This window comes from Xanthobacter luteus (assembly GCF_040049235.1).
Lineage (GTDB): Bacteria > Pseudomonadota > Alphaproteobacteria > Rhizobiales > Xanthobacteraceae > Xanthobacter.
On the sequence record NZ_JBDZDO010000005.1, the window covers coordinates 1 to 111,379 of the forward strand.

The window sequence follows — 111,379 nt, forward strand, 5'->3', positions numbered from 1 at the left end:
GCGACAACGTGTCCATGGACGTGGCGCTCATCGTGCCGATCGCCATGGAGGAGAAGCTGCGCTTCGCCATCCGCGAGGGTGGCCGCACGGTCGGCGCCGGCGTCGTCGCCGCCATCATCGAGTGATCGCGGCCAGCGGCCCGTCCGCGACAAGCGCGAACGGGTTGCGGCGCCGGCGTCGTCGCCGCCATCATCGAGTGATCGCGCGGCTTTCGCGGATCGCCTGACGCGCGAGCGGCGCCCCTCGGGGCGCCGCTCCTTTTTGCGGCCCCGGCGCCGCCTTTGGGCTTATGGCGCCAGGGGGACAGCGCGGCGGCGCGGTGCGCGGCCCCTTTACAGGCGCCGCGCGGGCCTCTAAACACAGCCGTCCGCTGCGCTGGGATCGCTTCCCGGCGCGGCGGAGTCTACCCCGAACGCCGCCGGGCTCCGGCGCCGGATCGGGGGTCCGGGCCCCAGGCTCCAGAGTCCCGGCTCCAGGATCGAGGCCCCCGGCCCCAGGCCCAGCCCTCGGCCAGGATCGGGGCCAGTGTCTGGGCCGGCTCCGGGCGGTCTCCGGAAGGCCTTAGGAGTGTAGCTCAACTGGTTAGAGCACCGGTCTCCAAAACCGGGGGTTGGGGGTTCGAGTCCCTCCACTCCTGCCACCTTCGGGCGGCGGGCACGAGGTTGAAGGGTCAGGGCCGGATGGCCATGTAGGGTGCGCCCGCAAGGCGCACGGACGGCACACGCGGACGATGCGCCGCCGGGCCTGGGCGCGTCCGCCATCGGCAGTCCTGCGCAAGGGGCGTCCGGGGCGGAAAGAGGACATCGCGGCGCGCTCATTGCGGCGCGCGCGCAACGAGAGAGGTGGCGGCCACCGGGTCTTCCCAAGGGGCCGCCGTGACAGACATGGCGAAGCTCAGTCCGGTGGAGTTCTTCAACCAGGTGCGCGCCGAGACGGCGAAGGTCACCTGGCCGACGCGCCGCGAGACGCTCATCACCACCGCCATGGTGTTCGTGATGGTGTTCCTCGCCGCCATCTTCTTCCTCATCGCCGACCAGATCATCCGGTTCGGCGTGTCGACCCTCCTGACCCTCGGCCAGTGAGGAGAGACCCCATGGCGAAGCGCTGGTACATCGTCCACGCATATTCCAATTTCGAGAAGAAGGTGGCGGACTCGATCCGCGAGCAGGCGGACCAGCGCGGGCTGAGCGACCTGTTCGAGCAGATCCTCGTGCCGACCGAGAAGGTGGTCGAGGTGCGCCGCGGCCGCAAGGTGGACACCGAGCGCAAGTTCTTCCCGGGCTACGTGCTGGTGAAGATGGACCTCACCGACGAGGCGTTCCACCTCATCAAGAACACCCCCAAGGTCACCGGCTTCCTCGGCGCCGACAACAAGCCCATGCCGATCTCGGAGAACGAGGCGATGCGCATCCTGCAGCAGGTGCAGGAAGGCATCGAGCGCCCCAAGCCCTCGATCACCTTCGAGGTGGGCGAGACCGTGAAGGTGGCGGACGGCCCGTTCGCCTCGTTCAACGGCATCGTCGAGGAGGTGGACGACAGCCGCTCGCGCCTCAAGGTGGCGGTATCGATCTTCGGCCGCGCCACCCCGGTGGAGCTGGAGTTCGCCCAGGTGGAGAAGATCTGAGGCGCACGCCTCCACCTCCAATTGGTTTTGCCGAGGGCGCGGGCTTCGGTCCGCGCCCTTGGCGTTTGCGGCACCCGGCGCGGCGCTATAGCCGGATAACACCCGCCGCCCCGCCGGCGCGCCTATCCTTCCCCCGAGGCCCCGCGTCCGGGGTGAGGGAGGAAACCATGGCGGCAAAGCGCATCCTGATGATCGTCGGCGACTTCGTGGAGGATTACGAGGTCATGGTGCCGTTCCAGGCGCTCCTGGCGGTGGGCCACACGGTGCACGCGGTGTGCCCGGGCAAGAAAGCCGGCGACGTGGTGGCGACCTCGGTTCACGATTTCGAGGGTGCCCAGACCTATTCCGAGAAGCGCGGCCACAATTTCACGCTCAATGCCACCTTCGCCGAGGTGGACCCGGCGGGCTATGACGCGCTGGTGATCCCGGGCGGGCGGGCGCCGGAATATGTGCGCCTCGATGCGCGCGCCATCGAGATGGTGCGGCACTTCTTCGCGGCGGCAAAGCCGGTGGGCGCGGTGTGCCACGGCGCCCAGTTGCTGGCCGCCGCCCGCGTGATCGAGGGCCGCACCGTGTCGGCTTATCCCGCCTGCCGGCCGGAGGTGGAACTCGCGGGGGCGACCTATGCCGACATCGCCATCGACGCCGCGGTGACCGACGGCAACCTGGTCTCGGCGCCCGCCTGGCCGGCGCACCCGGCCTTCCTGGCGCAGTTCCTCGCCGTGCTCGGCACCGCCATTTTCCACGGCGCGGAGCGCCAGGCGGCGTGAGGCCGCGCGGCGCGCCCGGCGGCACGGGGCGGCTCGCGCGAAGGCGCGACCCGGCATAGGATCGGCAAGGCGGGCGGGCCCAGGGCCCGCCTGCGGCGGCGCGCGGGCGAGGAGCGGCGGTGAGACCCGCCGCCCGCGGCAGGCGCGCAAGGGAGGCACACCATGTGCAAGCTCTTCATCGAGGCCGACCCGGAGCTGTGGCAGACGCGGCTCAAATCGCTGCGCCTCAACGGCTACGCCACCAGCGTGCGGCTCGAGAACTTCTATTGGCGCGTGCTCGCCGAGATCGCCGCCCGTGACGGCATGAGCCTGCCGCAGCTTCTGGCGCGGCTGCACGGGGAGGTGGATGCCGCCCACAAGCGGGTGGAGAATTTCGCCTCGTTCCTCAGGGTGTGCTGCGGGCGCTATCTGGCGCTGCAGGCCGCGGGCGACGTGCCGCGCGATCTTGGCACCCCCATCCGCAGCCTGGACGCGGACGCGATCCTCGCGCGCGAGGCCCGCCGCGCGTCGCGCGGCGGGCTTTCGTCGGCCGCCTGAGGCGCAAAAAAACCGGCGCGCCGCGACAGCGCGCCGGGGTGGAGGATCACGAAGGGCGGTCGGACGGCCTCAGGCCGCCTTTTCGCTCGGGCCGAGCGAGAGCACCGATTCGAAGCCCTCGAACTCGGGGCCGCCGATATAGTTCACGCGGTTCGAGGAGGCGCCGGCATCCTTGTGGGCGAGGCGGAAGGCGTCCGACTTGGTCCAGGCCTCGAAGTCGGCCTTCGACGCCCACACGGTATGCGAGATGTAGAGGGTGTGGTCCTCCTTCTGCGCGCCCCGGCACAGGTCGAAGGCGACGAAGCCGGGCACCGCGGCGATGTAGCTGTCGCGCTCGCGCCAGACCTTCTCGAACTCCGCCTCGGAGCCGTGCTTCACCTTGAAACGATTGGTCGCAATGAACATTCCCTAACTCCAATGGTGCGCCGCCGGACCGGCGAGCCTATTTCACGTACTTCGCGGGCGTCGCCGCCGCGATCTCGCCTCCGCCGAGGATCACGCGCAGACCCGCCTTGAAGGTGAGGCCGGCGCTGGGCAGATACTGCTGGTATTGAGTGTACTGCTCGTTGAGCAGGTTCTCCACCGAGAAGGCAGCGGTCATCCACGCGGTGGCCTGATAGCCCAGATAGAGGTTCACGAGATTGAAGCTCGGCGTCACCAGGGCGTCGAGCTGCGCCGGGGTGAGGTCGTCGGGCAGCTGGTCGGCGGTCTTGGCCGCCACCCACTGCCAGCGCACCGCCAGGGTGAGCTTCTTGTCGAACAGGCGCGTGCCGAGGGTGGTCGCCACGTTGTTCGGCATGATGGTGGTGAGCGGCTGGTCGTTCTCGACGTCGTCGCCGCTCGAGACCGTGGCGTTGAAGCCGGCGAACCAGGTGCCGGTGTCGTACATGCTCTCGAACTCGAAGCCCTCGAGCCGCGCCGCGGCGATGTTCTGGTACTGGTAGCAGAACGCCCAGCCGGTGGCGGCGCAGGCGGGCGAGTCGCCGGCGGTCAGAAACACCGTGTTGATGTAGTCGTCGACGTCGTTGCGGTAGATGTTGGCCTTGGCGCGCAGCTTGTCGCCCTTCACCAGCAGGTCGTCATACTTGATGTTGACGCCGAGTTCCTTGTTCTTGCCGATTTCCGCCCGCAGATCGGGGTTGGGCAGGAAGCCGAAGTCGAAGAAGATGCTGACCGGCGGATGGACGCCGCTCACCAGCGCCTCGGTCACCGCCGGGGCGCGGTAGCCTTCCGCGTAGGTGCCGTAGAAGGTCAGCCACTGGAACGGCGAGATGCCGACCGTGAACTTGGGCGAGACGCGGTCGCCGCTGGTGCCGTCCACGGTGGCGCTGGTGAGCGAGTAGCTGTCCCAGCGCAGGGCGGCGATGGTCTGCAGCCAGGGCGTCCAATCGGCCTGCCACTGGGCGAAGGCGCCGCCCACGGAGCGCTCGCCCGAGGGGTTGTAGCCGTCGCCGAAGCCGAAATTGTCCACGTTCTGCACGTCGTCGTGGAAATAGTCGCCGCCGAGCGTGAGCGCGTGCTTGGTCGAGGCGAGGCGGAAGCGCGACGTGTTGTTCACGTCGAAGCCCAGCGTGTCGATGGTGAAGCTGCGCGGGTCGCCCTCGCAGCCGGTCACGTTGCTGCAGCCGCCGGCCACCTTCACCTGGTCCTGCTGGACCTGGTTCCAATAGGCGCTGGAGCGCCAGTTGAAGAGATTGTCGTTCGGATTGTTGTAGTTGTAGCTCGCGGTCACGGTCCGGTTGGCGACGTCGGTGGCATATTGGGTGGTGGCGGCGGTGGGATATTCGTTGGCGGTGGTGTAGGAGCTCTCATAGTCGAGCGCGGTGAGCTTGACCTCGTGATAGTCGGCCGGCCGGAAGGTGGCCTTGGCGATGCCGGACCAGGATTGGAAGCCGGTTCCGGGCACCTCGTTGCCGTCGCCGTCGACATATTCGGACCGGTTGCGCGCCGTGCCGCCGACGAACAGGTCGACGTTCTGGCCCACCTTGGCGGCGGCGAACAGCGATCCGTAGCCCATGGGCCCGTTCTCGGCGAACTCGCCGTTCGCCTCCACGCCCCAGGTCTGGCCCGCCTTGATGATGTCCTCGGCGTCCTTGGTGCGGAACGAGACCACGCCGCCGATGGCGCCCGAGCCGTAGATGTTGGAGACCGGGCCGCGCACCACGTCGACGCCCGCCAGCAGGCCGGGCTCGAGGAAGAACGAGCCGGCGCCGTCATTGTGGCCGAGCTGGGTGAAGTTCTGGCGTGCGCCGTCGATCAGCACGGCGACGCGGCCGAAATCCTGCAGGCCGCGGATGTTGATCGAGGCCTGGGTGGAATTGCCGTTCTGCAGCACCGTGGTGCCGGGCATGCCCCAGAACACGTCCTGCGTGGTGCTGGGCATGAGCTGGTCGAGCTCGCCCGGCCCGACGACGCTCACCGCGGCGAGGGAATCCACGGCGCGCTCGGCGCCCGAGCGGGTGGCGACCACGGTCAGCGTGTCGAGGGCGATCTCGTCGCTGGCCGCGCCGGCGGGCTGGGCGCTTTGGGCGAAGGCGCCCGGCGCCCCGGCGAGCAGCGCCGCGGACGCCGCGCCGGTGAACAGCAGCCCCCGCAGATGAGATGAAATGCCCGACCGCCTCGGCCCGTCCGCCATGACCTTCTCCATTCCGGATGATCTGGCTGGCTACCGCCCGAGGGGGGCGTGGCGCGCCGCAAGGAGTACCGCCTTGCCCTATTTCGGCTACCGTGCCGACGCATTGCGGTCAAGTAAATAACATGCATAGTACAAAACATGGGAACTAATACAAAGACGGTGCTGAGTCATCATCTGTTTAGATCTGTTCCAAATTTGAATGAATCAATATATGGCGAGACTCATGTTGGAATCAGTCGGGTGTAGGCCAATCTGGAATCTGTCGAATGTGCCCGCTTTGCGGATTGCGGTCCTGATTTGCGCCCTCGTCCTCGCGCTCGTCCTGGGCCGCGGCGCGGCGGCGGCGAGCGAGGTCCGGCCGCAGGACGCCGCCGCCGCGGGCGCCGCCCGCGACGCGCGAATCGTCGCCATCGGCGGCGCCGTCACCGAGATTCTGTTCGCCCTCGGCGTGGGCGACCGGGTGGTGGCGGTGGACCAGACCAGCCAGTTTCCCGCCGCCGCCCGCGCGCTGCCGCAGGTGGGCTACGCGCGCGCCCTGTCGCCGGAAGGGGTGCTTTCGGCCGGCCCCACCCTCATCATCGCCATCGAGGGGGCCGGGCCGAAATCCACCCTGGACGTGCTCAAGGCCGCCTCGGTGCCGGTGGTGATCGTGCCCGAGGTCCACACCGCGGAGGGGGTGGTGGAGAAGATCCGCGCCGTCGCCGGCGCGGTGGGCGAGGCGGCGCGGGGCCGGGCGCTGGCGGACGCCGTGCGCGCCGACTTCGCCGCGGTCGAGGCCGCGGTCGCGGCGCTGCCGACCCGTCCCAAGGCGGTGTTCGTGCTCGCCGCATCCGGTGGCGCCGCCACGGTGGGCGGCGCGGGCACCAGCGCCGACGCCATGCTGAAGCTCGCCGGCGCCACCAACGCCATGGCCGCCATCCACGGCTACAAGCCGGCGGTGGACGAGGCCGCCATGGCCGCAGATCCCGAGGCGGTGGTGGTGATGAAGGGCGGCGGCCAGGAGCTTCCGCCCGAGACCATCTTCGCGCTGCCCGCCTTCATGGGCACGCCCGCCGCGCGCGAGCGGCGCCACATCGCCATGTGGGGCTCCTATCTGCTGGGCTTCGGCCCGCGCACCCCGCAGGCGGTGCTGGACCTCGCCCGCGCGCTGCATCCGGGAGCGGCGCTTCCGGATCTTCCGCCGCGCGCCTGGACGCGGGACCAGTGAGCGCCGAGCCCGCGCCGGGCGCCCTGGAGATGGCCGCCCCCGGCGCCGCCGAGCGTCCCCGTCCGGTCGCGGCGGGGCTGGTCCTGTTCGCCGCTCTGGCGCTCGCCGCATTGCTCGGCGCGATCGCCATCGGCCCCTTCTCCATCGCCCCCGGCCGGGTGCTGGCGGTGATCGCCGACGCGCTGTGGGGCGAGGGCGGCGGGCTTGCCGGCGCCGCCTTGCGCGAGCGCGTGGTGGTGATGGACGTGCGCCTGCCGCGCGCGGTGCTCGGCCTCCTGGTGGGGGCGGGAACGGCGGTGGCGGGGGCGATCATGCAGGGCGTGTTCCGCAACGCGCTCGCCGATCCGGGGCTGGTGGGCGTCGCCCCCGGCGCGGCGCTCGCGGCGGTGACCTGGGTGGTGTTCGGCGGCGCGCTGGCGCACCTGCTGCCGCTCGGCCTCCAGGGGCTCGGTCTGTCGCTTTCGGCCTTCACCGGCGGCCTCCTGACCACGCTCCTGATCGCCCGGCTCGCCACCAGCGACGGCCACACCTCGGTGGCGACGCTGCTGTTCGCCGGCCTCGCCCTCGGCGCGCTGGCGAGCGCGGGCACCGGCGTGATGGTGTTCATGGCGAGCGAGCAGCAGACCCGCGAATTCCTGTTCTGGACGCTCGGCAGCCTCGGCGGCGCCACCTGGCTGAAGGCGGCGCTCGCGGCGCCGTTCGTGATCGCGCTGGTGGCGCTCACGCCGGTGCTCGCCCGCGGGCTCGACGCCATGGCGCTGGGCGAGGCGGAGGCCTACCACGTGGGCATCGACGTCAACCGCCTGAAGCGCGTCTGCGTGGTCGCGGTGGCGGCGGGGGTGGGCGCGGCGGTGGCGGCGGCGGGCGTGGTCGGCTTCGTCGGCCTTCTGGTGCCGCATCTGGCGCGGCTCGTCATCGGCCCCGGGCACCGGGCGCTGCTGCCCGCCTCGGCGCTGCTCGGCGCGGCGGTGGTGCTCGGCGCCGACATCGCCGCGCGCATGATCGCCGCGCCCGCCGAGCTGCCGCTCGGGGTGGTGACCGCGCTCATCGGCGCACCCTTCTTCCTGTGGCTGCTCATGGGCCGCCGGGCGTTCGCGGGCTAGGAGGCGTCCACCATGAGCCCATCCCTCCTCAGCGCGCGCGGCGTCGGCGTCGCCATCCGCGGCCGTCATCTGGTGGCGGACGTCGACCTCGACGTGGTGCCGGGCACCGTCACCGTCCTGGTCGGTCCGAACGGGGCCGGCAAATCCACCTTGCTCAAGGCGCTCACCGGCGAGATGCGGCTCGCCCGCGGCCGCGTCACCCTCGACGGCGCCGACGTGCACGCCATGGCGCCGCACGCGCTCGCTTTGCGGCGCGCGGTGCTGCCGCAGGCGGCCGAGGTGGCCTTCCCCTTCACCGTGGAGGAGGTGATCGGCGTCGGCCTTTTGGGCGCGGCGCGTCCCGAGCGCGCCGCCCACGTGGCGCGCCTGCTCCAGCGCGTCGACCTGCCGGGCTTTGCCGGCCGGCGCTATGACAGCCTGTCCGGCGGCGAGCGCCAGCGGGTCCAGCTCGCCCGCGTGCTGGCGCAGATCGACTGCGGCCGGCGCGCCTTTGCCGACGGCGCCGCGCCGCCCGCCTTCCTGTTCCTGGACGAGCCCACCTCCAGCCTCGATCTCGGCCACCAGCTCACCGTGCTTGCGCTCGCCCGCGCCCATGCGCGCGCCGGCGGCGGCGTGCTGGCGGTGCTGCACGACCTCAACCTCGCCGCCATGGTGGCGGACCGCATGGTGGTGCTGGCGGGCGGGCGCGTGGTGGCGGACGGCGCGCCGGCGGCGGTGCTCACCGACGCGGTGCTGGCGCGCGCCTTCGGGGTGCAGGTGAAGGTGGGCGCGGTGCCGCCGGGGCCGTTCGTGCTGCCGCAGAGCATCGGCATGGAGGGGCTCAGGCCCTGAGCCGTGCCGGCGGGCCGCGCAGCTCGACCCGGTCGCGCCCGGCGCGCTTGGCGGCGTAGAGCGCCATGTCCGCCCGCTCCATCACGTCGCCGACGTCGCGGTCGTCCGGCACCGCGAGGGTGGCGCCGATGCTCGCCGTCACCCGGATCCGGCCGGGGCCGATGTCGATGTCGCGCAGGTTGATGGCGGCCCGCAGCCGCTCGGCGAGGCTGAGGAGGCCCTCCGCCCCCATGTCGCGGGTGAGGACCACGAACTCCTCGCCGCCGATGCGGGCCGCGCGGTCGGCGCCGCGCACCTCGCCGGCGATCACCGCCCCCACGGCGGCGAGCACCAGGTCGCCGGCCTTGTGGCCCCAGGTGTCGTTGACCCGCTTGAAGTGGTCGATGTCCAGCATCAGCACGCCCACCAGATCGCTCGCCCGCGTCCCGGCGAGCGCCAGCGCCGCCTCGGCCTGGAAGGCGCGCCGGTTGAGCAGGCCGGTGAGGGCGTCGGTCTCGGCCAGCCGGCGCAGGTCGCCGATCGCCTTGGCGTGCTGGGCCGACTGGGCGCTGGCGCGCTCCTCGGCCGCGCCGACGCGGCGCAGCAGCGCCCGCAGCGCCCCCGACAGGCGCACCACCTCGCGGCTGCCGTGCTGGCGCGGCAGCATGGCGGCGCGCTCGGCGCGCCCCACCGCGTCGGCCCGCTTGGTGAGCTCGACCAGCGGCTGGGCGATGCGGCGCGCGAGCAGCGCCGCGGCGGCGAGGGTGAGCAGCAGCACCGCGAGCCCCACGGCAAGAATGCCGCCGGCGAGCGCCCACGCCTCGCCGAAGGCGACGCGGGCCGGCTGGCGGGCGATGACGATCCAGTCGATGAACGGGGCGTGCGCGTCGCCGTCCGCCACGGCGAAGCCGGTGAGCATCCGCTGCGCGCCCTCGCCCTCCACCAAGGCACCGGACTTCGCGGCCAGGAAGCGGGCGACGTCGGCGGCGTCGTAGGGCCGGCTCTCGGGACGCGGGCCGAGCAGCATGCGCCCGTCGCGCGAGAGCAGCCAGATCTCGGACGGCACGGGGCCGCCGCTCTCGCCCACCAGATCGCGGCGCAGCGCGTCGGCATAATCGAGCGACAGTTGGGCCACCAGGGCGCCGGCGATCTCGCCGCGGCCGGACGCCACGGGCAGCGCGAGCAGGGCGGCGGGCGGCGTCTGCGCCCCCGGCCGGGCGGAGGTGGCCGGCGCGGCGGCGCCGCCGCCGGTCAAATCGCGATAGGTGGGGCCGGCGAGCGCCTCGCGGAACCAGCTCTCGGACGCCACCGACTGGTTCTCCAGCGCGCCGCGGGTCGCCGAGGCCACGGTGCCGTCGGTCCGCACGAAGCCGATCCAGGCGCGCCGGTCCATGGCGGCGGCGAGCTGGTCGAGCACCGTGCGCAGCCGCGCCGGGTCGGCGCTCCACAGATCGCCCATCTGCTCGGAGGCGGCGAGCCAGCTGAGGTCGGAGAGGCGCTCGCGCATCTCCTGCTCCAGGCGGCCGGCGAAGCCCTTGGCGGTCGCGCGCATCTCGTCCTCGATGCGGGCGACCGCCACGTCGCGCGTGGTCGCCGCGGCGACGAGGGCCACGGCGGCGAGGCTGAGCGCGAACAGCACCCCCATGGCGAGGGCGATCTGCTGGGCCAGCGTCATGCGGTCGGCGAGGGCCGCTAGGCGCCGGCGCGGGCCGTCGAGCACGAAAGTCCTCCCCATCCTTCCCCGGCCCGGCGCGGCGCCGCAGGCGCCGCGCCGGAGCGTCCGGCCATGCTCAGGATACACGGTTTGCCGGCTGGGTTCAGGCGAGCGCCTGCGCCGCCGCCAGCACCTCGTCGGCATGGCCGGGCACCTTCACCTTGGGCCAGGCGCGCGCCACCGTGCCGTCGCGGCCGATCAGCAACGTGGCGCGCTCGACGCCCATATATTTGCGGCCGTACATGCTCTTCTCGCCCCACACGCCGTAGGCCTCCAGCATGGCGTGGGTCTCGTCGGAGCCGAGCGGGAAGTCGAGGTCGTATTTGGCCTTGAACTTGTCCTGGGCGCGGACCGGGTCGGCCGAGACGCCGAGGATGGCCGTGTCGGCCTTGGCGAAGGCGTCCTTGAGGCCGTTGAAGGCGATCGATTCCTGGGTGCAGCCGGGGGTGTCGGCCTTGGGGTAGAAATAGATCACCAGCTTGCGGCCGGAAAAGTCGGCGAGCTTGACCTCGCCGCCGCCGTCGCGCTTGAGGATGAAAGCGGGTGCCATTGCGCCGACCTCGGGAAATTTGCTCATTCGCCTTCCTTTCGACGTGTTCGGCGCCATAGGGGACAGGCGCCCATGTTGCGCCGGGGGTAGCCGACGCGGCTTGATCTACCTCATCTTTACGTCGCGCGGGCAGGATAGGTTCATTGAAGGCGTCGCGCCGCCGGGGGCGGATGGCGGGTCGACGCACGACGGCCGGCTGGGCATCCCGGCCGAAGCCGCCAGTTGCGGGAGGTGATGACAGACCCATGCGGGACACCGTGAGACAGCCGCCACCGCTCCGGCGGGCGCCGCGCCGCGCCCGCCGCGGGTTCGTGGGCCTCCTCGTTCCGCAGGGACGCTTCGCGCGGATCTTCATGGTCGCGTGCCTCGCCCTCATCGCCCTCGGCGGGCTGGCGGCGGTGGCGCTCTACGTGCTGGTCGCCACCGGCGTCGTCACCGCCAACATCGCCACGCCCTATATCGAGCAGGCGCTCGCCGAGCGCATCGGCGGCGGCCACAAGGTGGTCATCGGCTCCACCACCATCGAGACCGTGGACGGCGGCGCCACCGCGGTGGTGGTGCACGACATCAAGGTCACCGGCCCGGACGGCCAGCTGCTCGCCTCGGCGCCGAGCGCGGAGGTGGAGCTCGAGGGCTCGCTGCTCTCGCTGGCGCCCAAGGCCCGGCGCATCGACCTCGTGGGCGCGGAAATGACCGTGCGCATCGCCGCCTCGGGCCATCTGGCGGTGGCCACCGGGCGCGGCGCCAAGCCGATCTCGCCGGTCGCCCGCCCCGCCGCCGAGCCGCCGCCGGGCGCGCCGTCGCAGGGCGCGCCCGGAGCCACGGCCCAAGGCCCGGGGCAGGGGGCGGCGGTCCCCGCCGCCGGCGCCGGCGATCCGCTGGTGCTCACCGTGCTCGCCCGCTGGGTGGAGGAGCTGGAGGCCGCCGGCTTCGACGGCGGCGCGCTCGCCGACGTCGGTCTCAAGAACGGCACGCTGATCGTCGAGAACGAGAGTTCCGGCCGGCGCATCGTGTTCCAGAACATCGGCGTGCGCCTCGCCCGGCCCACCAGCGGGGGGGCGCAGCTCACCTTCACCTCCCAGGGGCCGCACGGCATCGCCACCGCGGTGGCGCGCATCGGCCCGGCCAAGGACGGCGAACGCGCCATCGAGATGAAGCTCGACAATGTCTCGACCCGCGATCTGGTCCAGGCGTTCTCGCAGGACCACCGCCGCTTCTACATGGACACGCCGCTCGACGCGACGCTCAGCGCCCGGCTCGGCCTCGACGGCGCGCTGAAGGCGGCGAAGGCGGACGTGAGCCTCGGCGCCGGCGCCATCGGCAATGGCGAGGCGGAGGAGGAGCGCTTCCACATCGACGCGGCGCATCTCGAGGCGGTGCTCGATCCGGCGCGCCGCACCATCGCGCTCGGCCCCATCGTCGCCAGCAAGGGGCAGAACCGCATCGGCCTGAAGGGCGCCGTCACCGTGCCGGCCCGGGTCGGCGATCCCTGGCCGTTCGTGCTCGGCCCGGACGGCATCGTGCTCGCCGGAGAGATGCCGGAGCCCCCCGTCACCCTCGACCGGGTCGAGGTCTCCGGCCGATGGACCAGCCCGGACAAGCGCCTCGTGGTCGACAAGAGCCTCGTCGGCGGCCCCACGGGCAGCATGACCTTCACCGCCGCCTTCGATTTCGGCATGGCGGTGCCGACCCTGTTCTTCGACGCCACCACAAGCCCTTTGCCGGCGGCGACGCTGAAGCGGGTGTGGCCGGTGTCGATCGCCCCGCCGGCGCGCCAGTTCCTGGTGGAGAACCTGTCGGCCGGCACCGCCGACAGCCTCACGGTGGCGGTGCGCATGCCGTTCGACCTGATCGGCCAGAAGCAGGTGCCGCTGCCCGAGGACGCGGTGGACCTCAAGGTCGCCGCATCCGGCGTCACGGTGCGGCCGGTCCAGGGCCTGCCGCCGGTGTCCGGCGCCAAGCTCGCCGTCGCCGTCACCGGCCGCAGCGTGCGCATCACCATGCCGTCGGGCACCGTGGTGACGCCGCAGAACCGCAAGCTCGCGGTCAGCGACGGCATCATGCTGATTCCCGATTATTTTCCCCGCGAGCCGACGTCGCAGATCTCGGTGAGGTTCGAGGGACCGGCGGATGCCGGCATCGAGATCCTCGGCATGGAGCCGCTGAAGGGGCCCACCGGCACCGCCTTCGACCCTTCCACCACGCGCGGGCGGCTCTCGGCCCTGTTGCAGGTGAACATCACCTTCCGCAAGGTGATTCTGCCAGCCGACATCGACTATTCCTTCGAGGCCTCGCTCACCGACTTCGGCGTCGACAAGGTGTTCCACCGCCAGCGCCTGGAAGGGGCGACGGTGAAGGCGTTCGCCTCGCCCGCCGGCGTGGTGCTGCGCGGCGAGGGCAAGCTCGGCGGCGCGCCGGTGGCGTTCGAGTACGAGAAGAAGAAGGACGTGGCCGATTCCGACATCCGGGTCAGCGCCAGCCTCGACGACGCCGCGCGCGAGCGCCTCGGCGTGGACGTGCCCGGCATCTCGGGCGTCCTCGGCGTGCGCCTCGTCGGCACCACCAACAACAAGGACACCCGCGCCAGCATCGAGGTGGACCTCGCCGCGGCGCGCATCCAGGACCTCATCCCCGGCCTCTCCAAGCCGGCCGGAAAGCCGCTGAAGGCCCGCTTCACCCTCAACGATAAAGGCGCCACGGTGCGCCTCGAGGACCTGGTCCTCGACGGCTCGGGCATGCTGCTGAAGGGCGCCCTGGAGCTGTCCGACGACGGCCAACTGGTGGGCGCGCAATTCCCCACCTTCCAATTGTCGGATGGCGACAAGGCCGCGCTGCGGGCGGAGCGCGCCGGCGACGTGCTCAAGATCCGCATCACCGGCGAGGTGATGGACGCGCGCGGCATCATGAAGAGCCTGGTCTCGACGCCGCCGTCCGCCAAGAAGCCGCAGAAGGTGCCGGACGTGGACGTGGAGGCCAAGATCGGCGCGCTCACCGGCAATTTCGGCGAGGTGCTGCGCCAGTTCGAGCTGCAGACCAGCCGGCGCGGGCTGGAGATGCGCGGCTTCGTGCTCACCGCCAAGGCGGGGCGCGACGGCGCGGTGGCGGGCGAGATGCGCGCCTGGCAGGGGCGCCAGCGGGCGCTGCACCTGTCGACCTCCGACGCCGGGGCGATGCTGCGCTTCCTCGACATCTACGCCAAGGTGCAGGGCGGCGAGGCGTGGCTGGTGATCGATCCGCCGCGCGCCGACCAGACGCCCCAGGAGGGGGTGCTGCACATCCGCGACTTCGCCATCAAGGGCGAGCCCGGCCTCGAACGCCTCGCCAGCGCCGCGCGCGACAGTTCCGGACGGGCGGAGCCGGGCTCGGCGGTGTTCGAGAAGGCGCAGGCCCAGTTCGCCCGCACCACGGGCAAGGTGACGTTCCGCGAAGGCGCCATCTGGGGCCCCTCGGTGGGCGCCACCTTCGACGGAACGCTGGATTTCGCCGGCGACCGCATGGCCATGCGCGGCACCTTCGTGCCGGCCTATGCGCTCAACAACATCTTCTCGAAGCTGCCGGTGATCGGCCTCTTTCTCGGCGGCGGCCCGAACGAGGGCCTGGTGGGCGTGACGTTCGAGATCGTCGGCCCGATCTCCTCGGGCCCGACGCTGCGCATCAACCCCATGTCGGCGGTCGCGCCCGGCTTCCTGCGCAAGATCTTCGAATTCCGCGATTCGAGCGCCCAGCCGCCGAGCCGCTAAAGCGCGGGCGAAGGGCGGGGCGGGCGCCGCTCGCGCCCTGCGCCGGCGGCCCTGCCGGGCCGGGCGCAACGGGGAATCCTCCCCCCTTGCGGGGGAGGGCAGGGTGGGGGGTATCGCCGCCGCACAGCGATTTTCCAGCGGCGCTCCGGCGCGGCGCTCAGCGCTCCACGAACGCCTTCTCGATCACATAGTGCCCGGGCTCGGAGGCGCTGCCCTCCTTGAAGCCGCGCTGCTCCAGCAACTCCACCACGTCCTTGAGCATCTGCGGGCTGCCGCAGAGCATCATGCGGTCGTTCTGCGGGCTGATCTCCGGCAGGCCGAGGTCGGCGAACAGCTTGCCGGAGGTGATGAGGTCGGTGATGCGGCCCTGGTTGCGGAACGGCTCGCGCGTCACGGTGGGGTAATAGAGCAGCTTCTGCGACACCATCTCGCCGATGAACTCGTCGTGGGGCAGAACGGTGGTGAGATAATCGTCGTAAGCGAGCTCGGCCACGGTGCGGGTGCCGTGCACCAGGACGATCCTCTCGAACCGCTCATAGGCCTCCGGGTCCTTCACCACCGAGAGGAAGGGGGCAAGGCCGGTGCCCGTGGAGAGCAGCCACAAGGTGCGGCCCGGCAGCAGGTTCTCCTGGATCAGCGTGCCGGTGGGCTTCCGGCCCACCAGGATCGTGTCGCCCACCTTGAGGTGCTGGAGGCGCGAGGTGAGCGGGCCGTTCGCTACCTTGATGGAGAAGAATTGCAGGTCCTCCTCGTAATTGGCGGAGGCCATGGAATAGGCGCGCAGGAGCGGGCGGCCGTCCAGGATCAGGCCGATCATGGTGAACTGGCCGTTGAGGAAGCGGAAGCCGGGGTCGCGGGTGCAGGTGAAGGAGAACAGGGTGTCGGTCCAGTGGCGAACGCTCTTCACCGTCTCTTCGTTGAAATTGCTCATGGCGAAATCCAATGTCGTGCGCCGCGCGGATTGGCGGCGAAATACCGATCCACATTGTGGGAAGCTTCAAATCCACCCTACAGGATGTGATCTGGCGGAAAAAGTGCGACGGCATGTCCCGAGGCCCTTTCCGCCGCAGGCTGCGGCGCGCGCTGCGGCGGAGCAGCATCGCGCGGCGGGGGCGCAGCCTCCGGCGCCGGCTCCGGCGGCGCGGCGGGGAGGGCCGCGACGGGCGCCGGCGGATCGGGCTCGGGCTCCGCTTCCCCGGGCGCAGAAGCGGCCAGGTCCGGCACGTTGCGCTCTGCCAGCAGCAGCGGGCCGAGGAAGGCGTCGAGGTCGCCGCCCTCGAACTTGACGGCGTCCACGCCGGCGGCGCGGCCGGCGCCCACGTCGCTGTCCTTGTCGCCCACCATCAGGCTCTTCTCGCGCAGCACCGGCCAGTGTTCCATGAGGTCGATCAACATCCCCGGCGCCGGCTTGCGCCAGCCGGTGGGGCGACGATAGGCCTCGATCAGCGCGTCGGGATGGTCGGAGCAGTAGCGCACGTCGTCGAGATGGGCGCCGAAGGCGCGCAAATGGCGCTGCAGCGTGGCGTTGCACTGCTCGACGTCGGCCTCGGTGTAATAGCCGCGCCCGACGCCGGACTGGTTGGTGACCAGGAACACGTAGAAGCCGAGGTCGTTGGCGCGCTTCACCGCCGCCGCCGCGCCGGGCAGGAACACCAGGCGGCCGGGATCGTAGACATAGCCGTAATCGACATTGAGCGTGCCGTCGCGGTCGAGGAACAGCGCCGGGCGGGGCGTGCGGATCTCGGTCGGCAGCTTGGCGGGGGCGGGGGCGAGCCGTCCGCCCAGCGTGCCGGCCTCGGCGAGGCGGCGCAAGGCGGCGGCGAGGGTCACCGCATCGCCGAGCCCCGCCAGAGCGTGGTTCTCGAGCAGGGCGAGGCCGGCGAAGCCGTGGCGCGGATCGTCGCCCTGGCGCCGGCCGGGGAGCGCCTGGTCCTGCTCCAGCAGAAACGGGGCGTCGGCCGTTCCCTCGTAGAGCGCCGCGACCCCGGCCCGCGCCGGCGCCACCGCCGCCATCAGATCGAGCCAGTTGACCTCCGGCAGCGTCAGCCCGCTCGCCACCAGGATGCGCTGGCCGAGATCGGGCAGGCGGGTGCGCAAAGTGGCGAACGGCGCGCCGGTGGCGAAGCTCTCCACCTTCGGCATGGGCACGAGAACCGGCAGGGCGGAGAGCGCCTCCTCCACCACGAAGGTGCAGGCCGGCGCGTGGAGGATGAGGACGGCGGAAAAGCCGTGGCGCCCCGCCTCGGCGATCAGCCGCTGCAGCCGGGCGACGTCGCCCTCGGCGGAGGTGTCCGCCGCGCCGAGCAGGACGACCGCCGTGTCGGGCGCGTCTTCCGCGAAGGCGTGGCCGGCCCGCATGGCGTCACCGGCCGGTCCGCGGGAACAGGCGCGCCTCCACCCGCTCGCAGATGGCGTGGGCGGTGGAGAGGTGCACCTGCTGGATCAGCGGGGTGGAGGCGGAGGGGGCGGCGAGCACGAGGTCGCACAAGGGCCCCATGTCGCGCGGGTCCTCGCCGGTGAAGCCGATCGCCACGGCGCCGCACGCGCGCGCCATGCGCAGGCCCTCCACCACGTTGGGCGAGCGGCCCGAGGTGGAGATTCCCACCGCCACGTCGCCGGCCTTGGCGAGGCCCGCCACCTGGCGCGAGAACACCTGCTCGTAGCCGTAATCGTTGGCGATCGCGGTCAGCACCGAGCTGTCCACCGTCAGCGCCAGCGCCGGCAGCGGGGCGCGGTCGTAGCGGAAGCGCGAGAGCAGCTCGCCGGCGATGTGCTGGGCGTCGCCGGCGCTGCCGCCATTGCCGAACAGCAGCACCTTGCCCCCGGCGCCGAGGCATTTCACCCACGCCTCGGTCACCGCGGCGGCGGCGGCGAGGAAGGCCGGCGCGGCAAGCGCCGCCTCCAGCGCCGCGCGGGACTGGTCGAGATAGTCGGCGATCGCCTTCTGGTCGCTGGTCTTCATGGTGTCCGGTCGGCGGTGCGGCGCAAGGGCGCCGCGGCCGCATGTCGTTTCTGGCAGCGGTTTAGCAGGGAAGGGCGCGGGCGCCAAACGATCTTCCTTCCCGCGATACCGTTAACCGCCGGAGCCGCTTGTCTTTTTGGGCCAGGAGGCCGCGCGCGCACTGTTATACTAAACCCTTGCTCCATTTGAGGCCGTCATGCCCCGGCTGGTCCGGGGCCGCCCCGGGGCCGCGCGCGCCGCGCCTCGGGAACCGGCGGCCGCCCGCCCGCAGGGCGGATCCCCGGACACGCCGGGGACGGACGGCGCACACGGGCGTCGGGAGTCCAGCTGCGTCCTTTGCCGCCTAGACGCCCTCGTCCGCGAGGCGGCTCAGGTACGCGCCGTAGGTGGACTTGGCGAATGCCTTCGCCTGGGCGCGCAATTGCGCCTCGTCGATGAAGCCGGCGCGGAACGCCACCTCCTCGGGGGCGGAGACCCGCAGGCCCTGGCGCTTCTCGATGATCTGCACGAACTGCGCGGCCTCGACGAGCGAATCCGGGGTGCCGGTGTCGAGCCAGGCAAAGCCGCGCCCCATCATGGAGACGTGCAGCTGGCCGCGCTCCAGATAGGCCTTGTTCACGTCGGTGATCTCGATCTCGCCCCGCGGCGAGGGCTCCAGGCCGGCGGCGATCTCCACCACCTGGTTGTCGTAGAAATAGAGCCCGGTCACCGCGAGGTTGGACTTCGGCTTCGCCGGCTTCTCCTCGAGCGAGAGCACGCGGCCGCTCTTGTCCATCTCCACCACGCCGTAGCGCTCGGGATCGGTGACCGGATAGCCGAACACGGTGGCGCCCGCGGTGCGGCGGGCGGCCTCCTGCATCAGCTCCGGCAGGCCGTGGCCGAAGAACAGGTTGTCGCCCAGCACCAGGGCCACCTGGTCGTCGCCGACGAAGTTCCGGCCGACGATGAAGGCGTCGGCGAGCCCGCGCGGATGCTCCTGCACCGCATAGGTGAGCGCGATGCCGAACTGCGAGCCGTCCTTCAGCAGCGCCTTGAACAGCGCCGCGTCGTGGGGCGTGGTGATGATCAAGATGTCCCGGATGCCCGCCATCATCAGCGTGCAGAGCGGATAATAGATCATCGGCTTGTCGTAGACCGGCAGCAATTGCTTGGACACGACGAGGGTGATCGGGTGGAGCCTGGTGCCGGAACCTCCGGCGAGGATGATGCCCTTCACTTTGCCTCCGCGCTGCCGGTCCCGGCCGCCTGGCCGAGGAGCTGGTCCACCACTTCGTCCACCCGCTGCGGCCATGGCGCCGCCTTGACGCCGAAGGTGCGCTCGAACAAGGCGCTCGACAGCTCCGAATTCCTGGGCCGCCGGGCCGGGGTCGGGTATTCGGCGGTGGAGATGGGCGCCACCTCGGGCTTGCGCCCGGTATGCCGGGCGGCGGCGGCGACGATGGCACCGGCGAAGCCGTGCCAGGTGGTCGCGCCGGCGCCGGCGAAATGGTAGGTGCCGAACCGCGCCTCGCCCCGGGCCGCCGCCTCCGCCGCCGTCAGCAGCGCCTCGGCGAGGTCGCGCGTCGCCGTCGGGCAGCCGCGCTGGTCCGCCACCACGGTCAGGCGGTCGCGCTCGCCGGCGAGGCGCAGCATGGTCTTGAGGAAATTGTTGCCGTACGGGCCATAGACCCAGGAGGTGCGCACGATGATGTGGCGCTCGGTGGCGGCCCGCACCGCCGCCTCGCCCGCCGCCTTGGTGCGCCCGTAGACGCCGAGCGGCGCCACCGGGTCGGCCTCCACATAGGCGCCCGGCTTGGTGCCGTCGAACACATAGTCGGTGGAGACGTGGACCAGCGGCGTGCGGTAGCGCCCGCAGCGCTCGGCCATGTGGCCGGGGGCGAAGGCGTTGGCGCGGGCGGCGAGCGCCGGCTCGCTCTCGGCCTTGTCCACGCCGGTATAAGCGGCGGCGTTGATCACCGCGCCGGGGCGGTGGGCCTCGAGCGCGCGGGCCACCGCCACCGGGTCGCACACGTCGAGCGCGGCGTGGTCGAGGGCCACCAGCTCGGTCCCGCGCGCCTGGGCGCGGTCGCAGATCTCGCGGCCGAGCTGGCCGCCGGCGCCGAACAGCAGGATGCGCGTCACGATGCGAGGCCCAGGCGCTGGCCCTGGTAGCGGGCGCGCAGCGGCTCCCACCAGTCGCGGTTGGCGAGATACCAGTCCACCGTCGCCTCGAGCCCGCTCTCGAAGCTGTGGCGCGGCGTCCAGCCGAGTTCGCGCGCGAGCTTGGAGAAGTCGATGGCGTAGCGCGCATCGTGGCCGGGACGGTCGGTGACGAAGCGGATCAGGCTCTCGCGCGGGCCGATCCGCGGGTCCGGCACGCGCCGGTCGAGCACGCCGCAGATGGCGCGCACCACGTCGATGTTGCGCCGCTCAGCTGCCCCGCCGACGTTGTAGCTCTCGCCCGGCCGGCCCTTGGTGGCGATCAGCACCAGCGCCTCGGCGTGGTCCTCCACGAACAGCCAGTCCCGCACGTTCTCGCCGGTGCCGTAGACCGGCAGCGGCGTGCCTTCGAGCGCGTTGAGGATGACGAGGGGGATGAGCTTCTCGGGGAAGTGGAAGGGCCCGTAATTGTTCGAGCAGTTCGACATCACCGCCGGCAGGCCATAGGTGTGGAACCAGGCCCGCACCAGATGGTCGGAGGCCGCCTTGGAGGCCGAATAGGGGGAATTGGGCTGATAGGGCGTGTCCTCGCGGAACAGGCCCTCGGGCCCGAGGCTGCCGAACACCTCGTCGGTGGAGATGTGGTGGAAGCGGAAGCCTGCGCGCTCGCCCTCCGGCAGCGCGCGGAAGTGGCGCAGCGCCTCCTGCAGCAACGTGTAGGTGCCGACCACGTTGGTATTGATGAACTCGCCCGGCCCGTCGATGGAGCGGTCCACATGGCTCTCGGCGGCGAGGTGCATCACCAGTTCGGGCCGGAAGGAGGCGAAGGCGGACCTGACCGCGCCGGCATCGCAGATGTCGGCCTTCAGGAAGGCGTGGCGCTCGTGCTCCATGACGCTCGCCAGGGTGCCGAGATTGCCCGCATAGGTGAGCTTGTCGAAGGTGAGCACCTGGTGCCCGAGCCCCATGAGGCGCCGCACCACCGCCGAGCCGATGAAGCCCGCGCCCCCCGTCACCAATACGCGCATGCCATCCGTCCGCCGTTACCGCCGCTCCGCCCGATGGGCGAAGGGGCTGTCGAAATCCTTGAAGCGCGGCAGCACCAGGTCCTTGCCGGACAGCACCGCCGCCTCCGCCGCGACCCCCCAGTCGATGGCGAGGTCGGGGTCGTTCCAGATGATCCCGCGCTCGCTCGCCGTGTCGTAGAGCCCGTCCACCTTATAGGCGACCCGGGTTCCTGGAGCGAGTGTGACGAAGCCGTGGGCAAACCCCTGCGGGATGAACAGCTGCTCGCCGCCCTCGGCGGTCAGTCTCGCCCCGGTCCACCGGCCAAAGGTGGGCGAGCCCTTGCGCACGTCAACGGCGACGTCGAACACCGCGCCGTCCAGCACCCGCACCAGCTTCGCCTGGGCGAAGGGGGGCGCCTGCAAATGCAGGCCGCGGATGGTGCCGGGAGTTTCGGAGAGGCTCTCATTGTCCTGCACGAAATCGGCGACGATGCCGCCGGCGGCGTAGCGCGGCTTGACGTAGGTCTCGCAGAAATAGCCGCGCCGATCGCCAAAGCGGCGCGGCGTCGCGAGGATCACCTCGGGGAGGGCGAGCGGGGTGAAGGTGGTCATGGCGAAGAGGCTCTTTGTCGAGCAAGCGGATGCCGGCGGCTCCGCGCTTCTAGAGCCGGCGCCGCCCGGAGGAAAGAGACCATTGCTGGCGGAAGCGGTTGAGGCGCGGCAAAGGTGGGGGAAGAAGTCGCCTTCGGCGGACGTCCTGCGCTGGGCCCCGGCTCGGCCTCTGCTTCGCTGCGGTCGGCTGGGGCACGCGGCAGCCGAAGGCGTCCGCGAGAGGGGCGCGGACACATGCCCATTCTCCGCACAGCGCCGGCGCAGCCGGCGCTGTGTTCCCCGGCCAAGCGCCGGCGCAGCCGGAGCGCAGAGCCAGGGTCCAGCGGGAAGCTCCGGCGCAGCCGGCAATCCCGCCTGTTCCGTCGTCGCCCGATTTTCGCGGCGCCGGCCGAGCCGCGGCCCTAGGCCGCGTCGGTCTCCACCGGCTTGCCGCTTGAGGCCCATTCGGTCCAGGAGCCGTCATAGAGCGCGAGCGGGCGCTTGCCGATGCGCTCCAAGGCGAGCCACAGGATCGCCGCCGAGACGCCGGAGCCGCAGGTGGTGATCACCGGGCGCGACAAATCGAGCCCGCTCTGCGCCACCGCCGCGCGGATGGTCTCGGCGTCGGCGAGCCGGCCGTCAGCTACCACCTCCGAATGGGGCAGATTGAGGCTGCCCGGCATGTGGCCGGAGGGCAGGCCGGCGCGCGGCTCGGGCGCGGTGCCGGCGAACCGCTCCTTGGAGCGGGCGTCCAGCAGCTGGGCGCTGCCGGAGGCGAGGGCGCGCTCCACCTGCGGCAGGCCGGCCACCACCGAATGGTCGAGGCGGGCGGTGAAATGCGCGGGCGCGCGGGTGGCGGCGCCAGCTTCGATCTCGCGCGCCTCGGCCAGCCACTTGGGCAGGCCGCCGTCGAGCAGCATCACGTCCGAGGCGCCGAAGGCCTTGAAGGTCCACCACACGCGCGGCGCCGAGAGCAGACCGAGGGCGTCGTAGACGACGATGCGCAGCCCGTCGCCGATGCCGAGCGCGCTCACCTCGTGGGCGAAGGCGTGCGGGTCCGGCAGCATGTGCGGCAGGGGACTGGAATGGTCGGAAATGCCGTCGAGGTCGAAGAACACCGCGCCGGGAATGTGCCGCTCCAGGAATTCCGCCCGCCCGTCGCGCCCGGTGGGGGCAAGGTGCCAGGAGGCGTCCACCACCACGAGGTCGGGCGCGCCGAGGTTCGCGGCGAGCCATTCGGTGGAGACGAAGGGGCTGGGGGCGGCAGGCATCCTGAGGGTCCTCCTGTTCTTGTTCTGGGGGCCTCAGACGAGCACGTTCGGCACCTTGCCATTGCGCTCGAGCCACCCGGGCACGGGCAGGTTCTTGCCACGAAGGAAGTCGGGATTGAAGAGCTTCGACTGATAGCGCGTGCCGTAGTCGCAGAGAATGGTCACGATGGTGTGCCCCGGCCCCATTTCCTTGGCGAGGCGGATGGCGCCGGCCACGTTCACCCCCGAGGAGCCGCCGAGGCACAGCCCCTCGTGCTCCAGGAGGTCGAACACGATGGGCAGCGCCTCCTCGTCCGGGATCTGGAACGCGGTGTCGATGGGCGCGCCCTCGAGATTGGCGGTGATGCGCCCCTGGCCGATGCCCTCGGTGATGGACGAGCCCTCGGAATGCAGCTTGCCGGTGGTGTAATAGGAGTAGAGCGCCGCCCCCATGGGATCGGCGCAGGCGACGCGGATGTCCTTGTTGCGGTCCTTCAGCGCCATGGCGACGCCGGCCAGCGTGCCGCCGGTGCCGACCGCGCAGGTGAAGCCGTCCACCTTGCCGGCGGTGTCATCCCAGATCTCCGGGCCGGTGGTGTCGATGTGCGCCTGCCGGTTCGCCACGTTGTCGAACTGGTTCGCCCACACCGCCCCGTTGGGCTCGCTCTTCGCCAGCGCCTCGGCGAGGCGGCCGGAGACCTTCACGTAATTGTTGGGGTTGGAATAGGGCACGGCCGGCACCTCCACCAGCGTGGCGCCGGCGAGCCGCAGCATGTCCTTCTTCTCCTGGGACTGGGTCTCGGGGATGACGATCACGGTGCGGAAGCCGAGCGGCGCCGCCACCAGCGCGAGGCCGATGCCGGTGTTGCCGGCGGTGCCCTCGACGATCACGCCGCCGGGCTGGAGCGCGCCGCGGGCCATCGCGTCCTGGATGATGCCGAGCGCGGCGCGGTCCTTGACCGACTGGCCGGGATTGAGGAACTCGGCCTTGCCGAGGATCTCGCACCCGGTCGCCTCGGAGGCGCGCTTCAGGCGGATGAGGGGGGTGTGGCCGATGGCATCCAGAATTCCGTCGCGGAGGGTCATGATGAATCCTTCAAGCAAATATCCGACGTAAATTAGGCAATCTCCCACATTCCATCAACTGAATATGGCGATGAATAATAATACTTTATTTTCTAGTGGATTGAAGAGCCCGCAGCGCCCGCTCCCGTGCCGCCCCGTGCTCCACGATCGGCTTGGGATAGGTGGCGCCGAGCCGGACGCCCGCCGCGGCGAGGGTGGCGGCGTCGGCGGTCCACGGACGGTGGATGAACGGCGCGGGAAGTGCGCGAATCTCAGGGACGAAGGCGCGGACATAGGCCCCCAAGGGATCGAACTTCTCGCCCTGGAGCACCGGGTTGAAGATGCGGAAATAGGGGGCGGCGTCGAGCCCGCTGCCCGCCACCCACTGCCAGTTGGCGGGATTATTAGCCGGGTCAGCGTCCACCAGCGTGTCCCAGAACCAGGTCTCGCCGGCGCGCCAATCCATCAGCAAGTGCTTGGAAAGAAAGGAGGCGACCACCATCCGGACGCGGTTGTGCATCCATCCGGTCTGCCACAGCTGGCGCATGCCGGCATCGACGATGGGATAGCCGGTGCGCCCGCGCTTCCAGGCCTTCAGCTCGCCGGGGGCCTCGCGCCAGGGGAATTCATCGAACCCGGACTGGATGTTGCTTCGCGCGATATCTGCTTGTTCTGCCAGCAGATGATGGGAGAATTCGCGCCAATACAGCTCCGCCTCGAACTTCGCCGCATCGCGCGCCGGAACGGCGCCGTCCGCCGCCGCATGGCGGATTGCAAACATCAGCTGGCGCGGCGAAATCTCGCCGAACCGCAGATGCGGGGAGAGGCGCGAGACGTGAGCGAGGTCGGGCCGGTCGCGCCCCTCCGCATAGCCATCAAGTCCTTGCGCGATAAAGGCGTTGAGGCGCTCCTGCGCGGCCCGCTCGCCGGGCGTCCAGGCCGCCCGCAGGCCGCCGGCCCAGTCGGGCGCGGACGGCTCCAGCGCCCATTCGTCGAGCGCCTCGCTCGCCACCGAAATGGCGAGGCCGCGCAGGTGCTTGGGGGCCGGTAAAGGCGGGGAGATCGGCCGTTTCAGGGCGGCGCGGTGGAAGGCGGAGAAGGTGCGCGGCATCCGCCCGGCCGCGCTCGCCACCGTGCCCGGCGGATGGAGAAGGTGCGCCTGTTCGCGCGCCACTTCCCGCGCTTCGCTTTTCAGGCGCTCGGCCACCGCGCGGTCGACCCTGGCCTCCGCCGCCCCGGCCCGCCCGTTGAAGGCGATGAGCCCGGCCCCGATCTGGGATGCCACCTCGCCCACCACCCGCGCCGCCGGCCCGCGCCGCAGGATCAGCGGCACCCCCTGGCGCGCAAGCTCGGCCCCGAGCGCGCGCAGGGAACCGGCGAGCCACCAGCGCGCCGCCCCGCCGAGCGGGCGGATGCCGGGGCTGTCCTCGTCGAGGACGAACAGGGCGGCGAGCGGCCGCTCCCCCCGCGCCGCATACGTGAGGGCGGGGTTGTCGGCGAGCCGCAGGTCGTCGCGCAGCCAGAGCAAAGCAGGGGTGTCGGACGGCATCTCGGCATGTCCTTACGCGGCCGCGGCCCGAACGGTTCAGGGCGCGCATCGCCGCCGCCCCCTTTTGGCCCGCCGCTCCGCTGCAGTGCACAAGATTAGACATGCAGCACCAGAGACATAGCGCGTTTTGCCGCGGCTGTTAACGCGCCGGCCTACTGGGCGGCTTCGGCTTCCGTCAGGTTGTCGAGCCCCTGGATGATGTGATGGGCCAGCGCGTCGGCGATCGGCGAGGGCTCGTGCCGGCTGCGCAGCAGCCCGATCTCACACGGCGGCAAGGACGGGTAGCCGTCGCCGGTGCCGAGCACCCGCATGCCCGGCCGCAGCGCCGATTCCGGGAACACGGATACGGCCAGGCCCGCGAGGACGGCGGCGGAGACCGCGCCGCTGTTGGGGCTGGTGTAGAGCACCCGGTGGCTGCGCCCGGCGCCGGACAGGCGCGCGATCGCGAGCGCGCGCCATTCGCAGGTCGGCCGCCCCAGCGCCAGCGGCACCGGCGTCTCCCGGTGCACCGCATGGCGCGCCGAGGACACCCACATGAGCCGCTCGCGGCGGATCACCTGGGCGTTGCGGGCGCTGGTCTCGGTGTTGGTGATGATGGCGATGTCGATGGTGCCGGCGATCACCCGCGGCGCGAGATCGCTCGACGGCTCGCAGATCACGGTCAGCTCCACCGACGGGTGGGTGCGCGAGAAGCGGGCCATGATGTCGGGCAGATACCGGTCGGCATAGTCGTCCGGCACGCCCAGACAGACGCGGCCAGAGAGGGCGGTGTCGGTGAAGCTCGAGACCGCTTCGAGATTCAGCTTCACGATGCGCCGGGCATAGTCGAGCAGCCGCTCGCCGTCCTCGGTCAGGCGCGAGGCCCGCCCGTCGCGCGAGAAGATGGGCCGGCCGACCCGCTCCTCCAGGCGCTTCATCTGCATGGAGACCGCCGACTGGGTCTTGTGCACAACCTCCGCCGCCCGGGTGAAGCTGCCGGTCTCCGCGATCGCAACGAAGGTGCGCAGCTGGTCCGGATCGAGGAGGACGCTCATGATCTGCTCCCGGCCAACCCTTGGGCTGTCACATGGCTCCCCGCCCCGCCACGCTTGGCGCAGCGGGCCCGCGCCGCCCGGGTCAATTCATCACGACTAATGATAGGTGAGATGAAAAACATTCGCTAGCGTGATTCATTGGTGCGGAGCAATAACACCGTCAGCAAGAGCGTGGGCGTGAAATCGGGTGGCTTTGAAGGCCGCGACCGACCGAGAAGGAGGGTCGGCGCCGGCACGCGTCGATGGAGATGAAAATGAGTGTCCATGGTGAAACCCGCAGCTCCGCCGTCGCCCCCGTGGGCGAACTGGTGGCCGCCATCGTGCTCGCCGTCGCGCGTGCGTTCGGTGCCGGCGTGACGGCGGTGGGCGGCATCGGCCGCGCCATGGAGCGCCGCCATGCCCTCAACGAGCTCGCCGGGCTCGACGACCACATGCTGTCCGACATCGGGCTGACGCGCGCCGACCTGCGGGACGCAACGGCGGGCCCGCTCCTGTCCGACCCGACCCGCATTCTGGCCCTGCGCGCGAGCGAGCGCCGCACCGCGGCCCGGCTTTCGCGCGCCGCCCGCTGAGGCGGCGCGCCACACGAACCGGCGGGCACGCCCCTCGGCACCGCCGCGCCTCGGCCCGCGCCAACCGCAACTGGCGCGGGCCGTTTTTATGTCCACATGTCGCTCCGGACGCCGGGAATGCTCGCGGAGGGCACCGCGGTTCTACCGGACGCCGTCAGAACGACTGGTAACGGAATCCGGGTCGAGGCGGCTCGCGCGGGTGCGGGCGGCGCGCGGCAGATGCCCGTAGCCGGCCGTCGGCCGGGCCGGCTAGGGACCGGGCCGGAGCGCTATTTGTCGGAGCTGCCCGGGTCCTTGGGCTTGGCGCCGGGCGGCGGCTCGCTCGCGGCCTCGCGCTTACCGCCCGGGCCGTCGATCTGGCGCGGCTTGCCGCCAGGCGCCGGCTCGGCCGACGAAGACGGCGTCATCATCTCCAACCAGTAATCGGGGAAGGCATAGCGCGGGGGCTCCTCGTCCACGCCGGGGAAGCGCGGGGGAAAGCCCTGGGCGAACATCTGCGCGAAATAGTCCTGGAACGGCAGGGAGGTGCCAGCAGCGGCCGCGGGCCGGGCGGCGCTGGGGGCGGGCGACCCCACCTGGGCCATGGTGCTCGCCATGGCGTTCACCACCTCCTGCCAGGCATTGCCGGCGCTGCGCGCCGGGGCAGCCGAGGGGGCGTATTGCATCATGGAGCGGGCGAACGCGTCGGCCCAGGGATTGCCGGTGGAGGGCATGCGCGGCTCCGGCGCCGCGAAGGCAAGGAATGCGTCGATCCATGGATTGCCGGTGCTCGGCGGCGCGGCGCGCGGCGGCTCCGCCCCCGGCATGCGGCTCAGCATCGCGGCGAGCATCTGCTGCAGCGCGCCCGACGCGGCGAGCGAGCGCGAGAGCCCGCCCACCATGAGCGCCGCGTAGGACGGCATCATCTGCCGCACCACGGCGACGCCGAGGCCGGTGGAGGCCGCGACCTGATTCGCCACGGCGCGGCTCACCTCGCCCGATCCGAACACCGCCTCGAGCGCGGTCTGGCCGGCGCGCGAGAGCTCGGACGGCGCGGCCGGCTGCACATAGAGCGCGCCGTAAGGCCCGTTCGCCATCAGCGACATGAGAAAGCCCATCGCCTCGGGCGACTGGGTCGCATGGCGGAAGCCCTCCGCGAACGCGGGAATCATGGCCTCGGCGGCGGACTGCGCCTGCTGGAGCGACAGCCCGTAGGCCCGCGCGAGCGCCTCCATGCCCTTGCCGCCCTGGGCCGAACTCAACATCCGGAGAAACTCGTCCATGGCGGCCTCCGTCGGAGCGGGTTCTTCTCGAAAGCCGCACCGCCACGGTGCCCTCGCTCCGACCCATCTCGGCACCCCGGGCATCGGCTCCGGCGCGGGCGGACTCACCCGCCGCATCAACCTTATGCCATGCTTCCGCCGAAATCACGAATGGATCGCAGCCGCTTCCGCTCACGTCTGCGCGGCTCGCGTCCCTGGGCGCCGCGCCGGCTCAGCCCGAGAATTCGGTCTCGTGGGTGAGGATGTCCTGCGCCTCCGGGTTGATCGGGCGCGCCGGCTTCTCGGGCGCGGTGAGCGGCTCGGGCTCCACCTTGCGCTTGGTCCACATGTCGTCGGTCGCGAAGATGCCTTCCTCCAGCTGCCGCTCGAGGCGGCGGCGGTCGCGCATCCGCACGTCGGCGACCCGCGCGGCGGCGGAGTTGGTGGCGAAGCCCAGCGCCTCCAGGGTGCGCCCGCCGAAGGCGAGGGCCGATTCGAGGGTCTCGCGGATCTCGAAGTCGACGCCCTTGCGCAGCAGGTCCATCGAATGCACCCGGTCGAAGGCGCGCACGAACAGCCGCGCGTTGGGAATCGAGGAGCCGACGATGTCGACGATGCGGTTGGCGTCCTCCTTGTCGTCGACGCACACGCAGATCACCTCCACCTGCTCCGCGCCGGCTGCGCGCAGCACGTCGAGCCGGGTGCCGTCGCCATAATAGATGTGCACGCCGAAGCGGCCGGCGGACTGGATCATCTCCACGTCGTTGTCGATGATGGTGACGCTCACCCCTTCCGCCAGCAGGCACTGGGCGACGATCTGCCCGAAGCGGCCGAAGCCGATCACCAGCACCGAGCCGTCGGCCTCGGCGAAGTCGTCGGGCTCGGGCTCGGGCGCCGAGGTGCGCCGCGCAATGCCCGGCGCGAGACGGCCCACGAGGGCGAACAGCAGCGGGCCGACGATCATGGTCAGCGCGGCGAGCGCGATCAGCAGGTCGGCCTGCGGACCCTTGAGGATGCCGGTGGCGAGCGCGAGCGGGAACAGCACGAAGGCGAACTCGCCCGCCGGCGTGAGCGCCACCGCGGCCAGCAGCGATTCCGCCGGGGCGATGTCGTCCTGGCGGAACACGCCGTAGACCACCACGCTCTTGATGCCGACCACGGCGAGGGTGGCGATCAGGAGCGCGACCACGTGCTCGCCCACCACCACGAGGTTCAAGGACATGCCGACGCTCATGAAGAAGAGCGCGAGCAGGAGGCCGCGGAAGCCGTCGAGATTGGCTTCGATCTCGTGCCGGAAGGTGCTCTCCGAGAGCAGCAGGCCGGCGAGGAAGGCGCCGAGCGCCATGGACATTCCGGCGAGCTGCATCAGCCCGGCCGCGCCCAGCACCACGAGCAGCGCCGCCGCCGTCATGGCCTCGCGCGCGCCGGAGCGGGCGAGCACGCGGAAGATCGGATTGAGCAGGAACCGGCCGGAGACGACGATGACGGCGATGGCCGCCGCCGCGCCCAGCGCCTGAAGCACGGTGGCGGTGGGATCCGTCGCCTGTTCGGCGGAGCCGGGCGCGAGCAGCGGCACGAGCGCCAGCAGCGGCACCACCGCCATGTCCTGGAACAGCAGGATGGAGAAGGTGCGCTGTCCGTAGGGCGCGCCGAGGTCGCCGCGCTCGCCCAGCAGCTGGAGCGCGATGGCGGTGCCGGAGATGGAAAGGGCGACGCCGCTCACCACGGCGGCGGCGAAGCCGAAGCCGAGGCCGAAGGCAGCCAGCAGCGCGAACAGGAGCGTGGTCACCACCAGCTGCGCCGCCCCGAGGCCGAAGATATAGCGGCTCATGGACAGGATGTGGGAGGGCTTCAGCTCGATGCCGATGAGAAACAGCAGCATCACCACGCCGAGCTCGGCGACGGTGGAGACAACCGAGGGATTGGCGACGTTGAAGCCCACCGGACCGATGGCGATTCCGACCAGCAGATAGCCGACCACGGGCGAGAAGCCGAGCCGCTTGGCGACCGGCACGGAGATCACCGCCGCGCAGAGAAAGGCGAGCGCAGCGATGAACAGCTCGTGGTCTTCCCCATGCATCCCGGCCATCCCTCCACTGCGCGCCGACCCCGGACCTTTTGGTCAGTGAGCATGTCCAAACCATGCCCGTCCTGCGGCCGAGCCAAGGCTTGCTGTCCGATCCGGACGACCGTTGCCGCATCGCCCCGTGCCGCCATCGCCGGCGATGCCCCCCGGGGGACATCGGGAGCCGGAACGGCGGGCGAACCGGCGAGCGCGCCGTCCGGCGCGCCCGGCTCACTTCAGCTCGTCGAACCCGCCGGCGAAGCCGTTGAGGGAGAGCGGCACGCCGATTCCCTCCTCGGGGGTCTGGAAGATGATGAAGATCGCCTGCTTGCCGGTCCGCAGGCGATTGACGAGGGCGTCGTCCATCACCACCTCGGCGACGCAGCCGTTCGGCAGGCAGCGCACGAAGCCGGCGCGGCCCACGTCCTGGTCGTCGACCTTGAGGCCGAGGCCCGCGGGCAGCAGCACGCCGAGCGGCGCCAGCACGCGCAGCAGCCGGCTCTTCTGGTCGGCGGTGCGCAGGACGATCACGGTCAGCCCCACATTGGGGCGGTCGTCGGCGAACACCGACTGGAGCAGCACGCACTGCTCGCCCTGCGCGCCGGGGGGCGTGTCGCAGCGAATCTGCCAGTCGCCATGCACCGACTTCACCACGCCCTGCGCCGCAACCGGCCGCGGCGCCGCCGCGAGCGCCAGCAGGATCGTGCCGACGAGCAGGCGGAGCACGCCGACGCGATTTCCGCTGCGCGCCATGGCGCGATGGTCCGGGAAGACGCGGGGGCGGGCGTGGAACGTCAGGACCATCGTGTGCTCCGGCTGGGACCCGGCTGAAGCCGGTCGGGTCTGCCTTACCTGAATTTTGTGAACCAATGCCTTAATGCGCTAGCCTTCCTGTCAACAATGGGGCAGCGGCGGGTCGCCGACGTCTGCGGCACGCCCGCGGCCCAAGGTTCGACATCGCCCGCGGGCTGCGCGGTATTTTGTCTCTTCCTAGGTATTTAGGTAGGACATGAAGGTTGCGTCGGGGCACTTCTCAACTCGCGAAAACACATATACATCAATACGTTGATCGGGGAGATGGGGAAGCGCCGGGAGCGGCGCCGGAGGGCCTTGGGCATTTTGCCCAATTGGGCGCCATCCGCGCGATTGCAAGGCGCGACCAATTGTGTTTGATGAATTCTAGGGAGCGTGGCGGCCGTGATCCGGCGCGCGCCCGCAGAGGCAAAAAAGACCGGAAGATTCACCGGAAAGACTCGGCGTCGTTCCGCCGACCAAGGAGTTTCCTGGACCATGATGTCGCTCGTTCGCGCCGCTGGACTTTTCATCGGCAGCCTTCTCGCGGCGGTGGTCGCGTCCGGCGCGGCCTACGCCCAGATGGGCCAGCCGGCCGACTGGCAGATCAACCTCCAGGACGCGGCCACGCCGGTCATGAAGGACATCCACGACTTCAACACCATGCTGCTCATCATCATCACGTCGATCGTGCTGCTGGTGCTGGTGCTGCTGGTGGTGGTGATCCTGCGCTTCAACGAGCGCGCCAATCCGGTGCCCTCCAAGACCAGCCACAACACGCTGATCGAGGTTGCCTGGACGGTGCTCCCGGTGATGGTCCTGGTGGTTATCGCGGTGCCGTCGTTCCGGCTGCTGCACCTGCAGCTGAACGTTCCGCAGGCCGACCTCACGGTGAAGGTCACGGGCCATCAGTGGTACTGGTCCTACGAATATCCGGACAATGGCGGCTTCGGCTTCGATTCGTACATGGTGGCCACCAAGGACCTGAAGCCCGGCCAGCCGCGGCTGCTCACCGTCGACAACGAGGTGGTGGTCCCGGTGAACAAGAATGTGCGCGTGCAGGTGACCGCCGCCGACGTGATCCACTCCTTCGCCGTGCCGTCCTTCGGCATCAAGATCGACGCCTTGCCGGGCCGTCTCAACGAGACCTGGTTCCGCGCCGCCCGCGAGGGCGTCTATCACGGCCAGTGCTCGGAGCTGTGCGGCCGCGACCACGCCTTCATGCCGATCGCGGTGCGCGTGGTGAGCGAGAAGGACTTCGAGGCCTGGATCGCCCAGGCCAAGGCCAAGTTCGCCTCCGTCCCGGACGCGAACGGCCTGCTCACCGTCGCCTCGACGCGGTGAGCTCGGGGCCGCTCCGGGTCCTCCCGGGCGGCATTCGATGAGGAACCGCCGGGCCTCAGCGGCCCGGCTCCGGTAAGAGCATATGCAGGGCCGGACCGCCGAGCGGCCGCGCCGGGCAACCGAGGATCAAGGGCATGGCGAGCTACGGCAGCGGGACCCAGGCGGCTTCCCACGACGCACACGACGATCACATCCCCACGGGGTGGAGGCGCTGGGTCTTCTCCACCAACCACAAGGACATCGGCGTGATGTACCTGCTCTTCGCCATCGTGGCGGGGATCGTGGGCGGCGCGCTCTCCATCGGCATCCGCATGGAGCTGCAGGAGCCGGGGATGCAGATCTTCTCCGATCCGCAGACCTTCAACGTGTTCACCACCGGCCACGGCCTCATCATGATCTTCTTCATGGTGATGCCCGCGCTCATCGGCGGCTACGGCAACTACTTCGCGCCGCTGATGATCGGCGCGCCGGACACCGCCTTCCCGCGCATCAACAACATCGCCTTCTGGCTGCTGCCCCCGTCCTTCCTCCTGGCGCTCGCCTCGCTGTTCGTGGAAGGCGCGCCGGGCTCGAACGGCTTCGGCGGCGGCTGGACCATCTACCCGCCGCTCTCGTCCAAGCTCGGCCATCCCGGCCCGGCCATGGACCTTCTGATCTTCTCGCTGCACATCGCCGGCGCCTCCTCGCTGCTCGGCGCCATCAACCTCATCACCACCATCTTCAACATGCGCGCCCCGGGCATGACGCTGCACAAGATGCCGCTGTTCGCCTGGTCGCAGCTGATCACCGGCTTCCTGCTGCTGCTGTCGCTGCCGGTCCTCGCCGGCGCCATCACCATGCTGCTCACCGACCGCAACTTCGGCACCACCTTCTTCGACCCGGCCGGCGGCGGCGACCCGATCCTGTTCCAGCATCTGTTCTGGTTCTTCGGCCATCCCGAGGTGTACATCCTGATCCTGCCCGGCTTCGGGCTGATCTCCCACATCGTCTCCACCTTCTCGCGCAAGCCGGTGTTCGGCTATCTCGGCATGGCCTACGCCATGGTCGCCATCGGCGTGGTGGGCTTCGTGGTGTGGGCGCACCACATGTACACGGTCGGCCTGTCCTCCGGCACGCAGTCCTACTTCGTCGCCGCCACGATGATCATCGCCGTGCCCACGGGGGTGAAGATCTTCTCCTGGATCGCCACCATGTGGGGCGGCTCGATCCAGTTCCGCACCCCCATGCTGTGGGCGATCGGCTTCATCTTCCTGTTCACGGTGGGCGGCGTCACCGGCGTGGTGCTGTCGAATGCCGGCATCGACCGCTCGCTGCACGACACCTATTACGTGGTGGCGCACTTCCACTACGTGCTGTCGCTCGGCGCCGTGTTCGCCATCTTCGCGGGCTGGTACTATTGGTTCCCGAAGATGTTCGGCTACATGATCCCCGAATTCTGGGGCAAGCTGCACTTCTGGGTCACCTTCATCGGCGTGAACCTGGTGTTCTTCCCGCAGCATTTCCTCGGCCTCGCCGGCATGCCGCGCCGCTATGCGGACTATCCGGACGCCTATGCCCACTGGAACTTCATCTCCTCCATCGGCTCGTACATTTCGGGCGTGGCGGTGCTGATCTTCCTCACCGGCACCGCGCTTGCCTTCATCCGCAAGGAGAAGGCCGCCGCGAACCCGTGGGGCGAGGGGGCGACCACCCTCGAGTGGACGCTGCCGTCGCCGCCGCCCTACCACCAGTTCGAGGTGCTGCCGCGCATCAAGTGAGCGCGGCGGCGGCCGGCCCTCGGAGGTTCGCCTTCCGGTGCGCGGCCGGGACCGGCCCAGGGGCGGAACGCTTGCTTCGGCTCCCGGCCCAAGCCGGGGTCCAAGCCGGCCGCTGGCCGCTGAGAAAGACCCACCGCAGGGGCTGAATCTGCGGGTGATCGAGGGCCATGTCACCCCGAAGCACGGCGCCAGAGCATCGGCGCCAGGGGAAACGGGGCGGTTTCGGATCTGCTCCGGGTCGAGGGTAACGAATGATGAGTGACGTGAGCGTGAGCCTTTCCAAGACCGACGCCGCGGCCTGCCGGCCGCAGGCGGGGGAGGGGCTCGCCGGGCCGGCCGACTTCGTGGAGCTGCTGAAGCCGCGGGTGATGTCGCTCGTCATCTTCACCGCGCTGGTGGGTCTCGTGCGCGCGCCGGGGGACATGCATCCCGTGCTCGCCTTCACCGCGCTGCTGTGCATCGCCGTGGGCGCCGGCGCCTCGGGCGCGCTCAACATGTGGTGGGACCGGGACATCGACGCCGTCATGACGCGCACCGCCCGCCGGCCCATCCCCTCGGGCCGGGTGTCGGCGGAGGAGACGCTGGCCTTCGGCCTCACCCTCTCGGCCTTCTCGGTGGTGGTGCTCGGGCTGCTGGTGAACGCGCTCGCTGGGGCGCTGCTCGCCTTCACCATCTTCTTCTACGTAGTGATCTACACCGTGTGGCTGAAGCGCTCGACGCCGCAGAACATCGTCATTGGCGGCGCCGCCGGCGCCTTCCCGCCGCTGGTCGGCTGGGCCGCCGCCACCGGCTCCGTGAGCCTTGAGCCGGTGCTGCTCTTCTCCATCATCTTCTTCTGGACGCCGCCCCATTTCTGGGCGCTCGCCCTCTACCGGGCGGACGATTATGCCCGCGCGGGCGTGCCCATGCTGCCGGTGAGCGCGGGTCCCGACGAGACGCGTCGCCAGATCCTGCTCTACACGCTGGTCCTGGTGCCGCTCGCCATCAGCCCGGCCGTGCTCGGCTTCGCCGGCGCGGTCTATGGCGGCGTGGCGACGCTGCTCGGCGCGGTCCTGGTCCATCTCGCCTTGCGCGTCTATCGCCGCCGGGAGGGCGCCGCGGCGGTGGCGGCCGCGAAGGCGCTATTCGGCTTCTCGATCCTCTATCTGTTCCTGCTGTTTGCGACGCTGCTGGGCGAGGCGCTGGTGGGACGGCTGCTGCCCGGCCTCACGGGCCTCGGCGCAGCATGAACGGGGACAAGGCTCCGCTTCCCCCCAAGGACGAGAAGGGGGAGGACGAGCAGGGTGTGGTTTTGACGCCGGAGCAGGTCCGGCGGCGGCGGGCGCGCAACATCGCGATCGCCTCCGTCCTCGGGTTCCTGGCGATCCTGTTCTATGTGGTGACGATCGTGAAGCTCGGCCCCAACGTGCTCAACCGCCCGCTCTGACGGGGAGCGAGGGGACGGGGCATCGGGCGGAGATCCGAGGGGAGGCAATCGAAGAAGGTGGACCGCGGGCGGGGCACGGGCTGGAAGGAAGACGCGAAGGTGAAGCTCAAGAAGGACCAGACCACGGGCGGTGGACCGGTGCGGGGGCTCGATGGCCGCCACCGGCTGATCGCGGTCGCCTGCCTCGCCTTCATCGCCGCCATGGTCGGCGTCACCTACGCCTCGGTGCCGCTCTATGCCATGTTCTGTTCGCTGACCGGCTTCGGCGGCGCGACCCGGGTGGCCAGCGGCGAACCGGCGCCGACGCCCATCGACCGTACGGTGGAGATCCGCTTCGACGCCAATGTGGCGCCGGGCCTGTCCTGGGCCTTCCGCCCGGTCCAGCGCAGCATGAGGGTCAAGATCGGCGAGACCTCGCTCGCCCATTACGAGGCCGAGAACCACACCGGCGTCGAGACCCGCGGCAATGCCACCTACAACGTCACGCCGGCCCAGGCGGGCGCCTATTTCGTCAAGCTCCAGTGCTTCTGCTTCGAGGAGCAGCGGCTGTCGGCCGGCGAGCGGCTCGACATGCCGGTGGTGTTCTATCTGGACCCGTCGATCGTCGACGATCCGGACCTCAAGGGCCTGAAGACCATCACGCTGTCCTACACCTTCTTCCCCTCCAAGGCGCCGGCGAAGCCGGGAGCGCGCGCGGAGGGCCCAAGCACGGGCCGGGACGGCAAGCCCCTCTAGGGCACGCGCCGATCCGCTTGCCTCGCACGCGGATCGGCGCATGTGTTCGGCGGTGGGGTGAGAGGGCGACAGAGAGATCCGCCGCGCGAGCGGCAGCGTCAACTGGGACCGGGCCGGAAGGCGGGTTCCGCTGAGATCGGGGAAGGGAGGCCGCCATGGCCGAGGCACACGTCAAGCAGCATGACTACCATGTGGTGGACCCGAGCCCGTGGCCCATCATCGGCTCGGTCTCCGCCCTCGTCGCGACCGCCGGCGCCGTCGTCTGGATGCATGGCGGCACCAGCCTGATCTCGATCGCCGGCATCCTCGGCATCCTCTACACCATGTTCGGCTGGTGGCGGGACGTGATCCGCGAGAGCCGCGCCGGCTTCCATACCCCCGTGGTGGTCATCGGCCTGCGCTACGGCGTGATCTTGTTCATCGCCTCGGAGGTGATGTTCTTCGTCGCGTGGTTCTGGGCGTTCTTCGACGCCTCTTTGTTCGCCGGCGAGGCGATCAACTTCCAACGCATGGAGTTCACCGGCGGCCAGTGGCCGCCCAAGGGCATCGAGGCCTTCGACCCCTGGCACCTGCCGCTGCTCAACACCCTGATCCTGCTCACCTCCGGCACCACCGTGACCTGGGCGCACCACGCCATCGTCCATGGCGATCGGGACGGCCTGAAGTACGGCCTGTGGTGCACCGTGGGCCTCGGCTTCATCTTCTCCCTGTGCCAGGCGTTCGAGTATTCCCACGCCCATTTCGGCTTCTCGGGCAACATCTACGGCGCCACCTTCTTCATGGCGACCGGCTTCCACGGCTTCCACGTGATCGTCGGCACCATCTTCCTCGCCGTGTGCCTGCTGCGCGCTTATGTGGGCGACTTCACGCCCAAGAAGCACTTCGGCTTCGAGGCCGCCGCCTGGTACTGGCACTTCGTGGACGTGGTGTGGCTGTTCCTGTTCACCTTCGTCTATGTGTGGGCGTCGGCCGGCACGGCCACCCACTGATGGGCGCGCTGGCGACGGGAGCCCGGGCGCCTGGGCGCGGCGGGAGGCGGCCGTGAGCGCCGGGGAGCCCTATCGCGCCCCCGTCTCCGCGCTCGCCGCCGGGCTTGGTTGCCGCTGCCCGCGCTGCGGCAAGGGCAAGCTGTTCAAGGGCTTCTTGGACCTCGCGCCGAAGTGCGAGGTCTGCGGCCTCGATTACGCCTTCGCCGATGCGGGGGACGGGCCGGCGGTGTTCGTCATCCTCATCGCCGGCTTCGTGGTGGTGGCGCTGGCGTTCTGGGTGGAGGTCGCCTACGAGCCGCCGCTCTGGGTGCACGCGCTGTTGTGGCTGCCGCTCATCCTCGTCGTCAGCCTCGGCCTGCTGCGGCCCCTGAAGGCCCTCATGGTGGCGGTGCAGTATCGCCACAAGGCCGCCGAGGGCCGGCTCGATCGCGGAGCCGGCTCCTGAGGGCGCCGGTCGGCGCATCCCGCCGCCGGCCGCGGCCGGGACCCTGACCGCCATGCGGCGCTCGCCCCTCCTCGCCTCCCTTCTCGCCCTCGCCGCCTTCGCGGTGCTGGTCGGCCTCGGCACCTGGCAGCTCGACCGGCGCGCCTGGAAGCGCGACCTGCTCGCGACCATCACGCAGCGGGCCGCCGCGACCGCGGCGCCGCTGCCGGCCGCCGCCGACTGGCCGCGGCTCGACCGCGCGCGCGACGAATACCGCCACGTGGCCATGCGCGGCACCTACGACCATGCCCGGGAGGCGCTGGTCTACGGCGTTGCCGGCGAAGACCTCGGCGCGCTGAAGGGCGCCCCAGGCTATTTCGTCTTCACCCCGTTGATCCGGCCGGACGGCCCGCCGGTGCTGGTCAATCGCGGCTTCGTGCCGCTGGCGCGGCGCGACGCCGCGAGCCGCGCCGAGGGACAGGTGACGGGCCCGCAGGCGGTGACGGGCACCCTGCGCTTCCCCGAGGAGACGAGCGTCTTCGTCCCCGCCAACGATCCCGCGCGCGATGCCTTTTATCGCCGCGATCCGGTGGCGATCGCCGCGGCGCGCGGCCTGTCGGGCGCGCCCCCCTTTTATGTGGAGCTCGACCGGGGCGCGGCGCCGGGCGGGCTGCCGGCGAGCCCCGGCGCCAAGGTGGACCTGCCCAACCGCCATTTGGAATACGCGCTCACCTGGTACGGTCTCGCCGCCACGCTGGCGGCGGTGGTGGCCGCCGTGGCATGGTCGCGTCGGCGCGGCGGGCGCGCGCCGAAAGGCTGAGTGCGAAGGCCCCGTCCTTGCATCAGGATGAGGGACCGCTGCAAGAGAGGGTGTCATGGCGCGGACCGACGTGGTGGTTCTGGGCGCCGGCATGGTCGGCGTCAGCGTGGCGCTGCATCTGAGGGCCCATGGGCGCGCGGTGGCGCTGCTGGACCGCGGCCCGCCGGGGGAGGGGACCTCGTTCGGCAATGCCGGCGTCATCGAGGGCAGCGCGCTGCTGCCGGTGGGCTTCCCGCGCGACATTCCGGTGCTGCTGCGGCACGCGCTCAAGCTCTCCTCGGAGAGCAATTATCAGATTGCCCCGCTGCCGGGCCTCGCGCCCTGGCTGCTGCAGTATTTCCGGGCTTCCGGCGCCCGGGGACTGGAGGCGACGGCGCGCGACCTGCGCCCGCTGCTCGCCGTGGCGCGGGCCGAGCACCACGCGCTCGCCGGCCCGGCCGGCGCCATGGGGCTGCTGACCCCGACCGGCTGGGTGAAGCTCTACCGCACCGCCCGGCAATTCGCCAAGACCAAGGCCGAGCGCGACCTCGCCGATGCCCTCGGGGTTGCCTACAGCGTGCTCGACACCGAGGCCGCCACGACCCTCGAGCCGGCCCTGCGCCCGGTGTTCGAGGCTGCCATCCATTGGCACGATTGCGACAATTGCTCCGATCCCGGCGGCCTCGTGAAGGCCTATGCGGGGCTGCTGGAGCAGCGCGGCGGCCTGCTGCTCCAGGGCGATGCGCGCACGCTCCGGCGCCAAGGCGGCGGCTGGCGGGTGGAGACCGCGGCCGGTCCCGTGGACGCGGACGAGGCGGTGGTCTGCCTCGGCCCCTGGTCGCTCGACGTGCTGCGCCCGCTCGGCCTGCCGCTGCCGCTCGCCCCGAAGCGCGGCTACCACGTCCATCTCGCGCCGGAGGGCGGCATGACGCTCGGGCGGGCGCTGGTGGACGTCGCGTATGGCTATGCGCTGCAGAGCACGCGCTACGGCATCCGCCTGACCACCGGCGTCGAGTTCGCAGGGGTGGAATCGCGCCCAAGCCCGGTCCAGATCTCTCGCGACGTGCCCCGTGCGCGCGAGCTGCTGCCGCTCGGCGCGGTGCGCGAGACCGAGCCCTGGCTCGGCCGGCGGCCGGCCTTCCCGGATTCCAAGCCGGTGATCGGCCCGGCGCCGGGCATCGGCGGCCTGCACCTCGCCTTCGGCCACGGCCATTGGGGGCTGACCCTAGGTCCGGTCACCGGCCGCCTGCTGGCGGAAATGATGACCGGCGCCACCCCCTTCACCGATCCCGCGCCGTTCTCGCCCACCCGCTTCCGCTGACGGAGGTCCGGGGGGCCGGCACGCGGGCCCCCGCCTTTCGCGGCAATGGGCGCCGGCCGCCGAGCCGGTCAGCGCTGGTAATAGGCGTTCGGCCGCGTGCCTTCCGCGAAATAGCCGAACACCGCGGCCGCGGTGGCGGCCTGGAGCAGCAGGTTGGGGAACAGCGCGGCAAAATCCATGACGTCGACCGCGCCCTGCTGGAGCGCGGAGCGGATGGCGAACTGGGCGTAGGCGGAGACCACCACCCAGGCCACCATCAGCCAGGGCACGACGGTGAGCGCGTGGCGCGAGCGGGCCACCGTGAGCAGCACCATGGCGGCGGCCCACACGAACAGCACCGCCTGCGGGATCAAGCCGAGGCGCAGCAGCTCGGCCGAGAGGCCCGGGCCGCGGAGCCCGTCGAGCAGCAGCGAGACGGTGGCTTCGGCGCCGACATTGGCGATCACCGAGAACAGCAGCGCCAGCGGCACGGCGGTGATGCCGCAGGCGCACCAGAAGATCACGGCGAGGGCACCGCCGAGGCGCCTCTGTCGCGGCTCGGGCGCAGACTGGCGCGGGGCGGCGGGGGGCAAATGGCCCGCGGGCGGGCTCGCAGGTGGGCTCATGGGTCGGCCTCCGGTGAAGGGATTGGCGGCGATCAGGCGCGAGCGAGGGGCGAGTCGAACAGGTCGCGCCAGGCGAGCTGGGCCTCGGCAAACGGCAGGCGGTTCGCCGCATGAACGCCGCGCGCCACGGCGCGGGCGAGCACCAGGCTCGCCACCGCGCCGAGCACGGCGAGATCGGCGAGCGGCGCCTCCAGCGGCCGGCGGCCGGTGGCGAGGGTGAACACGCAGTCCCCGTCGAGCGGCGTGTGGATGGGAAACAGCGACAGAGCAAGCCCGGCCTGCGCCATCACCGCGAGGCGGTGCGCCTGGATCGGGGTGAGCACCGCGTCGGTGGCGACCACGGCGATGGTGGTGGCCATGCGGCTCGCCCGCGACTTCAGCGGCGGCGCCACCGCCTCGTCGGGAAAGCGGGCCGGCAGGCCGAGGCCGCCGAACTCGCCGTCGCGCTCCCAGGGCGCGGCGCGAAAATGCGGCCCGGCGCCGACCAGCGGGCTGCCGACCGCGTTCACCGCCACCACGGCGCCCACCATGTGCCCCGCGGGCGTGCGCGCCGAGGCCGAGCCGAGCCCGCCTTTGACGGTGGCGGTGGTGGCGCCGGTGCCGGCGCCGACGCTGCCGAGGGCGAAGTCCAATGCGGCGGCATCGAGCGCTTCAAGGCCGAGGCGCCGGTAGGGCGGCTCCTCGCCCCAGGCCTTGTCGCCGCCGTCCAGCAGGTCGAACAGCACCGCCCCGGGCACGATCGGCACCCGCACCGGACCCACCGGAAAGCCGCGCCCCTGCGCCGCGAGGCGCGCCGCCACCGCCCCCGCCGCGTCGAGGCCGAAGGCCGAGCCGCCGGAGAGCGTGATCGCGTCCACCCGGTCCACGGTGGCGGACGAATCAAGCAGATCGGTCTCGCGCGTGCCCGGCCCGCCGCCGCGCACGTCCACCGCCGCCACCGCCGGTGCCTCGCACAGCACCACGCTCACGCCCGTGCCGGCCGAGAGGTCGGTGGCGTTGCCCACGCGGATGCCGGCCACGTCTGTGATGAGATTGCGCACGTCCTGGGCCTCCGCCCTCTACATAGAGCGGGACGAGGCGGGAGGAAACGCGGGAGGGCGCGCGCGCGAGGAGCGGGGCCTGTGCCGCACGGCCCGGAAGTCCCCGGCGGGCGCGCCGAATTTGCCCGGTGAAAGGCCCGCCCACTTCAAGTAAGACAACCCGCCAGCGTACGGGGAGGCTCAAGATGGCGCGCACGAGGCCGAATGTGGTGGAGACGGTGTCGCAACTGCGCGCTGCGGTGCGCGCGTTCCGGGGGGAAGGCGCGAAGGTGGCGCTGGTGCCTACCATGGGTGCGCTCCATGCCGGTCATGTGGCGCTGGTGCGCCGGGCGCGGGAGATCGCCGGACGGACGGTGGTGTCGATCTTCGTCAATCCCACCCAGTTCGGACCCACGGAGGATTTCTCGCGCTATCCCCGCACCTTCGAGGCCGACCTCGACAAGCTCGCCGACGTGGGGGCGGACCTCGTCTATGCCCCGGCGCCGGGGGAGATGTATCCGGAGGGCTTTGCCACGCGAATCGTGGTGGGCGGCCCCTCCGAGGGACTGGAGACCGATTTCCGGCCGCATTTCTTCGCCGGGGTGGCGACCGTGGTCGGCAAGCTGTTCATCCATTGCATGCCGGACTATGCCCTGTTCGGCGAGAAGGACTACCAGCAGCTGAAGGTGGTCACCCGCCTGTCGCGCGACCTCGACCTCGGCGTGCAGGTGGTCGGCATGGCGACCGTGCGGGAGGCGGACGGGCTCGCTCTGTCCTCCCGCAACGCCTATCTGTCGGCCGCCGAGCGGGCCACCGCCCCGGTGATCCACCGCTCCCTTTCGGCGGCGGCCGCCGCCATCCGCGCCGGCGGCGATCCCGCAGCGGCGGTGGCGCAGGCGGCCGACGCCATCGCCGAAGCCGGGCTCAAGGTGGATTATGTGGCGGCGCGCAACGCCGACACCCTCGCCGCGCTCGCCGGGCCGGGGGAGCCGGTGCGGCTGCTGGCGGCCGCCTGGCTCGGCTCGACCCGGCTGATCGACAACATCCCGGTCTGACCAGGGTCGGGTGGCGCGTCAGACCGCGCCCAGATAGCTCGCGACGAACGCCGCCGTCACCAAAGCGATGCCCGTGAGGAGCACCGTGAGCATGCGCCCGGAGCCGATGCCCTGGCGCGCCTTGGCGGCGGGTTCCACCGGCTCGCCGCCGGCGCCGCGCGTCTCGGGGGCGTGGAACTCCCGCTCCTCGCGGATCTCGTCGGCTTCCCGCATGGCTTTCTCCTTCATGGTCTGAAGGGGGAACGCTCCCATGCCGCGCCGGGTTTCAGGCCGCCCGCGGGGCGCGGCGCGCGGGCGCGGCCGAAAGCGCCGCCACAAGGTCCTCGAGGCTCTTCAAATCGTGCACCGGGCGCAGCTCGTCCACATGCGGCAGCATGGCGGCGATGCCGCGCGCGCGCGGCGCGAAGCCCTCGTAGCTCAGCAGCGGGTTCAGCCAGACCAGCCGGCGGCAGGAGCGGCGCAGGCGCGCCATCTCGGCGGCGAGCGCCTCGTCCACGTCGCGCTCCAGCCCGTCGGTGAACAGCAGCACCACCGGGTTCTGCGCCATCACACGGCGCGACCAGTCCTTGTTGAAGGTGGCGAGCGAGGGCGCGATGCGGGTGCCGCCCGACCAGTCCTTGGCGGCGCCGGCAACGGCGGCGAGGGCGGCGTCGGGGTCGCGGCGGGCGAGCGCGCGCGTGACGTTGGTGAGCCGGGTGCCGAACAGGAAGGTGGCCACCTTCCGCCGCGCCCCCAGCGCGTGGAGGAAATGCAGGATCGGCCGCGAATAGTCCGCCATGGAGCCGGAGATGTCGACCAGCGCCACCACCGGCGGCGGCTTCTCGGCCGGCCCCCGGCGCTTCAGCGGCACGAGATCGCCGCCGGTGGCGAGCCCGGCGCGCAGCGAGGCGCGCAGGTCCACGCGCCGCCCGCGCGGGTCGGCCGCGAGCCGGCGGGTGCGGGCGCGGTCGTCGGGCATCTTGAGCGCGGCGATGCGGCGGCGCGCCTCGGCGAGCTCGGCGGCGGACATCTGCGCGAAGTCCCGGGTGCGCAGCACGTCCTCGCTCGAGGCGATCAGCCGCGCCGCCACCTCGATCGGCGGCGGCGCCTCCCGCCGCCGCGCGGCGCCGACGCCGGAGAACATGGCCTCCTCCACCCGCCGCATCACGCGCTCGCGCGTCTGCGGCCGCTCGGGCACGGCGACCGGCGAGAGCATGGCGATCAGGCGCTCCTGATGGCCGCGCTTCTTCCAGAACAGGCGGAACGCCTGGTCGAACACCGGGCTGTCCTCGTGGCGCGAGACGAACAGCGCGTGGAGCGTCCAGTAGAGGTCCTCGCGGGTGCCGATGCCGGCGACCTCCACCGCCTTGACGGCGTCCACCACCCGTCCGGGCCCCACATTCATCCCCGCCGCCCGCAGCGCGCGGCCGAAGAAGGCGATGTTGTCGGGAAGGCGGCCGCTCATGGGGCTGCCGCCGCCGGTGCCGGAGCGGGCGCGTCTATCCCTCCCCACAGGGGGGAGGGGTTCTCCCGGCGCCGCCGGGCGGTTCCTTTTGCGCGCGCGGGGGAAGGATTTTCCCTGGAGCGGGCCTCCCTCACAGCGCCTCGGCTCGCGTGCGCGCCTCGGCGATCAGGCGCTCGATCACCGGGGCGGAGGTCTTGGCGATGTCGTCCTGGTATTTGAGCAGCACGCCCAGCGTGTCGCCGACCGTGCCGGGATCGAGCGCCACCGCGTCCAGCTCCACCAGGGCCGAGGCCCAGTCGAGCGTCTCGGCGACCCCCGGGGCCTTGAACAGGTCCTCGCGCCGCAACGCCTCGACGAAGCCCACCACCTGCGCCGACAGCCGCGCCGGAACGCCGGGCAGGCGCGCCCGCAGGATGGCGAGCTCGCGCGCCGCCTCGGGATAGTCCACCCAGTGGTAGAGGCAGCGCCGCTTCAGCGCGTCGTGGATCTCGCGCGTGCGGTTGGAGGTGAGGATGACGATGGGCGGGGTCGCGGCCTTCACGGTGCCGAGCTCGGGGATGGTTACCTGGAAGTCGGACAGCACCTCCAGCAGGAACGCCTCGAACGCCTCGTCGGTGCGGTCGAGCTCGTCCACCAGCAGCACCGGCGGTCCCTCGGCGTGGGGCTCCAGCGCGTCGAGCAGGGGGCGGCGCAGCAGAAAACGCTGCGAGAACACGTCCGCGGCGATGGCGTCCTTGTCGCGCTCGCCCGCCGCCTCGGCGAGGCGGATGGCGATCATCTGGCCGGCATAGTTCCAGTCATAGACGGCGGCGGAGAGGTCGAGGCCCTCGTAGCATTGCAGCCGGATCAGCCGCCGGCCGAGCGCCGCGGCCAGCGCCTTCGCCACCTCGGTCTTGCCGACCCCGGCCTCGCCCTCCAGGAGCAGCGGCCGGCCCATGCGCAAAGCGAGGAACACCACGGTCGCGAGCGCCCGGTCGGCCACGTAGCCGGCCTCCAGCAGCAAAGCGGCGGCGGCGTCGATGGAGGCGGGCAAAGGCGTGCTCATGGCACCAATCTAGAGCCACGGGCCAGCGATGGGAAAGGCTTCGGCCGCCGGCTTGTTTTCCCCCTTGGCGCGGCGGCTCCGCTCCCCGTTGTGGGGGAGGGTGAGGGGGAGGGGGTGGCGCAGCGGTCGCGGCGCCGATCGCGGCGGGGCCGGGCGCGAGACGTCCCAAGGGCGGGGAGACCCCCACCCCCGCCCCTCCCCACTGGGGGAGGGGTTTTCCGCTGAAGCGGGGGGGGGCTTTTTTCTCCGCCGCGAGCCGCCTCAGGCGAGGCTGCGGGTGGCGATGTCGGCCACGTCCGGCGACAGGCCGGGCGTGTCGGCGACCCGCCGCAGCGCGGCTTCCGCGTGTCCCCGGCGTCCCGGCTCCAGCTGGCGCCAGGTCTTGAATGCCGAGAGCAGGCGCGAGGCCACCTGCGGATTCTTGGCGTCGAGGCTCAGCACCACGTCGGCGAGGAAGGCGTGGCCGGCCCCGTCCGCCCGGTTGAACTGGGTGGGATTGCCGGCCGCGAACGCGCCCACCAGCGCGCGCACCCGGTTCGGATTGCCCATGGAGAAAGCGGGGTGGAGCATCAACGCGCGCACCCGGTCGAGGGTGGCCGCCTCGGGGATCTGCGCCTGCAGCGTGAACCACTTGTCGATCACCAACGCGTCGCTCTCGAAGCGCGCGAAGAAGGCCGCCAGCGCCGCCGCCCGCTCGGGCCGGTCGTGCTGGGCGAGGACGGCGAGCGCGGCCATGCGGTCGGTCATGTTGTCGGCCGCCGCGAACTGGGCGCCGGCGCGGGCGATGCCCGGGTCGGTGCCGGCGACCGCGAGATAATCGAGGCACAGGTTGCGCAGCGCGCGCCGGCCTGCGGCGGCGGCGTCCGGCGCGAAGGGGGCCTCCGTGCCCAGCGCCCCATAGGTCTCCTCCAGCGGCCCGGCGAGCGCCGCGCCGAGCCGGAGGCGCAGCCCCTTGCGGGCGGCGAACACCGCATCGGGATCGACGTCGGTGCCAAGCTCGCGGGCGATCTCGCTTTCGCCGGGCAGCGCCAGCGCCTGCGCCTTGAAGGCGGGATCGAGCGCCGGGTCGAGCAGCAGCCGGCGCGCCGCGTCGAGGAGCGCGCCCTCGTCCTGCCCCGCGCCGCCGCGCGCCGCCTTGGTCAGCAGGCCGAGCGCGAGGCCCTGGAGCGCGTCGAAGCGGTTGAAGGGGTCGCCGTCATGGGCGGCGAGGAACACCCGGTCCTGCGGGGTCAGGTCGCTCTTCAGGTTCACCGGCGCCGAGAAGCCGCGGTTGAGCGAGGGCACCGGCTTGGCGTCGAGGCCGGTGAAGAGGAAGCTCTGCTCCCGTTCGGTGACCTCCACCACCCCGCGCTCCACCGGCACGTTGCCGAGGGTCAGGGGCATGTCCGCCCCGTCCGGCCCGACGAGGCCGAGGGCGAGCGGGATCACCATGGGCTTCTTTTCCGGCTGCCTCGGCGTCGGCGGCACGGACTGCTTCACGTCGAGGCGATAGGTGCCGGCGGCCGCGTCGAAGGCGCCCTTCACCTCCAGCGTCGGCGTGCCCGACTGGGAATACCACAGCGCGAACTGGGTGAGATCGCGCCCGGTGGCGTCGGCGAAGGCAGCGAGAAAGTCCTCGATCGTGGCGGCGTCCCCGTCATGGCGCTCGAAATAGAGGTCCATGCCCTTGCGGAAGCCCTCCGCGCCCAGGAGGGTCTTTAGCATGCGCACCACCTCGGAGCCCTTTTCGTACACGGTTGCCGTGTAGAAGTTATTGATCTCGCGATAGGTTTCCGGCCTGACCGGGTGGGCGAGGGGGCCTGAATCCTCGGTGAACTGGGCCGCCTTGAGCATCCGCACGTCGGCGATGCGCTTGACCGGCCGGGAACGCTGGTCGGACGAGAATTCCTGGTCGCGGAAGACGGTCAGCCCCTCCTTCAGGCACAATTGGAACCAGTCGCGGCAGGTGATGCGATTGCCGGTCCAGTTGTGGAAGTATTCGTGGGCAATCACCCCCTCGATGCCCGAATAATCCGCATCGGTGGCGGTCTGCGGCGAGGCGAGCACGTATTTGTCGTTGAAGACGTTGAGGCCCTTGTTCTCCATCGCCCCCATGTTGAAGTCGGACACGGCGACGATGTTGAACACGTCGAGGTCGTATTCGCGGCCGAACGCCGTCTCATCCCAGCGCATGGAGCGCTTCAGCGCGTCCATGGCGTAGCCGGCGCGCACCTCCTTGCCTTCCTCCACATAGATGCCGAGCTCCACCGGCCGCCCCGAGGCGGTGGTGAAGCTGTCGGCGACCTTGGCGAGCCTGCCGCCCACCAGCGCGAACAGATAGGAGGGCTTCGGCCAGGGGTCGTGCCAAACGGCAAAATGGCGCGAGGTGCCAAGCACCGGACCGGACGCGACAAGGTTGCCGTTGCCGAGCAGGATTGGCGCCTCGTCCTTTTCCGCCTCGATGCGCGTGGTGTAGACCGCGAGCACGTCCGGCCGGTCGGGGAAATAGGTGATGCGGCGGAAGCCCTCGGGCTCGCACTGGGTGCAGTAATTGTTCGAGGTGCGGTAGAGGCCCATCAGCTGGGTGTTGGCGGTGGGGTCCACCAGGGTCTCGATCTCCAGCGTGAACGCGTCGGCCGGCGGATGGCGCAAAGTGAGCCGCTCGGGGCTCGCCTCGAAGCTCGTGCCGGCGAGCGGGACGCCGTCGAGGGCGAGGCGCACCAGCGTCAGCCCGTCGCCCTCGAGGATCACCGGCGCGCCCGCCGAGCCCTTGGGGTTGCGGCGCAAGGCGAGCTTGGCGGTCACGCGAGTCTGGGTGGGGTGGAGGGCGAAGTCGAGGTCCACCTTGTCCACCAGCCACTCCGGGGGACGGTAGTCGGCAAGGCGGACGGCACGGGGCTCGGCATCTCGCATCGAGGAGGCTCCTGGAATGGTCTTCGGCGCGGGCAGGTCTTCGCCGTGCGCCGGCGTCGACGGCAAGAGTAGAGCGCGACCCCGGCGGAAGAAAGCCGCCTCAAGGCAGGCGGGTGGAATGGTGCCAGATCTTCAGCGCCGCCAGCACCAGCATGGCCGCGAGCAGCGGCAGGATCACCGCGGCCGGCACCACCCCCAGCATCAGGCCGCCGATGGCGCTGCCCAGCATGGAGCCTCCCGTCAGGGCGAGCAGGAAGGTCTTCTGGGCCATGAGCACGGCGAGGCTCTGGTCGCGGCCGATGCGCGCAAAGCCCACCAGGATGGTGGGCAGCGCGATGACCAGCGAAAGGCTGCCGGCGGTCTTGATGTCGATGCCGAACAGCAGCACCAGCGTCGGCACCAGGAGTTCGCCGCCGGCCACCCCCATCATGGACACCACGGTGCCGATGGCGAACCCGGCCGCCACCCCCGCCATGCCGCGCCAGGGTTGGGTGAGGAGGGCGTGGTGCGGGGCCATCTCGTCGCCGAGCAGCAGCATGCCGGCGGTGAAGATCATGAGCAGGCAGATGACGCGGAACAGCGTGCGCGAGGCGAAGCGCGTGGCGAGCCGGGTGCCCACATAGGCCCCGGCGAGGCTTCCCGTGAGCACGGTCAGGAGGATGGTCCAGTGGCTCGCGACGGTGGAGAAGGGCACCGCGGCGGCGCGGAACGGCAGGGCGCACACCACCACCACGAGGCTCGTCGCCTTGTTGAGGATGACCGCGGGCAAGGCGTCGAAGCCGAGGCCGATGAGCACCGGCAGGCGGATTTCCGCGCCGCCGAGGCCGATGAGGCCGCCGAGGCCGCCAATGGCGAGCCCCGCCAGGAAGCCGACCACAAGGCGGGTGCGCGTCGGCGCGACGGTCGGCTCGATGGTCATGGCGAATCCCCCCGGCTGCGCAAGCATCGCATTGCGCAGCCGCGCGCGGAATGCGGAAGGCGGCGAAAGGCGGCTCAGCCGTAGCGCACGCCTTCGTGCTGGAGCGCCGTCAGGATGCCGCGCAGCTCGGCGAGGCCCTTCAGCCGGCCGATGGCGGGATAGCCCGGCTGGCCGCCGCGGCTGATGTCGTCGAGGATGTCCTGCCCGTGGTCCGGCCGGAACGGGATCTGCGCATCGGCCCGCCCCTCGGCGCGGCGGCGCGCCTCCTCCTTCAGCAGCGCGGCGATGGTGGCGACCATGTCGGTGGCGCCCTTCAGGTGCTCATCCTCGTGGAAGGAACTGCGGATCCCGTCCTGGAGCGCCTCGCGCCGCACGTTGCGCAGGTGCACGAAATGGATGCGCGGGCCGAGCCGGGCCGCCATGCCGGGCAGGTCGTTGTCGGCCCTGACGCCGAGCGAGCCGGAGCACAGGGTGACGCCGTTGGCGCGGCTCGGCACGGCGTCGAGGAAGACGCGGTAGTCGGCTTCGGTCGAGACGATGCGCGGCAGGCCGAGCAAGGGGAAGGGCGGGTCGTCCGGATGGCAGCACAGGCGGATGCCGAGCTTTTCCGCCGTCGGCACCACCTCGGCGAGGAAGTCCACCAGATGGGCGCGCAGGCGATCTTCCGAGATGCCGTCATAGAGCGCGATCTGGGCCCTGAGGCCGTCCAGCGTCCAGCCATCCGCCGCGCCCGGCAGGCCGGCGGTGAGATTGCGCGCCAGCGCGGCCTTGGCCTGATCGTCCATGGCGGCGAAGCGCCGGGCGGCCTCGTCCTTCAGGGCGTCGCCGAAATCCTCCCCCGCGCCGGGGCGCTCGAGGATGAACAGGTCGAAGGCGGCAAAGTCGGCGAGGTCGAAGCGCATCGCCCGCCCGCCATGGTCGACAGGATAAGCAAGGTCGGTGCGGGTCCAGTCCAGCACCGGCATGAAATTGTAGCAGACGGTGGAAAGCCCTTCGGCCGCAAGGGCTTCGAGCGAGGCCTTGTAGCTGGCGAGGTGGCCGCGGAAATCGCCGGTCTGGCGCTTGATGTCCTCGGAGACCGGCAGGCTCTCCACCACCTCCCAGGCAAGGCCGGTGGGCTGCCCGCCTGGGTGGACGGCGACCTCGCGCTTGCGGCGGGCGATCTCGGCGCGGGACCAGGGGGCGCCAGTGGGGATGTGGTGGAGGGCGGTCACGACGCCCTCGGCGCCGGCCTGGCGGACGGAGGAGAGCGGCACCACGTCGTTCGGTCCGAACCACCGCCAGGTCTGCCGCATCCCCTTGCCCCCGCACGCATTCTTCCGCCGCACCGCGCGCCCGCGACGGCGTCGCGGCGGCTGCCGACACTGGTATGGCAGCCTAAGCGGCGTGTCAAAACCCTTCGCCTGCAGCCGTTTGGCCAGTGGCACCGCGGGGCCGAACCGGCTATTGGGCTCAGGCGTGCTCCGAGGGGGCTGGCCGGCGGGCCTTGGGATCGGCGGGTGATGGACGACATCCTTCTGGTGGGCGGGGGCCTGGCCAACTGCCTGATCGCAGCGCGGCTTTTCGAGCGGCGGCCGGAGGCGCGCTTCCTGATCCTGGAGGCCGGGGCGGCGCTCGGCGGCAACCACACCTGGTCGTTCCACGACAGCGACATCGACCGCGGCAACGTCTCGTTCCTCTCGCCCTTCCTCGCCGCCTCCTGGCGCGGGTATGACGTGCATTTCCCGAACTTCTCGCGCACCCTCGACGGCACCTATGCCTCGATCGCCTCCGAGCGCCTCGCGGCGGTATTGAAAGACCGTTTTCCCGACCGCATCCGCACCGGGGCGACGGTGTCCGCCGTGGCCGCCGACCACGTGGTCCTGGCGGACGGCACCCGCCTTCCCGCCCGCGCCGTGATCGACGGGCGGGGGGCGCAGCCGAGCCCGCATCTCGACCTCGCGTTCCAGAAATTCCTCGGCCAGGAAATCCGCCTGCCGCACCCCCACCGCCTGACGCGGCCGATCATCATGGATGCGCGGGTGGCGCAGATCGACGGCTACCGCTTCGTCTATGTGCTGCCGCTCGACGCCACCACGCTGCTGGTGGAGGATACCTATTACGCCGACGGCCCGGACCTGCCGGCGGAGGCGGTGCGCGCCCGCGTCACCGCCTTCGCCGCCGGCATGGGCTGGCGCGGCACGGTGGTGCGCGAGGAGGAGGGGGTGCTGCCCATCGCGCTCGGCGGCGATCTTTCCGCCTGCCTCGACGCGGGGCCGCAGGGCGTCGCCCGCTCCGGGCTGCGGGCCGGCCTGTTCCATCCCACCACCGGCTATTCGCTGCCCGATGCGGCGGCGCTCGCCGACCACCTCTCGGCGCTGCCCGATCTGTCGGGCCCGGCGCTCGCGGCGGCGGCGCGGGCCTTCGCGCTCGCCCGCTGGGAGCGCCGCGGCTTCTTCCGGCTGCTCAACCGCATGCTGTTCCGCGCCGCCGAGCCGGCGCAGCGCTACCGCATCCTCCAGCGCTTCTACCGGCTTTCGCCCGGCCTCATCGCCCGCTTCTATGCCGGCCGCCTCACTTTGGCGGACCAGGCACGCATCCTTTCGGGCCGCCCGCCCGTACCCATCTGGCGCGCCGTGCGCTGCCTCACCGAGACCAGAGGTTCCTTAAGTCCCCCATGATGCCCGATCCCTCCCGCTCCCCCGCGCGACGCGCCGCCGTCATCGGCTCCGGCTTCGGCGGGCTCGCGCTCGCCATCCGGCTCCAGGCCGCCGGCTTCTCGACCACTTTGTTCGAGAAGCGCGACAAGCCGGGCGGGCGCGCCTACGTCTATGAGCAGGACGGCTTCACCTTCGACGGCGGGCCCACCGTCATCACCGATCCCACCTGCCTCGAAGAGGTGTTCCAGGCGGCCGGCCGCCGGCTTAAGGACTATGTGGAGCTGATCCCGGTCGCGCCCTTCTACCGGCTGCTGTGGGAGGACGGCGCGCGGTTCGACTATGTCAACGACCAGCCGGCGCTCGACGCCCAGATCGCCGCCTTCTCAGCGCAGGACGTGGAGGGCTATCGCCGCTTCCTGGCATATTCGAAGCAGGTGTTCGAGGAGGGCTACATCAAGCTCGGCGCAGTGCCATTCCTGCATGTCTCGGACATGATCAAGGCCGGCCCGAACCTGATGAAGCTCCAGGCCTGGCGCTCGGTCTATTCCATGGTCTCGACATTCATCGAGAACGAGCATCTGCGCGAGGCCTTCTCGTTCCATTCGCTGCTGGTGGGGGGCAATCCCTTCGCCACCTCGTCCATCTACGCGCTCATCCATGCGCTGGAGCGCAAATGGGGCGTGTTCTTCCCGCGCGGCGGCACCGGCGCGCTGGTGCGCGCCATGGTGCGCCTGTTCGAGGACATCGGCGGCACGATACGGCTCTCCACCCCGGTGGACGAGATCGTCATCGAGGGGGCGCGCGCCACCGGCGTCCGCCTGAAGGATGGCGAGACGCTGCCCTTCGACCTCGTCGCCTCCAATGCCGATGTGGTCCACACCTACCGGAGCCTGATGCGCGGCAGCGCGCGCGGGCGCGCCTACGGCAAGAGCCTGGCGGCCAAGCGCCATTCCATGTCGCTGTTCGTCACCTATTTCGGCGCCAATCGCACCTGGGACCATCTCCAGCACCACACGGTGCTGTTCGGCCCGCGCTACAAGGGCCTCGTCAACGAGATCTTCAGCGGGCCGCACCTGCCGGACGACTTCTCGCTCTATCTCCACGCCCCCACCGTCACCGACCCGTCGCTGGCGCCCGAGGGATGCACCGCCTTCTACGTGCTCTCCCCGGTGCCGCATCTGGGCAAGGCGGACATCGACTGGGAGGCGGAAGGCCCGCGCTACCGGGACCGCATCCTCGCGTCCCTCGAGCGGCGCCTGCTGCCGGGCCTCTCCGACGCCTTGGTGACGAGCCGCATCCTCACCCCGTTCGGCTTCCGCGACGAGCTCAACGCCCATCTGGGCTCGGCCTTCTCGGTGGAGCCGATCCTCACCCAATCGGCCTGGTTCCGGCCGCACAACCGCGACGACAAGATCGCCAACCTCTACATCACCGGCGCCGGCACCCATCCGGGGGCGGGGGTGCCGGGCGTGGTGGGCTCGGCCAAGGCCACCGCCTCGCTGATCGTCGCCGACTTTGCGGGGGCGCCGGCGTGAGCGATCCCAGCGGGACGGTGCTTGCCGCCAGCGAACAGTCCATCGCCCAGGGCTCGAAGAGTTTCGCCGCCGCCGCGCGCCTGTTCGACGCCCGCACGCGGGCGGATGCGGTGATGCTCTACGCCTGGTGCCGGCACTGCGACGACGTGGTGGACGGGCAGGAGCTGGGCATGGGCCGCGTCGAAGCGCCGGGCACCCCGGCCGAGCGGCTCGACCGGCTCTATGAGGACACGCTGCGCGCCTATCGCGGCGCGCCCTCGTCGCATCCGGCCTTCGCCGCCTTCGCGCAGGTGGTCGCGCGCAACGACATCCCCGAGCGCTACCCCCTCCAGCTGCTGGAGGGCTTCCGCATGGACGTGGAGGCGCGCCGCTATCAGAGCCTCGATGACACGCTGACCTATTGCTACCACGTGGCCGGCGTGGTCGGCGTGATGATGGCGCTCATCATGGGCGCGCGCGACGACGTGGTGCTCGACCGGGCGAGCGACCTCGGCCTCGCCTTCCAGCTCACCAACATCTCGCGCGACGTGATCGAGGATGCCGGCATCGGCAGGGTCTACCTGCCGGCGGACTTTCTGGCCGAGGCGGGCGTGCCCGAGGGCGCCGTCGCCGCGCCCGAGAACCGCGAGAAAGTGGCGGCCGTGGTGGCGCGGCTGCTGGACGGGGCGGAGCCCTATTACGACCAGGCGCTGATCGGCATCCGCGCCCTGCCTTTGCGCTCGGCCTCAGCCATCGCCACCGCCCGCGCGGTCTACCGCGCCATCGGCACCAAGGTGCGCGCCACCGGCCCCAGGGCCTGGGACGCGCGCGCCTCCACCTCCAAGGCCGAGAAGCTGCGCCTGCTCGCCGGCGGCGTCGCCGCGGCGGTCGCCTCGCGCTTCGCCGGGCCGGCGCCCGCGCGGCCCGCCCATCTGTGGACGCGGCCCTCGTGACCCATTTCGCCGTCGTCGCCCCGCCGCTGCCGGGCCATTACAACCCGCTGCTGGTGCTGGCGCGCGCGCTGGGCCGGCGCGGCCACCGCGTCACCTTCCTGCACATGGCGGACGCGGGGCGGCTGGTGGCGGGCAAGGGGGCGGACTTCCACGCGGTGGGGCAGGGCACCTATCCCGCCGGCGCGCTCAAGGCCTATGTGGATCGCCTCGCCAAGCCCACGGGGCTCATCGGCCTTCTGGGGACGCTGCGCGCCACCGCCGCGCAGACCGACATGCTGTGCCGCGATTTGCCGGCCGCTTTGCGCGCGATCGGCGCCGAGGCGATGATCGCCGACCAGACCGAGGCCGCCGGCGGCCTCGTGGCGCGCGCGCTCGGCCTCCCCTTCCTCTCCACCGCCACCGCGCTGCCGCTGAACCGCGAGCCGAGTGTGCCGCCGCCCTTCGTGCCCTGGCCCTACGACGTGAGCGAGAAGGGCCTCGTGATGAACAAGGGCGGCTATTGGGTCACCGATCTGCTCATGAGCCCCATGCGCAAGGTGCTGATGCGCCACGGCGCGGCGTTCGGCCTCGATCCGTTCGCCGACCAGGGCTTCTCGCCGCTCCTCACGGTCTCGCAGGTGCCGCGGGCGCTGGACTTTCCCAGGGCCGAGCTGCCGGCGACGTTCCACTATGGCAGCCCGTGGCGCGACGGGGCGAGCCCGGTGCCGGCGGCGCCGCTCGACCTCGCCCCGGACGATGGCCGCCCGCTGGTGTTCTGCTCGCTCGGCACGCTCCAGGGCGCGCGGGCGGACATCTTCCTGAAGGTGGCGGAAGGCGCGCGCGATCTCGGCGCGCGGCTGCTGATCGCCCATGGCGGGCTGCTGGTGCCGCGCGAGGTGGCGCGGCTCGAGGCGCTGTGCGAGGTGCGCGCCTTCGTGCCCCAGCAGGAGGTGCTGGCGCGCTGCAAGGCGGCGGTGCTCCATTGCGGCATGAACACGGTGCTGGACGCCATGGCGGCCGGCGTGCCGCTGGTGGCGGTGCCCATCGCCTTCGAGCAGCCGGCCACTGCGGCGCGGCTCGCTTATCACGGGGTGGCGCAGGTGGTGCCGGCGGGCAGGCTCAGCCGGCGCCGCCTGAGGGCGGCGCTCGGCGCGGTGCTCGGCGAACCGGGCTTCACTGCGGCGGCGCGGCGCGTTTCGGCGGCGCTGGTGGACGGCGGCGGGGTGGAGCGGGCGGCGGACCTGATCGAGGGGGCTGTCGGCGGTCGCTGACGCCTATTCGGCCGCTTCGGAATTGCTGTCGGACGCCTTCAGGCTGCCGCCGTGCAGCGTCTTGAGCTTCTGCTTCAGCGCCGGCACCGAGGGGGCGTAGAGGAAGCCGAACGAGACGCAGCCCTCCTTGCCCTCCACCGCATGGTGCAGCCGGTGCGCCTGGACGAGGCGCTTCAGGTAGCCCTGGCGCGGCACGTAGCGGAACGGCCACCTCTGGTGCGTCAGCCCGTCATGGACGAAGAAGTACAGGAAGCCGTAGACCGTCATTCCCACGCCCATCCACAGCAGCGGGCCGCCGTCATTGCGGCCGACATAGATCAGGATGATGGCGAGCACCGCGAACAGCACCGCATAGAGGTCGTTGCGCTCGAACGCGCCCTCGCGCGGCTCGTGGTGCGACTTGTGCCAGCCCCAGCCGAAGCCGTGCATGATGTATTTATGCGCCGCCCAGGCGACGCCCTCCATGGCCGCGACGGTCGCGACGACGATGAGGACGCTGAGGAGAATGGTCATGGTCTCTCGGCCTTGGTTCGCCGGCCTGCATCGGCCGGCCTCTCGCTTCCCGTCGGAGCCCCCGGAGTCACGCTGCCCGGCATCACGCCGTCCGGCGGCGATCCCTGCACCGGGGCGCCGGGACGCAGTCTAGCCCCACACGAAAACGCCGCCCTGCTCCAGATCAACGCGCGCGCCGGGCCTCACCCGAGCCGCACCGACCGGTGCACCAGGATCACCGCCAACACCCATCCCGCGCCTGCGAATATAAGGAGCGCGGCGAGCGAAGGCAAAAGCTGGAGCAGCGTTTCGCCGCGCCAGAGCGCACCTTGGAACGCCTCGATCCCCCAGGCGGTGGGCGTGAGGCTGCCCGCCTGCTGCAGCCAGTGCGGCATGAGGAAGCGCGGCACCATGCTGCCCCCCACGGCGGACAGCAGCAGCACGGCGAAGGTGGACAAGGTCTGCGCCTGGTGGCGCGTGCGCGATGCCGCGGCGATGGGCAGCGCGATGCCGGCGGCCGACGCCGCGGCGGCGAGCGAGACCACGGCGAGCGTCGCCGCATGGGCGAGCGCCGGCACGCCGTAGGCGATCTGCGCCACCGCCAGCAGCGCCGCCGAGAGCGCGAGGCCCTGGACGATCAGGAAGGCCATCTTGCCGCTCACCAGCGCGACCAGCCCGCCGCGCGCCATCACCACCCGGTCGAACACGCCGGAGCGGCGCTCGTCCACCAGGCTCGCGGCGCCCAGCACGGCCGAGAACAGCAGGAACAGCATGGCGATGGCGCCGGCATAATAGGCCGTGGTGGGTGCGTCGGTGAGGCGCGCCACCGGCCGGCGCTCGACCAGATCGGCGGCGCCGTCCGCGACCAGCTCCTTGGCCTTGGCGATGGACTGCTCCAGGCGGTCCTTCTGGTCGGGGGTGAACGGTCCCACCAGCACCTGGATCTGCTCCGCCACCCGCCGCATGGCGATGCCGGGCAGAACGTGGCCCAGCACCTCGTGCAGCCGCGCCAGCAGCAGCGAGCCCGCCACCGCCCGGCCGGGATCGCCGAGCACCAGCAGCGGCGGCTTGTCGGTGGCGGCGGCCGGATCGCCGCGCACGACGAGGCCGACGTCCGCCGCCCCGTCGGCGACGCGGCGCGCCACGTCCGCCTCGGCAACCCGCGTCACCTCGAGGTCCGGCGCCTCGGCGAGGGCGGCGAGCAGCGCCTCGGCGGCCGGCGCGTCGGTGCTGCGCGCCGCCGCCACCGTGACCCGCGCCGTGTCGCCGCCGGCGCCGGCGAAGATCGCGGCGAACAGCAGGAACAAGAGCGGCGGCAGCACGAAGGTCATCACCAGCGCGCCGCGGTCGCGCAGGGTGGTGAGCGCCTGGGCGCGCATGATGGCGAGCATCATGGCGTCAGTCCCCGCGCATGGCGTGGGCGTAGAGCGCGTCGAGCCCGGCCGCCTTGAGGGAAAGGGTGCGGGGCGCCGCGCCCATCGCCTCCAGCGCGGCGATGAGGGCGGCGACCGCGTGCGGATCGTCGGCGATCAGGCCGGCGAACAGCGCCGGCTCCTCGCCGCGCGCGAGGCCGAGGCTGGCGAGCGCGGTGGTGCGCGCGGCGTCGGGGACCGCGTCGAACGTCACCTCGGCCATGCGCCGGCCCTTGAAGCGCGCCGCCACCAGGTCCGCCAGCGCGCCTTCGAGGACGATGCGGCCGGCCTTGAGCACCGCCACCTTGTCCGCCACCCGCTCGGCGAAGGCGAAATCGTGGGTGACGAGGAGGATGGCGAGCCCGTCGGCGGCGAGCCGCAGGACGATCGCCGCGAGATCGTCGCGCGCCTTGGCGTCGATGCCCACCGTGGGCTCGTCCAGCACCAACAGGCGCGGCGCGCCCACCAGCGCGGCGGCGACGTTGGCGCGCCGCTGCCAGCCGCCGGACAGCCGCTCGACCCGCTCGCCGGCCCGCTCGGCGACGCCGGCGCGGTCCATCACCTCCGCCACCCGGGCCGAGAGCGCGCGCCAGGGCACGCCGGCGAGCCGGGCGAAGATCTCCAGATTCTCGCGGATGGTGAGCGGGCGGTAGAGCGCGATCTCCTGCGGCGCGAGGCCGATCAGCCGCCGGGCGGCGGCGTCCTCCGCGGCGATGCCGCAGATGCGCACGCTGCCGGCGCGCGCCGCGAGGCGCCCGCAGGCGGCGCGCAGCAGCGTGGTCTTGCCGGCGCCGTTGGGGCCGAGCAGCACGGTGACGGCGCCCGGATCGAGCCGCAGGCTGACGCCGGACAGCACCATGCGCGCGCCGAAGCCCGCGCTGAGGCCCTCCATCAGGAGCGGCGGGGCGTCGGCACGGTCGGTTCGGCGGGCATCGTCCTGGGGCGTGGCGCTCACGGCGCCAGCGGCCCCATCAGTTCGCCGAATGCGGCATCCATGAAATCGCGCAAAGGCTCCTGGCCCTCTCGGTTGGGTCCGAGGTCTTTAGAGGCTTGCAGCGCGCCCGCCAAGTGCTCGGCCAGCATCTTGCGCGCCCGGGGCGCGCCGAGCGAGGCGATGACGGTGACCTTGTGGGCGTCCTTGCCCACGTCCTTGCCCAGCGCCGCGGCGGAGGCGGAGGCGTCGAGGATGTCGTCGAGGATCTGATAGGCGCGCCCCACATGGGCGGCGAAGGCGCGCAGGTGCGCAAAGCGCGTCTCGTCGGCCGCGGCGACGTGGCCGGCGATCTCCGCGGCGGCGGTGAACAGCACGCCGGTCTTGCGGCGGTTCACGTCCTCGGTGGCGGCGACGGTGCGGCCGGGGGTCGGATGGAGGTCGTCGAACTGGCCGCCGCACAAGCCGAGCGAGCCCACCGCCAGCGACAGGATCGCCACCGCGTCGAGCCGCACCCGGTCGGACACGCCCGGCGCCCCGCCCGCCACCCCGAAGGCGCGCGAGAGCAGCGCCACGGCGGCGAGCATGGCCACGTCCTCGCCGTACTGCACGTGGGTCGTGGGCTGGGAGCGACGTACCGCCGCGTCGTCCATGCAGGGCAGATCGTCCATGATCAGGGAGGAGGCGTGCACCATCTCCAGCGCGCAGCCGAAGTCGAGCACCTGGTGCTCGGAGCCGTCGAGCTGGAGCACCCCGGCGATGGCGAGCAGCGGGCGCAGCCGCTTGCCCGGCGCCAGCAGGATGTGACGCATGGCGGCATGCAGGACGGCGGGATGGGTCGCCCCGGTGGGCACCAGCAGTCCCAGGCGCCGCTCGATCACGGCGCGCAGATAGGACAGATCCCGCGAGCGCAGTACGATGCTCGCCACCTCGTCCGAGGCCGGCGTCTCCTCCACCGGGATTGCGGGCCGCACATCCCGGCTTCCATTATGGCTCATGAACGCTCGCCCCTCTTTGGCGCCCGGCCGAAGTCAGGAATCCGCTCCGACAATACGTTATCTTGAACGACTTTAGATCACCCCCTAGACATTGACGCTAGAGCGCGATCCGATCGGCCGGGCGGAGCCCATGCGGCCGCCAGGCCGGTCAATTGCACCGTAGCAAATTGAAAGGAAATGGATTTTCCGCCTCCAAACGGATCGTCAGGCGATTCAAGGGAGGGGGCGGAACCGGCTCCAGAGGCGGGCGCACGCTGGCGGGACAGCGTGGCCTTCCGGGCACATGCCGCCCCAGCTCCCCCCGGCGTTGCGCCGGGATACCTCCCAATCCCCTCGGAGTCGCGTTCATGCATCTTCGTTCCAGGCGCACGCGCGGTCCGCTCCCGCAGGCAAGCGGGCGCCCATGAGCGGCCGGGAGGATGACGGCACCGACGCGCAGAAGCGCAAGCAGGACCATATCGACATCGTGCTCGACGGCGCGCGCGCCCGCTCGCGCGTTTCGGCCGGGTTCGACGCGGTGCGCCTCGTCCATTGCGCGCTGCCCGAGATCTCGTTCGATGCGGTGGACCTGTCCACCACCTTTCTCGGCCGCCGGCTGAAGGCGCCGGTGCTGATCTCGTCCATGACCGGAGGGCCGGCGCAGTCCGAGCGAATCAACGCCCACCTCGCCGAGGCGGCGCAGGAACTGGGCCTGGCGCTGGGCGTCGGCTCGCAGCGCATCGCCATCGAGCGGCAGGGCGCGGCGGGGCTGACCCGCGAGCTGCGGCGGCGCGCGCCCGATGCGGCGCTCTACGCCAATCTCGGCGTCGCCCAGTTCGTGAAGGGCTACGGCGTGGACGAGGCGCGCCGCGCGGTCGACATGATCGGCGCCGACGGGCTGATCCTGCACCTCAATGCGCTCCAGGAGGCGATCCAGCCCGAGGGCGACCGGGATTGGCGCGGCGCGCTCGCGGCCATCGCCGCGCTGGCGCGCGCGCTGGAGGTGCCCATCATCGCCAAGGAGGTGGGCTTCGGCCTGTCCGCCGACGTCGCGCGCGCGCTCCAGGGCGCGGGTGTCGCGGCGCTGGACGTGGCGGGGGCGGGCGGCACCAATTGGGCGCTGGTGGAGGGCGAGCGCGGCATCGGCGCGGCGAAAGCCGTCGCCGCCGCCTTCGCGGATTGGGGCATTCCCACCGTCGCCTCCCTCGCCGCGGTGCGCGGGGCGTGCCCGCAGATCCCGCTCATCGCCTCCGGCGGGGTGCGCCACGGGGTGGACATGGCCAAGGCCATCCGCCTCGGCGCGGACCTCGCGGCCCAGGCGGCGGGCACGCTGGAGGCGGCCCTGACGTCCACCGAGGCGGTGGTGGACCACTTCACCATCGTCATCCGCCAATTGGCGGTGGCCTGCTTCGCCACCGGCGCGCGCGACCTCGCGGCCTTGAAGAAGGTTCCGCTCGAGCGGGCGGAGCCCTGAGGCGGGCGGCGCCCCTCGGGCGCTCTCGGGGCGCTCTCGCGGCGCCCTTGGGCGCCCGTGGGGCTGACCTGGTGCGGCTGAGGGGCTGGCTTGGCTCCCCGCCCTCATTCCCCGGCCTGGCGCCGCGCCGGCGCGCCCTGGACGCGCGCCGCGCCCCTTCGCCCGCCCTCTCCCCGCCAGGAGAGGGGGCGGCGCGGTTCAGTTGCTCCAGTGCTCGAGCCAGATCTTCTCGCCGATGGTGCAGGAGATGCGCGGCGCGCTCTGGGCCACGCGCCGGATCGGGCTGGCCGCGTCCGGCACCTTGATGCCCGCCACCTCCAGCACCAGCTTGGTCTTGATGGCGCGCGCGAACTCCTCGCGCTTCTGCACCGGGATCACGAACGCGCCCGGCCCGCCGATGACGCAGTCCTCGTAATAGACATCGAGCTCCGGCACGTCGATGGCCGAGGAGGCCGAGCGCTTCAGCAGCAAGGGCAGGCCGTTGATGATGATGCCGCGCTGCAGCACCGCGTCGCGGGCGATCTGGACCGGCGGACCCTGGTTGTTCACGCCGTCTCCCGACACGTCGATCACCCGCCGGACCCCGGAATAGCCGTTGAGGTCGAACTGATCGGCGCTGAACAGCAGCGCGCTGGAGATCGAGGTGCGGTAGACCCGGCGCAGCGGCGCCGCGCGGATGGCATCGGCATAGGCCTGGGCGGTCTCGGGGCCGTCGACGACGCGCCAGTTGATCACCACCTGCTGCTCGTTGTCGCCGGCCCATTCCACATAGGCGATGGCGACGCGGCCGTTGAGCCCCTGCCGGAGGGCGTCGAGGAACTCGCGCGAGGTGAGGGCGCTGGCGTAGCCTTCGCGCTGCAGCGTCTGCTCTTCCACGTCCATGGAATAGGACACGTCCACCGCGAGCACGAGCTCGACGTCGACGGGTTCGTCCTTGGGTGACGCGGCGCCCGCCGGGCCGTGGAGCATGGCTCCCGCCAGGAGGGCGCCCAACCAAATCTTGACCTGAGACATTCCTTTCTCCCTTCCGATCGGGAAAGGCGCGACATCGCGTCGCGAGAATGCTCTCACCAAGCTCAGGGGGGAGAAAGCGATTAGCCGCCTATTTTCTCTCCGGGGGCCGCGCCGCGGCGCGGCATCCGGGCGCGCGGGTCTGCCGGAGCGGAATGTCGTCGTTTTGTCACAAGACGTTGGCGTCCGTGGCGCTGCACAAAATTAAAGCAGTGCAAAAAATCGCGATTAGCGGCGTCGTGGTGCCCGCGTAGGGCGCAACCCGGCGGGACGGCAACCTCGCGAGGCGAGGGCCGGCGATCGCCGTCGGTCGGCGGTGATTCGGCGCCGCGCGAATCCGCCCTCGGCCGGCGGATGCGGTTCGCCGCGCTTCGGCCCCGCCGGGCGATGCGCGGCCCGAAACGGGTCCGCCGCAAGGGTCAAGCCGCAGAAGCCAAGCCGCAGAAGCCAAGCCGCAGGGTCCGCCAAGCGCCGGGCGCTCCGGCCACCGGCGACTTGGCGCGGCGACTTGGGGGGACTTGTGTGGGGCAAACGGTTCCGGGGGAACCTGAATGGTCGGAGTGGCAGGATTTGAACCTGCGACCCCCACGTCCCGAACGTGGTGCGCTACCAGACTGCGCTACACTCCGATCCAGGCGGCTGCCTCTAGCACGCGCCCCTTCACCGAAGCAAGGGCCTCGGCATCGGCTTCGCTTGAACGGGGGATGGCCCCATGCCATAGGATGCCCGCCGCCGGCTCAGCCGCGCGGCGTCAAGGCGTTGGAATTTCGGAGTGCAGGACATGGCGACGGACGGTCTCGCGAGCGGTCTCATGAAGGGCAAGCGCGGACTGATTCTCGGGGTCGCCAACAACCGCTCCATCGCCTACGGCATCGCCAAGCAGGCGCGCGCCCATGGCGCCGACATCGCCTTGACCTACCAGGGCGAGGCGCTGAAGAAGCGGGTGGAGCCGCTGGCGGCGGAGCTCGGCGGGGCCCTGGTCGGCCATTGCGACGTGACCGAGCCCGACACCATGGACCAGGTGTTCGCGGAGACGCAGAAGCTGTTCGGCACCCTCGACTTCGTGGTCCACTGCATCGCCTTTTCCAACAAGGACGAGCTCGACGGCCGCTACGTCGACACCAGCGCCGACAATTTCTCCAAGACCATGCTGATCTCGTGCTTCTCCTTCACCGCGATTGCCCAGCGGGCGGAGAAGCTGATGCCGAACGGCGGCTCGCTCCTGACCCTCACTTATTACGGCGCCGAGAAGTGGATGCCGCATTACAACGTGATGGGCGTCGCCAAGGCGGCGCTCGAGGCGTCGGTGCGCTATCTCGCCGCCGACCTCGGTCCCAAGGCGATCCGCGTCAACGCCATCTCGGCCGGCCCGATCAAGACGCTCGCCGCCTCCGGCATCGGCGACTTCCGCTACATCCTGAAGTGGAACGAGCTGAACACGCCCCTGCGCCGCACCGTCACCACCGACGAGGTGGGCGACACCGGCGTCTATCTTCTGTCCGATTTGTCGCGCGGTGTGACCGGCGAGGTGCACCATGTGGACGCCGGATATCATATCGTCGGCATGAAGCACCCCGACGCGCCGGACCTCGCTCTGGTGCGCGATTGACCGGACCTGGAGCAGGGCCGGCCGGCGCGGGTGCGCGGGTATCGGGGCGTGGATGAGGAGATCGATCATGCTGCCAGCCTTCCGCCGTGCCTTCGCCGTTCTCGCGCTCGGCGCGCTGTCCGCCACCGGCGCGGCCGCCCAGAGCCTGCCGACGCTCGACCAGTATCCCCTGCGCGAGCGGGTGTTCGGCTCGGGCGGCGCCTTCTTTCCCGACTACGTGACGCCGAGCTATTCCGGCATCACCTACGTGACCGGCACCGGCACGGGCACCAAGGGCGCGATCTTCGCGGCCGGCACCACCGACTTCAATTGCCAGCAGACCCAGGTGCCCACCATCACGGTGCTCTCGGCGCCGGCGAAGGGCCGCGTCACCATCGGCTACGGCGCGTTCGTCGCCACCGGCCGCGACGGCGGCGCCATGAATCCGTGCCTGGGGCGCACCCTCAAGGGCCTGGTGGTCACCTACAAGGGGCCCGCCGCGCCGGGGGAGCAGGTGACGCTGCGCGTCACCTATCCCACCCTGGGCGCGTGGTACGACCACGTGGTGCCGGTTCGCGTCCGGTGATCGCCGCGCACCGCGCGCCGCGCACGGGCGGGCCGCCGGCGACGTCGGTCCGCGAGGGTTTGGCAGGGGACGCCGCATGAGCGATCCGCTCGCCGCCGCTCCCGGGCGCCGGCTGTTCTTCGTGCGCCACGGCGAGACCGACTGGAACGTGGCCGGCCGCCTGCAGGGCCGGCGCGACGTGCCGCTGAACGCCCTCGGCCGCATCCAGGCGGCGCAGGTGGGGCGGGTGCTGAACCAGCTGGTGGGCGACATCGCCGCGCTCGCCTATGTGTCGAGCCCGCTGTCGCGGGCGGTGGAGACCATGCGCATCCTGCGCACCACCCTCGATCTGCCGGCGAGCGCCTTCGCCAGCGACCCGCGCCTCGAGGAGATCTCGTTCGGCCGCTGGGAGGGCCAGACCTGGCCCGAGCTGCGCCGCCGCGACCATGACGGCGTGCGCCGGCGCGACCTCGACCCCTGGCGCTTCCAGCCGCCCGGCGGCGAGAGCTATCTCGATCTGTGCGCGCGGGTGCAGACGGCGATCGCCGAACTGCCCGGCGACGCGGTGATCGTCACCCATGGCGGGGTGGTGCGCGCCGCGCTCCATGTGCTCGCCGGCATGCCCCCGGGCGAGGCGGCGCTCCTGCCGGTGCGCCAGGGCGCGGTCTATGTGGTCGCCGGCGGCGTGTTCAAGGTCGCCGACTGAGCCGGCGGCGCCGGCCCGCTTGCCCGCTGGCACCCCTCTTGCTCCCTGTCCCGATGCGGGCCGCGCGCCTGTCGCGAACGCGACAGGGCCGGCCCTGCCGCGCCCGCTTCGTGCGCTTTGGGACAGGCCATGACCGACATGACGGAACTGCGGAACCGCAAGGTTCCCCTCAACCTCGCCATCGTCCATGTGGACCCCGGGGCCTTCCTCGCCCACTACATGGGCTGGCTGGAGATCACCGCCTTCGTCTCGGCGCTGCGCGCGGGCGATGTCGAGCTGCCGGCCGACGGGACGACGCCGGCGCTCGCCCCGGCGCAGCTGAAGGGCGGGGCGGTCCACGAGGTCGGCAACGACGCCGTGTTCGCGTTCTGCATGACCGCGGCGCTGAAGGGCGAAGGCGCGGCGGTGGATCAGATCGAGGGCGTGCTGAAGGACCGGCTCGGGCCGGACTTCCCCGGCTCGTTCGGCCTGTGGCACTTCCGCGCCGCCATCGACGCGCCCACCACGCTCGACGACTTTGTCGGCCAGGCCGGGCGCAAGATGCTCATGGGCGACATCCCGCCCCCGCCCATGCGCGCGCGCGAGAACTGGAACACCGGCCTGCGCTTCTTCGAGAAGGCCCGCAAGTCCAACTTCGTGCACGAGATCATGTACCCGCTCGCGCTATGGACCCGCGCCCGCTGGAGCGAGACCGAGGAGAAGGGCGTGTCGTTCCTCGCCCATATCGAGGACAATCTGCCGGTGCTGCGCGAGGTGCTCGCCGACGCGCGCAACGACGCCCCGTTCGTCGCCAACCTCCTGCTGCGCATGGCGCCGGGCGTCGACATGGAGCTGACCGACGAATATCAGGGCTTCCTGCGCTCGCTGGCGCGCCGCAACTGAGGCGGCGCCGGCGGCGCCTCACTCGTCTCCGACCACCTTCTGCCGGTGCAGGATGCGCGGGCGCGCCACCAGCATCTTGTCGATGCGCCGGCCGTCCATGTCGACGATCTCGAAGCGCCAGCCGAGCGCGTCGAACACCGCGCCTTCCTCGGGCAGCTCCTTCATGCACGCGAGCGCGAAGCCGGCCACCGTATGGAAGCCCTCCTCCAGCGGAAAGTCCACGTCCAGCAAATCGCGCAATTCGTCGATCGGCGTGTCGCCGGCCACCAGGAAGGAGCCGTCCTGCCGCTCGACGATGTTGCGCGAGACATGGGTCTCGGTGGCCACCGATCCGGTGATCGCCGCCAGCAAATCGTAGCCGGTGACGAGGCCGACCATGTCGCCATACTCGTCCACGACGATGCCCATGGGCACCTCGGCCCCGCGCAGGATGCGCATCGCCTCCAGCGCGCCCACGCCCTCCACCAGGAACGGCACGGTCTCGACGAAATTGCGCGGATCGGGGGTCTCGCCCTTGAGATAGGCGTTGAGCAGGCGCTTGGCCTGGATCACGCCGACCGTCTCCTCGGGCGAGCCCTCGCAGGCGGGCAGCCGGCTGTGGGGGGTCTCCAGCAGCTCGGCGCGCACCTCGTCCGCGGGCCGCGAGATGTCCACCCATTCCACGTCCGGCCGGGGCGTCATGATGGCGGTCACCGGCCGGTCGGCGAGCCGCATCACGCCCGAAATCATGCGCCGCTCGGCGGGATCGATCACGCCGGCCGATTCGGCCTCGGTGATGATGGCGCGGATCTCCTCGTCGGTGATGCCGCTCGAGCGCGAGCCGGCGCTGCCCATCAGGCGCAGCGCCGCCCGGGTGGAGGCGTCGAGCAGCCACACCGCCGGGGCCGAAACCTTCGAGAGGCCGACCATCAGCGGCGCCACGCGCACCGCGATCGCCTCCGGGTTGTGCAGCGCCAGGCGCTTGGGGATCAGCTCGCCGACGATCAGCGAGAGGTAGGTGATGGCGGCCACCACCACGGCGTAGCTCACCGGTGCCGCGACGCCCGGCGGTATGCCCGCCGCGCGCAGCGCGTCGCCCAGCTGGGCGCCGAGGCTCGCGCCCGAGAAGGCGCCGTTCAGGATGCCGATGAGGGTGATGCCGATCTGCACGGCGGACAGGAACCGGCCCGGCTCCGCGGCCAGGGCCATGGCCGCGCGGGCACCCGGCTTTCCCTTCTCGGCCATGGACTTGAGGCGCGCCGGCCGGGACGAGACGATGGACAGTTCCGCGGCGGCGAGAACGGCGTTCAGCAACACCAGAACGAGGACGATGAGGATTTCGAGAAAAGGCATGGCGGGGGCAATTGGTCTCCGTCAGCCCTCTCCATAGCACAAGGCGCAGGTTCCGCGCGATGGCGGGACGAAGGGGCGCGCAATGGCGGCGCCGGGCGCCGGTTTGCATGGGCGCGCGCCGCGTCCTATTGAGCCAGCGTCACGGGATCGGGACCGCCATGTCGTTCAACACCTTCGGCCACATGTTCCGCTTCACCACCTTCGGCGAGAGCCACGGGGCGGCCCTCGGCTGCGTGGTGGACGGCTGCCCGCCCGGCGTGCGCTTTTCTCGCGAGGACATCCAGGCGGCGCTCGACCGGCGCCGGCCGGGCCAGTCGCGCTTCACCACCCAGCGCCGCGAGCCGGACGAGGTGAAGGTGCTCTCGGGCGTCATCGACCATCCCGACGGCGGCCTCGTCTCCACCGGCACGCCGATCGCGCTTTTGATCGAGAACGTCGACCAGCGCTCGAAGGACTATGCCGCCATAGCCGGCGCCTACCGGCCGGGGCACGCGGACTTCACCTACGACATCAAATACGGCCTCAGGGACCATCGCGGCGGCGGGCGCTCCTCGGCGCGCGAGACCGCGGCGCGGGTGGCGGCGGGGGCGGTGGCGGCGAAGGTGCTGCCGGGGGTCACGGTGCGCGGCGCGCTGGTCGAGATCGGCGACATCGCGGTGGACCGCGCGCGCTGGGATTGGGAGGAGGTGCCGAACAATCCCTTCTTCTGCCCCGATGCCGGCACGGTGCCGCTCTGGGAGGCCGAGCTCGACCGCATCCGCAAGGCCGGCTCCTCCATCGGCGCGGTGGTGGAGGTGGTGGCCGAAGGCGTGCCCCCCGGCCTCGGCGCGCCGGTCTACGGCAAGCTCGACGCGGATCTGGCGAGCGCCATGATGAGCATCAACGCGGTGAAGGGGGTGGAGATCGGCGACGGCTTCGCCGCCGCCCGCCTCACCGGCGAGCAGAATGCCGACGAGATGCGCCTCGGCAATGAGGGCCGCCCGCATTTCCTGTCGAACCATGCGGGCGGCATCCTCGGCGGCATCGCCACCGGGGCGCCGGTGGTGGTGCGCTTCGCGGTGAAGCCCACCTCCTCGATCCTCACGCCGCGCCGCACGGTCGACCGGCTCGGCCAGGAGACCGAGATCGCCACCAAGGGCCGCCACGACCCGTGCGTCGGCATCCGCGCGGTGCCGGTGGGCGAGGCCATGATGTGGTGCGTGCTCGCCGACCACCTGCTGCGCCACCGCGGCCAGACGGGCGGCTTCGTGGCGTGGCCGTTCGCGGAATAAGCTGCGGTCAAGCTTGGGGATTTTACGTCCGTGCGGGAACGCGGGCGCCTCCGGCCTCGTTTCGTCCGTGTGTCACCCATTCGGAGGAGACGACGCAATGCACACGGACGTACGCAACCCCAACATCAAGGAAACCCACACGCTGGTCGCCAGCGACATGGTGGTGGGCACCTCGGTCTACGATCCCCAGGGCAACCACATCGGCTCGGTGGAGCGGCTGATCCTGGAGAAGGAATCCGGGCGCGTCTCCTACGCGGTGCTCAGCTTCGGCGGGTTCCTCGGCATCGGCACCGATTATTACCCGCTGCCCTGGTCCATGCTCACCTATGACGAGGGCCTCGGCGGCTTCCGCGTCAGCCTCACCAAGGAGCAGTTGGAGAAGGCGCCAAAATACGGCGCCGACGTGGACTACGACTGGTCCCGGGAGAACGGCCAGCGGATCCATGACTATTACGGCGTGCCGCCCTATTGGACCACCGTGATGTGACGCTTGCGGGACCTGCGGCCCCGGGGCCGTCAGACCGTGCGGGGGCCATCCGAAGGGGTGGCCCCTTTTTTTGGGCGAGCGCCCCCGCATGAAATTCATTCATAGTGAATGGATTTCTTTTTTCATTGTCACTGAATTTCGCGCTGGCTATCTTGCTGTCATGAAGCTCGCGGACTGGCTCTCGGCGACCGGCACGAAGCGCGGCGCGTTCGCGCGGATGGTCGGGCTGTCGCCCGCCTCCGTCACGGCGCTGTGCAACGACGAGCGCGCCTGGATCTCCCGCGAGACCGCCGAGAAGATCGCCGAGGCCACCGGCCACCAGGTCACGCCGAATGACTTTCTCGGCGTCTGCGTGCCGCCGCCCATTCGAGGTTTGCCCGTGACCGACACCAGCCAGGCCCGCGTCCAGTCCGCCATCGAAGCCTTCGCCAAGGGCGAGATCATCGTCGTCACCGACGACGACGATCGCGAGAACGAGGGCGATCTGATCGTCGCCGCCTCGCTCGCCACCCCGGAGAAGATGGCCTTCATCATCCGCAACACCTCCGGCATCGTCTGCACGCCGCTGCCGCCCTCGGAGGCGCGGCGCCTGCGGCTCGACCCCATGGTGTCCAACAACGACGCGCCCATGGGCACCGCCTTCACCATCTCGGTCGACCTCCGGCACGGCACCACCACCGGCATCTCCGCGGAGGAGCGCACCAACACCGTGCGCGCGCTCGCCAATCCGAACATGGGCGCCGCCGACTTCGTGCGGCCCGGCCACGTCTTCCCGCTGATCGCCAAGGAAGGCGGGGTGCTGATCCGCTCCGGCCACACCGAGGCCGCGGTGGACCTGTGCCGGCTCTCCGGCGTGCCGCCGGTGGGCGTGATCGCCGAACTGGTGAACGACGACGGCACGGTGCAGCGCGGCCCGCAGGTCGCCGCCTTCGCCGAGAAGCACGGATTGCTGCGCATCTCGGTGGCGGACCTCATCGCCTACCGGCAGGCGCGCGAGAAGCTGGTGGCCCGCGCCGCCGACTTCCCGGTGCCCACCTCCATCGGCGAGCTGCACGGCTTCTCCTATGTGACGCCCTTCGACACGGTGAACCACCTCGCTCTGGTGCACGGGCGCATCGGCGACGGCGAGAAGGTGCTGGTGCGCCTGCACCGCGCCGATCCCATCACCGACGTGTTCACCGGCGGCAAGGTGATCCAGAAGGCGCTGGAGCGCATCCGCGAGGAGGGGCGCGGGGTGCTGGTCTATCTGCGCGACGGCACCAGCGGCGTGCCGGTCTCCGCCATGGGCGCCGGCGAGAAGAGCGCCAGCGAGGTGGCGCGCGAGCGGCAGTGGCGCGAGGTCGGCCTCGGCGCCCAGATCCTGCGCGACCTCGGCATCCAGTCGATCCGCCTCATGGCTTCCAAGGCGCGCACCTATGTGGGCCTCGCCGGCTTCGGCATCGAGATCGTCGAGACCGAGCACCTGGAGGTCTGACCGCTTGCCTGCCCGGGCCGGGCGCGACCCGGCCCGAGGCCCGCGCTCAGGTCGTGCCCCGCAGCCGCCAGGCGGCGACCGCGAAGGCCCCGCACCCAAGCGCAGCCATCAGGGCAAAGCCGTGGCCGTGGGCGTGCATGAACAGGCCGGCGGCGAGCGGGCCGACGAGCGAGCCCAGCCCCCAGAAGAAGCCGGTCACCGCATAGATGCCCACGAGGTCGCCCCCCTGGCGGGCGCGGCAAATGTGCCTGCATGGGGCGCGAACGCAACCGCCCCGTGACGCCCGCGCGGTCTCCCGCGGGGAACCCTGCCGGCCGCGCCACCGTTTCCCTTGACGCTGGCCCAAGCAGGGAGACGCATATGAGCCACTCGGACCTCGATCGCCTGAAGGCGGACGCCTCGGGCAATACCGCCTTGTCCGAAGCGCTGGAGCAGGCGGTGGACGGCTTTTCCGACCCGCGCGAGGCGCTCGACTTCCTCGCCGCGCGCGGCTTCGAGATCGCGCCGGAGGCGCTCCAGAGCGAGGCGCGCGACGCCCCGGCGGAAGGCGAGGGCGGCTACGGCGCGCTCCTGCGCTTCCTCGCCGAGCGGCGCCTCGCCTGAGGCGCCCTAAAGGATGGTGCCGTGGAGGAACAGCCACGCCACCGAGAAATAGATGACGATGCCGGTCACGTCGACCAAAGTGGCGATGAAGGGCGCCGACGAGGTGGCCGGGTCGAAGCCGAGCCGCTTCAGGGCGAACGGCAGCAGCGAGCCGGCGAGCGAGCCGAAGGTGACGATGCCGATCAGCGCCACGCCGATGGTGACCGACAGCAGCTTCCAGTATTCGCCGTAGTCGAAGATGCCCGCCTCCTGCCACACGGCGATGCGGATGATGCCGATCACGCCGAGGATGGCGCCGAGCACGATGCCGGTGGGCAATTCGCGCACCGCCACCTTCCACCAGTCGCGGAGCCGCACCTCCTGCAGCGCCAGCGCGCGGATGATGAGCGAGGTGGCCTGCGAGCCGGAATTGCCGCCCGAGCTCATCACCAGCGGGATGAACAAAGCGAGCACGATCGCCTTCTCCAGCTCGTCCGAGAACACCTGCATCGCCGAGGTGGTGAGCATCTCGGACAGGAACAGCACGCACAGCCATCCGGCGCGCTTCTTGATCATCTGGAAAAAGCCGATGTCGAGATAAGGCGCGTCGATGGCCTCCATGCCGCCCATGCGCTGCACGTCCTCGGTCTGCTCGGTGATCATGGCGTCGATCACGTCGTCCACCGTGGCGATGCCGAGCACGTGGCCGGTGGTGTCGACCACCGGCACGGCCAGCAGATCGTATTTGGAGATGATGCGCGCCACCTCCTCGCGGGAGGCGTTGGGCGCCGCCGTGATGGGCGCGTAGGGCTGCGCCACCGTGAGGATGCCGGCGTCGGGCTCGCCGGAGATCAGGCGGCGCAGGGTGACGACGTTGGTGAGGCGCCGGCTCGCCGGGTCGAGCACGTAGATGGCGTAGACCGTCTCGCGGCTGCGCTCCACCTCGCGGATGTGGTCCAGGGTCTGGCGGACCGTCCAGTCGGAGGGCACCGAGACGAACTCAGTGGTCATGAGCGCGCCGGCCGAGTTTTCGGGATAGGTGAGCAGGTGGTCGATGGCGGCGCGCGCCTCGGGGGTGAGGCCCTCGCGCAAGGCCGATTTCTTGGGCTCCTCGATCCAGCGCAGCACGTCGGCGGCGCGGTCGGACGACATGCCTTCGAGGAAGGCCGCCGCCTTGTCCTCGGGCAGCGCCTCGATCACCTCGCAGGCGTTGCGGAACAGCGGCTGATCCAGCACCTCGATGCCCCAGGGCAGGGGCATGTGGGCGATGACCTCGGTGGCTTCCTCGACACTCTTGCCGTTGAGGAACTCGACGATGTCGGCCACATGCTCCCGGCCGAGCCGGGCGGCGATGGCGGACGGCTCGATGTTGTCCTGGATCATCCGGTCCACGTGCATCACGGCTCTCCCTTGGCCCCTGGCGCGACCCTGGCGCGCCGCGCCGCTTCCTGTCCGATGCTCCGGCCCGTCCGCGCGTCTTCCGGCGGACCGGCCGCCCCGGCCGGCGGGCCGCGGCAATCAGCAGATATGTCCCAAGGTCATGACAGGTTTAACGCGCCCGCAAGGCGACACCGGCCGGGCCGGCGCGGCCGACCGGGGGCGGCCCCCGAGGGCCGGCGGTGGCGCCGGCAGCCCCTCCCTTACACCAGGCCGGCGGCTCCGTCGCCCGTCAGACGGCGGCGAACTCGCCGTCCGGCCCGAGCAGCTCCAGCCGCCCGGTGGCGACGCCGAAATAGGCGCCGTGCAGCGTCAGAGAGCCTTCCTCGACCCGCTCGGCGATCCAGGGAAAGCCGCCGAGGTTGGACAGCGACAGCTTCACGCAGCACAATTCGCAGAAGCGCTGACGCGCCGTGGGCGGCAGGTCCGCCGCCTGCGCCATGCGGCGCGCCGGCTCGGCGATCGTCATCCAGCTGGCGACGAAGTCCTCCGCGCCGGGCGGGGCCCCGTCCAGCAGCGCCTGGACGCCGCCGCACTGGGCGTGGCCGAGCACCACCAGGTGGTTCACCTTCAGCACCCGCACCGCGAATTCGATGGCCGCCGACGTGCCGTGATAGTTGGCGTCCGGCAGATACGGCGGCACGAGGTTGGCGACGTTGCGCACGATGAACATCTCACCCGGCCCGGCGTCGAAGATCATCTGCGGGTCGACGCGGCTGTCGGAGCAGGCGATGACCATGGTCTGCGGGTTCTGCCCGCGTGCGGCGAGGCGTTCGAAGGTCTGCTTGCGCTCGGGCCAGGCCAGCTCGCGAAACCGTCTGTAGCCGGAGATCAGGTCGTCCACGCAGCACCCTCCTCTTGCAGCGCAGCAGGGAAAGGGGACATTTCGGCCCGCGTCAAGCGCCAAGGCGGCGCCGTCCCCGCCCGCAGGCGGGGCGGGATGCGCGCCGCCGCGCCGGCGCGGTTCCCGCCAGGCGCCAGAATTCTTTCCGCGGCCGATTGGAACGGCGCCACGCAGACTAACGTTCTTCCTTCATCTTACTGTAGGAGAATGGCACATGCGCGGCCTGCTCTTGTGGATCATGGGTGTTCCTCTGTCGTTGATCGTTCTGCTCTACCTGTTCAACGTGCTGTGACCGCACGTTCATCGTGCCGGGGCGGCGCGCTTGGCGCGCCGCTGCCGGCGCGCCGCCTCCGGCAGTGCCCAAGTTCTGGGCATGGGCATAGGGGCCCCCGCGGCTCGGCGGGGCCCCGGCCCGCAGCCGCGCGAGCGTCATTTGCGTTTGCCGCCCGCGCGGCGGGAGCCGCCGCGAGCGCCTCAATCCGGGCGATTGCACACAATTGTGCAGCCCGGCCTGCCCAATAATGCGCCTCTCCTTCTGCCCACCCCCTGTCGATGCCCAGCAATTAGGCTGACGCCGGTTTCGGAGCCGCCTCGCGGCGCCGCGGGCCGCGCAGCGCCACTGGCGTCGGGGCCCTGCCGCGCGCCACGTCGCGGGCGGCGCGCGCGCATTCCGCGGCGCCTGACCGGCGATGGCACGGGGCTTGCTGACCTCTGCCGCGGGCTGGCTCTCGCCGGCCGCACAACAGGGGAGAGAGCGAATGCTCGGTTTGCTGGGACAGGCGACCAAGGGGCTGGGGGCGCGTATGGGGGCCTTCGCCGTCGCCGCCGCCATCGCGGGTACGATGGGGATCGGCGCGGCCAAGGCGCAGGAGACCATCAAGGTCGGCATCCTGCATTCATTGTCGGGCACCATGGCCATCAGCGAGACCACGCTGAAGGACGCGATGCTCATGCTCATCGACGAGCAGAACAAGAAGGGCGGCCTCTTGGGCAAGAAGCTCGAGGCCGTGGTGGTGGACCCGGCGTCCAACTGGCCGCTGTTCGCCGAGAAGGCGCGCGAGCTGATCACCAAGGACAAGGCGGTGGCGGTGTTCGGCTGCTGGACCTCGGTGTCGCGCAAGTCGGTGCTGCCGGTGTTCAAGGAACTGAACAACATCCTCTTCTACCCCGTGCAGTACGAGGGCGAGGAGAGCGAGCGCAACGTGTTCTATACCGGCGCCGCGCCGAACCAGCAGGCGATCCCGGCGGTGGACTACCTCGCCAACGACGAGAAGGTGCAGCGTTGGGTGCTCGCGGGCACCGACTACGTCTATCCGCGCACCACCAACAAGATCCTCGAGGCCTACCTGAAGTCCCGCGGCGTGAAGGCCGAGGACATCATGATCAACTACACGCCGTTCGGGCATTCCGACTGGCAGACCATCGTCGCCGACATCAAGAAGTTCGGCTCGCAGGGCAAGAAGACGGCAGTGGTCTCCACCATCAATGGTGATGCCAACGTGCCGTTCTACAAGGAGCTGGCCAACCAGGGCGTCAAGGCGACCGACATTCCGGTGGTGGCGTTCTCGGTGGGCGAGGAAGAGCTCGCCGGCATCGACACCAAGCCGCTGCTCGGGCATCTCGCCGCGTGGAACTACTTCATGTCCATCGACACGCCCGAGAACAAGGCGTTCATCGAGAAGTGGCACGCCTTCACCAAGGACAAGAAGCGCGTCACCAACGATCCCATGGAGGCCCACTATATCGGCTTCAACATGTGGGTGAAGGCGGTGGAGAAGGCCGGCACGACCGATCCCGACAAGGTGATCGCGGCGCTGCCGGGCATCAAGCAGGCCAACCTCACCGGCGGCATCTCCGAAATGCTCCCCAACCACCACATCACCAAGCCGGTCTTCATCGGCGAGATCGAGGGCAACGGCCAGTTCGACGTGGTGTGGAAGACCAAGGACCTGGTGCCGGGCGACGCCTGGTCGGACTTCCTCGACGGCTCCAAGACCCTGGAAGCCGACTGGGTGAAGTATAATTGCGGCAACTACGACACCGTCCAGAAGAAGTGCCTGGGCGCCACCGCCGCCAAGTGACGGCAGCGGTGCCGGCAGCGGCCTGACCGGTGCCCGACGACAGCCGTGGCGGCCCCGCCGCCCGGTTGGTCTGACGGCCCGGCATGGCCGGCTTGACCCGACCCCCCGCCGCGCCCGGTGCGCGGCGGGGGCCGGTTTCCCGGAAGGGCGTGCCGCTCGGCAGGTCCGCGTCCCGCCGCCGCTCCGGCGGCAGCTCCCCCGCTGCGCGATCAAGGACGCCCGATAGCCCATGAAGAAGCCGCCCATGATGCTGCTGTCCATCGCGATACCCCCGCAGCTTCGCCGCCGCCTGCTCGTCCTGCAGCTCCTTCTTCCGGCGCTCCTCGTCGTCCTCGCGGCCCTCGGCAGCGCGCCCGCCCGCGCCCAGGGCGCCGACCTCGCGCCCATCGTCGCGAAGTTCGCGAACGACAGCTATGGCGACACCGCGGACGCGCTCGCCGCGCTCTCCGCCACCGGCACCGACCAGGCCGCCGCCATCGTCGCGGCGCTGGCGGACGGCCGGCTCCTGTTCGATCCCGCCACCAAGCAGGTGTTCATCCGCACCCCCCAAGGCGCGGTCGTCGACGCGGCGAGCGGGGCGGCGGTGGCGAGCCCGCCGTCCGGCCTCAGCGCCGTGCGCGCCAACAACCGCGTGCGCCGCGCCATCGAGGCGGCGGCCGGCGCGCTCTCGCTGCTCAATCCCGACCCCGCCAAACGCCGCGCCGCCGCCGCGGCGGTGTTCAAGTCGCGCGACGCGGCGGCGCTGGAGACCCTCGAGGCCGCCATCGCCAAGGAGCCGGTGCCGGACGTGAAGGCCGCCTTCGAGGAGGCCCGCGCCGCCATCCTCGTGTCCTCGACCACGGCCTCCGAGGCCGACCGGCTGGCGGCGGTCAAGCGCATCGCGGCGCGCGGCGACCAGGAGGCGCTGGCGCTGCTGCGCGGCGTGCCGGCCGACGCGCCGGCCGCGGTGAAGGCGGCGGCCGCCGCCGGCATCGCCGCGGTGGAGCAGAGCCTCGCCTTCTGGAACGTGGCCCAGAACGTCTGGTACGGCCTTTCGCTCGGCTCGGTGCTGCTGCTCGCGGCCATCGGCCTTGCCATCACCTTCGGCGTCATGGGGGTCATCAACATGGCCCATGGCGAGATGGTGATGCTCGGCGCCTACACCACCTTCGTGGTGCAGGAGCTGATCCGCACCTTCGCGCCCTTCCTGTTCGACTGGTCGCTCACCATCGCGCTGCCGCTGGCCTTCGTCTTCACCGGCCTCGTGGGCATCCTGATCGAGCGCACGGTGATCCGCTTCCTCTACGGGCGCCCGCTGGAGACCCTGCTCGCCACCTGGGGCGTCTCGCTGATCCTGCAGCAGGCGGTGCGCACCGTGTTCGGCCCCACCAACCAGGAGGTCGGCGCCCCCTCCTGGATGAGCGGCGCGTTCCAGGTGGGGCAGCTGTCCATCACCTACAACCGGTTGTGGATCATCGTCTTCTCGCTGCTGGTGTTCTTCGCGTTGCTGCTGATCTTGAAGCGCACCCCGCTCGGCCTCTATGTGCGCGCGGTGACGCAGAACCGGCGCATGGCGGCGGCCATGGGCATCCGCACCGGGCGCATCGACGCGCTCACCTTCGGCCTCGGCTCCGGCATCGCCGGCATCGCCGGCGTGGCGCTCTCGCAGATCGACAATGTGAGCCCCAATCTCGGCCAGGGCTACATCATCGACAGCTTCATGGTGGTGGTGTTCGGCGGGGTGGGGAACCTCTGGGGCACGCTCGTGGGCGCCTTCACGCTGGGGGTCGCCAACAAGCTCCTGGAGCCGGTGGCGGGCGCGGTGCTCGGCAAGATCCTGCTGCTCGTCTTCATCATCCTGTTCATCCAGAAGCGCCCGCGCGGCCTGTTCGCGCTCAAGGGCCGGGCGGTGGAATCGTGAAAAGCGGGCCGATGTTCCCCGCGCCTGTTCCCCGGACCAGCGACGGCGAAGCTGGAGCGCCGATCCGCGGTCCAGCGCAAGACACCCGCGAAGCGGCCTCATCCTATCGGGCCGGCGGGAAGGAGCCGCCGTCGGCGCACCGTCGCGCTGGGTCCCGGCGCTGCTTGCGCGCCGCTCTCGCTCCGCTCCCGTCGGCCGGGACGCGCGCGGCGCGGCAGGCCTTTTCCGGTAGCGTCAGGGGAGATCGCCGATGACCGGCTCGCGCATCATCGACCGCACCGGCGCCGTGTTCCTGCTGGTGCTGCTCGCCGTGGCCGTGCTGGTGCCGGTGCTGAACCTTCTGGTTCCGCCCGGCAGCCCCTTCCATGTGCCGGACTATATGATCCCGCTGCTGGGCAAATATCTCGCCTTCGCGCTGCTGGCGGTCGCGGTGGACCTGGTGTGGGGCTATTGCGGCGTGCTCTCGCTCGGCCACGGCGCCTTCTTCGCGCTCGGCGGCTATGCCATGGGCATGTACCTGATGCGCCAGATCGGCACCCGCGGCGTCTACGGCAACCCGGTCCTGCCCGACTTCATGGTGTTCCTGAACTACAAGGAGCTGCCCTGGTTCTGGTGGGGCTTCGACCTGTTCCCCTACGCCATGCTCATGGTGGTGCTGGTGCCGGGGGCGCTCGCCTTCGTGTTCGGCTGGTTCGCCTTCCGCTCGCGGGTGACCGGGGTCTATTTGTCGATCATCACCCAGGCCATGACGTTCGCGCTCATGCTTGCCTTCTTCCGCAACGACATGGGCTTCGGCGGCAATAACGGCCTCACCGACTTCAAGGACATCCTCGGCTTCCCGGTGCAGGCGGCCTCCACCCGCATGGCGCTGTTCCTCGCCACCGTGGCGGCGCTCGCGGCCGGCTATCTGCTGTGCCGGGCGGTGGTGACCTCGAAATACGGCAAGGTGCTGGTGGCGGTGCGCGACGCGGAGAGCCGCACCCGGTTCCTCGGCTACCGGGTGGAGAACTACAAGCTGGTGGCCTGGGTGCTCTCGGCCATGCTGGCCGGGGTGGCCGGCGCGCTCTACGTGCCGCAGGTGGGCATCATCAACCCGTCCGAGTTCGCCCCCGCCCAGTCCATCGAGATGGTGATCTGGGTGGCGGTGGGCGGGCGCGGCACGCTGGTGGGCGCGGCGCTCGGCGCGGTGATCGTCAATGCCGGCAAGACCTGGTTCACCGGCGCCTTGCCGGAGGCCTGGCTCTATGCGCTCGGCGCCCTGTTCGTGCTGGTGACGCTGTTCCTGCCCAAGGGCGTGCTCGGGCTCTGGTCGAGCCTCTGGGCGCGCCGCAGGAAGGCTCCGCCCGCCGTCCCCAGTCCCGAGCCGGCGGAGTGAGCGCCATGGCGTCCCCCCTTCTGCCCATCACCTCGTCCGACCCCTATGCGGTGAAATCGCCCGGCGTCTATTCGCTGGAGGCGGAGCTCGCCGACGTGGCGCGGGCGCAGAACCGCGTGCGCGACCCGCGCGCGGTGACCTCGGCGCTGCTCTATCTCGACAACATCACGGTCTCGTTCGACGGCTTCCGGGCGCTCAACGCGCTCTCGCTCGCCATCGACGAAGCCGAGATGCGCGCCATCATCGGCCCCAACGGCGCCGGCAAGACCACCATGATGGACGTCATCACCGGCAAGACGCGGCCGAACCAGGGCGTCGCTCTGTTCGCCGGCGTCAACGATCTCACCAGCCTCGACGAGGCGGCGATCGCTCAATTGGGCATCGGCCGCAAGTTCCAGACCCCGACCGTGTTCGACATGCACACGGTGGAGGACAATCTGCTGCTGGCGATCAAGGAGAGCCGCGCCCCGTTCGCCAATTTCTACTGGCAGCGCACCGCTTTCGAGCGCGAGCGCACGGACGAGCTGCTGGAGCGCATCCGCATGACCGACCACCGGAAGCGCAGCGCCTCCGAGCTCTCCCACGGCCAGAAGCAGTGGCTGGAGATCGGCATGCTGCTGGCCCAGGAGCCGCGCCTGCTGCTGGTGGACGAGCCCGCCGCCGGCATGACCGACCAGGAGACGGCGGACACCGCGGTGCTGCTCAAGGAGATCGCCCAGACCCGCGCGGTGGTGGTGGTGGAGCACGACATGGCGTTCGTGCGCGACCTCGACGTGAAGGTGACGGTGCTGCACGAGGGCTCGGTCCTGGCCGAAGGCTCGCTCGACCAGGTGAGCGCCAACGAGCGCGTCATCGAAGTCTATCTCGGGAGGTGAGGATGGCGTGTCGCACCCTCACGATGCCCCGGACAAGCGACGGCGAAGCCGGAGCGCCGATCCGGGGTCCAGGGAACAATCCGGCGCAGCCGGCCACAGTCCCTCCGGCCTCGGATAAGGCCGCCTTCGGCGCCCCCTTGCGCCGGGCCCCGGCGCTCCTTCAGCGGGCGCTCCGGTCGGCCGGGGCGCGAGGATGGTGCCTCACCCTCGCTTTCTCCCCGGCGGGGAGAGGCCATGCGACCGGTCCATGTGTGGAGCACGCGCCATGCTGAAAGTCGAGAATCTCGACCTCTATTACGGCGCCGCCCAGATCCTGAAGAAGGTGTCGGTGGAGGCGCGGACCGGCGAGGTCACCTGCGTGCTCGGGCGCAACGGCGTCGGCAAGACCTCGCTCCTGCGCGCCATCGTCGGGCAGCGGCCGATCGCCGGCGGCTCGATCACGTTCGACGGGCGGGAAATCTCGAAGCTGGCCACCGTCGACCGCGCCGCCCTCGGCATCGGCTTCGTGCCCCAGGGGCGGGAGGTGTTTCCGCTCCTCACCGTCAAGGAGAATTTGGAGACCGGCTTCGCCCGCCTGCCGGCGAAGGAGAAGTTCGTGCCGCCGGAGGTGTTCGAGCTGTTCCCGGTGCTCAATTCCATGCTGCGCCGGCGCGGCGGCGACCTGTCCGGCGGCCAGCAGCAGCAGCTCGCCATCGGCCGCGCGCTCACCACCCGGCCGCGCCTTCTGGTGCTCGACGAGCCGACCGAGGGCATCCAGCCCTCGATCATCAAGGACATCGGCCGCGCCATCGCCTATCTTCGCGACCGCGGCGACATGGCGATCGTGCTGGTGGAGCAGTATTTCGAGTTCGCCCGGGAGCTCGCCGACAGCTTCATCCTCATGGAGCGCGGCGAGGTGGTGGCGAGCGGCGACAGGAGCGGGCTCGATGGCGACGACGTCCGCCGTCTCATGGCCATCTGACGAGGCGGCGCGCGCCCTCCAAGGGCCATTCGGGGCCGCGGATGGGGCCGGCGGCGGGTCCGCGCCCGCGCCGGTGCGCCAGCGCAGCGAGGGCCGGGTGCGCATCGCCGCCGCCGCGTTCGGCGGCGCGACCCGGGTGTGCGATCTCGCCGAGGCCGGCGCCTTGCGCGTGCGGGTGCCGCGCGGGGGACCCGGCCTCGAGGCGGTGATGGTCAACGTGGCCGGCGGGGTGGCCTGCGGCGACCGCTTCTTCATCGAGGCCCGCGCCGAGGCCGGCGCGCATCTGGTGGTGACGACGCCGGCGGCGGAGAAGGTCTACCGCTCCGACGGGCCGCTGGCCGAGATCGCGGTCCGGCTGTCGGCCGAGGCGGGCGCCCGGCTCGAATGGCTGCCGCAGGAGACCATCCTGTTCGACCGCGCGCGCCTTGCCCGCAGCTACGAGATCGACCTGCACCCCACGGCCGCCTTCCTGTCCTTCGAGGCCTTGGTGCTCGGCCGCCTCGCGCACGGCGATGTGATGGGCGAGGGGCTGATCGCCGACCGCTGGCGCCTCAGGCGCGGCGGCGGCCTCGTCTATGCCGACGGCTTCCGGCTCAGCGGCGACATCGGCGCGCTGCTCGCCCGGCCGGCGGTGGCGGGCGGGCGCCGCGCGCTCGGCACCCTGCTTTATGTGGCGCCCGACGCCGAGGGCCGGCTGGAGGAGGCGCGGGCGCTGCTTGCCGGCGCGCGCGGCGATTGCGGGGCGAGCGCCTGGAACGGGCTGCTCTGCGCGCGCTTCCTCGCCCCCGACATCGAGACGTTGCGCGCCGATGCCACCTCGTTTCTCATGAGCTTCCGCGCGGCGCCGCTGCCGCGCGTGTGGGCGACGTGAGGGGAGGGGATCATGCATCAGTTCGACCGCTGGCGTGTCGGCTACGATCTCGACAACCGGTTGGGATTTGTAGAGCTTTGGCCGGTAGGGGTACCGTCCACCGCTGCCCCGTTCAGGTTGGCGCCCTTGAATCCGGACGATTTCACGGCCTGCTGCGGCGTGCTCAATGCGGCGCGCGTCGCGGGCGGTCGTCCCAGCTGGGACCCCGCCTCCCGCTCGCTCTTTTTCTGAGGACCGACCCATGAACCTCACCCCCCGCGAGAAGGACAAGCTGCTCATCGCCATGGCCGCCGAGGTGGCGCGCAAGCGCCTCGCGCGGGGGGTGAAGCTGAACCACCCCGAGGCCATCGCCCTGATCACCGATGTGGTGGTGGAAGGCGCGCGCGACGGGCGCACCGTGGCCGAGCTGATGGAGGCCGGCGCCAAGGTGCTCACCACCGCTGAGGTGATGGAGGGCGTGGGCGAGATGATCCACGACATCCAGGTGGAGGCCACCTTCCCGGACGGCACCAAGCTCGTCACCGTGCACCACCCGATCCGCGGCCTGCCCTCGGACACGGTCCCGGGCGAGGTGGTGCCGCAGGAGGGCGACATCCATTTCAATGCGGGCGCCGAGCGGGTGCGCCTCGCCGTGGCCAATACCGGCGACCGGCCGATCCAGGTGGGCAGCCACTATCATTTCTTCGAGACCAATCCCGCGCTCGCCTTCGAGCGCGAGAAGGCGCGCGGCATGCGCCTCGACATCGCCCCCGGCACCGCCGTGCGCTTCGAGCCCGGCGCCTCGCGCGAGGTGACGCTGGTGCCGTTCGGCGGCAAGCGCGAGGTCTACGGCTTCCGCGGCGCCGTGGCGGGGAAGCTGTGAGTGCCTTATATATGTGATGAGGTAAGGCGCCAAAGAATATGTAAGGAGTGGTCCATGCGGCAATATCGGCTCACGGTCACGAGCAAGGGCCAGGTCACGCTGCCCGCCAGCTATCGCAAGGCCGCAGGGATCGAGACCGGCTCGACGCTCAATCTGGTGGTGGACGACAGCGGCATAGCGCGCCTCCGCAAGACCCTGAGCCTCAGTGACCTCGCCGGTTCGCTGACCCATGGCCTCACCAAGGACCAGCGCAACTTTACCCAGGACGATATCGACGCTTCTGTGGATGAGGCCATGAACGCGCAGGCAGAGCGCGCGTCGGGGCGGCGGCGGTGATCGGTCTCGACACCAATGTTCTGCTGCGCATTTTCATTGAGGATGACCCGCCCTCAATGCATCACCGTGCGGTTGGCCTTCTCGAAGGGCTCGCCCCCGAGGCGGCGATGGTCAATCCCATCGTTCTGGCCGAGGCCACAAGAACGCTCGTCAGGCGCATGAAGCGGTCGCGTCAGGAGGTGGCGACATTCGTCGCCAGCTTGCTCAACGCCGATGTCATTGAGCTGTCCTGCGCCGATGCCGTCCGCCGCGCCTTGGGCGCCTATGCCGGAGGCAAGGCTGATTTCGCCGACTATCTGATCGCGGAACTCAATGCCGAGGCGGGCTGCCGCACCACCTATACCTTCGACATCGATGCCGGGCAGCACACCGGCTATTCCTCCGTTCCCTAGAAGGCCCGCTCATGTCCTCCTCCCGCATGCCCCGCGCCGCCTATGCCCACATGTTCGGCCCCACCACCGGCGACAAGGTGCGGCTCGCCGACACAGAGCTCTTCATCGAGATCGAGAAGGACTTCACGGTCTACGGCGAGGAGGTGAAGTTCGGCGGCGGCAAGGTGATCCGCGACGGCATGGGCCAGTCCCAGGTGGCGAACGCCGACGGGGCGGTGGACACGGTGATCACCAACGCCGTCATCCTCGACCATTGGGGGGTGGTGAAGGCGGACGTGGGCCTCAAGAACGGGCGCATCGCCAAGATCGGCAAGGCCGGCAATCCCGACGTTCAGGACGGCGTCGACATCATCATCGGCCCCGGCACCGAGGTGATCGCCGGGGAGGGCAAGATCCTCACCGCCGGCGGCTTCGACAGCCACATCCATTTCATCTGCCCGCAGCAGATCGAGGAGGCGCTGGCCTCCGGCATCACCACCATGCTGGGCGGCGGCACGGGCCCGGCCACCGGCACCTTCGCCACCACCTGCACCCCGGGCCCCTGGCACATCGCCCGCATGATCGAGGCGGCGGACGCCTTCCCCATGAACCTCGCCTTCGCCGGCAAGGGCAACGCCTCGCGGCCCGCGGCGCTGGAGGAGATGGTGCTGGCGGGCGCCTGCGCGCTGAAGCTGCACGAGGATTGGGGCACCACGCCGGCCGCCATCGACTGCTGCCTCTCGGTGGCGGACGCGCTCGACGTGCAGGTGATGATCCACACCGACACGCTCAACGAGAGCGGCTTCGTCGAGGACACCATCGCCGCCTTCAAGGGCCGCACCATCCACGCCTTCCACACCGAAGGGGCGGGCGGCGGGCACGCGCCGGACATCATCAAGGTGGCGGGGCTCGCCAACGTGCTGCCCTCCTCCACCAACCCGACCCGGCCCTATACCCGCAACACCATCGACGAGCATCTGGACATGCTCATGGTGTGCCACCATCTCGACCCGGAGATCGCCGAGGACCTCGCCTTCGCCGAGAGCCGCATCCGCAAGGAGACCATCGCGGCCGAGGACATCCTGCACGATCTCGGCGCGCTCTCCATGATGAGCTCGGATTCGCAGGCCATGGGCCGGGTGGGCGAGGTCATCATCCGCACCTGGCAGACCGCGGACAAGATGAAGCGCCAGCGCGGCAAGCTGAAGGGCGAGACCGACAGCGACAATCTCAGGGCGCGCCGCTACATCGCCAAATACACCATCAATCCTGCCATCGCCCACGGCATGTCGAAGCACATCGGCTCGGTGGAGGCCGGCAAGCTCGCCGATCTGGTTCTGTGGAGCCCGGCCTTCTTCGGCGTGAAGCCGGACCTCGTCATCAAGGGCGGCGCCATCGCCATGGCGCAGATGGGCGATCCCAACGCCTCCATCCCCACCCCCCAGCCGGTGCACTACCGGCCCATGTTCGGCGCCTATGGGCGGGCGCGCACCCGCACCTCCCTCACCTTCGTCTCGAAGGCGGCGCTGGAGGACGGGCTTGCCTCCCGCCTCGGCATCGCAAAGGAACTGGTGGCGGTGGAGAACACCCGCGCGGGCATCTCCAAGAAGAGCATGATCAACAACGACGCCACGCCCCATATCGAGGTGGACCCGGAAACCTATGACGTGCGCGCCGACGGCGAGCTCCTGGTGTGCGAGCCCGCCGAGGTGCTGCCCATGGCGCAGCGCTATTTCCTGTTCTAGGTCTGCGGGGACGCGCCGGCCGTTCCGGCTCCAGCGAAGGACAAGCCCATGATCCGCGCCACCACCGTGGTCCGCCGCCCCGCCGTCAAGGATGACAAGGTGGTGGACACCATCACCCTCGACCACCACGCCCGCCACCGGCGCCGCTTCGCGCTGACGGCGGACGGCGGCCTCGACTTCCTGCTCGACCTCGACAAGGCCGCCGTGCTCGATGACGGCGACGCGGTGAAGCTCGACGACGGGCGCCTCATCCGCGTGAAGGCGGCGCCGGAGGAACTGGTGGAGGTCACCACGGCGAGCCCGTTGCGGCTCATGAAGGTGGCCTGGCACCTGGGCAACCGCCACGTGCCGGCCGAGATCACCGAAAACGCGGTCTATTTCGTCGACGACCACGTGCTGACCGAGATGGTGCGCGGGCTCGGCGCCGCGGTGGCGAAGGTGAAGCGCCCGTTCCGCCCCGAAAAGGGCGCCTACGAGGCCGCCGAGGCGCACGGCCACGCGCACGACCATGCCGGGCACGAGCATGCCGGGCACGACCATGCGGGCCACGACCATGCGGGGCACGAGCACCACAGCCACGAGCACCACGGGCACGAGCACCACGGGCACGAGCATGGGCCGGACTGCGGCTGCGGCCACGATCACGGCCACGACCACGATCACGGCCACGACCACGACCACGGCCACGCGCACGGCCCCGGCGGCCACGCCCACAAGCACGGCTGAGGCATGCCGGCGCGCTCCCGCCGTCCGGCCGTCGAGGCCGCCGTGGCATCCCCCGCCCAACCCTGGGACGGCTTTGCGGCGGCGCCGGGCGGAGGGGACGGCGCGTCAGGCCCTTTGGACAGGGCGTCCGTCCCCTGTGAGGCGCTCCCTCCCGAGAGGGCTGGGGAGGGGCGTGAGCACGCGCTCCTCTTGCCTGAGCCTATCGGGGAGGGGGGCGCCGACCAGGAGAAGGCGCGCGAGTGCGCCGTCGATGCCGCCGCGGCCTCCCTGCTGCCGCTGTTCGCCTGGCTCTCGCCGGCCTTCCCGGTGGGCGCCTACGCTTATTCCCACGCGCTCGAATGGGCCGTGGAAGCGGGCGACGTCGCGGACGAGGCCAGCCTGCAGGCCTTCCTCGCCGACCTGCTGCTGATCGGCTTCGCCCGCTCCGACGCGATCCTGCTGGCGCATGCCCACCGCGCCGCCGCCGCCCGCGACGGCGCGGCGCTGAAAGAGGCGAACGCGCTCGCGGTGGCGCTCGCCCCGTCCGCCGAGCTTCGGCTCGAGACCTGCCAGCAGGGCCGCTCCTTCCTCGATGCGGTCGCCGCGTCCTGGCCCACCCCGGGCCTCGACGAACTCGCCGCTGTCCTCAAGGGGGAGGAGGTGGCCTATCCCGTCGCGGTCGGCCTTGCGGCCGGCCTGCACGGCGTGGCGCTGCCGCCGACGCTGGAGGCCTTCCTGCTCGCCGCCGCCCAGACCCTCGTCTCCGCCGCGGTGCGGCTCGCCCCCATCGGCCAGACCGCGGGCACGCGCGTGGTGGCGCGCCTCGCGCCGCGCCTCGCCGCGCTCGCCGGCGCGATTCCCGCGCTCACGCTGGACGAGGTCGGCGGGGCGACCTTCCGCGCCGACCTCGGCAGCATGCGTCACGAAACCCAGTATACGAGGCTGTTCCGCTCATGAGCTCTGCGAAATCCCCCTTGAGGGTCGGCATCGGCGGCCCGGTCGGCTCCGGCAAGACCGCGCTCATGGAGGCGCTCTGCAAGGCGTTCCGCGAGCGCTACGACATCTGCGCCATCACCAACGACATCTACACCAAGGAGGATGCGCGCCTGCTCACGGTCGCCGGCGCGCTGGACCCGGAGCGCATCCTGGGGGTGGAGACCGGCGGCTGCCCGCACACCGCCATCCGCGAGGACGCCTCCATCAATTTGCGCGCGGTGGCGGACATGCGGGCGAAGTTCCCGCACCTCGACGTGGTGCTGATCGAATCGGGCGGCGACAACCTCGCCGCCACCTTCTCCCCCGAGCTCGCCGACATCACCATCTACGTGATCGACGTGGCGGGCGGGGAGAAGATCCCGCGCAAGGGCGGTCCCGGCATCACCCGCTCGGACCTGCTGGTGGTCAACAAGACAGACCTCGCGCCGCTGGTGGGCGCCGACCTCGGCATCATGGAGGCCGATACCATCCGCATGCGCGCGGGCCGGCCCTATGTCTTCGCGGCGATCCGCCATGGCGACGGCGTCGCCGCGGTGGCGCGCTTCATCGAGGCGGCGGGCGGGCTCGCGCCGCCCGCCTGATCTGCCGCGCCTGCTGGCACCGGCGTCGAACGGCCTCGTCTCACTTGGCCTTGCAGGCGGCCTCGAACTGGGCGACGGCGGCGGCCGCGCCGTCGAGGGCGACCTGGCGCTTGGCGCCCTTGGTCTCGATGGTGAGCAGCTTGCCGCCCTTGGCCAGGGCCTTGAGGTCGGCCATCTTGCCCTTGGCCTCCACGTTGACGGCGCCGTTCTCCTCGTTCGTCACCGCCTTGCCGGTGAAGGTGCGGCTCACCGCGCCGGCGGTGAGGATGGCGCGGGCGGCCGCGTCCTTGGCGAGGCCCTTGGTGCCGATCATGGGCTGCACGACGATGTCCTCGGAGCCCTTGTCGCACAAAAAGAAGATCATCACCTCGTCGGTTTCCGGCACGCCGAACACCAGGGCGCCGCCCTGTTCGGTCTCGGAGGCGTGCCAGCTCATCTTCTGCTGGGCCGCCGCCGGCAGCGTGAAGGCGAGAAAGGCGAGGAGCGAAAAAAGCAGGCGGGGCATGGAGCGTATTCCTCTGGTGCGCGCGGCAGCGGGCGGCGCGACCGCCCGATGAAGGGTGCTCTGGCGTGCGATCGGACCCCAAGGGCGCCACCGCGGGGCTCCAGGGGTCGGTGATCGCCCTCCACCTCGTCGGTTCGAGACGGATCGGCTGCCGGGATTGAAACCGCGCGCGGCGATTTCGATTCCCGGCAGCTCCGGCTCTAGGTGTCTTCGGCGGAAATATTAAGGCGCGCGGCGGACCGGGAGGCGTCATCCACAGGTCGCGCGGAGGTGTCATGATCCGCCGAGGCAGACCCGCCGAAAGTCCGAGAGCTTCGCCTTGGCGCCGGCGAGCGGAATGGTCTCCCGGGTGCCGTCCATGGACACGGTGAGCTGCTCGCCGGAGGCGAACAGATCCAGGACGGCGTCCTCCAGCGTCACGGCCGCCTCCACCACCAGCCGGTCGCCGGTGCCCCGGAAGGCGGTGGCGGCGAGCTGCATGCGCCGCTTGCCGGCGGCCAGGGAGACGGCGACGCCATCGCCGGCCTTGACGCGCCCCGCCGGCACGTCGACGGTGAATTGCAACAGCGCCGCGGCCGGCTGGCAGGCGACGGCGAACAGGGGGTCGGCCACGCGCGAGGCGCCGTAACGCATGACGTAGGTATCGTCCGCCTTGACGATGGCCCACACGCGTGGATCGGCGGGCGCCGGCTTGGCGCCAGCCTTGGTGCCCGGCTTGGCATCCCGCGCGGCGGGTGCCGCGGCCGCCCGGTCCGGCGCGGCAAGGTCGATGACGGCGAATTGGAGCACGGCCAGGGGGAGCAGAAGGCCGAGGAGGACGGGGCGGCGCATGGGGTCTCCAGCCGAGGATGGACGGGTTGCGGCCGCGGCCGGGACGCGGCACGCCCGGACGGCCTTCCCGGCAAATGGGCCGGGGCGCGCGCCCGTCGGATCGAAGCGACCTGATCGGACCCGGCCCCGGTTCGGATACGAAGCAGCGCGGCAATCGGCCCACGCATCCCCCCACGGATGCCCGCCGCCCGCGCCAATGGATGGTGCCGCGCCGGCGCCCGTACGGGAATCGGCCGACGGTTTGCGCCACCCATCGCCTTCGCATATCACGGCGCGAACCGGCCCGCGACGGGCTTCGGAGCAGCCCTGCCGCGCGGCCCCTCACAATGATGAGTGATCTGTTCCCCCTTCATGACGGCGCGGCGCGGCACCACGGCGCCCGACGGGCCCGGCCCGTGGCGGCCGGCGTGCCGCGGCGTCGGGGGCGGAACACGTGAGCGGGCGGAGCCTGCCGCCGGTCCCCCGCACGCGCCTCGACCGGCTGCTGGTGGAGCGCGGCCTGTTCGAGAGCCGCGCCCGCGCCCAGGCGGCGATCGCGGAGGGGCTGGTCCAGGTCGCCGGCGCGGTGGTGCGCAAGCCCGCGGCCGAGGTGGCGGCCGATGCGCAGATTGCGGCGCAGGCGCCGCACGACTTCGTCTCGCGCGGGGCGCTGAAGCTGGCGGCCGGGCTCGACGCCTTCGCCATCGACCCGGCCGGGCTCACGGTGCTCGACGTCGGCGCCTCCACCGGTGGCTTCACCGAGCTGCTGCTGCGCCGGGGCGCACGCCACGTCTTCGCCGTGGACGTGGGCCGCGACCAGCTTCACCCCCGCCTGCGCGGCGATCCCGCCGTCACCAGCCTCGAGGCGACCGACATCCGCGCGCTCGCCCCCGGCGCGGTGGCGCCGGCCGACCTCGTGGTGGTGGACGTGAGCTTCATCTCGCTTGGCCTGGTGCTGCCGCCGGCGCTCGCCTTCGCCGCGCCGCGGGCGCGCCTCGTGGCGCTGGTGAAGCCGCAGTTCGAGGCCGGCCGCGCGGCGCTCAAGAAAGGCGTGGTGCGCGACCCGGCGATCCATGCCGAGGTGTGCGCGGCGGCGCGGGCGCGCATCGCGGCGCTGGGCTGGCGCGTGCTCGGCCTGATCCCTTCGCCGATCGCCGGCGGCGACGGCAATCTCGAATTCCTCGTCGGCGCGGAGCGCGGCTGATGGAGCTCCTCGTCACCCGCATGGGCGCCCAGGGCGACGGCGTCGCCGAGGGGCCGGACGGCCCGCTCTTCGTGCCCTATGCCCTGCCCGGCGAGCTTGTGCGCGTCGCCCGGGACGGCGAGCGGATGCGCCTCGATGAGGTGCTGGCGCCGAGCGTGGCGCGCGTTGCCCCCGTCTGCCGCCATTTCGGGCGTTGCGGCGGCTGCCTGCTCCAGCATTGGGACCTTGCGCCCTATTTCGCCTGGAAGCGCGGCCTCGTCGTCGAGGCGCTGGCGCGCGAGCGCGTCGCCGCCGCGGTCGGCTTGGTGGTGGACGCCCATGGGGCGGGCCGGCGGCGCGTCATCTTCCACGCCCGGCAATACGGGGCAAAGACCGTGGTGGGCTTCGCCGAGCGCAAGTCCCACGCCATGGTGGACCTTGCCGAATGCCCGGTTCTGGCGCCCGATCTCGATCAGGCTTTGCCGGCGGCGCGCGCGGTGGCGCAGGCGCTGGCTGGGGCGAAGAAGCCGCTCGACATCCAGGTCGTCGCCAGCGCCACCGGGCTCGACCTCGACGTGCGCGGCTCCGGCCCGCTGCCGCCGGCGCTGCTCATGGACCTCGCCGCGCTGGCGGAGCGCTTCGGCCTCGCCCGCGTGACGCGCCACGGCGAGCTGGTGCTCCAGCGCGCCGCGCCGGTGCTGATGATGGGCCGGGCGCGGGTGGAACTGCCGCCCGCCGCCTTCCTCCAGGCCACCGCCGAGGGCGAGGCCGGGCTCGCCGCGGCGGTAGGGCAGGGGGTGGCGGGCGCAAAACGGGTGGCCGATTTGTTCGCCGGCATCGGCACCTTCGCCTTGCGCCTCGCGGAACGCGCGCGGGTCCATGCGGTGGAGGGCAATGCGGCGGCGGTGACGGCGCTGCTCAAGGCGGCGCGCGCCACCGACGGGCTGAAGGGCGTTTCGGGCGAGGCGCGCGATCTGTTCCGCCGTCCGCTGCTGCCGGAGGAGCTTTCGGCCTTCGACGCGGTGGTGATCGACCCGCCGCGCCAGGGCGCGGAAGCGCAGGCGCGCCAGCTTGCGGCCGCGACGGTGGGGCGCGTGGTCTACGTGTCCTGCAGCGCCGCGAGCTTCGCGCGGGATGCGCGCGCGCTCATCGACGGCGGCTTCCGGCTCGGCACGGTGACGCCGTTCGACCAGTTCCGCTTCAGCCCGCACGTGGAGCTGGTGGGGGTGTTCGAGCGGTAGGCGCCCAAGGGCGCGGCGATCACGACCGGCGCCGCCGCCGCCGGCGCCGCCCGAAAGCCGCCGGCTATTTCTCGGCGCCGGGGGTGAGGCGCTTGGTGGCGATCACGTCGTAGGACTTCTGGATCGCCGCCAGCGAGGTCTCCCAGCGCGCCAAAGCGAGGCGCGCATAGAGCACGTCGATGACGAACAGCTCGGCGATGCGGCTGGAGAGCGCCTCCATGCGGTATTTGGTCTCCTGCGCCGCGGTGAACAGCACCACCTCGCAATGGTGCTGCAGCGGCGACTTGCCGTAATTGGTGATGCAGATGGTGCGCGCGCCCGCCTCCCGCGCGAGCCGCGTCGCCTCCAGCGTCTCGTGGGTGCGCCCGGAATGGGAGATGGTCAGCGTCGCGACGTCCGGCCCGGTAAAGGCGGCGCTCACCGCCTGGCCGTGGGAATCGGTCACCGCCTTGGTGTCGAGCCCGAGCCGCAGGAAGCGGTAGGCGGCGTCCTCGGCGATGGGGGCGGCGGTGCCGATGCCGTAGAACTCGATGCGCCGCGCGCCCGCCATCAAGGCGGCGGCGCGGTCGATGGCGGCCACCTCCAGCACCTTGGCGGTGTCCTCCAGCGCCACCGCGTGGCTCGCGGTGAACTTCGCCACCACGTCCGCCGTGCTGTCGCCGGGGGTGATGGCCTCGTGCAGCAGGGCGCGGGAGGTGGCGATCTCCTTGGCCACGGCGATCTTCAGCTCGGCGAAGCCGCGCGCGCCCACCTGCTGGCACAGGCCGATCACCGAGCCCTCGCTCGCCTGCGCGGCGGCGGCGATGTCGCTGGCCGACATCTCCGGCACCCGGTCCGGCTGCTCCACCATGAAGCTCGCGATGCGCCGCGCGGTCGGCGGCAGATCGTCGAGCATGGCCTTGAGGCGGGCGAGCGGGAATTCGAGCTGGGACATCGACCTCTTCCGATCACGCCTGCGGCGCGCGGCCGGCGGGCGCGCCAGCCCGGCCGGAATGCGCGTCAAAATTCAAGCAAGAGAACGCGGTATCCGATCCGACTGCATCGCGATCTAGCACATTTGCGCTCCCGGAGCGCGCAGGCCGATGCGAACGCCCCCGCGCGCCGGGCGTCAGACCACCTGGGGCGCGGGGGAGGTGCGCTGGGCCGTGCCGGCCGGGGCGGCGCCCGCCTCGTCCGCGCACGGCAGATAGATGCGCTGCGCCGAACGTCCGGCGCGCACATGGATCACGTTGGGGGCGACGCCCGCGGCGGCGGCGAGCTGATCCACCGGCAAATCGGGCCCGAACAGGACCGCGCGCATGCCGGTCCGCGCCGCGGCTTCCGGCAAATCGGTGACGTCGACGCTCATCAGGCTCATGGCGCTGGTGGAGACCACCGGCGCGCGGTGGCCATCGATCAGCACATGGGCCTGGGTGTGGAAGCGGTAGGGCACGCCGTCGCCATAGCCGATGCCGAGCTGCGCCAGCCGGCGCTCGCCGGTGGTGCGGTAGGCGCCGGAATAGCCCACCTCGCGCCCGGCCGGAACCTTGTGCACGCGCAGGATCGGCGCCGAGAGGGTGGCCGCGGCGACGATGGGCTGGGGCCGCGACGGCGTGGTCTCCACCCCGTAGAGCGCGCTGCCGACGCGGGCGAGGTCGCCGTGCCGCTCCTTCGGCCCGAACACGCCGGACGAGGCGCAAAAGCTCAGCGGCGCCGGCGGCAGATGCCGGGTCCAGGCCGAGAAGCGCCGCCACTGCCAGGCATTGGGGCGGGCGGCGGGATCGGAGAAATGGGCGAGATGGGTCACGTAGGCGGCGACGCGCAGACGCTTCGCGCGGTCCGGCGCGGCGGCGAGCCGGCGCACGTCCGCAAGGCCGAGCCCGAGCCGGTTGAGCCCGGTATCGAGATGGATGGCGCAGTCGGCGGGCGTCTCGCCGGCGGCGGCGGCGAGACGCTCCACCTCGGCCATGTCCACCAGCACCGGCACCGCGCCGAGCGCCCGGTAGTCGTACGGCGTGCCGCCGGCGAGCCCGTGCAGCACGAAGATCCGGCCCGCGGGGTCGGCGCGGCGCACCGCGATCGCCTCCGCCATGTCGGCCACCCAGAAATCGCGGCAGCCGAGCGCGGCGAGCAGGGGCACCACCTCGGCGATGCCGAGGCCGTAGGCGTCCTGCTTCACCACGGCGCCCACGCCGGCGCCGGTGAAGGACTGGCGCACGGCGCGCCAGTTGGCGCGGATCGCGGAAAGATCCACCACCAGGGCGCAGCGGTCCGCCGGAAGGGCGAGCGCGGTCATGGCCGGCCGGCCGCGGCGGGAGCGGCGGTGTAGGCGATCCGCACGCCCCCCGGGTCACGAATCATCTTTGAACCCCTCCACCCCTGCGCCAGGAGACGGCGCTGCCCCTCGAGATCGGCCGGGTCGAGCCATGCCTCGGCCCCCGCTTCCATCTGAAGGTCCTCATGTACCATGACATATCGAGGATAACCGCCGTAATACAGTTTCACGGCACGCACCGCGAACCCCTCCGCCATGAGGTTGCTCCAGCTGGCGAAATTGGCCGGCGCCGAGGTCGCGTAGAGCACGATCGGCGTGCCGGCGAAGGCCGTGCGCGCGAGCTGCACGCGCCGGGCGATGAGCGCGCGCTGCAGCCCGCGCCCGCGCGCCTCCGGCGCCACCGAGGCGCCCGCGAGCTTCACCCGCTGCACCGTGTCCGGAACGCCGAGGGCGGCGCGGGGGTCGTCGCTCTCGGGCAGCACGTGCTGGAGAATGCCGTAGGCAAGCAGCTCCTCGCCCTCGAAGCCGCCGATGGCGCGCCCGCGCCCGGCCAGGATGCCGGGGAAGAAGTCCGGCCCCTCGGGCTTCACCACGTCCGGGCCGGCGCCGCCGATGGCGCGCCGGTGCAGGGCCTCGATGGCCGGGAGGTCGGCAGGTCCGAGCGGACGCCAGGCCAGGGACTGCGCGCAGGGCATGAGCCGTCCGGGATCAGTTGGTGACGATCTCGGCGTAGTTCAGCATGGTGATGGGCGGGTAGATCTGCAGCTTGCGCGCCACCTGCATGTTGATGATGAGCGCGAAGCGCTTCAGCGTCTCGATGGGGATGTCCTTGGGCGCGCGGCGCTGCACCAGGATCTCCACCGCCTTGGCGGCGGCGAGCTGGCCCACCGAATAATAGCGGCTGACCAGGCCCACCAGCGCGCCGCCCTCGCGCACGCCGCGCTCGGCGGCGGCGAAAGTGGGGATCGAGTTTTCGAGCGCGGTGGGCGTGACGCGGTCATAGATGGTGCCGAGGAAGGTGTCCGGCAGCAGATAGAGCCAGTCGACGCCATCGGTGCGCATCTGGCGGATCATGTCCTCCACCCCGTCGGCGATGGGGCGTCCGCTGGCGTCGAGATTGAACGGCGTCGCCATCACGTTCGCGCCCATGCCGGCGCACACGCTCTTCACCTCGTCGACGATGACGCGGGAGTTCTGCTCGGTGGTGGAATAGAGCACGCCCACGGTCTTGAACGGCTTGTAGGCCTGCATGGCGCGCATGTGCACGTCGGTCGGCACCACGTGGACCGCGCCGGTGACATTGCGGCCGGACGAGGTGAAGCTCGGGGCGATCTTGGCGCGCACCGGCGCCGCCACCAGCGCGAACACCACGGGGATGTCGCGCACATAGCCCGGATCGGTCGAATCGTACGGGCCGACCACGCCCAGCGTCACCGGCGTGCCCCAGGTATAGATCAGATCGGGCTTCAGGGTGGCGAGATCGGCGATCAGCTCGGGCACGCGCCGGGCATCGCCGTTGGCGTCGCGGGCGATGATCTCGGTCTTGATCTCGTTGGCGGTGAGGAAGTCGCGGAAGCCGCGTTCCACGTCGGTCTCGCCGCGGAAGGTGAGCATCAGGATGCGGAAGGTTCGGTCCTGGCCGCTCTTGTCCTGGGCGAAGGCGCCCTTGAGGCCGAGGAGGCTCGCCGATCCCGCGCCGATGCCGAGGGAGAGGAGGGTTCGCCGGTCGATCACAACGCTTCGCCTTCATGTCTTGCCGCCCGAGCGGCGGCTGCCGCGCCCCACCACAGATAGCGCGAAGCGGCAGGCCGCCGCCACAGCGAAATGCCGGCCGGCGGTAGTCGGCAACGGATTTCGCGGCGGTGGCGGCCCGGCGCCATTCACGCTTGCGCGCGCCGGTCCGACCAAGAAGGCCTGCGTCGCCGCGGCCCTTGCCCTGGGTCCTGCCGGGGTGGGACAACACAGCCGAGAGGGTCCCATGGATCAGGCGGGAAGCAGGCAGGAGACCGCAGGGCCGCGGGGCGGTCGGGAGGCCGGCCCGCCCGCATACTGGCAGGAAGCGGAGGGCGCCCTCCTCGCCCGTCTCGGCAGCGGGCCGGACGGCCTCGCGCCGGCGGAGGCGGCGGCGCGGCTCGCCCGCTGCGGACCCAACACCACGGCGCCGCGCCGGCGCCGCAGCCTCGCCGCCAAGATCGGCAAGCGCCTCGCCGAGCCGCTGGTCGCCATCCTGCTCATGGCCGCCGCCGTTTCGGGGGTGACCGGGGACTGGCGGAGTTTCGTCGTCATCCTCGCCATCGTCCTCCTCTCGATCACGCTCGATCTGGTGCAGGAGCAGAAGGCCGAGGCCGCGGTGGAGGCGCTGCGCCGCTCGGTGGCGGTGACCGCGCGGGTGCGCCGCGGCGGCGTCGCCTGCGAACTGCCGGTGCGCGACATCGTCCCCGGCGACGTGGTCGAGCTCGCCGCGGGCAATCTCGTGCCGGCGGACGGGATCGTGCTCTCGGCCCACGGGGCGCTCGCCGACGAGGCGGTGCTCACCGGCGAGCCTTACCTCGTGGAGAAGCATGGCGGCCGCGCCACCGGCGAGAGCCCTGCCGATGCCTTCAACGCCCTGTTCGCCGGCACCACTCTCACGGCCGGGCAGGCGCGGATGCTGGTGGTGGAGACCGGCGCCAGAACCCGCTTCGGCGCGATCGCGGCCTCGCTCCAGGCGCGCGAGCTGCCCACCGCCTTCGCGCGCGGGCTGCATGCGCTCGGCATGCTGATCCTGCGCCTGACCGGCTTCCTGGTGCTGTTCGTGCTGCTGACGCAGATGCTGCGCCAGGGCCTCTCGCTGGAGAGCTTCCTGTTCGCCGTGGCGCTCGCGGTCGGCCTCACGCCCGAGCTCCTGCCCATGGTCACCACGGTGACGCTGGCGCGCGGGGCGGTGCGCATGGCCGCGCGGCAGGTGGTGGTCAAGCGGCTCTCCGCCATCCACGACCTCGGCGCCATGGACGTCCTGTGCACCGACAAGACCGGCACCCTGACGCAGGCGCGCATCGCCCTTGTCGGCAGCTTCGGGCCCGACGGGACGGCGTGCGCGCGGGTCGCAGATCTCGCGCGGCTCAACAGCGCGTTCGCCGCCGGTACCCGCAGCCCCCTCGACGACGCCCTGCTGGCCGGAAGCGCCCCCGAGGCTGGCTGGAGCTGCCTCGACGACCTGCCGTTCGACTTCGAGCGGCGGCGGGCCAGCGTCCTGCTGGCGCGGGGTGAGGGCGGGCGGCGCGAGCGGCTCGTGATCGTGAAGGGCGCGCCGGAGGCGGTGCTCGCTCTGGCGACCCACGCGGAGGGGCCGGACGGCGCCGCGCTCCCGCTGGACGCGGCCGCCCGCGCCGGCATCGCCGCGGGCATCGAACAGAAGGGCCAAGCCGGCCTGCGCCTCTTGGGCGTCGCGGTGCGGCCGGCGCCGGACGGGCGCGACACCCTCGAAGGCACCGACGAGGCGGGCCTTGTGTTCGCCGGCTGCGTCGCCTTCCTCGACCCGCCGAAGGCGTCCGCCACCGACGCGGTGGCGCGGCTGATGGCCGCCGGGGTGAAGGTGAAGATCGTCTCCGGCGACGGCGCCGCCGTGGTCGAGCACCTGGTGAGCGTGCTCGGCCTGCCGGCCCGCGGCCTGCTCACCGGCGAGGAGATCGCGCGCCTGTCCGACACCGCACTCGCCGCCCGCTGCGCGCATGCCGATCTGTTCGTGCGGGTTGCGCCCGATCAGAAGCGCCGCATCGTCCTCGCCCTGCGCCGGCGCGGCCGCACGGTGGGGTTCCTGGGCGACGGCATCAACGACGCCCCCGCCATCCACGCCGCGGACGTGGGGCTCTCGGTGGAGGGCGGTACCGACGTTGCCCGCGAGGCGGCGGACGTGATCCTGCTCACGCCCGACCTCGGCGTCCTGGCCGACGGGGTGAGCGAGGGCCGGCGCACCTATGCCAACATCATGAAGTACATCCGCATGGGCACGAGCTCGAATTTCGGCAACATGCTCTCCATGGCGTTCGCCTCGCTGTTTCTGCCCTTCCTCCCGCTGGCGCCGCTGCAGATCCTGCTCAACAACCTGATCTACGATTGCTCCGAGATCGGCATTCCGTTCGATGCTGCGGACCCCGAGGAACTCGCCGCGCCCCACGCCTGGGACATGGGCGCGGTGCTGCGCTTCACCTTGGTGATGGGCCCGCTTTCCTCGCTGTTCGACCTCGCCACCTTCGCGATCCTGACTTTGGGGTTCGCGGTGGACGTGGACACGTTCCGCACCGCCTGGTTCGTGGAATCCATCGCCACCCAGATCCTGGTGATCTTCCTCATCCGCACCGCGCGGCCGTTCTGGGCGAGCCGGCCGGACCCGATCCTCGCCCTGACCTCGCTCGGCGCGCTGGCGCTGGCGCTTGTGCTCGCGCTCACGCCGCTCGGCGCCATCGTCGGCTTCGCCGCCGTGCCGGCCGGGGTGCTGCTCGCCATCGGCGCCCTCACGCTGGCCTACCTTGCTTCGGCCGAGGCGCTGAAGCACCGCGCCATGGGGCTGCCGAAGCGGGGCTGAGCCTCGGGCACCCGCACCGCGGCGCGGATGGCGGCGCGAGTTGCCTCGCCGAGACCTGCCCGCTATAGGGTTCTGGCGCTGCGGGCGTGGCGGAATTGGTAGACGCAGCGGACTCAAAATCCGCCGTCCTCACGGATATGTCGGTTCGAGTCCGACCGCCCGCACCAGCCCAACTCCCGGGCACTGAGACACCGGGCCCGCGGGCCGCGCGGGTTGGCGCCCGCTCCGGGCGGGTAAGGGTGCCCCGATGGTGCGGTGCCCAGCGGACATTGGTGGAGCTGGCGAACGTGGGCGTCCCCGATGCGGCGAGCGCACTCTCACAGGTCCGCCGGATCGGCGGAGGCCCACCCCGCAATATGCTTTCGCCACGGCCGGAGCACCGGGTCAGCCCTGTCCGGCGGGGACACAGGCCGCAGGCCCTGCGCAGACGGTCCTTGGCGATCGCGGGACCTGGTCGAACCCTTGCGACCCGGCCGGGTTGAGCCAAGCCCGCGGCTGTCCTGCGGGCATGCCACTCTCCATTGTGCGCTGCAACATGCGATGTTGCGCCGCATTTGGCGCAGAATGGCGCAGGGATATAGGAAGAATTTGAAACCGCGCGCGTGATCCCGATGAACACCGACGACGAACTGCAAAAGGTTCTGCTGCCGCTTGTGCTGGTGGCAGCGCTGTTCGCGGCGGTCGCGCCTCTGGCAGGCGGGCAACCGCTGTCCTTGTCCGGCGCCGCGACTTCACTCGCCCATTGGCAGCAGGCCTACGCGGCTTCGGCGCCGATGCTCCAGCTGGGCAATTGACTTTCTTCCCCTTCGCCGGCGCGCGTCTTGCCAAGGCTGCCGGCCGATCGTGCGCTCCGCCGGAGGCCGGCGATCGTCGTGAGGACGCGATCTTCTTGAACTTTGTTGGGGAGAGGGAGGCGGCGGGCCTGCGCCGCCTCCGGTCCCATGGCGCGCTACTGCGTGGGCTGGCGCGCGGCTTCCGCCGGTGAGCGCTGGGCGATGCTGGAAGGACGCGGCGCCGGCGAGCGGATCGCCAAGGCCGAGAGCATCGACACCAGGGCGGCGAACACCACATAGGCGGCCACCTGCCAGGGCTGCCCGTCGCCGCGGGCGAGCAGGTAGGTGGCGATGATCGGGGTGATGCCGCTCGCGAAGATTCCGGAGAACTGGTAGACGAACGAGATGCCGGTATAGCGCACCCGGGTGTCGAACAGGTCCGAGAACAAGGCGGCTTCCGGCCCGTAGCACATGGCGTAGAGCACGCCGAACGGCACCACGATGCCGAGCGCGATCAGCGGCAGCGACCCGGTCGAGAACAGCCAGAAGGCCGGGAACGCCACCAGCGCCAGCAAAGCCGAGCCCACCGCATAGGTACGCGGGCGGCCCCATTTGTCGGAGAGCTTGCCGAACATCGGGATGGTGAACACCATCACGAAGGCGGCGAGCGTCACCAGCCACAGGGCGGTGGTGCGCGGCACCTTGACGTAGTTCGCGAGATAGACGATCGAGAACACCGCGAAGACGTTGAAAAACACGCCATCGATGTAGCGCACGCCCATGCCGAGCAGAATGTTGCGCGGATACTCCTTGATCATCGTGATGAACGGGATCGCCTGCGCCTTGTTGGCGACCTTTACCTGCTCGAACTCCGGCGTCTCCTGCACCTTCAGGCGGATGTACATGCCGACGAAGACCAGCACGATCGAGCCGATGAAGCCGACGCGCCAGCCCCAGCTCATGAACTGCTCTTCCGGCAGCATGGAGACGATGGCGGTGACGCCGGAGGCGAGGCACAGGCCGAGCGCAAGGCCGATCTGCGGGATGGAGGCGAAGAAGCCGCGCTTGTTCTCAGGCGCATACTCATACGCCATCAGCACCGCGCCGCCCCACTCGCCGCCGATGCCGATGCCCTGGGCGATGCGCAGGACCAGCAGCAGGATCGGCGCGGCGATGCCGATCTGGGCATAGGTGGGCAGGAGGCCGATGGCCACCGTCGCCACGCCCATGATCATCAGCGTGATGATGAGCATGCTCTTGCGGCCCAGCTTGTCGCCGAAATGGCCGAAGATCAGTCCGCCCACCGGACGCGCCACGAAGCCGATGGCGAACGTGGTGTAGGCGAGCAGGATCGACACCACCGGATCGTCGACCGGGAAGTAAAGCTTGTTGAACACGATGCCGGCGACGATGCCGTACAGGAAGAAATCGTACCATTCGATCGTGGCGCCGATGACGCTGGCGCCCACCACCCGCCTCAGTTCGCGACTTGAAGCTCCCGCTTGCCCAGCCATTGTTGTGTCCTCCCGTCATTGATCTGATTTGAGGCGTTGTCTCGCCCGGTACTGTTGTTCACGGCATCCTCGCGGATCATGTCGGCAGCCTTCTCTCCGATCATGATCGCGGGAATATTGGTGTTGCCGGACACGAGGCTCGGCATCACGGAGCAGTCCACCACCCACAGGCCGTCGACGCCGCGGACCCGCAGGCGCGGGTCCAGCACCGCCTCGCGGTCGCCGTCGGCGCCCATGCGGCAGGTGCCGACGGGATGGAAGATGGTGGCGCCGTATTCGCGGGCGAAGGCGAGCAGGCCGTCGTCGTCGGTGACGCCGGGACCGGGCTGCATTTCCTCCGCCACATAGCTCTTCAGCGGCTCGGTGGCGGCGAGCTTGCGGGCGAACGCCATGCCGGCGACGGCGCAGCGCCGGTCGGTCTCGGTGGCAAGATAATTGGCGGTGATCTTCGGCGGCTGGAGCGGGTCGGCCGAGCCGAGCCGCACCCACCCGGTGCTCTCGGGCCGCAATTGGCAGACCGAGAGGGTGAAGCCGGAATAATCGTGCACCTTGCCGCCGGCCATGTCGGCCGAGAGCGTGCCGATGTGGAACTGGATGTCCGGCGTCTGCGATTCCGGCAGCACCCGGGTGAACAGCCCGCCCTGGTTGATGCCGATCGCGAGCGGCCCGCCGCGGAACAGCAGATATTCGAGCCCCATCTTGAGGCGGCCCAACACGGAGTTCAGCGCATCGTTGGTGGTGATGGGCTTGGTGCAGCGATAGAGCAGGCGCAGTTGCAGGTGGTCCTGCAGGTTGCCGCCGACGCCGGGGCTGTCCACCTGCACATCGATGCCGTTGGCCCGAAGGTGCGCCGCCGGCCCGATGCCGGAGAGCATGAGCAGATGGGGCGACTGCACCGCTCCGGCGGACAAGATCACGCCGCGGCGTGCCCTGAGCACCGTGATGCGGCCGCCGGCGCTCACCTCCACCCCGGTGGCGCGGCCGTCCTCGAACAGCACGCGCAGCGCCTGCGTCTTCGTGAGGATGGTGAGGTTCGCCCGCCGCTTGGCGGGGGCGAGATAGGCCTTGGCCGCGCTCACCCGCAAGCCCTTGCGGGTGGTGAGCTGGTAATAGCCGGTGCCCTCCTGCCGGGCGCCGTTGAAGTCCGCCGTCTCGGGCACGCCGAGGGCGCGGCCGGTGGCCTTGATGGCCTCGATCAGCTCGTGCTTGCGCGCGATGGAGCTGACCGTCACCGGCCCGCCGGTGCCGTGCAGCGGATCTCCGGCGAAGCTGGGATTGTCCTCCAGCTTGCGGAAATAGGGCAGCACGTCCTCATAGGCCCAGCCGGCGCAGCCGCGCGCCACCCAGCCGTCGTAATCCTCCTTCTGGCCGCGGATGACGATGAGCCCGTTGATGGAGGAGCAGCCCCCCAGCACCCGCCCGCGCGGCCAGTAGATGCGCCGGTCGCCCATGGTGGGCTCCGGCTCGGTGTTGAAGCGCCAGTTGAGCCGGTCGTTCCACATGGTCTTCCCGTAGCCGATGGGCACGTGAATCCAGGGATTGGTGTCTTTCGGGCCGGCCTCGACCAGAGCAACGCGGCTCGTGCCGTCCTCGCTCAGCCGATTGGCCAGAACGCACCCCGACGACCCCGCGCCGATGACGACGAAGTCGAAGTTTTCCTCGCCTTGCATGGCCGTTTCCTCTCTACGGCGCCACGATGCGACGAAGGAATGAGACGAGTCAATCCACTTTTTGAACTGAAACGTCTCATTTAATGAGATTTACGTTGTGCAGTGCGAAGGCGCCCGTGTGCGTCTGCGTTCCGTCCGAAGTCCCTGCCAGAGGGTGGCCGCGGCCCTGTGCCCGTCCCCGCCGCGGGCGCCTGTGTGCAGCGGTAAATTCTTCTCTGCTCAACGGTTTAGAGTGCTCTTCCCGTCCGGACGGAAAGAGAAAAGGGTTCCCTCCGCGCCGATCGCGCTCTAAGGGTGGCGCTGCGGCGGACGAGCGTGGCGGTTCAGATGGCCAGGGCGAAGCAGCAGGCGGAGACGCCGGAAAAATCGGAAGAGCGCGACAACGCCTCGGCCATGCTCCGGGCACTGGATCTGCTGGGCGAGATCGCCCGCTCGGAAACGCCGCTCGGCGTCCCGGAGCTGTGCATGCGGCTTTCCCTGCCCAAGCCCACCGTGCACCGCCTGTGCCAGAAGCTGGAGGGCGAATCCTATCTCCTGCGCGAGCCGGACGGCCGGCGCTTCGCGGTGGGGCCGCGCTTCCTGCGCATGGGGTTCGACATGCTGCGCAACTCGGTGAGCATCGAGCGGCGCGGCATCCTGGAGGCATTGGTGGCGGTGGCGGGCGAGACCTGCAATTTTGTCACCCGCGTGGGCAGCGAAGCCATCTATCTGGAGCGCGTGGAGGCCGCCTGGCCGCTAAGGATGCACCTGGAGGTCGGTTCGCGCGTGCCCATGCACTGCACGGCCTCGGGCAAGCTCTTCCTCAACGCCATGCGCCCCGCCCAGCGCCGCCGCATCCTGGAGACGCTGCAGCTGAAGGCCCACACACCGAACACCCTCACCACCGTCCAGGAGCTGGAAGTGGAGCTGGAGCGCATCGCGAGGTGCGGCTACAGCATGGACGACCAGGAGTTTCTGGAAGGGCTGGTCGCCATCGCCGTTCCGGTGAAGGACCGGCGCGGCACGGTGGTGGCGGCGGTCGCCTGCCACGGCCCCGTGCCCCGCTTCTCGCTGGAGAAGGCCAAAGCCCTGGTGCCCAACCTGCTGGAAGCGGCGGAACGGCTGGCGGCCACCCTTCCCGATTCCGGCGACCGCGGCGCGGACAGCTGATGCGCCGCCGCTTGGCGGGAAGCGGCGGGGGCGACTTCCCCCGCGGGCGCGAACCCGGCGCTTGGTCCGTACCAGGTCCTGCCTTCATCGGCATCCATCCGCCGCCGGAGCGGATCGCCTACGGGTCTTCGCGGTGCGGATCGTCGGCGGGCAGCGTGTCGCGAATATAGTCCCGGCCCTTCCACTCCGGCGGCGGCGGCGTGCCCGCGCCGGGACGCGGCGGATGGAGCGAGGGCCGGTCGTGCTCGAAATCGGGCAGGTAGCGCGGGCAGTTCGGGTAGATCTCGCACGCCACCCGGACCACGAACTTCGCGCCGAAATGCCGCGCCAGCGTCCGCGGATCATCATGGAGCGAGGCGCGGCCATTGATCCGGATGCGACGGCTGGTGCCGTCGAAGCGCACGAAGAGCAGCCCGACATTGGGATTGGCGGCGATGTTGCCCGCGGTGCGGTACATGGAATTGCCATCATATTCGGGGTATTCGAGCTCGCCAGGACCCGTGATCTTCACGAAGCCCGGATCTCCCGACTTGATGTTGCAGTCGGTATACTCGCCGCTTGCCGAGCCGATGAAGAAGAACCGTGCCGCCTCGATCATGGCGCGCTCGTCCTCCCAGAAGGCGTAATGCTTGCGGTGGCGCTCCAGGGCGTCCGCCGTCCGGCGCCCGTCATAGCGGTCCTGAAGCGCCCGCGTGTCCTGGTGATAGAAGGGACGATCCCACACGGGCCTTACTCCGCCGCCGTCGTGAGCACCGCCGCGCGGACCCGCTCGTCGAGCGTCATGCTGAACAGGTCCGGCCGGGCGTAGTGGCCGGCCACGTCGAAGTCGAACTTGCCGCGCAGGATGTCGCGCACGTCGAGCTGCTCCACGAGGATGGTCTCGCCGGAGAAATCCGGGCCCGCCACCACGCGCCCGAGCGGGTCGACGATGAGGCTGCCGCCGCGCATCAGCACATCCCCGGCCTCCGCGGGCAAAGCGTTGTGCATGTTGGCGGGGAAATCGGCGCGGGTGAGGTATTGGCACGCCGAGAGCACGAAGCAGCGCCCCTCCAGCGCGATGTGGCGCATGGTGGCTTCCCAGGTATCGCGATCATCGGCGGTGGGCGCGCAATAGATGGCGATGCCCTTGCTGTACATGGCCATGCGCAGCAGCGGCATGTAGTTCTCCCAGCAGATCACCGAGCCCAGCGGCCCCCACGGGGTCGGCACCGTGGTCAGGGTCGAGCCGTCGCCGAACCCCCAGCACAGGCGCTCGGCCGCGGTCGGCATGATCTTGCGGTGCTTGCCGAGCAGGCTGCCGTCCGGCCCGAAGAACAGGACGGTGCAATAGAGCGTTCCCCCGTCCCGCTCGATCACGCCCATGACCACAAAGAGCTTGGCGTGTTTCGCCGCGCGCCCGAGCCTCAGGGTTTCCGGGCCCGGCACGAGGATCGCCCGGCAGGCGTAGGCGGCATATTCCTCGCGGCCCTCCGGGCGCCGCGCGCCGATCACCACGCCGAAATCGGCGCCTTTGGGATAGCCGCCGATGAACGCCTCCGGGAAGACCGCCACCTCGGCCCCGCGCCGCCCGCACTCGGCGATCAAGTCTTCCGCCTTGGCCAGGGTGGCGGCACTGTCTGCGCCCACGGTCCCGGCCTGGACCACGGCAGCGGTGAAATGCGTCATCGGTCGTCTCCGTCAGATTCCGAGATATGCGCGGCGGACTTCGTCGTTCCCCGACAGCTCCGCAGCCGTGCCCGACAAGGTGATGCGCCCGGCCTCGAGCACGTAGGCATGGCGCACCAGCTTCAGCGCGCCGACCACGTTCTGCTCCACCAGCAGCACCGAGATGCCCGCCGCCGTGACGCGCTCAATGGCGCGATGCACCTCCTCCACCATCAGCGGGGCAAGGCCGTGGCTCGGCTCGTCCAGCAGGAGCAGGCGCGGCTTCGACATCAGGGCGCGGCCGAGCGCCACCATCTGCTGCTCGCCGCCGGACAGCGTCCCGGCGCGCTGCGTCCGCCGCTCGCGCAGGCGGGGGAACATGTCGAAGCAGGCGTCCAGGTCGCCCGTCAGCCGCTCCGCCCGGCGGTGATAGGCGCCCACCAGCAGGTTGTCCTCGACGCTCATCTGCGCGAAGACGTGACGGCCTTCCGGCACCAGCGCGATGCCGAGAGCGGCCCGTTCATGGGCCGGCACGCGCGTGATGTCCTGGCCCTGGAACAGGATGGCGCCGCTGACGCGGGGCAGCAGCCCGGCCAGCGCGCGGATGAGGGTGGTCTTGCCGGCGGTGTTGGCGCCGAGAATGGCCACCGTATCGCCAGCACCAATCTCCACGTCAATGGCGCAGAGCACGTCGCGGCCGCCATAGCCGCCGCCGAGGTCACGCGTGATGAGCATGGTCCTGTCCCAGGTAGGCGCGGATCACGTCCGGGTCGGCGGAGACGCAGGACGGCGGGCCATCGGCGATGAGACGCCCGAAATTGAGCACGAGAATGCGCTCGCACAGGCGCATGATGGCCCGCATGTGGTGCTCGACCACCAGCAGAGTCATGCCGTCCTCGTCGCGCAGGGAGCGCATGGTGGCCATGACCTCGTCCATTTCCGCAGGCGTGAGGGCCGCCATGACCTCGTCGAGGAGCAGGACGCGCGGCTTGACGGCCAGGGCCCGGGCGAGCTCGGCCAGGGCCTTTTGCGGGAAGGTGAGATCGGCCACGTTGGCGAGCGCCGCCTTGCGCAGGCCGACCCGCTCGAGGCAGGCCTCGGCCGTGCGGCGCGCCGATTTCAGATCCTCGCGCACCACCGCCGCCGTCATGACGTTGTCCAGCAGGCTCATGCCCGGAAACAGGGCGGTGTTCTGGAACGTCTTCGTCATGCCGGCGCGGGCGATCACATGGGGCTTGCGGCCCTCGATCCGCGCGCCGTCGAGGCTGATGGAGCCCGCGGCGGGACGCACCAGCCCCACCAGCGTGCTGAACAGCGTGGTCTTGCCCGCGCCGTTGGGTCCGATGAGGCCGATGATCTCGCCGGCCGCGGCTTCGAAGCCCACATCGTTGACGGCGATCAGCCCGCCGAACCGGACCGTGACGCCCCGCACGCAGACGCGCGGGCTCATGGGCGGCCTCCCTCGGCCAGGCGCAGCCCCGGCAGGGAGGCAAGTCCGCGCGGCCGCAGCAGCACGATGGCGATCAGGACCAGGCCGAAGGTGAACGGCGCGATGCCGCCGATATATTGCGAGAGCGTCGCGCTCAGCACCTCCTCCAGCGGGACGATGGCGAGCGCGCCGAGGATGGGGCCGATGAGGGTGCCGACGCCGCCGACGATCGCGATCAGCGCCATGCGGATCGAAATGGCCGAGACGCTGAAGACGCTGTCGGGATCGATGAAGAAGGTGAACTGGGCGAACAGGGTTCCGCACAGCGCCGTCAGCGCCGCCGAGGCCAGGCTGCCGATGAGCTTGGTGCGCAGCGTGGCGACGCCGGCGACCTCGGCGGCATCCTCATTCTCGCGCAGGGCGCGCAGCTGATAGCCGATCCGGCCGTTGGCCAGCAGCGCGAAGACGAGGCTGGTGAGGGCGAACAGGCCGATGAAGACGGGCAGGTAGGTTCCCGGCGCCCGGAATTGCAGCATGGCCCAGGAATCGCCGAGGAAGGGGACCGACACACCCTGTGGGCCGCCGGTCATCGGCAAGGCGTTGGCCACCACCCGGCAGGCCTCGGCGAAGGCCAGCGTGGCGAGCGCGAAATACGGCCCCTTCAGCCGCATGGTGGGCAAGGAGAGCAGGAGCGCGGCGAGCATCGCCGCGGCCATCCCCGCCAGCGCGCCCAGCCACGGGCTGAGGCCGTAGGAGAGCTGCAGGATGGTCGAGGCGTAGGCGCCGATGCCGAAGAAGGCGCCGTGGCCCAGCGAGATCTGGTTGGCGAGGCCGCCGATGATGTTCCAGCTCTGCGCCATCGACGCGGCGAGCAGGATGAGGCACAGCACGCGCACCTCGTAGCTGCGTGCCGGCAGCTGGCTGCCGACGATCCAGGCGGCGAGCGACACGCCGGCGATGATGATGAGGGCGCGGATCACGAGCGGGCCTTTCCGATCAGCCCTTCGGGACGGAAGGCCAACAGGGCGATGAACACGACGAAGATTGCGAGGTTCTGCAGCTGGATCGGCAGCACGAAGCCGGACAGGGCCTGGATGATGCCCACGGCGAGCCCGCCGAGCAGCGCGCCCATGACGCTGCCGAGGCCGCCGAGCACGACCACCGTGAACATCAGCACCACATACTGGGTCCCCACCGCCGGGCTGGCCGTGGCGTAAGGCAGGATGATGGCCCCGCCGAAGGCGGTCAGCCCTGTGCCGATGCCCAGCGCGACGGCATAGATGCGGCCGGTATTGATGCCGAAGGCGCGCGCCGCCATCTCGTTCTGCGCCGTCGCGCGGATCGCGCGGCCGAGCCAGGTGCGCGCGAGCAGCCACCACAGGCCGACGGAGACCAAAACCGCGGCGCAGAAGGCGAGGAGATAGGGCACCGAGACGAACAGCGGGCCGAGCTTCAGGGCCGATGCCTGGTAGGGGGTCTGCACCGAGCGGAAGGTGGAGCCGAACAGCATCAGCGCCCCGTTCTCCAGCACCGCCAGCAGCCCGACGGTGAGAAAGATCTGGGCCACGTGGGGCGCGCGCATCACCCGCTGCACCAGGGTGACCTGCACCGCGGCGCCCAGCAGGAAGCCGACCGCGAAGGAGAGGACCGAGGCCAGGATCGGGTCGAGCCCGAGCCACGCCCACGCGAACCAAGCGACGTACATGCCGATCATCAGGAACTCCGCCTGGGCGAAGTTCACGATGCCGAGCACGCCGAACACGAGCGAGAGTCCGACGGAGATGACGCCGTAAACGCCACCGATCAGGAGGCCGTCGATGACGGCCTGAAGAAGCTGGGACATGGACGGCGTCTCCGGTCTTCGGCCCGACCTCAGTCGACCGTCTTGCCCTTCCACCGCGGCTTGGCCTTGGCCGCCGCGTCCGGATAGACGGTGTCGAGCCCGTCGCCGCGCCACTGCACCAGGACGGGGGTGGCGACGCTGGTGAGGCCCTTGGCGTCGAAGGCCGTGCAGCCGCCGGGGAGCGCCTTGGCGAAGCCTTCGCAGTAGCGCAGCTTGGCCACCGCATCGCGGATCGCCTCCGGATCGCGCGATCCGGCAAGATCGATGGCGCGCACCAGATGCTCCAGCGCCGCCGGGTACATCAGCGCCTCATGGGGGATGAAGGACCCATACTTCGCCTTGTAGCGCGCGTTGATCTCGGGCGCGGCGTCGTAATTGGCCGGGGCGATGGAGAACACGCCGTCGGCATAGGGGCCGAGGCCCTTCTCGAACTCGGCGATGATGTAGCCCGCCGCCCCGCCGACGGCGGGAACATCGATCTGCTGCTGGCGCATGGTGCGCAGGATCAGCAGCGCGTCGTGGAAGTAGGACACCGGAAACACGATGTCGGGGTTGGTCGCCCGGATCTTGTTGACCAGCGGCGCCACGTCGGTGATCCCGAGCGGATAGCCCTCATCGACGATGATCTCGATCCCCGCCGCCTTGGCGGCTTCGCGGAGCCCCTTGGCCTGGGCCGTGCCGTAGGCCGTATCCTCGTAAAGGATCGCGACCTTCTTCACGTCGACACCGGCCTTCTTGCCGATGGCGACGGCATAGCCGAACTGGTCCTTGCCGAAGCGGCTCGCCTTGGGAGAAACCTGGAAGATGTACTTGTACCCGCGCTCGGTGATCTGGTCCGCGAACGAGTGGGTGATCATCGGCACGCCCGCGCGCTCGGACACCTCCGAGACGGCGAGCGTGATGGACGACACGAAGGAGCCGATGAGGCCCACCACCTGGTCCTGGCTGAGGAGGCGCTGCGCCGCCGCGCCGGCCGCGTTGGGCGCCGGGACGTCGGCATAGACCAGCTCCACTTTGGCGCCGCCCAGAGACTTGATTCCGCCGGCGGCGTTGATGTCGCTGAGCGCCAGCTCCAGCCCGTTGCGAATGTTGATGCCGAACTGCGCGTTCGGTCCGCTGAGCGGCAGCGGCACGCCGATCTTGACCGGCTGCTGCGCCTCGGCTCCAGCAACCATTGCCCCAAGCCCGGCCGCCAGGGCCAGGGCGAACACCATTTTCCGAGCCATCGCCAAACTCCCTCCGGTCATTTTGTCGAACTTCATCGACTCCATCGAAGCAAGTCAAGGCGATCGGGCTGGATAATTGCATCAATATCCACCAAAGATGCCCAAATTTTCACTCATTTGCCGCTCTTGAAGGTCGACCGCGCGTCCCATTGACTGTCGAAAAAAAATGACACAAGGTGGCCGCATGATCGATGCGCGTCTTGAGCAACTGGGCCTGAACGACAAAGAGCAGCGCTTCTATCGCGCCGCCCTCGAGCTCGGCTCGGCCCCCATCACGGCCGTCGCGCAGCGCGCGGGGGTCACCCGAACCAGCGGTTACGATCTCCTCGCCCGGCTTGCGGCACGCGGAATGGTCACCGAGCGGGACGTGGCCGGCGTGCGCCACGTGGTTGCGGAGGATCCTTGCGTTCTCATCGGCGAATGGGATCGCACCCGGGCCATGCTCGACGACCTCGTTCCGGAACTGCGCTCGCTGTACAACGGGGCGCAGTTCAAGCCGCGGGTGCACTATCACTCGGGCGCGGAAGGGATCCGGCGCGTCCTGTGGGGCGTGCTCGAAACCCAGTCGAAGCGCATCCGCGGCATCCTATCCATGGGCGAACTGCTGGAAGTGCCGGGTGCGGAGGAAATGTCGCGCTTCATCGCCGAGCGGGCGCGGCGGGAAATCAAGCTGGAGGTCCTGCGCTCGCGGTTGCGGGAAACCGAGGCGATGTGGCCCAGCTCCGAAAGCGAATTGCGGGATCTGCGCTATGCCCCGCCCGGCATCGATCTCGGCATGACCATGTTCCTGCACGACGACGTTGTCAGCTACATCTCGTCGAAGAATGAGAATTACGCATTCAGCATCGAGAGCCGCGAGCTCGCCATGCTGAACAATGGGATCTTCGAGGTCCTTTGGCGCTCCGCCGCCCCGTCGGACGGTCCCTCCGCTGGAGCGCCGCCCGATCGGTGATAAGTTGGATTCGACTGGATTATGGTCCTTGCCGACCACTCCCGTGAATGCGGCTTTGCCTTCAATCGCTGGGGTTTTGCTTGCAATGACGAGCAGCGTGCCGGCCCAAGCGTTGGGCACATATTCAGCTGACGGTGCGGCGCCGGGCGGAAGGCGCCTTCCTATGGCGCGCAACCGCTCTTCGACGCTGCAGGCGATGGCCTATGCCGCAACCGCGTGATTGTGTGCATCCGCCTGTGAGACGGCGCCGCCAAGCAGGCACCCCACCGCGCGACCTTGAGCAAAACCGATGCGCACCCGGATCTCCGACAGACGGCGCATGGCACGTCCCTGAAGCACCCGGATCGTGCGATCGTCAGGGGTAATCAGACCATCCCGCAAAAGGCCGAAGGCCAGCGCCGCCGCCGCGATCCCGGTTGCCGCATCCTCCGGATATCCCGATGCGCGGGGGAATTGACGTGCTTCGAACACGCGCGCGCTCTCATCGGCCACTGCATAGGGGTAGAGGCCGGTGGAGCCGATCAGGCGGCAGGCCGACTCCACTGCCGGCACGTTCGCGACAAGCGCGTGCAGACGCTCAACATCACGCATGGGCACGAGGGTTTTCACCCGCGACGTCACCGCATTGTGCAGCGGCAGGTCGGCCAGCGCATCGCGCGTCACGCCGAGGGCGTGGAGCACTGCATCGCCCTGCGCGTTCGTCAGAGGGACGACCTTGCCGGCGGGCTGCGTTATCTCGATCGCGGGCGCGCCGTCCTCATCCCTGCCAACATAGCCGGTGACGGGTCCGCTGCGGGTCGAGATGCGGATCGCGCTTTCGGTCAGGCGGTTCTGCTGTGTAAGAACCCAGAGCGCGCCTATGGTGGCGTGCCCGCACATCTCCATCTCGTGGTTGGGAACGAAGAAACGAAAGGCAAAGTCCACATCGTCATTTTCGGTTGGGAAGACGAATCCTGCCTCGTGTCCGTAATGTTTGGCTATGGCCTGCATATCGTGCGCGCTCATTCCTTGGGCGTCGGCGACCACGGGACAGGGATTGCCACCTTGCCCTGAGAGCGTGAAGACATTGACGAAGTCAACCTTATGCATGGTTCTTCTCTTGCTGCTCAACCCTTCACGGGAGATATGGAGTCAACGATTTCGTTGGTGAAGCTCTTCTCCAGGGGTACAGAAACCGCCTTGCCGTCCCCTTCGTGCAAGAAATCGTAGTTCTTCCGCATGCCGGCTGCGGTAATGCGCGGCGATGCGGGGAATGCGGGAAGGTTCTGCTGCCAGGCAAGGTCGAACTCGCCGGAAGGTGTCTTCTCGAAGAACGTCCGTACCGCGGCTTTCGCGTCCTCCGGCTCGTCGCGCAGCTGGACGAGGCCCTTCCATAGCGCGCGCACCACCTTCTGCGCCTTCTCGCGCTGCTTGAGGATGAAGTCGTCGCGGGCGATGAGGGTATAAAAGAGGAAGTCCGCGAAGGGGGGGTATTCGCCCCTGGCGAAGTCGAAGACGTTCACGCCGCCGAACCGTTGTATTCCGGCCGTGGATGTTGGGGCGGACAGCGCATAGCCGTCGATGCGCTTTTGGCTGAACGCGGCGAGCATGTTGGCGCCGCCACCGATGGGGGTGATGGTGAGGTCGCGATCCGGGTCCAGGCCGCCGTAACGGGCAATATGACGAACCATGAGGTCAGTGAGGCTGCCAGGCCCCGCCACCGCAATGGTCAGCCCCTTGAGGGCTGCAGCCTTGGCTTTCGGATCCCGGAGTCCGGGGAGGCCGATGCGTTGGGCCGCCTCGCCCGAAATCACCAGGTCGGACCCGAACTGGGTCTCCACGGCGGCGAAGCTCGTCACCGCCTGCCCCTTCTCCTGTGCGCGAAGCTGGATGCCGGGGTTTCCCACATAGATGTCCGACTGTCCGCCAAGTACGGCGGCCATCGCCTCGGCGCCGCCCTTCTGAAAAACGATGAACTCGGCATCGAGGCCGTTCTGGGTGAAGTAGCCCTTCGCCCGGGCGACGTAGAGGGGAAGATAGATGAAGCCTTCGGAGGGCTGGCCGATCACCACCTTCTGGCCACTCCCCTGCGCGAAGGCGGGCTTTCGCAACGCGCCGGCGAGGGATGCCATGGCGCCAACGCCGAGGGCAAGGGTTTGGCGACGTGAGATGCGCATGGAGTTATCCGTTAGGTTCGATGGACTGTGCCGGGCAGGGTGGTTCAGACGGTGACCTCGCGAAGACCTTCCGAGGCCTTCCAGGGCATCAGCCAGCGCTCCGTCTGCTTCACCGCCACATTGAGCACCATGGCGAGCATCACGATCCCAACAAGCGCTGCAAAGACACCGGCGGTGTCGAACTTGGAGGCGGCGTCGGATACGAGGAAGCCGAGCCCGCGGTTCGAGGCGATGATTTCTCCGACAATGGCGCCG

The 111,379-nt window shown here is 70.7% G+C and carries 106 protein-coding genes and 3 tRNA genes (1 of these 109 cut by a window edge); 55 read left to right on the forward strand and 54 right to left on the reverse strand.

Annotation, left to right across the window (positions count from 1 at the left end):
- From ABLE88_RS15370 to ABLE88_RS15395, 6 genes are all read left to right on the forward strand, one after another.
- The coding region (locus ABLE88_RS15370) for an EF-Tu C-terminal domain-related protein (protein ID WP_510182864.1) at positions 1–125 on the forward strand (125 nt) is incomplete at its 5' end.
- 438 nt (positions 126–563) lie between these two features.
- Positions 564–640 (forward strand) — tRNA-Trp (locus ABLE88_RS15375).
- Positions 641–884: 244 nt separating this feature from the next.
- On the forward strand, positions 885–1,082 hold the full coding sequence (gene secE / locus ABLE88_RS15380; RefSeq protein ID WP_348832573.1) for a preprotein translocase subunit SecE: 198 nt from the start codon (positions 885–887) through the stop codon (positions 1,080–1,082).
- An 11-nt stretch (positions 1,083–1,093) separates the two neighbouring features.
- Positions 1,094–1,624 carry a transcription termination/antitermination protein NusG gene (nusG, locus tag ABLE88_RS15385; protein ID WP_348832574.1) on the forward strand — a complete coding sequence of 177 codons (531 nt, stop codon included), beginning with the start codon at positions 1,094–1,096 and terminating at the stop codon, positions 1,622–1,624.
- Between the two features lie 167 nt (positions 1,625–1,791).
- Positions 1,792–2,394 carry a DJ-1/PfpI family protein gene (locus ABLE88_RS15390; RefSeq protein ID WP_348832575.1) on the forward strand — a complete coding sequence of 201 codons (603 nt, stop codon included), beginning with the start codon at positions 1,792–1,794 and terminating at the stop codon, positions 2,392–2,394.
- 162 nt (positions 2,395–2,556) lie between these two features.
- Entirely contained in the window at positions 2,557–2,931 is a 375-nt protein-coding gene (locus ABLE88_RS15395) for a ribbon-helix-helix domain-containing protein (RefSeq protein ID WP_348832576.1), read from the forward strand.
- A gap of 69 nt (positions 2,932–3,000) precedes the next feature.
- Here the strand turns inward: ABLE88_RS15395 and hmuQ are convergent, their stop codons facing one another.
- Complete coding sequence (gene hmuQ / locus ABLE88_RS15400) at positions 3,001–3,336, reverse strand: heme-degrading protein HmuQ (RefSeq protein ID WP_348832577.1); 336 nt, start codon at positions 3,334–3,336, stop codon at positions 3,001–3,003.
- A 37-nt stretch (positions 3,337–3,373) separates the two neighbouring features.
- Positions 3,374–5,578, reverse strand: a complete 2,205-nt coding sequence (locus tag ABLE88_RS15405; RefSeq protein ID WP_348832578.1) for a TonB-dependent hemoglobin/transferrin/lactoferrin family receptor — start codon at positions 5,576–5,578, stop codon at positions 3,374–3,376.
- Positions 5,579–5,843: 265 nt separating this feature from the next.
- On the opposite strand from ABLE88_RS15405, the gene ABLE88_RS15410 reads away from it, so the two are divergent.
- The 3 genes from ABLE88_RS15410 to ABLE88_RS15420 are packed head-to-tail and all read left to right on the forward strand — an operon-like array spanning position 5,844 to position 8,707.
- On the forward strand, positions 5,844–6,773 hold the full coding sequence (locus ABLE88_RS15410; protein WP_348832579.1) for a heme/hemin ABC transporter substrate-binding protein: 930 nt from the start codon (positions 5,844–5,846) through the stop codon (positions 6,771–6,773).
- Positions 6,774–6,802: 29 nt separating this feature from the next.
- A complete protein-coding gene (locus tag ABLE88_RS15415) occupies positions 6,803–7,876 on the forward strand; it encodes a FecCD family ABC transporter permease (protein WP_510182910.1) in 1,074 nt (357 codons plus the stop codon).
- 12 nt (positions 7,877–7,888) lie between these two features.
- A complete protein-coding gene (locus ABLE88_RS15420) occupies positions 7,889–8,707 on the forward strand; it encodes a heme ABC transporter ATP-binding protein (RefSeq protein WP_348832581.1) in 819 nt (272 codons plus the stop codon).
- Here ABLE88_RS15420 and ABLE88_RS15425 read toward each other — a convergent pair.
- The gene (locus tag ABLE88_RS15425) at positions 8,697–10,406 is read right to left on the reverse strand and encodes a sensor domain-containing diguanylate cyclase (RefSeq protein WP_348832582.1); all 1,710 of its coding nucleotides are present in this window, start codon (positions 10,404–10,406) and stop codon (positions 8,697–8,699) included. The genes ABLE88_RS15420 and ABLE88_RS15425 overlap by 11 nt on opposite strands.
- Positions 10,407–10,503: 97 nt before the next feature.
- A complete protein-coding gene (locus tag ABLE88_RS15430) occupies positions 10,504–10,977 on the reverse strand; it encodes a peroxiredoxin (protein WP_348832583.1) in 474 nt (157 codons plus the stop codon).
- Positions 10,978–11,303: 326 nt separating this feature from the next.
- Between ABLE88_RS15430 and ABLE88_RS15435 the strand changes: the two genes are divergently transcribed.
- Positions 11,304–14,690 (forward strand): YhdP family protein, encoded by a 3,387-nt coding sequence (locus tag ABLE88_RS15435; RefSeq protein WP_348832584.1) that lies wholly within the window; start codon positions 11,304–11,306, stop codon positions 14,688–14,690.
- 157 nt (positions 14,691–14,847) lie between these two features.
- Here the strand turns inward: ABLE88_RS15435 and ABLE88_RS15440 are convergent, their stop codons facing one another.
- The 11 genes from ABLE88_RS15440 to ABLE88_RS15490 form a co-directional block, all read right to left on the reverse strand.
- On the reverse strand, positions 14,848–15,621 hold the full coding sequence (locus ABLE88_RS15440) for a ferredoxin--NADP reductase (RefSeq protein WP_348832585.1): 774 nt from the start codon (positions 15,619–15,621) through the stop codon (positions 14,848–14,850).
- Between the two features lie 77 nt (positions 15,622–15,698).
- On the reverse strand, positions 15,699–17,048 hold the full coding sequence (locus tag ABLE88_RS15445) for a D-glycero-alpha-D-manno-heptose-1,7-bisphosphate 7-phosphatase (protein WP_348832586.1): 1,350 nt from the start codon (positions 17,046–17,048) through the stop codon (positions 15,699–15,701).
- 4 nt (positions 17,049–17,052) lie between these two features.
- Positions 17,053–17,652, reverse strand: a complete 600-nt coding sequence (locus ABLE88_RS15450; protein WP_348832587.1) for an SIS domain-containing protein — start codon at positions 17,650–17,652, stop codon at positions 17,053–17,055.
- 343 nt (positions 17,653–17,995) lie between these two features.
- On the reverse strand, positions 17,996–18,868 hold the full coding sequence (rfbA, locus tag ABLE88_RS15455) for a glucose-1-phosphate thymidylyltransferase RfbA (protein WP_348832588.1): 873 nt from the start codon (positions 18,866–18,868) through the stop codon (positions 17,996–17,998).
- Complete coding sequence (gene rfbD / locus ABLE88_RS15460; RefSeq protein WP_348832589.1) at positions 18,865–19,773, reverse strand: dTDP-4-dehydrorhamnose reductase; 909 nt, start codon at positions 19,771–19,773, stop codon at positions 18,865–18,867. The genes rfbA and rfbD overlap by 4 nt, the downstream gene beginning before the upstream one ends.
- Entirely contained in the window at positions 19,770–20,819 is a 1,050-nt protein-coding gene (gene rfbB, locus ABLE88_RS15465; protein ID WP_348832590.1) for a dTDP-glucose 4,6-dehydratase, read from the reverse strand. Before rfbB ends, rfbD begins: the two co-directional genes overlap by 4 nt.
- Positions 20,820–20,834: 15 nt before the next feature.
- The gene (gene rfbC, locus ABLE88_RS15470; RefSeq protein ID WP_348832591.1) at positions 20,835–21,410 is read right to left on the reverse strand and encodes a dTDP-4-dehydrorhamnose 3,5-epimerase; all 576 of its coding nucleotides are present in this window, start codon (positions 21,408–21,410) and stop codon (positions 20,835–20,837) included.
- Between the two features lie 401 nt (positions 21,411–21,811).
- Positions 21,812–22,660, reverse strand: coding sequence for a 3-mercaptopyruvate sulfurtransferase (sseA, locus tag ABLE88_RS15475; protein ID WP_348832592.1), 849 nt, complete (start codon positions 22,658–22,660; stop codon positions 21,812–21,814).
- Positions 22,661–22,693: 33 nt separating this feature from the next.
- Positions 22,694–23,725: a cysteine synthase A gene (locus ABLE88_RS15480; protein ID WP_348832593.1), complete on the reverse strand. Its 1,032-nt coding sequence runs from the start codon at positions 23,723–23,725 to the stop codon at positions 22,694–22,696.
- A gap of 85 nt (positions 23,726–23,810) precedes the next feature.
- Entirely contained in the window at positions 23,811–25,253 is a 1,443-nt protein-coding gene (locus ABLE88_RS15485) for a cryptochrome/photolyase family protein (protein ID WP_348832594.1), read from the reverse strand.
- Between the two features lie 152 nt (positions 25,254–25,405).
- Entirely contained in the window at positions 25,406–26,287 is an 882-nt protein-coding gene (locus tag ABLE88_RS15490; protein ID WP_348832595.1) for a LysR substrate-binding domain-containing protein, read from the reverse strand.
- A 254-nt stretch (positions 26,288–26,541) separates the two neighbouring features.
- On the opposite strand from ABLE88_RS15490, the gene ABLE88_RS15495 reads away from it, so the two are divergent.
- Positions 26,542–26,859, forward strand: a complete 318-nt coding sequence (locus ABLE88_RS15495) for a DUF1127 domain-containing protein (RefSeq protein WP_348832596.1) — start codon at positions 26,542–26,544, stop codon at positions 26,857–26,859.
- Between the two features lie 269 nt (positions 26,860–27,128).
- Here ABLE88_RS15495 and ABLE88_RS15500 read toward each other — a convergent pair whose 3' ends face one another.
- The 3 genes from ABLE88_RS15500 to ABLE88_RS15510 all read right to left on the reverse strand — a co-directional run bounded on the left by ABLE88_RS15500 (position 27,129) and on the right by ABLE88_RS15510 (position 30,969).
- Entirely contained in the window at positions 27,129–28,121 is a 993-nt protein-coding gene (locus ABLE88_RS15500; protein WP_348832597.1) for a DUF937 domain-containing protein, read from the reverse strand.
- Between the two features lie 211 nt (positions 28,122–28,332).
- Positions 28,333–30,180 (reverse strand): monovalent cation:proton antiporter-2 (CPA2) family protein, encoded by a 1,848-nt coding sequence (locus ABLE88_RS15505; protein WP_348832598.1) that lies wholly within the window; start codon positions 30,178–30,180, stop codon positions 28,333–28,335.
- A 216-nt stretch (positions 30,181–30,396) separates the two neighbouring features.
- A complete protein-coding gene (locus tag ABLE88_RS15510) occupies positions 30,397–30,969 on the reverse strand; it encodes an invasion associated locus B family protein (RefSeq protein WP_348832599.1) in 573 nt (190 codons plus the stop codon).
- A gap of 486 nt (positions 30,970–31,455) precedes the next feature.
- On the opposite strand from ABLE88_RS15510, the gene coxB reads away from it, so the two are divergent.
- The 9 genes from coxB to ABLE88_RS15555 all read left to right on the forward strand — a co-directional run bounded on the left by coxB (position 31,456) and on the right by ABLE88_RS15555 (position 39,752).
- On the forward strand, positions 31,456–32,301 hold the full coding sequence (gene coxB / locus ABLE88_RS15515) for a cytochrome c oxidase subunit II (RefSeq protein WP_348832600.1): 846 nt from the start codon (positions 31,456–31,458) through the stop codon (positions 32,299–32,301).
- A gap of 134 nt (positions 32,302–32,435) precedes the next feature.
- Positions 32,436–34,058: a cytochrome c oxidase subunit I gene (ctaD, locus tag ABLE88_RS15520; RefSeq protein ID WP_348832601.1), complete on the forward strand. Its 1,623-nt coding sequence runs from the start codon at positions 32,436–32,438 to the stop codon at positions 34,056–34,058.
- A gap of 254 nt (positions 34,059–34,312) precedes the next feature.
- Positions 34,313–35,287 (forward strand): heme o synthase, encoded by a 975-nt coding sequence (locus tag ABLE88_RS15525; RefSeq protein WP_348832602.1) that lies wholly within the window; start codon positions 34,313–34,315, stop codon positions 35,285–35,287.
- Positions 35,284–35,484 carry a cytochrome c oxidase system small membrane protein gene (locus tag ABLE88_RS15530; protein WP_348832603.1) on the forward strand — a complete coding sequence of 67 codons (201 nt, stop codon included), beginning with the start codon at positions 35,284–35,286 and terminating at the stop codon, positions 35,482–35,484. Before ABLE88_RS15525 ends, ABLE88_RS15530 begins: the two co-directional genes overlap by 4 nt.
- Positions 35,485–35,622: 138 nt before the next feature.
- The gene (locus ABLE88_RS15535; protein WP_510182911.1) at positions 35,623–36,219 is read left to right on the forward strand and encodes a cytochrome c oxidase assembly protein; all 597 of its coding nucleotides are present in this window, start codon (positions 35,623–35,625) and stop codon (positions 36,217–36,219) included.
- A 155-nt stretch (positions 36,220–36,374) separates the two neighbouring features.
- Positions 36,375–37,208, forward strand: a complete 834-nt coding sequence (locus ABLE88_RS15540) for a cytochrome c oxidase subunit 3 (RefSeq protein ID WP_348832605.1) — start codon at positions 36,375–36,377, stop codon at positions 37,206–37,208.
- Positions 37,209–37,260: 52 nt separating this feature from the next.
- Entirely contained in the window at positions 37,261–37,653 is a 393-nt protein-coding gene (locus ABLE88_RS15545; protein WP_348832606.1) for a DUF983 domain-containing protein, read from the forward strand.
- A 52-nt stretch (positions 37,654–37,705) separates the two neighbouring features.
- Positions 37,706–38,452 (forward strand): SURF1 family protein, encoded by a 747-nt coding sequence (locus ABLE88_RS15550; RefSeq protein ID WP_348832607.1) that lies wholly within the window; start codon positions 37,706–37,708, stop codon positions 38,450–38,452.
- Positions 38,453–38,507: 55 nt separating this feature from the next.
- A complete protein-coding gene (locus tag ABLE88_RS15555) occupies positions 38,508–39,752 on the forward strand; it encodes an NAD(P)/FAD-dependent oxidoreductase (RefSeq protein WP_348832608.1) in 1,245 nt (414 codons plus the stop codon).
- A 68-nt stretch (positions 39,753–39,820) separates the two neighbouring features.
- On the opposite strand, the gene ABLE88_RS15560 is transcribed toward ABLE88_RS15555, so the two are convergent.
- Positions 39,821–40,357, reverse strand: coding sequence for a hypothetical protein (locus ABLE88_RS15560; RefSeq protein WP_348832609.1), 537 nt, complete (start codon positions 40,355–40,357; stop codon positions 39,821–39,823).
- A 32-nt stretch (positions 40,358–40,389) separates the two neighbouring features.
- The gene (locus ABLE88_RS15565) at positions 40,390–41,397 is read right to left on the reverse strand and encodes a P1 family peptidase (RefSeq protein WP_348832610.1); all 1,008 of its coding nucleotides are present in this window, start codon (positions 41,395–41,397) and stop codon (positions 40,390–40,392) included.
- Between the two features lie 185 nt (positions 41,398–41,582).
- Here ABLE88_RS15565 and panC point away from each other — a divergent pair, with 185 nt between their 5' ends.
- Positions 41,583–42,431, forward strand: coding sequence for a pantoate--beta-alanine ligase (gene panC, locus ABLE88_RS15570; protein ID WP_348832611.1), 849 nt, complete (start codon positions 41,583–41,585; stop codon positions 42,429–42,431).
- A gap of 18 nt (positions 42,432–42,449) precedes the next feature.
- On the opposite strand, the gene ABLE88_RS15575 is transcribed toward panC, so the two are convergent.
- The 6 genes from ABLE88_RS15575 to uxuA form a co-directional block, all read right to left on the reverse strand.
- On the reverse strand, positions 42,450–42,644 hold the full coding sequence (locus tag ABLE88_RS15575; RefSeq protein ID WP_348832612.1) for a hypothetical protein: 195 nt from the start codon (positions 42,642–42,644) through the stop codon (positions 42,450–42,452).
- A gap of 52 nt (positions 42,645–42,696) precedes the next feature.
- The gene (locus tag ABLE88_RS15580; RefSeq protein WP_348832613.1) at positions 42,697–43,875 is read right to left on the reverse strand and encodes a vWA domain-containing protein; all 1,179 of its coding nucleotides are present in this window, start codon (positions 43,873–43,875) and stop codon (positions 42,697–42,699) included.
- A gap of 130 nt (positions 43,876–44,005) precedes the next feature.
- Positions 44,006–44,920, reverse strand: a complete 915-nt coding sequence (locus ABLE88_RS15585) for an AAA family ATPase (protein ID WP_348832614.1) — start codon at positions 44,918–44,920, stop codon at positions 44,006–44,008.
- Between the two features lie 261 nt (positions 44,921–45,181).
- Positions 45,182–47,812 (reverse strand): aminopeptidase N, encoded by a 2,631-nt coding sequence (pepN, locus tag ABLE88_RS15590; protein WP_348832615.1) that lies wholly within the window; start codon positions 47,810–47,812, stop codon positions 45,182–45,184.
- A 100-nt stretch (positions 47,813–47,912) separates the two neighbouring features.
- Entirely contained in the window at positions 47,913–48,731 is an 819-nt protein-coding gene (locus ABLE88_RS15595; protein ID WP_348832616.1) for a sulfite exporter TauE/SafE family protein, read from the reverse strand.
- A gap of 74 nt (positions 48,732–48,805) precedes the next feature.
- Complete coding sequence (gene uxuA / locus ABLE88_RS15600; RefSeq protein ID WP_348832617.1) at positions 48,806–50,026, reverse strand: mannonate dehydratase; 1,221 nt, start codon at positions 50,024–50,026, stop codon at positions 48,806–48,808.
- A 207-nt stretch (positions 50,027–50,233) separates the two neighbouring features.
- On the opposite strand from uxuA, the gene crtY reads away from it, so the two are divergent.
- The 4 genes from crtY to ABLE88_RS15620 are packed head-to-tail and all read left to right on the forward strand — an operon-like array spanning position 50,234 to position 55,087.
- Complete coding sequence (crtY, locus tag ABLE88_RS15605; RefSeq protein ID WP_348832618.1) at positions 50,234–51,391, forward strand: lycopene beta-cyclase CrtY; 1,158 nt, start codon at positions 50,234–50,236, stop codon at positions 51,389–51,391.
- Entirely contained in the window at positions 51,388–52,905 is a 1,518-nt protein-coding gene (locus ABLE88_RS15610) for a phytoene desaturase (protein ID WP_348832619.1), read from the forward strand. The genes crtY and ABLE88_RS15610 overlap by 4 nt, the downstream gene beginning before the upstream one ends.
- Positions 52,902–53,837: a phytoene/squalene synthase family protein gene (locus ABLE88_RS15615; RefSeq protein ID WP_348832620.1), complete on the forward strand. Its 936-nt coding sequence runs from the start codon at positions 52,902–52,904 to the stop codon at positions 53,835–53,837. Before ABLE88_RS15610 ends, ABLE88_RS15615 begins: the two co-directional genes overlap by 4 nt.
- Positions 53,834–55,087 (forward strand): glycosyltransferase, encoded by a 1,254-nt coding sequence (locus tag ABLE88_RS15620; protein WP_348832621.1) that lies wholly within the window; start codon positions 53,834–53,836, stop codon positions 55,085–55,087. The genes ABLE88_RS15615 and ABLE88_RS15620 overlap by 4 nt, the downstream gene beginning before the upstream one ends.
- Positions 55,088–55,090: 3 nt before the next feature.
- Here the strand turns inward: ABLE88_RS15620 and ABLE88_RS15625 are convergent, their stop codons facing one another.
- From ABLE88_RS15625 to ABLE88_RS15640, 4 genes are all read right to left on the reverse strand, one after another.
- Complete coding sequence (locus ABLE88_RS15625) at positions 55,091–55,600, reverse strand: sterol desaturase family protein (protein ID WP_348832622.1); 510 nt, start codon at positions 55,598–55,600, stop codon at positions 55,091–55,093.
- A 182-nt stretch (positions 55,601–55,782) separates the two neighbouring features.
- Positions 55,783–56,973: an ABC transporter permease gene (locus ABLE88_RS15630; protein ID WP_348832623.1), complete on the reverse strand. Its 1,191-nt coding sequence runs from the start codon at positions 56,971–56,973 to the stop codon at positions 55,783–55,785.
- 4 nt (positions 56,974–56,977) lie between these two features.
- Positions 56,978–57,946 (reverse strand): ABC transporter ATP-binding protein, encoded by a 969-nt coding sequence (locus ABLE88_RS15635; protein ID WP_348832624.1) that lies wholly within the window; start codon positions 57,944–57,946, stop codon positions 56,978–56,980.
- A complete protein-coding gene (locus ABLE88_RS15640) occupies positions 57,943–58,920 on the reverse strand; it encodes a polyprenyl synthetase family protein (protein WP_348832625.1) in 978 nt (325 codons plus the stop codon). Before ABLE88_RS15640 ends, ABLE88_RS15635 begins: the two co-directional genes overlap by 4 nt.
- A 403-nt stretch (positions 58,921–59,323) precedes the next feature.
- Between ABLE88_RS15640 and fni the strand changes: the two genes are divergently transcribed.
- A complete protein-coding gene (gene fni / locus ABLE88_RS15645; protein WP_348832626.1) occupies positions 59,324–60,373 on the forward strand; it encodes a type 2 isopentenyl-diphosphate Delta-isomerase in 1,050 nt (349 codons plus the stop codon).
- A 198-nt stretch (positions 60,374–60,571) separates the two neighbouring features.
- Here fni and ABLE88_RS15650 read toward each other — a convergent pair whose 3' ends face one another.
- Together ABLE88_RS15650 and ABLE88_RS15655 are read right to left on the reverse strand one after the other, a co-directional pair.
- Positions 60,572–61,387, reverse strand: a complete 816-nt coding sequence (locus tag ABLE88_RS15650) for a DUF1194 domain-containing protein (protein ID WP_348832627.1) — start codon at positions 61,385–61,387, stop codon at positions 60,572–60,574.
- A gap of 549 nt (positions 61,388–61,936) precedes the next feature.
- Positions 61,937–62,013: transfer RNA gene (locus ABLE88_RS15655), tRNA-Pro, on the reverse strand.
- A gap of 152 nt (positions 62,014–62,165) precedes the next feature.
- Here ABLE88_RS15655 and fabI point away from each other — a divergent pair.
- From fabI to ABLE88_RS15675, 4 genes are all read left to right on the forward strand, one after another.
- Positions 62,166–62,993, forward strand: coding sequence for an enoyl-ACP reductase FabI (fabI, locus tag ABLE88_RS15660; protein WP_348832628.1), 828 nt, complete (start codon positions 62,166–62,168; stop codon positions 62,991–62,993).
- Between the two features lie 67 nt (positions 62,994–63,060).
- Positions 63,061–63,558, forward strand: a complete 498-nt coding sequence (locus ABLE88_RS15665) for a hypothetical protein (RefSeq protein WP_348832629.1) — start codon at positions 63,061–63,063, stop codon at positions 63,556–63,558.
- A gap of 76 nt (positions 63,559–63,634) precedes the next feature.
- Positions 63,635–64,243 carry a histidine phosphatase family protein gene (locus ABLE88_RS15670; RefSeq protein WP_348832630.1) on the forward strand — a complete coding sequence of 203 codons (609 nt, stop codon included), beginning with the start codon at positions 63,635–63,637 and terminating at the stop codon, positions 64,241–64,243.
- A 129-nt stretch (positions 64,244–64,372) separates the two neighbouring features.
- The gene (locus ABLE88_RS15675; RefSeq protein WP_348832631.1) at positions 64,373–65,125 is read left to right on the forward strand and encodes a hypothetical protein; all 753 of its coding nucleotides are present in this window, start codon (positions 64,373–64,375) and stop codon (positions 65,123–65,125) included.
- 18 nt (positions 65,126–65,143) lie between these two features.
- On the opposite strand, the gene ABLE88_RS15680 is transcribed toward ABLE88_RS15675, so the two are convergent.
- Positions 65,144–66,457: a hemolysin family protein gene (locus ABLE88_RS15680; protein WP_348832632.1), complete on the reverse strand. Its 1,314-nt coding sequence runs from the start codon at positions 66,455–66,457 to the stop codon at positions 65,144–65,146.
- Between the two features lie 158 nt (positions 66,458–66,615).
- Between ABLE88_RS15680 and aroC the strand changes: the two genes are divergently transcribed.
- The 3 genes from aroC to ribB all read left to right on the forward strand — a co-directional run bounded on the left by aroC (position 66,616) and on the right by ribB (position 69,689).
- Positions 66,616–67,728, forward strand: coding sequence for a chorismate synthase (gene aroC, locus ABLE88_RS15685; RefSeq protein ID WP_348832633.1), 1,113 nt, complete (start codon positions 66,616–66,618; stop codon positions 67,726–67,728).
- A 97-nt stretch (positions 67,729–67,825) separates the two neighbouring features.
- A complete protein-coding gene (locus tag ABLE88_RS15690; RefSeq protein WP_348832634.1) occupies positions 67,826–68,215 on the forward strand; it encodes a PRC-barrel domain-containing protein in 390 nt (129 codons plus the stop codon).
- 160 nt (positions 68,216–68,375) lie between these two features.
- Entirely contained in the window at positions 68,376–69,689 is a 1,314-nt protein-coding gene (gene ribB / locus ABLE88_RS15695) for a 3,4-dihydroxy-2-butanone-4-phosphate synthase (protein ID WP_348832635.1), read from the forward strand.
- 46 nt (positions 69,690–69,735) lie between these two features.
- Here ribB and ABLE88_RS15700 read toward each other — a convergent pair whose 3' ends face one another.
- On the reverse strand, positions 69,736–69,903 hold the full coding sequence (locus ABLE88_RS15700; RefSeq protein WP_348832636.1) for a hypothetical protein: 168 nt from the start codon (positions 69,901–69,903) through the stop codon (positions 69,736–69,738).
- 146 nt (positions 69,904–70,049) lie between these two features.
- On the opposite strand from ABLE88_RS15700, the gene ABLE88_RS15705 reads away from it, so the two are divergent.
- Positions 70,050–70,292: a hypothetical protein gene (locus ABLE88_RS15705; RefSeq protein WP_348832637.1), complete on the forward strand. Its 243-nt coding sequence runs from the start codon at positions 70,050–70,052 to the stop codon at positions 70,290–70,292.
- A gap of 6 nt (positions 70,293–70,298) precedes the next feature.
- On the opposite strand, the gene mgtE is transcribed toward ABLE88_RS15705, so the two are convergent.
- Positions 70,299–71,669, reverse strand: a complete 1,371-nt coding sequence (gene mgtE, locus ABLE88_RS15710; protein WP_348832638.1) for a magnesium transporter — start codon at positions 71,667–71,669, stop codon at positions 70,299–70,301.
- A gap of 271 nt (positions 71,670–71,940) precedes the next feature.
- Entirely contained in the window at positions 71,941–72,552 is a 612-nt protein-coding gene (locus tag ABLE88_RS15715) for a carbonic anhydrase (protein WP_348832639.1), read from the reverse strand.
- 803 nt (positions 72,553–73,355) lie between these two features.
- Here ABLE88_RS15715 and urtA point away from each other — a divergent pair.
- From urtA to ureG, 14 genes are all read left to right on the forward strand, one after another.
- Positions 73,356–74,633 carry an urea ABC transporter substrate-binding protein gene (gene urtA, locus ABLE88_RS15720; protein WP_348832957.1) on the forward strand — a complete coding sequence of 426 codons (1,278 nt, stop codon included), beginning with the start codon at positions 73,356–73,358 and terminating at the stop codon, positions 74,631–74,633.
- Positions 74,634–74,880: 247 nt separating this feature from the next.
- A complete protein-coding gene (gene urtB, locus ABLE88_RS15725) occupies positions 74,881–76,533 on the forward strand; it encodes an urea ABC transporter permease subunit UrtB (RefSeq protein ID WP_510182912.1) in 1,653 nt (550 codons plus the stop codon).
- 250 nt (positions 76,534–76,783) lie between these two features.
- The gene (gene urtC / locus ABLE88_RS15730) at positions 76,784–77,908 is read left to right on the forward strand and encodes an urea ABC transporter permease subunit UrtC (protein ID WP_348832641.1); all 1,125 of its coding nucleotides are present in this window, start codon (positions 76,784–76,786) and stop codon (positions 77,906–77,908) included.
- Between the two features lie 5 nt (positions 77,909–77,913).
- On the forward strand, positions 77,914–78,783 hold the full coding sequence (gene urtD / locus ABLE88_RS15735) for an urea ABC transporter ATP-binding protein UrtD (RefSeq protein ID WP_348832642.1): 870 nt from the start codon (positions 77,914–77,916) through the stop codon (positions 78,781–78,783).
- A 265-nt stretch (positions 78,784–79,048) separates the two neighbouring features.
- Positions 79,049–79,744 carry an urea ABC transporter ATP-binding subunit UrtE gene (urtE, locus tag ABLE88_RS15740; protein WP_348832643.1) on the forward strand — a complete coding sequence of 232 codons (696 nt, stop codon included), beginning with the start codon at positions 79,049–79,051 and terminating at the stop codon, positions 79,742–79,744.
- On the forward strand, positions 79,710–80,615 hold the full coding sequence (locus ABLE88_RS15745) for an urease accessory protein UreD (protein ID WP_348832644.1): 906 nt from the start codon (positions 79,710–79,712) through the stop codon (positions 80,613–80,615). Before urtE ends, ABLE88_RS15745 begins: the two co-directional genes overlap by 35 nt.
- Positions 80,616–80,627: 12 nt before the next feature.
- Complete coding sequence (locus tag ABLE88_RS15750) at positions 80,628–80,846, forward strand: hypothetical protein (RefSeq protein WP_348832645.1); 219 nt, start codon at positions 80,628–80,630, stop codon at positions 80,844–80,846.
- 10 nt (positions 80,847–80,856) lie between these two features.
- The gene (locus tag ABLE88_RS15755) at positions 80,857–81,477 is read left to right on the forward strand and encodes an urease subunit gamma (protein ID WP_348832646.1); all 621 of its coding nucleotides are present in this window, start codon (positions 80,857–80,859) and stop codon (positions 81,475–81,477) included.
- Between the two features lie 54 nt (positions 81,478–81,531).
- A complete protein-coding gene (locus tag ABLE88_RS15760; RefSeq protein ID WP_348832647.1) occupies positions 81,532–81,813 on the forward strand; it encodes an AbrB/MazE/SpoVT family DNA-binding domain-containing protein in 282 nt (93 codons plus the stop codon).
- The gene (locus ABLE88_RS15765; RefSeq protein ID WP_348832648.1) at positions 81,810–82,205 is read left to right on the forward strand and encodes a type II toxin-antitoxin system VapC family toxin; all 396 of its coding nucleotides are present in this window, start codon (positions 81,810–81,812) and stop codon (positions 82,203–82,205) included. The genes ABLE88_RS15760 and ABLE88_RS15765 overlap by 4 nt, the downstream gene beginning before the upstream one ends.
- Positions 82,206–82,216: 11 nt before the next feature.
- Positions 82,217–83,929 (forward strand): urease subunit alpha, encoded by a 1,713-nt coding sequence (gene ureC / locus ABLE88_RS15770; protein WP_348832649.1) that lies wholly within the window; start codon positions 82,217–82,219, stop codon positions 83,927–83,929.
- A gap of 48 nt (positions 83,930–83,977) precedes the next feature.
- Positions 83,978–84,655: an urease accessory protein UreE gene (locus tag ABLE88_RS15775; protein WP_348832650.1), complete on the forward strand. Its 678-nt coding sequence runs from the start codon at positions 83,978–83,980 to the stop codon at positions 84,653–84,655.
- 201 nt (positions 84,656–84,856) lie between these two features.
- Positions 84,857–85,591 carry an urease accessory protein UreF gene (locus tag ABLE88_RS15780; RefSeq protein WP_510182913.1) on the forward strand — a complete coding sequence of 245 codons (735 nt, stop codon included), beginning with the start codon at positions 84,857–84,859 and terminating at the stop codon, positions 85,589–85,591.
- Positions 85,588–86,211, forward strand: coding sequence for an urease accessory protein UreG (ureG, locus tag ABLE88_RS15785; RefSeq protein WP_348832651.1), 624 nt, complete (start codon positions 85,588–85,590; stop codon positions 86,209–86,211). The genes ABLE88_RS15780 and ureG overlap by 4 nt, the downstream gene beginning before the upstream one ends.
- Positions 86,212–86,251: 40 nt before the next feature.
- On the opposite strand, the gene ABLE88_RS15790 is transcribed toward ureG, so the two are convergent.
- Both ABLE88_RS15790 and ABLE88_RS15795 read right to left on the reverse strand, forming a co-directional pair.
- Complete coding sequence (locus tag ABLE88_RS15790) at positions 86,252–86,716, reverse strand: hypothetical protein (protein WP_348832652.1); 465 nt, start codon at positions 86,714–86,716, stop codon at positions 86,252–86,254.
- A gap of 273 nt (positions 86,717–86,989) precedes the next feature.
- Positions 86,990–87,547, reverse strand: coding sequence for a hypothetical protein (locus ABLE88_RS15795; RefSeq protein ID WP_348832653.1), 558 nt, complete (start codon positions 87,545–87,547; stop codon positions 86,990–86,992).
- 433 nt (positions 87,548–87,980) lie between these two features.
- On the opposite strand from ABLE88_RS15795, the gene ABLE88_RS15800 reads away from it, so the two are divergent.
- Together ABLE88_RS15800 and ABLE88_RS15805 are read left to right on the forward strand one after the other, a co-directional pair.
- A complete protein-coding gene (locus ABLE88_RS15800; RefSeq protein ID WP_348832654.1) occupies positions 87,981–88,730 on the forward strand; it encodes a TlyA family RNA methyltransferase in 750 nt (249 codons plus the stop codon).
- Positions 88,730–89,950 carry a class I SAM-dependent RNA methyltransferase gene (locus tag ABLE88_RS15805; RefSeq protein ID WP_348832655.1) on the forward strand — a complete coding sequence of 407 codons (1,221 nt, stop codon included), beginning with the start codon at positions 88,730–88,732 and terminating at the stop codon, positions 89,948–89,950. The genes ABLE88_RS15800 and ABLE88_RS15805 overlap by 1 nt, the downstream gene beginning before the upstream one ends.
- A gap of 64 nt (positions 89,951–90,014) precedes the next feature.
- On the opposite strand, the gene ABLE88_RS15810 is transcribed toward ABLE88_RS15805, so the two are convergent.
- From ABLE88_RS15810 to ABLE88_RS15825, 4 genes are all read right to left on the reverse strand, one after another.
- Positions 90,015–90,884, reverse strand: coding sequence for a MurR/RpiR family transcriptional regulator (locus ABLE88_RS15810; RefSeq protein ID WP_348832656.1), 870 nt, complete (start codon positions 90,882–90,884; stop codon positions 90,015–90,017).
- 174 nt (positions 90,885–91,058) lie between these two features.
- Entirely contained in the window at positions 91,059–92,225 is a 1,167-nt protein-coding gene (locus tag ABLE88_RS15815; RefSeq protein ID WP_348832657.1) for an alanine racemase, read from the reverse strand.
- Positions 92,222–92,899: a GNAT family protein gene (locus ABLE88_RS15820; protein ID WP_348832658.1), complete on the reverse strand. Its 678-nt coding sequence runs from the start codon at positions 92,897–92,899 to the stop codon at positions 92,222–92,224. The genes ABLE88_RS15815 and ABLE88_RS15820 overlap by 4 nt, the downstream gene beginning before the upstream one ends.
- Before the next feature lie 13 nt (positions 92,900–92,912).
- Positions 92,913–93,938, reverse strand: a complete 1,026-nt coding sequence (locus ABLE88_RS15825) for an ABC transporter substrate-binding protein (protein ID WP_348832659.1) — start codon at positions 93,936–93,938, stop codon at positions 92,913–92,915.
- A 244-nt stretch (positions 93,939–94,182) separates the two neighbouring features.
- On the opposite strand from ABLE88_RS15825, the gene mgtA reads away from it, so the two are divergent.
- The 3 genes from mgtA to ABLE88_RS15840 all read left to right on the forward strand — a co-directional run bounded on the left by mgtA (position 94,183) and on the right by ABLE88_RS15840 (position 97,562).
- Positions 94,183–96,768: a magnesium-translocating P-type ATPase gene (gene mgtA / locus ABLE88_RS15830; RefSeq protein ID WP_348832660.1), complete on the forward strand. Its 2,586-nt coding sequence runs from the start codon at positions 94,183–94,185 to the stop codon at positions 96,766–96,768.
- Positions 96,769–96,848: 80 nt separating this feature from the next.
- A tRNA-Leu gene (locus tag ABLE88_RS15835) sits at positions 96,849–96,935 on the forward strand.
- Positions 96,936–97,379: 444 nt separating this feature from the next.
- A complete protein-coding gene (locus tag ABLE88_RS15840) occupies positions 97,380–97,562 on the forward strand; it encodes a hypothetical protein (protein ID WP_348832661.1) in 183 nt (60 codons plus the stop codon).
- 155 nt (positions 97,563–97,717) lie between these two features.
- On the opposite strand, the gene ABLE88_RS15845 is transcribed toward ABLE88_RS15840, so the two are convergent.
- Both ABLE88_RS15845 and ABLE88_RS15850 read right to left on the reverse strand, forming a co-directional pair.
- Positions 97,718–99,055, reverse strand: a complete 1,338-nt coding sequence (locus ABLE88_RS15845) for an MFS transporter (RefSeq protein WP_348832662.1) — start codon at positions 99,053–99,055, stop codon at positions 97,718–97,720.
- Positions 99,019–100,725: a GMC family oxidoreductase gene (locus ABLE88_RS15850; RefSeq protein WP_348832663.1), complete on the reverse strand. Its 1,707-nt coding sequence runs from the start codon at positions 100,723–100,725 to the stop codon at positions 99,019–99,021. The genes ABLE88_RS15845 and ABLE88_RS15850 overlap by 37 nt, the downstream gene beginning before the upstream one ends.
- A 327-nt stretch (positions 100,726–101,052) precedes the next feature.
- Between ABLE88_RS15850 and ABLE88_RS15855 the strand changes: the two genes are divergently transcribed.
- Positions 101,053–101,874 carry an IclR family transcriptional regulator gene (locus ABLE88_RS15855; RefSeq protein WP_348832664.1) on the forward strand — a complete coding sequence of 274 codons (822 nt, stop codon included), beginning with the start codon at positions 101,053–101,055 and terminating at the stop codon, positions 101,872–101,874.
- Positions 101,875–101,992: 118 nt separating this feature from the next.
- Here the strand turns inward: ABLE88_RS15855 and ABLE88_RS15860 are convergent, their stop codons facing one another.
- Genes ABLE88_RS15860 through ABLE88_RS15890 form a run of 7 tightly spaced genes read right to left on the reverse strand, consistent with a single transcriptional unit; the run spans position 101,993 to position 108,016 of the window.
- Positions 101,993–102,598, reverse strand: coding sequence for a pyridoxamine 5'-phosphate oxidase family protein (locus ABLE88_RS15860; protein WP_348832665.1), 606 nt, complete (start codon positions 102,596–102,598; stop codon positions 101,993–101,995).
- 5 nt (positions 102,599–102,603) lie between these two features.
- The gene (locus ABLE88_RS15865) at positions 102,604–103,539 is read right to left on the reverse strand and encodes a carbon-nitrogen hydrolase family protein (RefSeq protein WP_348832666.1); all 936 of its coding nucleotides are present in this window, start codon (positions 103,537–103,539) and stop codon (positions 102,604–102,606) included.
- 12 nt (positions 103,540–103,551) lie between these two features.
- Complete coding sequence (locus ABLE88_RS15870; protein ID WP_348832667.1) at positions 103,552–104,253, reverse strand: ABC transporter ATP-binding protein; 702 nt, start codon at positions 104,251–104,253, stop codon at positions 103,552–103,554.
- A complete protein-coding gene (locus ABLE88_RS15875; protein ID WP_348832668.1) occupies positions 104,237–104,968 on the reverse strand; it encodes an ABC transporter ATP-binding protein in 732 nt (243 codons plus the stop codon). The genes ABLE88_RS15870 and ABLE88_RS15875 overlap by 17 nt, the downstream gene beginning before the upstream one ends.
- Positions 104,965–105,927, reverse strand: coding sequence for a branched-chain amino acid ABC transporter permease (locus ABLE88_RS15880; protein ID WP_348832669.1), 963 nt, complete (start codon positions 105,925–105,927; stop codon positions 104,965–104,967). Before ABLE88_RS15880 ends, ABLE88_RS15875 begins: the two co-directional genes overlap by 4 nt.
- Positions 105,924–106,790 carry a branched-chain amino acid ABC transporter permease gene (locus tag ABLE88_RS15885; protein WP_348832670.1) on the reverse strand — a complete coding sequence of 289 codons (867 nt, stop codon included), beginning with the start codon at positions 106,788–106,790 and terminating at the stop codon, positions 105,924–105,926. Before ABLE88_RS15885 ends, ABLE88_RS15880 begins: the two co-directional genes overlap by 4 nt.
- A gap of 29 nt (positions 106,791–106,819) precedes the next feature.
- Complete coding sequence (locus ABLE88_RS15890) at positions 106,820–108,016, reverse strand: ABC transporter substrate-binding protein (RefSeq protein WP_348832671.1); 1,197 nt, start codon at positions 108,014–108,016, stop codon at positions 106,820–106,822.
- A gap of 184 nt (positions 108,017–108,200) precedes the next feature.
- Between ABLE88_RS15890 and ABLE88_RS15895 the strand changes: the two genes are divergently transcribed.
- On the forward strand, positions 108,201–108,968 hold the full coding sequence (locus ABLE88_RS15895) for a TrmB family transcriptional regulator (RefSeq protein ID WP_348832672.1): 768 nt from the start codon (positions 108,201–108,203) through the stop codon (positions 108,966–108,968).
- A gap of 201 nt (positions 108,969–109,169) precedes the next feature.
- Here ABLE88_RS15895 and ABLE88_RS15900 read toward each other — a convergent pair whose 3' ends face one another.
- The 3 genes in view from ABLE88_RS15900 to ABLE88_RS15910 are tightly spaced (at most 44 nt apart) and all read right to left on the reverse strand, a layout consistent with a single transcriptional unit that may run on beyond the window.
- Complete coding sequence (locus tag ABLE88_RS15900) at positions 109,170–110,057, reverse strand: PhzF family protein (protein ID WP_348832673.1); 888 nt, start codon at positions 110,055–110,057, stop codon at positions 109,170–109,172.
- 17 nt (positions 110,058–110,074) lie between these two features.
- Positions 110,075–111,124 (reverse strand): ABC transporter substrate-binding protein, encoded by a 1,050-nt coding sequence (locus ABLE88_RS15905; RefSeq protein WP_348832674.1) that lies wholly within the window; start codon positions 111,122–111,124, stop codon positions 110,075–110,077.
- A gap of 44 nt (positions 111,125–111,168) precedes the next feature.
- Positions 111,169–111,379, reverse strand: partial view of an ABC transporter permease gene (locus ABLE88_RS15910; protein WP_348832675.1) — the end only. It continues 572 nt past the right edge of the window; 211 of the gene's 783 nt are visible here — the last part of the coding sequence; the start codon falls outside the window, past its right edge — the gene reads right to left on this strand; its stop codon occupies positions 111,169–111,171.

What these genes read in the sequence shown, in the direction of transcription:
- ABLE88_RS15440 (WP_348832585.1), bottom strand. Translation starts at nt 15,621, where the DNA reads ATGAGCAATTTCAACGAAGAGACGGTGAAGAGCGTTCGCCACTGGACC.
- ABLE88_RS15900 (WP_348832673.1), bottom strand. Translation starts at nt 110,057, where the DNA reads ATGCATAAGGTTGACTTCGTCAATGTCTTCACGCTCTCAGGGCAAGGT.
- coxB (WP_348832600.1), top strand. Translation starts at nt 31,456, where the DNA reads ATGATGTCGCTCGTTCGCGCCGCTGGACTTTTCATCGGCAGCCTTCTC.
- ABLE88_RS15415 (WP_510182910.1), top strand. Translation starts at nt 6,803, where the DNA reads ATGGCCGCCCCCGGCGCCGCCGAGCGTCCCCGTCCGGTCGCGGCGGGG.
- urtB (WP_510182912.1), top strand. Translation starts at nt 74,881, where the DNA reads ATGCTGCTGTCCATCGCGATACCCCCGCAGCTTCGCCGCCGCCTGCTC.
- ABLE88_RS15630 (WP_348832623.1), bottom strand. Translation starts at nt 56,973, where the DNA reads ATGATGCTCGCCATCATGCGCGCCCAGGCGCTCACCACCCTGCGCGAC.
- ABLE88_RS15745 (WP_348832644.1), top strand. Translation starts at nt 79,710, where the DNA reads ATGGCGACGACGTCCGCCGTCTCATGGCCATCTGACGAGGCGGCGCGC.
- uxuA (WP_348832617.1), bottom strand. Translation starts at nt 50,026, where the DNA reads ATGCGGCAGACCTGGCGGTGGTTCGGACCGAACGACGTGGTGCCGCTC.
- ABLE88_RS15495 (WP_348832596.1), top strand. Translation starts at nt 26,542, where the DNA reads ATGAGTGTCCATGGTGAAACCCGCAGCTCCGCCGTCGCCCCCGTGGGC.
- ABLE88_RS15850 (WP_348832663.1), bottom strand. Translation starts at nt 100,725, where the DNA reads ATGCAAGGCGAGGAAAACTTCGACTTCGTCGTCATCGGCGCGGGGTCG.
- urtD (WP_348832642.1), top strand. Translation starts at nt 77,914, where the DNA reads ATGGCGTCCCCCCTTCTGCCCATCACCTCGTCCGACCCCTATGCGGTG.
- ABLE88_RS15445 (WP_348832586.1), bottom strand. Translation starts at nt 17,048, where the DNA reads ATGCGGGCCGGCCACGCCTTCGCGGAAGACGCGCCCGACACGGCGGTC.
- ABLE88_RS15690 (WP_348832634.1), top strand. Translation starts at nt 67,826, where the DNA reads ATGCACACGGACGTACGCAACCCCAACATCAAGGAAACCCACACGCTG.
- ABLE88_RS15490 (WP_348832595.1), bottom strand. Translation starts at nt 26,287, where the DNA reads ATGAGCGTCCTCCTCGATCCGGACCAGCTGCGCACCTTCGTTGCGATC.
- secE (WP_348832573.1), top strand. Translation starts at nt 885, where the DNA reads ATGGCGAAGCTCAGTCCGGTGGAGTTCTTCAACCAGGTGCGCGCCGAG.
- ABLE88_RS15640 (WP_348832625.1), bottom strand. Translation starts at nt 58,920, where the DNA reads ATGAGCCATAATGGAAGCCGGGATGTGCGGCCCGCAATCCCGGTGGAG.
- ABLE88_RS15585 (WP_348832614.1), bottom strand. Translation starts at nt 44,920, where the DNA reads ATGAGCACGCCTTTGCCCGCCTCCATCGACGCCGCCGCCGCTTTGCTG.
- ABLE88_RS15875 (WP_348832668.1), bottom strand. Translation starts at nt 104,968, where the DNA reads ATGAGCCCGCGCGTCTGCGTGCGGGGCGTCACGGTCCGGTTCGGCGGG.
- ABLE88_RS15420 (WP_348832581.1), top strand. Translation starts at nt 7,889, where the DNA reads ATGAGCCCATCCCTCCTCAGCGCGCGCGGCGTCGGCGTCGCCATCCGC.
- ABLE88_RS15560 (WP_348832609.1), bottom strand. Translation starts at nt 40,357, where the DNA reads ATGAGCCCACCTGCGAGCCCGCCCGCGGGCCATTTGCCCCCCGCCGCC.
- ABLE88_RS15865 (WP_348832666.1), bottom strand. Translation starts at nt 103,539, where the DNA reads ATGACGCATTTCACCGCTGCCGTGGTCCAGGCCGGGACCGTGGGCGCA.
- ABLE88_RS15595 (WP_348832616.1), bottom strand. Translation starts at nt 48,731, where the DNA reads ATGACCATCGAGCCGACCGTCGCGCCGACGCGCACCCGCCTTGTGGTC.
- ABLE88_RS15435 (WP_348832584.1), top strand. Translation starts at nt 11,304, where the DNA reads ATGGTCGCGTGCCTCGCCCTCATCGCCCTCGGCGGGCTGGCGGCGGTG.
- ABLE88_RS15795 (WP_348832653.1), bottom strand. Translation starts at nt 87,547, where the DNA reads ATGCGCCGCCCCGTCCTCCTCGGCCTTCTGCTCCCCCTGGCCGTGCTC.
- pepN (WP_348832615.1), bottom strand. Translation starts at nt 47,812, where the DNA reads ATGCGAGATGCCGAGCCCCGTGCCGTCCGCCTTGCCGACTACCGTCCC.
- ABLE88_RS15550 (WP_348832607.1), top strand. Translation starts at nt 37,706, where the DNA reads ATGCGGCGCTCGCCCCTCCTCGCCTCCCTTCTCGCCCTCGCCGCCTTC.
- ABLE88_RS15810 (WP_348832656.1), bottom strand. Translation starts at nt 90,884, where the DNA reads ATGTCCCAGCTCGAATTCCCGCTCGCCCGCCTCAAGGCCATGCTCGAC.
- ABLE88_RS15625 (WP_348832622.1), bottom strand. Translation starts at nt 55,600, where the DNA reads ATGACCATTCTCCTCAGCGTCCTCATCGTCGTCGCGACCGTCGCGGCC.
- ABLE88_RS15665 (WP_348832629.1), top strand. Translation starts at nt 63,061, where the DNA reads ATGCTGCCAGCCTTCCGCCGTGCCTTCGCCGTTCTCGCGCTCGGCGCG.
- ABLE88_RS15705 (WP_348832637.1), top strand. Translation starts at nt 70,050, where the DNA reads ATGAGCCACTCGGACCTCGATCGCCTGAAGGCGGACGCCTCGGGCAAT.
- ABLE88_RS15855 (WP_348832664.1), top strand. Translation starts at nt 101,053, where the DNA reads ATGGCCAGGGCGAAGCAGCAGGCGGAGACGCCGGAAAAATCGGAAGAG.
- ABLE88_RS15555 (WP_348832608.1), top strand. Translation starts at nt 38,508, where the DNA reads ATGGCGCGGACCGACGTGGTGGTTCTGGGCGCCGGCATGGTCGGCGTC.
- ABLE88_RS15815 (WP_348832657.1), bottom strand. Translation starts at nt 92,225, where the DNA reads ATGACCGCGCTCGCCCTTCCGGCGGACCGCTGCGCCCTGGTGGTGGAT.
- ureG (WP_348832651.1), top strand. Translation starts at nt 85,588, where the DNA reads ATGAGCTCTGCGAAATCCCCCTTGAGGGTCGGCATCGGCGGCCCGGTC.
- ABLE88_RS15540 (WP_348832605.1), top strand. Translation starts at nt 36,375, where the DNA reads ATGGCCGAGGCACACGTCAAGCAGCATGACTACCATGTGGTGGACCCG.
- ABLE88_RS15870 (WP_348832667.1), bottom strand. Translation starts at nt 104,253, where the DNA reads ATGCTCATCACGCGTGACCTCGGCGGCGGCTATGGCGGCCGCGACGTG.
- ABLE88_RS15885 (WP_348832670.1), bottom strand. Translation starts at nt 106,790, where the DNA reads ATGTCCCAGCTTCTTCAGGCCGTCATCGACGGCCTCCTGATCGGTGGC.
- ABLE88_RS15905 (WP_348832674.1), bottom strand. Translation starts at nt 111,124, where the DNA reads ATGCGCATCTCACGTCGCCAAACCCTTGCCCTCGGCGTTGGCGCCATG.
- sseA (WP_348832592.1), bottom strand. Translation starts at nt 22,660, where the DNA reads ATGCCTGCCGCCCCCAGCCCCTTCGTCTCCACCGAATGGCTCGCCGCG.
- ABLE88_RS15580 (WP_348832613.1), bottom strand. Translation starts at nt 43,875, where the DNA reads ATGAGCGGCCGCCTTCCCGACAACATCGCCTTCTTCGGCCGCGCGCTG.
- ABLE88_RS15450 (WP_348832587.1), bottom strand. Translation starts at nt 17,652, where the DNA reads ATGAAGACCAGCGACCAGAAGGCGATCGCCGACTATCTCGACCAGTCC.
- ABLE88_RS15750 (WP_348832645.1), top strand. Translation starts at nt 80,628, where the DNA reads ATGCATCAGTTCGACCGCTGGCGTGTCGGCTACGATCTCGACAACCGG.
- ABLE88_RS15405 (WP_348832578.1), bottom strand. Translation starts at nt 5,578, where the DNA reads ATGGAGAAGGTCATGGCGGACGGGCCGAGGCGGTCGGGCATTTCATCT.
- urtA (WP_348832957.1), top strand. Translation starts at nt 73,356, where the DNA reads ATGGGGGCCTTCGCCGTCGCCGCCGCCATCGCGGGTACGATGGGGATC.
- ABLE88_RS15680 (WP_348832632.1), bottom strand. Translation starts at nt 66,457, where the DNA reads ATGCCTTTTCTCGAAATCCTCATCGTCCTCGTTCTGGTGTTGCTGAAC.
- ABLE88_RS15840 (WP_348832661.1), top strand. Translation starts at nt 97,380, where the DNA reads ATGAACACCGACGACGAACTGCAAAAGGTTCTGCTGCCGCTTGTGCTG.
- rfbB (WP_348832590.1), bottom strand. Translation starts at nt 20,819, where the DNA reads ATGCGCGTATTGGTGACGGGGGGCGCGGGCTTCATCGGCTCGGCGGTG.
- ABLE88_RS15510 (WP_348832599.1), bottom strand. Translation starts at nt 30,969, where the DNA reads ATGGTCCTGACGTTCCACGCCCGCCCCCGCGTCTTCCCGGACCATCGC.
- ABLE88_RS15525 (WP_348832602.1), top strand. Translation starts at nt 34,313, where the DNA reads ATGAGTGACGTGAGCGTGAGCCTTTCCAAGACCGACGCCGCGGCCTGC.
- rfbC (WP_348832591.1), bottom strand. Translation starts at nt 21,410, where the DNA reads ATGACCACCTTCACCCCGCTCGCCCTCCCCGAGGTGATCCTCGCGACG.
- ureC (WP_348832649.1), top strand. Translation starts at nt 82,217, where the DNA reads ATGTCCTCCTCCCGCATGCCCCGCGCCGCCTATGCCCACATGTTCGGC.
- ABLE88_RS15755 (WP_348832646.1), top strand. Translation starts at nt 80,857, where the DNA reads ATGAACCTCACCCCCCGCGAGAAGGACAAGCTGCTCATCGCCATGGCC.
- ABLE88_RS15505 (WP_348832598.1), bottom strand. Translation starts at nt 30,180, where the DNA reads ATGCATGGGGAAGACCACGAGCTGTTCATCGCTGCGCTCGCCTTTCTC.
- ABLE88_RS15500 (WP_348832597.1), bottom strand. Translation starts at nt 28,121, where the DNA reads ATGGACGAGTTTCTCCGGATGTTGAGTTCGGCCCAGGGCGGCAAGGGC.
- crtY (WP_348832618.1), top strand. Translation starts at nt 50,234, where the DNA reads ATGGACGACATCCTTCTGGTGGGCGGGGGCCTGGCCAACTGCCTGATC.
- ctaD (WP_348832601.1), top strand. Translation starts at nt 32,436, where the DNA reads ATGGCGAGCTACGGCAGCGGGACCCAGGCGGCTTCCCACGACGCACAC.
- mgtE (WP_348832638.1), bottom strand. Translation starts at nt 71,669, where the DNA reads ATGCACGTGGACCGGATGATCCAGGACAACATCGAGCCGTCCGCCATC.
- ABLE88_RS15895 (WP_348832672.1), top strand. Translation starts at nt 108,201, where the DNA reads ATGATCGATGCGCGTCTTGAGCAACTGGGCCTGAACGACAAAGAGCAG.
- ABLE88_RS15480 (WP_348832593.1), bottom strand. Translation starts at nt 23,725, where the DNA reads ATGACCCTCCGCGACGGAATTCTGGATGCCATCGGCCACACCCCCCTC.
- aroC (WP_348832633.1), top strand. Translation starts at nt 66,616, where the DNA reads ATGTCGTTCAACACCTTCGGCCACATGTTCCGCTTCACCACCTTCGGC.
- panC (WP_348832611.1), top strand. Translation starts at nt 41,583, where the DNA reads ATGGCGCGCACGAGGCCGAATGTGGTGGAGACGGTGTCGCAACTGCGC.
- ABLE88_RS15820 (WP_348832658.1), bottom strand. Translation starts at nt 92,899, where the DNA reads ATGCCCTGCGCGCAGTCCCTGGCCTGGCGTCCGCTCGGACCTGCCGAC.
- fabI (WP_348832628.1), top strand. Translation starts at nt 62,166, where the DNA reads ATGGCGACGGACGGTCTCGCGAGCGGTCTCATGAAGGGCAAGCGCGGA.
- ABLE88_RS15575 (WP_348832612.1), bottom strand. Translation starts at nt 42,644, where the DNA reads ATGCGGGAAGCCGACGAGATCCGCGAGGAGCGGGAGTTCCACGCCCCC.
- mgtA (WP_348832660.1), top strand. Translation starts at nt 94,183, where the DNA reads ATGGATCAGGCGGGAAGCAGGCAGGAGACCGCAGGGCCGCGGGGCGGT.
- ABLE88_RS15675 (WP_348832631.1), top strand. Translation starts at nt 64,373, where the DNA reads ATGACCGACATGACGGAACTGCGGAACCGCAAGGTTCCCCTCAACCTC.
- ABLE88_RS15395 (WP_348832576.1), top strand. Translation starts at nt 2,557, where the DNA reads ATGTGCAAGCTCTTCATCGAGGCCGACCCGGAGCTGTGGCAGACGCGG.
- urtC (WP_348832641.1), top strand. Translation starts at nt 76,784, where the DNA reads ATGACCGGCTCGCGCATCATCGACCGCACCGGCGCCGTGTTCCTGCTG.
- urtE (WP_348832643.1), top strand. Translation starts at nt 79,049, where the DNA reads ATGCTGAAAGTCGAGAATCTCGACCTCTATTACGGCGCCGCCCAGATC.
- ABLE88_RS15845 (WP_348832662.1), bottom strand. Translation starts at nt 99,055, where the DNA reads ATGGCTGGGCAAGCGGGAGCTTCAAGTCGCGAACTGAGGCGGGTGGTG.
- ABLE88_RS15670 (WP_348832630.1), top strand. Translation starts at nt 63,635, where the DNA reads ATGAGCGATCCGCTCGCCGCCGCTCCCGGGCGCCGGCTGTTCTTCGTG.
- ABLE88_RS15890 (WP_348832671.1), bottom strand. Translation starts at nt 108,016, where the DNA reads ATGGCTCGGAAAATGGTGTTCGCCCTGGCCCTGGCGGCCGGGCTTGGG.
- ribB (WP_348832635.1), top strand. Translation starts at nt 68,376, where the DNA reads ATGAAGCTCGCGGACTGGCTCTCGGCGACCGGCACGAAGCGCGGCGCG.
- ABLE88_RS15485 (WP_348832594.1), bottom strand. Translation starts at nt 25,253, where the DNA reads ATGCCGTCCGACACCCCTGCTTTGCTCTGGCTGCGCGACGACCTGCGG.
- ABLE88_RS15650 (WP_348832627.1), bottom strand. Translation starts at nt 61,387, where the DNA reads ATGTCTCAGGTCAAGATTTGGTTGGGCGCCCTCCTGGCGGGAGCCATG.
- ABLE88_RS15390 (WP_348832575.1), top strand. Translation starts at nt 1,792, where the DNA reads ATGGCGGCAAAGCGCATCCTGATGATCGTCGGCGACTTCGTGGAGGAT.
- ABLE88_RS15775 (WP_348832650.1), top strand. Translation starts at nt 83,978, where the DNA reads ATGATCCGCGCCACCACCGTGGTCCGCCGCCCCGCCGTCAAGGATGAC.
- ABLE88_RS15530 (WP_348832603.1), top strand. Translation starts at nt 35,284, where the DNA reads ATGAACGGGGACAAGGCTCCGCTTCCCCCCAAGGACGAGAAGGGGGAG.
- ABLE88_RS15760 (WP_348832647.1), top strand. Translation starts at nt 81,532, where the DNA reads ATGCGGCAATATCGGCTCACGGTCACGAGCAAGGGCCAGGTCACGCTG.
- ABLE88_RS15430 (WP_348832583.1), bottom strand. Translation starts at nt 10,977, where the DNA reads ATGAGCAAATTTCCCGAGGTCGGCGCAATGGCACCCGCTTTCATCCTC.
- hmuQ (WP_348832577.1), bottom strand. Translation starts at nt 3,336, where the DNA reads ATGTTCATTGCGACCAATCGTTTCAAGGTGAAGCACGGCTCCGAGGCG.
- nusG (WP_348832574.1), top strand. Translation starts at nt 1,094, where the DNA reads ATGGCGAAGCGCTGGTACATCGTCCACGCATATTCCAATTTCGAGAAG.
- fni (WP_348832626.1), top strand. Translation starts at nt 59,324, where the DNA reads ATGAGCGGCCGGGAGGATGACGGCACCGACGCGCAGAAGCGCAAGCAG.
- ABLE88_RS15610 (WP_348832619.1), top strand. Translation starts at nt 51,388, where the DNA reads ATGATGCCCGATCCCTCCCGCTCCCCCGCGCGACGCGCCGCCGTCATC.
- ABLE88_RS15805 (WP_348832655.1), top strand. Translation starts at nt 88,730, where the DNA reads ATGGAGCTCCTCGTCACCCGCATGGGCGCCCAGGGCGACGGCGTCGCC.
- ABLE88_RS15790 (WP_348832652.1), bottom strand. Translation starts at nt 86,716, where the DNA reads ATGCCCCGCCTGCTTTTTTCGCTCCTCGCCTTTCTCGCCTTCACGCTG.